At 63.7% G+C, this 113,043-nt stretch carries 105 protein-coding genes (1 of these 105 only partly in view); 63 read left to right on the forward strand and 42 right to left on the reverse strand.

Annotated elements, in window-relative coordinates:
- Positions 1-22 precede the first annotated feature (22 nt).
- Complete coding sequence (locus ASD44_RS00005) at positions 23-679, forward strand: 5'-methylthioadenosine/S-adenosylhomocysteine nucleosidase (RefSeq protein WP_056107058.1); 657 nt, start codon at positions 23-25, stop codon at positions 677-679.
- On the opposite strand, the gene ASD44_RS00010 is transcribed toward ASD44_RS00005, so the two are convergent.
- Positions 670-996: a hypothetical protein gene (locus tag ASD44_RS00010; protein WP_056107061.1), complete on the reverse strand. Its 327-nt coding sequence runs from the start codon at positions 994-996 to the stop codon at positions 670-672. The two genes, ASD44_RS00005 and ASD44_RS00010, sit on opposite strands and share 10 nt — an antisense overlap.
- Positions 997-1,088: 92 nt before the next feature.
- Between ASD44_RS00010 and ASD44_RS00015 the strand changes: the two genes are divergently transcribed.
- The 4 genes from ASD44_RS00015 (at position 1,089) to ASD44_RS00030 (ending at position 6,758) form a co-directional block, all read left to right on the forward strand.
- A complete protein-coding gene (locus ASD44_RS00015) occupies positions 1,089-1,550 on the forward strand; it encodes a MarR family transcriptional regulator (protein WP_056107064.1) in 462 nt (153 codons plus the stop codon).
- 52 nt (positions 1,551-1,602) lie between these two features.
- Positions 1,603-3,171 (forward strand): glutamine-hydrolyzing GMP synthase, encoded by a 1,569-nt coding sequence (gene guaA, locus ASD44_RS00020; protein ID WP_056107067.1) that lies wholly within the window; start codon positions 1,603-1,605, stop codon positions 3,169-3,171.
- Between the two features lie 877 nt (positions 3,172-4,048).
- Positions 4,049-5,614, forward strand: coding sequence for a sulfatase-like hydrolase/transferase (locus ASD44_RS00025; RefSeq protein WP_244478802.1), 1,566 nt, complete (start codon positions 4,049-4,051; stop codon positions 5,612-5,614).
- 253 nt (positions 5,615-5,867) lie between these two features.
- Positions 5,868-6,758 (forward strand): DMT family transporter, encoded by an 891-nt coding sequence (locus ASD44_RS00030; protein ID WP_056107071.1) that lies wholly within the window; start codon positions 5,868-5,870, stop codon positions 6,756-6,758.
- 23 nt (positions 6,759-6,781) lie between these two features.
- Here ASD44_RS00030 and ASD44_RS00035 read toward each other — a convergent pair whose 3' ends face one another.
- The 9 genes from ASD44_RS00035 to ASD44_RS00075 all read right to left on the reverse strand — a co-directional run bounded on the left by ASD44_RS00035 (position 6,782) and on the right by ASD44_RS00075 (position 15,809).
- Positions 6,782-7,450, reverse strand: coding sequence for a glutathione S-transferase (locus ASD44_RS00035; protein WP_162246409.1), 669 nt, complete (start codon positions 7,448-7,450; stop codon positions 6,782-6,784).
- Between the two features lie 84 nt (positions 7,451-7,534).
- A complete protein-coding gene (locus tag ASD44_RS00040; protein ID WP_056107076.1) occupies positions 7,535-9,640 on the reverse strand; it encodes a molybdopterin cofactor-binding domain-containing protein in 2,106 nt (701 codons plus the stop codon).
- A complete protein-coding gene (locus tag ASD44_RS00045; RefSeq protein ID WP_056115121.1) occupies positions 9,627-10,115 on the reverse strand; it encodes a (2Fe-2S)-binding protein in 489 nt (162 codons plus the stop codon). The genes ASD44_RS00040 and ASD44_RS00045 overlap by 14 nt, the downstream gene beginning before the upstream one ends.
- Before the next feature lie 88 nt (positions 10,116-10,203).
- Positions 10,204-11,178, reverse strand: a complete 975-nt coding sequence (locus ASD44_RS00050) for a tripartite tricarboxylate transporter substrate binding protein (RefSeq protein ID WP_056107079.1) — start codon at positions 11,176-11,178, stop codon at positions 10,204-10,206.
- A gap of 130 nt (positions 11,179-11,308) precedes the next feature.
- Positions 11,309-11,932 (reverse strand): nuclear transport factor 2 family protein, encoded by a 624-nt coding sequence (locus tag ASD44_RS00055; RefSeq protein ID WP_056107087.1) that lies wholly within the window; start codon positions 11,930-11,932, stop codon positions 11,309-11,311.
- Between the two features lie 92 nt (positions 11,933-12,024).
- A complete protein-coding gene (locus ASD44_RS00060; protein ID WP_056107090.1) occupies positions 12,025-13,530 on the reverse strand; it encodes a tripartite tricarboxylate transporter permease in 1,506 nt (501 codons plus the stop codon).
- Between the two features lie 21 nt (positions 13,531-13,551).
- Complete coding sequence (locus ASD44_RS00065; RefSeq protein ID WP_056107094.1) at positions 13,552-14,016, reverse strand: tripartite tricarboxylate transporter TctB family protein; 465 nt, start codon at positions 14,014-14,016, stop codon at positions 13,552-13,554.
- Between the two features lie 176 nt (positions 14,017-14,192).
- A complete protein-coding gene (locus ASD44_RS00070) occupies positions 14,193-14,954 on the reverse strand; it encodes an SDR family oxidoreductase (protein WP_056107096.1) in 762 nt (253 codons plus the stop codon).
- An 81-nt stretch (positions 14,955-15,035) separates the two neighbouring features.
- Positions 15,036-15,809, reverse strand: a complete 774-nt coding sequence (locus tag ASD44_RS00075; RefSeq protein WP_056107098.1) for an aldolase/citrate lyase family protein — start codon at positions 15,807-15,809, stop codon at positions 15,036-15,038.
- Between the two features lie 216 nt (positions 15,810-16,025).
- Here ASD44_RS00075 and ASD44_RS00080 point away from each other — a divergent pair, with 216 nt between their 5' ends.
- Both ASD44_RS00080 and ASD44_RS00085 read left to right on the forward strand, forming a co-directional pair.
- Positions 16,026-16,919, forward strand: a complete 894-nt coding sequence (locus tag ASD44_RS00080) for a 3-keto-5-aminohexanoate cleavage protein (RefSeq protein WP_056107101.1) — start codon at positions 16,026-16,028, stop codon at positions 16,917-16,919.
- A gap of 52 nt (positions 16,920-16,971) precedes the next feature.
- Positions 16,972-17,883, forward strand: a complete 912-nt coding sequence (locus ASD44_RS00085; RefSeq protein ID WP_056107102.1) for a hypothetical protein — start codon at positions 16,972-16,974, stop codon at positions 17,881-17,883.
- A 76-nt stretch (positions 17,884-17,959) separates the two neighbouring features.
- On the opposite strand, the gene ASD44_RS00090 is transcribed toward ASD44_RS00085, so the two are convergent.
- Positions 17,960-18,907, reverse strand: coding sequence for a DUF6282 family protein (locus ASD44_RS00090; RefSeq protein WP_056107103.1), 948 nt, complete (start codon positions 18,905-18,907; stop codon positions 17,960-17,962).
- Positions 18,908-19,023: 116 nt separating this feature from the next.
- Between ASD44_RS00090 and ASD44_RS00095 the strand changes: the two genes are divergently transcribed.
- Positions 19,024-19,830 (forward strand): helix-turn-helix domain-containing protein, encoded by an 807-nt coding sequence (locus tag ASD44_RS00095; RefSeq protein WP_056107104.1) that lies wholly within the window; start codon positions 19,024-19,026, stop codon positions 19,828-19,830.
- Between the two features lie 52 nt (positions 19,831-19,882).
- Here the strand turns inward: ASD44_RS00095 and ASD44_RS00100 are convergent, their stop codons facing one another.
- Together ASD44_RS00100 and ASD44_RS00105 are read right to left on the reverse strand one after the other, a co-directional pair.
- On the reverse strand, positions 19,883-20,143 hold the full coding sequence (locus ASD44_RS00100) for a hypothetical protein (protein WP_082542359.1): 261 nt from the start codon (positions 20,141-20,143) through the stop codon (positions 19,883-19,885).
- A 5-nt stretch (positions 20,144-20,148) separates the two neighbouring features.
- Positions 20,149-20,934, reverse strand: a complete 786-nt coding sequence (locus ASD44_RS00105; protein WP_056107107.1) for a thioredoxin family protein — start codon at positions 20,932-20,934, stop codon at positions 20,149-20,151.
- 118 nt (positions 20,935-21,052) lie between these two features.
- On the opposite strand from ASD44_RS00105, the gene ASD44_RS00110 reads away from it, so the two are divergent.
- Both ASD44_RS00110 and ASD44_RS00115 read left to right on the forward strand, forming a co-directional pair.
- Entirely contained in the window at positions 21,053-22,273 is a 1,221-nt protein-coding gene (locus ASD44_RS00110) for a hypothetical protein (RefSeq protein WP_056107110.1), read from the forward strand.
- Positions 22,274-22,300: 27 nt separating this feature from the next.
- Positions 22,301-22,975, forward strand: coding sequence for a PQQ-binding-like beta-propeller repeat protein (locus ASD44_RS00115; RefSeq protein ID WP_056107113.1), 675 nt, complete (start codon positions 22,301-22,303; stop codon positions 22,973-22,975).
- 58 nt (positions 22,976-23,033) lie between these two features.
- Here ASD44_RS00115 and denD read toward each other — a convergent pair whose 3' ends face one another.
- The 4 genes from denD to ggt are packed head-to-tail and all read right to left on the reverse strand — an operon-like array spanning position 23,034 to position 27,405.
- Entirely contained in the window at positions 23,034-24,011 is a 978-nt protein-coding gene (denD, locus tag ASD44_RS00120; protein ID WP_056107116.1) for a D-erythronate dehydrogenase, read from the reverse strand.
- Between the two features lie 9 nt (positions 24,012-24,020).
- On the reverse strand, positions 24,021-24,779 hold the full coding sequence (locus ASD44_RS00125) for an SDR family oxidoreductase (protein WP_056107120.1): 759 nt from the start codon (positions 24,777-24,779) through the stop codon (positions 24,021-24,023).
- Positions 24,780-24,789: 10 nt separating this feature from the next.
- Positions 24,790-25,614: an amidohydrolase family protein gene (locus ASD44_RS00130; RefSeq protein WP_056107124.1), complete on the reverse strand. Its 825-nt coding sequence runs from the start codon at positions 25,612-25,614 to the stop codon at positions 24,790-24,792.
- Positions 25,615-25,656: 42 nt separating this feature from the next.
- A complete protein-coding gene (gene ggt / locus ASD44_RS00135; protein ID WP_056107126.1) occupies positions 25,657-27,405 on the reverse strand; it encodes a gamma-glutamyltransferase in 1,749 nt (582 codons plus the stop codon).
- A gap of 250 nt (positions 27,406-27,655) precedes the next feature.
- Here ggt and deoC point away from each other — a divergent pair, with 250 nt between their 5' ends.
- From deoC to ASD44_RS00155, 4 genes are all read left to right on the forward strand, one after another.
- Positions 27,656-28,648: a deoxyribose-phosphate aldolase gene (gene deoC / locus ASD44_RS00140; RefSeq protein ID WP_056107128.1), complete on the forward strand. Its 993-nt coding sequence runs from the start codon at positions 27,656-27,658 to the stop codon at positions 28,646-28,648.
- 92 nt (positions 28,649-28,740) lie between these two features.
- Complete coding sequence (locus tag ASD44_RS00145) at positions 28,741-31,113, forward strand: aldehyde dehydrogenase family protein (RefSeq protein ID WP_056107131.1); 2,373 nt, start codon at positions 28,741-28,743, stop codon at positions 31,111-31,113.
- A gap of 58 nt (positions 31,114-31,171) precedes the next feature.
- Positions 31,172-31,528, forward strand: a complete 357-nt coding sequence (locus ASD44_RS00150) for an ArsC family reductase (RefSeq protein ID WP_056115124.1) — start codon at positions 31,172-31,174, stop codon at positions 31,526-31,528.
- Between the two features lie 110 nt (positions 31,529-31,638).
- The gene (locus tag ASD44_RS00155) at positions 31,639-32,553 is read left to right on the forward strand and encodes a hypothetical protein (RefSeq protein WP_056107133.1); all 915 of its coding nucleotides are present in this window, start codon (positions 31,639-31,641) and stop codon (positions 32,551-32,553) included.
- Positions 32,554-32,567: 14 nt separating this feature from the next.
- Here ASD44_RS00155 and ASD44_RS00160 read toward each other — a convergent pair whose 3' ends face one another.
- Positions 32,568-32,924, reverse strand: a complete 357-nt coding sequence (locus tag ASD44_RS00160) for a DUF488 domain-containing protein (protein WP_056107136.1) — start codon at positions 32,922-32,924, stop codon at positions 32,568-32,570.
- Positions 32,925-32,949: 25 nt separating this feature from the next.
- A complete protein-coding gene (locus tag ASD44_RS00165) occupies positions 32,950-34,206 on the reverse strand; it encodes an aminopeptidase (protein ID WP_056107140.1) in 1,257 nt (418 codons plus the stop codon).
- Positions 34,207-34,533: 327 nt separating this feature from the next.
- Between ASD44_RS00165 and sbmA the strand changes: the two genes are divergently transcribed.
- On the forward strand, positions 34,534-35,811 hold the full coding sequence (gene sbmA / locus ASD44_RS00170; RefSeq protein ID WP_056107143.1) for a peptide antibiotic transporter SbmA: 1,278 nt from the start codon (positions 34,534-34,536) through the stop codon (positions 35,809-35,811).
- A 25-nt stretch (positions 35,812-35,836) separates the two neighbouring features.
- Here the strand turns inward: sbmA and ASD44_RS00175 are convergent, their stop codons facing one another.
- Positions 35,837-36,841, reverse strand: a complete 1,005-nt coding sequence (locus ASD44_RS00175) for a polysaccharide deacetylase family protein (protein ID WP_056107146.1) — start codon at positions 36,839-36,841, stop codon at positions 35,837-35,839.
- 204 nt (positions 36,842-37,045) lie between these two features.
- On the opposite strand from ASD44_RS00175, the gene ASD44_RS00180 reads away from it, so the two are divergent.
- From ASD44_RS00180 to ASD44_RS00215, 8 genes are all read left to right on the forward strand, one after another.
- Positions 37,046-37,711, forward strand: coding sequence for a tetratricopeptide repeat protein (locus ASD44_RS00180; RefSeq protein WP_056107149.1), 666 nt, complete (start codon positions 37,046-37,048; stop codon positions 37,709-37,711).
- A 6-nt stretch (positions 37,712-37,717) separates the two neighbouring features.
- On the forward strand, positions 37,718-39,151 hold the full coding sequence (gene der, locus ASD44_RS00185; RefSeq protein ID WP_056107152.1) for a ribosome biogenesis GTPase Der: 1,434 nt from the start codon (positions 37,718-37,720) through the stop codon (positions 39,149-39,151).
- 147 nt (positions 39,152-39,298) lie between these two features.
- Positions 39,299-40,489 carry a cell wall hydrolase gene (locus ASD44_RS00190; RefSeq protein ID WP_056107155.1) on the forward strand — a complete coding sequence of 397 codons (1,191 nt, stop codon included), beginning with the start codon at positions 39,299-39,301 and terminating at the stop codon, positions 40,487-40,489.
- 232 nt (positions 40,490-40,721) lie between these two features.
- Positions 40,722-41,123, forward strand: a complete 402-nt coding sequence (locus tag ASD44_RS00195) for an AtpZ/AtpI family protein (RefSeq protein ID WP_056107160.1) — start codon at positions 40,722-40,724, stop codon at positions 41,121-41,123.
- A gap of 62 nt (positions 41,124-41,185) precedes the next feature.
- The gene (locus ASD44_RS00200; RefSeq protein WP_056107163.1) at positions 41,186-41,944 is read left to right on the forward strand and encodes a F0F1 ATP synthase subunit A; all 759 of its coding nucleotides are present in this window, start codon (positions 41,186-41,188) and stop codon (positions 41,942-41,944) included.
- 67 nt (positions 41,945-42,011) lie between these two features.
- Positions 42,012-42,236 carry a F0F1 ATP synthase subunit C gene (locus ASD44_RS00205; protein WP_056107167.1) on the forward strand — a complete coding sequence of 75 codons (225 nt, stop codon included), beginning with the start codon at positions 42,012-42,014 and terminating at the stop codon, positions 42,234-42,236.
- 58 nt (positions 42,237-42,294) lie between these two features.
- Positions 42,295-42,894, forward strand: coding sequence for a F0F1 ATP synthase subunit B (locus ASD44_RS00210; RefSeq protein WP_056107168.1), 600 nt, complete (start codon positions 42,295-42,297; stop codon positions 42,892-42,894).
- Positions 42,895-42,904: 10 nt separating this feature from the next.
- Complete coding sequence (locus ASD44_RS00215; protein WP_056107169.1) at positions 42,905-43,396, forward strand: F0F1 ATP synthase subunit B; 492 nt, start codon at positions 42,905-42,907, stop codon at positions 43,394-43,396.
- 177 nt (positions 43,397-43,573) lie between these two features.
- Here the strand turns inward: ASD44_RS00215 and ASD44_RS00220 are convergent, their stop codons facing one another.
- Entirely contained in the window at positions 43,574-44,272 is a 699-nt protein-coding gene (locus ASD44_RS00220) for a ribonuclease HII (RefSeq protein ID WP_056107170.1), read from the reverse strand.
- Between the two features lie 140 nt (positions 44,273-44,412).
- Positions 44,413-45,567: a PA0069 family radical SAM protein gene (locus tag ASD44_RS00225; RefSeq protein ID WP_056107173.1), complete on the reverse strand. Its 1,155-nt coding sequence runs from the start codon at positions 45,565-45,567 to the stop codon at positions 44,413-44,415.
- Positions 45,568-45,716: 149 nt separating this feature from the next.
- Between ASD44_RS00225 and ASD44_RS00230 the strand changes: the two genes are divergently transcribed.
- From ASD44_RS00230 to ASD44_RS00245, 4 genes are all read left to right on the forward strand, one after another.
- Entirely contained in the window at positions 45,717-46,214 is a 498-nt protein-coding gene (locus ASD44_RS00230) for a glycosyltransferase (RefSeq protein ID WP_056107175.1), read from the forward strand.
- A 164-nt stretch (positions 46,215-46,378) separates the two neighbouring features.
- Positions 46,379-46,945 (forward strand): sigma-70 family RNA polymerase sigma factor, encoded by a 567-nt coding sequence (locus ASD44_RS00235; RefSeq protein WP_056107178.1) that lies wholly within the window; start codon positions 46,379-46,381, stop codon positions 46,943-46,945.
- Positions 46,942-47,628, forward strand: coding sequence for an anti-sigma factor (locus ASD44_RS00240; protein ID WP_244478695.1), 687 nt, complete (start codon positions 46,942-46,944; stop codon positions 47,626-47,628). Before ASD44_RS00235 ends, ASD44_RS00240 begins: the two co-directional genes overlap by 4 nt.
- Positions 47,621-49,144 carry a S8 family serine peptidase gene (locus ASD44_RS00245; protein ID WP_244478696.1) on the forward strand — a complete coding sequence of 508 codons (1,524 nt, stop codon included), beginning with the start codon at positions 47,621-47,623 and terminating at the stop codon, positions 49,142-49,144. Before ASD44_RS00240 ends, ASD44_RS00245 begins: the two co-directional genes overlap by 8 nt.
- Before the next feature lie 169 nt (positions 49,145-49,313).
- Here the strand turns inward: ASD44_RS00245 and ASD44_RS00250 are convergent, their stop codons facing one another.
- Positions 49,314-50,333 carry a substrate-binding domain-containing protein gene (locus tag ASD44_RS00250; RefSeq protein WP_056115131.1) on the reverse strand — a complete coding sequence of 340 codons (1,020 nt, stop codon included), beginning with the start codon at positions 50,331-50,333 and terminating at the stop codon, positions 49,314-49,316.
- A 366-nt stretch (positions 50,334-50,699) separates the two neighbouring features.
- Between ASD44_RS00250 and ASD44_RS00255 the strand changes: the two genes are divergently transcribed.
- The 5 genes from ASD44_RS00255 to ugpC all read left to right on the forward strand — a co-directional run bounded on the left by ASD44_RS00255 (position 50,700) and on the right by ugpC (position 57,190).
- Complete coding sequence (locus tag ASD44_RS00255; protein WP_056107181.1) at positions 50,700-52,055, forward strand: ABC transporter substrate-binding protein; 1,356 nt, start codon at positions 50,700-50,702, stop codon at positions 52,053-52,055.
- Positions 52,056-52,203: 148 nt separating this feature from the next.
- Positions 52,204-53,217, forward strand: coding sequence for a sugar ABC transporter permease (locus tag ASD44_RS00260; RefSeq protein ID WP_056107184.1), 1,014 nt, complete (start codon positions 52,204-52,206; stop codon positions 53,215-53,217).
- A 1-nt stretch (position 53,218) separates the two neighbouring features.
- Positions 53,219-54,376, forward strand: a complete 1,158-nt coding sequence (locus tag ASD44_RS00265; RefSeq protein WP_056107187.1) for a carbohydrate ABC transporter permease — start codon at positions 53,219-53,221, stop codon at positions 54,374-54,376.
- Positions 54,377-54,380: 4 nt separating this feature from the next.
- Positions 54,381-56,048, forward strand: coding sequence for an alpha-glucosidase (locus ASD44_RS00270; protein ID WP_056107188.1), 1,668 nt, complete (start codon positions 54,381-54,383; stop codon positions 56,046-56,048).
- 29 nt (positions 56,049-56,077) lie between these two features.
- On the forward strand, positions 56,078-57,190 hold the full coding sequence (gene ugpC, locus ASD44_RS00275) for a sn-glycerol-3-phosphate ABC transporter ATP-binding protein UgpC (protein WP_056107191.1): 1,113 nt from the start codon (positions 56,078-56,080) through the stop codon (positions 57,188-57,190).
- Between the two features lie 95 nt (positions 57,191-57,285).
- Here the strand turns inward: ugpC and ASD44_RS00280 are convergent, their stop codons facing one another.
- Both ASD44_RS00280 and ASD44_RS00285 read right to left on the reverse strand, forming a co-directional pair.
- Entirely contained in the window at positions 57,286-58,452 is a 1,167-nt protein-coding gene (locus tag ASD44_RS00280) for a diphosphate--fructose-6-phosphate 1-phosphotransferase (protein WP_056107193.1), read from the reverse strand.
- 117 nt (positions 58,453-58,569) lie between these two features.
- A complete protein-coding gene (locus ASD44_RS00285) occupies positions 58,570-59,313 on the reverse strand; it encodes a L,D-transpeptidase (protein WP_244478803.1) in 744 nt (247 codons plus the stop codon).
- 235 nt (positions 59,314-59,548) lie between these two features.
- On the opposite strand from ASD44_RS00285, the gene ASD44_RS18830 reads away from it, so the two are divergent.
- Together ASD44_RS18830 and ASD44_RS00290 are read left to right on the forward strand one after the other, a co-directional pair.
- Positions 59,549-59,671, forward strand: coding sequence for a hypothetical protein (locus tag ASD44_RS18830; RefSeq protein ID WP_274533088.1), 123 nt, complete (start codon positions 59,549-59,551; stop codon positions 59,669-59,671).
- Positions 59,672-59,755: 84 nt separating this feature from the next.
- Positions 59,756-60,379 (forward strand): LysE family translocator, encoded by a 624-nt coding sequence (locus ASD44_RS00290; protein ID WP_056107197.1) that lies wholly within the window; start codon positions 59,756-59,758, stop codon positions 60,377-60,379.
- A gap of 20 nt (positions 60,380-60,399) precedes the next feature.
- Here the strand turns inward: ASD44_RS00290 and ASD44_RS00295 are convergent, their stop codons facing one another.
- Positions 60,400-61,386 (reverse strand): peptidyl-alpha-hydroxyglycine alpha-amidating lyase family protein, encoded by a 987-nt coding sequence (locus ASD44_RS00295; protein WP_056107198.1) that lies wholly within the window; start codon positions 61,384-61,386, stop codon positions 60,400-60,402.
- Positions 61,387-61,592: 206 nt separating this feature from the next.
- On the opposite strand from ASD44_RS00295, the gene xylB reads away from it, so the two are divergent.
- The 3 genes from xylB to ASD44_RS00310 all read left to right on the forward strand — a co-directional run bounded on the left by xylB (position 61,593) and on the right by ASD44_RS00310 (position 64,780).
- Positions 61,593-63,047: a xylulokinase gene (xylB, locus tag ASD44_RS00300; protein ID WP_056107200.1), complete on the forward strand. Its 1,455-nt coding sequence runs from the start codon at positions 61,593-61,595 to the stop codon at positions 63,045-63,047.
- Between the two features lie 62 nt (positions 63,048-63,109).
- Positions 63,110-64,420, forward strand: coding sequence for a xylose isomerase (gene xylA, locus ASD44_RS00305; protein WP_056115134.1), 1,311 nt, complete (start codon positions 63,110-63,112; stop codon positions 64,418-64,420).
- Between the two features lie 156 nt (positions 64,421-64,576).
- A complete protein-coding gene (locus ASD44_RS00310; protein WP_056107203.1) occupies positions 64,577-64,780 on the forward strand; it encodes a hypothetical protein in 204 nt (67 codons plus the stop codon).
- Positions 64,781-64,820: 40 nt separating this feature from the next.
- On the opposite strand, the gene ASD44_RS00315 is transcribed toward ASD44_RS00310, so the two are convergent.
- The 4 genes from ASD44_RS00315 to puuE are packed head-to-tail and all read right to left on the reverse strand — an operon-like array spanning position 64,821 to position 68,235.
- Positions 64,821-65,414 (reverse strand): nucleoside deaminase, encoded by a 594-nt coding sequence (locus ASD44_RS00315; RefSeq protein ID WP_056107206.1) that lies wholly within the window; start codon positions 65,412-65,414, stop codon positions 64,821-64,823.
- On the reverse strand, positions 65,411-65,920 hold the full coding sequence (locus ASD44_RS00320) for an ureidoglycolate lyase (protein WP_056115137.1): 510 nt from the start codon (positions 65,918-65,920) through the stop codon (positions 65,411-65,413). The genes ASD44_RS00315 and ASD44_RS00320 overlap by 4 nt, the downstream gene beginning before the upstream one ends.
- Positions 65,921-65,934: 14 nt before the next feature.
- The gene (locus ASD44_RS00325; RefSeq protein WP_156459726.1) at positions 65,935-66,783 is read right to left on the reverse strand and encodes a bifunctional allantoicase/(S)-ureidoglycine aminohydrolase; all 849 of its coding nucleotides are present in this window, start codon (positions 66,781-66,783) and stop codon (positions 65,935-65,937) included.
- An 18-nt stretch (positions 66,784-66,801) separates the two neighbouring features.
- Complete coding sequence (gene puuE / locus ASD44_RS00330) at positions 66,802-68,235, reverse strand: allantoinase PuuE (RefSeq protein ID WP_056107209.1); 1,434 nt, start codon at positions 68,233-68,235, stop codon at positions 66,802-66,804.
- Positions 68,236-68,433: 198 nt separating this feature from the next.
- On the opposite strand from puuE, the gene uraH reads away from it, so the two are divergent.
- The 4 genes from uraH to xdhC all read left to right on the forward strand — a co-directional run bounded on the left by uraH (position 68,434) and on the right by xdhC (position 73,700).
- Positions 68,434-68,808, forward strand: coding sequence for a hydroxyisourate hydrolase (gene uraH, locus ASD44_RS00335; protein ID WP_056107212.1), 375 nt, complete (start codon positions 68,434-68,436; stop codon positions 68,806-68,808).
- A gap of 2 nt (positions 68,809-68,810) precedes the next feature.
- Positions 68,811-70,307, forward strand: coding sequence for a xanthine dehydrogenase small subunit (gene xdhA, locus ASD44_RS00340; protein ID WP_056107215.1), 1,497 nt, complete (start codon positions 68,811-68,813; stop codon positions 70,305-70,307).
- Entirely contained in the window at positions 70,307-72,649 is a 2,343-nt protein-coding gene (gene xdhB, locus ASD44_RS00345) for a xanthine dehydrogenase molybdopterin binding subunit (RefSeq protein WP_056107218.1), read from the forward strand. Before xdhA ends, xdhB begins: the two co-directional genes overlap by 1 nt.
- A gap of 85 nt (positions 72,650-72,734) precedes the next feature.
- A complete protein-coding gene (gene xdhC / locus ASD44_RS00350; protein ID WP_056107221.1) occupies positions 72,735-73,700 on the forward strand; it encodes a xanthine dehydrogenase accessory protein XdhC in 966 nt (321 codons plus the stop codon).
- A 22-nt stretch (positions 73,701-73,722) separates the two neighbouring features.
- Here the strand turns inward: xdhC and ASD44_RS00355 are convergent, their stop codons facing one another.
- The gene (locus ASD44_RS00355) at positions 73,723-74,643 is read right to left on the reverse strand and encodes a LysR family transcriptional regulator (protein ID WP_056107225.1); all 921 of its coding nucleotides are present in this window, start codon (positions 74,641-74,643) and stop codon (positions 73,723-73,725) included.
- Between the two features lie 137 nt (positions 74,644-74,780).
- Here ASD44_RS00355 and ASD44_RS00360 point away from each other — a divergent pair, with 137 nt between their 5' ends.
- The 4 genes from ASD44_RS00360 (at position 74,781) to ASD44_RS00375 (ending at position 79,351) form a co-directional block, all read left to right on the forward strand.
- Positions 74,781-76,013, forward strand: a complete 1,233-nt coding sequence (locus tag ASD44_RS00360; RefSeq protein ID WP_056107228.1) for a urate hydroxylase PuuD — start codon at positions 74,781-74,783, stop codon at positions 76,011-76,013.
- Positions 76,010-77,323: a guanine deaminase gene (guaD, locus tag ASD44_RS00365; protein WP_056107231.1), complete on the forward strand. Its 1,314-nt coding sequence runs from the start codon at positions 76,010-76,012 to the stop codon at positions 77,321-77,323. Before ASD44_RS00360 ends, guaD begins: the two co-directional genes overlap by 4 nt.
- A 253-nt stretch (positions 77,324-77,576) precedes the next feature.
- A complete protein-coding gene (locus tag ASD44_RS00370; protein ID WP_056107234.1) occupies positions 77,577-78,080 on the forward strand; it encodes a heme-degrading domain-containing protein in 504 nt (167 codons plus the stop codon).
- A gap of 8 nt (positions 78,081-78,088) precedes the next feature.
- Positions 78,089-79,351 carry a glycerate kinase gene (locus ASD44_RS00375; protein ID WP_056115142.1) on the forward strand — a complete coding sequence of 421 codons (1,263 nt, stop codon included), beginning with the start codon at positions 78,089-78,091 and terminating at the stop codon, positions 79,349-79,351.
- 79 nt (positions 79,352-79,430) lie between these two features.
- On the opposite strand, the gene ASD44_RS00380 is transcribed toward ASD44_RS00375, so the two are convergent.
- From ASD44_RS00380 to ASD44_RS00395, 4 genes are all read right to left on the reverse strand, one after another.
- Positions 79,431-80,906 carry a UdgX family uracil-DNA binding protein gene (locus ASD44_RS00380; protein ID WP_056107237.1) on the reverse strand — a complete coding sequence of 492 codons (1,476 nt, stop codon included), beginning with the start codon at positions 80,904-80,906 and terminating at the stop codon, positions 79,431-79,433.
- Between the two features lie 2 nt (positions 80,907-80,908).
- Complete coding sequence (locus tag ASD44_RS00385; protein WP_056107240.1) at positions 80,909-82,144, reverse strand: putative DNA modification/repair radical SAM protein; 1,236 nt, start codon at positions 82,142-82,144, stop codon at positions 80,909-80,911.
- An 83-nt stretch (positions 82,145-82,227) separates the two neighbouring features.
- Complete coding sequence (locus ASD44_RS00390) at positions 82,228-83,202, reverse strand: WD40 repeat domain-containing protein (RefSeq protein ID WP_056107242.1); 975 nt, start codon at positions 83,200-83,202, stop codon at positions 82,228-82,230.
- A 169-nt stretch (positions 83,203-83,371) separates the two neighbouring features.
- Positions 83,372-84,406, reverse strand: coding sequence for a GTP-binding protein (locus ASD44_RS00395; RefSeq protein ID WP_056107246.1), 1,035 nt, complete (start codon positions 84,404-84,406; stop codon positions 83,372-83,374).
- Between the two features lie 368 nt (positions 84,407-84,774).
- On the opposite strand from ASD44_RS00395, the gene ASD44_RS00400 reads away from it, so the two are divergent.
- The 6 genes from ASD44_RS00400 to ASD44_RS00425 all read left to right on the forward strand — a co-directional run bounded on the left by ASD44_RS00400 (position 84,775) and on the right by ASD44_RS00425 (position 89,559).
- Positions 84,775-85,248: a MarR family transcriptional regulator gene (locus tag ASD44_RS00400; RefSeq protein ID WP_056107248.1), complete on the forward strand. Its 474-nt coding sequence runs from the start codon at positions 84,775-84,777 to the stop codon at positions 85,246-85,248.
- Positions 85,249-85,422: 174 nt separating this feature from the next.
- A complete protein-coding gene (locus ASD44_RS00405; protein ID WP_156459727.1) occupies positions 85,423-86,385 on the forward strand; it encodes a DMT family transporter in 963 nt (320 codons plus the stop codon).
- Between the two features lie 44 nt (positions 86,386-86,429).
- On the forward strand, positions 86,430-87,452 hold the full coding sequence (locus ASD44_RS00410; RefSeq protein WP_056115148.1) for a LacI family DNA-binding transcriptional regulator: 1,023 nt from the start codon (positions 86,430-86,432) through the stop codon (positions 87,450-87,452).
- Positions 87,453-88,430 carry a 2-hydroxyacid dehydrogenase gene (locus ASD44_RS00415; RefSeq protein ID WP_056107252.1) on the forward strand — a complete coding sequence of 326 codons (978 nt, stop codon included), beginning with the start codon at positions 87,453-87,455 and terminating at the stop codon, positions 88,428-88,430.
- Positions 88,431-88,534: 104 nt separating this feature from the next.
- Complete coding sequence (locus ASD44_RS00420) at positions 88,535-88,915, forward strand: hypothetical protein (RefSeq protein ID WP_056107254.1); 381 nt, start codon at positions 88,535-88,537, stop codon at positions 88,913-88,915.
- A gap of 113 nt (positions 88,916-89,028) precedes the next feature.
- Positions 89,029-89,559, forward strand: coding sequence for a DUF2726 domain-containing protein (locus ASD44_RS00425; protein ID WP_056107256.1), 531 nt, complete (start codon positions 89,029-89,031; stop codon positions 89,557-89,559).
- Positions 89,560-89,562: 3 nt separating this feature from the next.
- Here ASD44_RS00425 and ASD44_RS00430 read toward each other — a convergent pair whose 3' ends face one another.
- Positions 89,563-90,336 carry a gamma-glutamyl-gamma-aminobutyrate hydrolase family protein gene (locus ASD44_RS00430; protein WP_056107259.1) on the reverse strand — a complete coding sequence of 258 codons (774 nt, stop codon included), beginning with the start codon at positions 90,334-90,336 and terminating at the stop codon, positions 89,563-89,565.
- Between the two features lie 285 nt (positions 90,337-90,621).
- On the opposite strand from ASD44_RS00430, the gene ASD44_RS00435 reads away from it, so the two are divergent.
- On the forward strand, positions 90,622-91,731 hold the full coding sequence (locus tag ASD44_RS00435; protein ID WP_056107262.1) for a TRAP transporter substrate-binding protein: 1,110 nt from the start codon (positions 90,622-90,624) through the stop codon (positions 91,729-91,731).
- An 89-nt stretch (positions 91,732-91,820) separates the two neighbouring features.
- Here the strand turns inward: ASD44_RS00435 and ASD44_RS00440 are convergent, their stop codons facing one another.
- The 3 genes from ASD44_RS00440 to ASD44_RS00450 all read right to left on the reverse strand — a co-directional run bounded on the left by ASD44_RS00440 (position 91,821) and on the right by ASD44_RS00450 (position 95,381).
- Positions 91,821-93,608: a TRAP transporter large permease subunit gene (locus ASD44_RS00440; protein WP_156459728.1), complete on the reverse strand. Its 1,788-nt coding sequence runs from the start codon at positions 93,606-93,608 to the stop codon at positions 91,821-91,823.
- Positions 93,605-94,189 (reverse strand): TRAP transporter small permease subunit, encoded by a 585-nt coding sequence (locus ASD44_RS00445; RefSeq protein ID WP_056115152.1) that lies wholly within the window; start codon positions 94,187-94,189, stop codon positions 93,605-93,607. Before ASD44_RS00445 ends, ASD44_RS00440 begins: the two co-directional genes overlap by 4 nt.
- 286 nt (positions 94,190-94,475) lie before the next feature.
- Complete coding sequence (locus ASD44_RS00450) at positions 94,476-95,381, reverse strand: branched-chain amino acid ABC transporter permease (protein ID WP_056107266.1); 906 nt, start codon at positions 95,379-95,381, stop codon at positions 94,476-94,478.
- A 92-nt stretch (positions 95,382-95,473) separates the two neighbouring features.
- Between ASD44_RS00450 and ASD44_RS00455 the strand changes: the two genes are divergently transcribed.
- From ASD44_RS00455 to ASD44_RS00495, 10 genes are all read left to right on the forward strand, one after another.
- Positions 95,474-96,100: a CGNR zinc finger domain-containing protein gene (locus ASD44_RS00455; RefSeq protein ID WP_056107269.1), complete on the forward strand. Its 627-nt coding sequence runs from the start codon at positions 95,474-95,476 to the stop codon at positions 96,098-96,100.
- Position 96,101: 1 nt separating this feature from the next.
- Positions 96,102-96,629, forward strand: a complete 528-nt coding sequence (locus tag ASD44_RS00460) for a hypothetical protein (protein ID WP_056107272.1) — start codon at positions 96,102-96,104, stop codon at positions 96,627-96,629.
- A 157-nt stretch (positions 96,630-96,786) separates the two neighbouring features.
- Positions 96,787-100,260, forward strand: a complete 3,474-nt coding sequence (locus tag ASD44_RS00465) for an indolepyruvate ferredoxin oxidoreductase family protein (protein WP_056107276.1) — start codon at positions 96,787-96,789, stop codon at positions 100,258-100,260.
- 136 nt (positions 100,261-100,396) lie between these two features.
- A complete protein-coding gene (locus ASD44_RS00470; protein WP_056107279.1) occupies positions 100,397-102,706 on the forward strand; it encodes an EAL domain-containing protein in 2,310 nt (769 codons plus the stop codon).
- Positions 102,707-102,908: 202 nt separating this feature from the next.
- Complete coding sequence (locus ASD44_RS00475) at positions 102,909-103,634, forward strand: hypothetical protein (RefSeq protein ID WP_244478697.1); 726 nt, start codon at positions 102,909-102,911, stop codon at positions 103,632-103,634.
- Positions 103,635-103,811: 177 nt separating this feature from the next.
- Positions 103,812-103,961: a DUF3096 domain-containing protein gene (locus ASD44_RS18060; protein WP_082542360.1), complete on the forward strand. Its 150-nt coding sequence runs from the start codon at positions 103,812-103,814 to the stop codon at positions 103,959-103,961.
- A 175-nt stretch (positions 103,962-104,136) separates the two neighbouring features.
- Positions 104,137-104,364 carry an aa3-type cytochrome c oxidase subunit IV gene (locus ASD44_RS00480; protein ID WP_056107285.1) on the forward strand — a complete coding sequence of 76 codons (228 nt, stop codon included), beginning with the start codon at positions 104,137-104,139 and terminating at the stop codon, positions 104,362-104,364.
- Between the two features lie 83 nt (positions 104,365-104,447).
- Positions 104,448-105,731: a Re/Si-specific NAD(P)(+) transhydrogenase subunit alpha gene (locus tag ASD44_RS00485; protein WP_056107288.1), complete on the forward strand. Its 1,284-nt coding sequence runs from the start codon at positions 104,448-104,450 to the stop codon at positions 105,729-105,731.
- Entirely contained in the window at positions 105,728-106,147 is a 420-nt protein-coding gene (locus tag ASD44_RS00490; protein ID WP_056107291.1) for a proton-translocating transhydrogenase family protein, read from the forward strand. The genes ASD44_RS00485 and ASD44_RS00490 overlap by 4 nt, the downstream gene beginning before the upstream one ends.
- Before the next feature lie 10 nt (positions 106,148-106,157).
- A complete protein-coding gene (locus ASD44_RS00495; protein WP_056107294.1) occupies positions 106,158-107,558 on the forward strand; it encodes an NAD(P)(+) transhydrogenase (Re/Si-specific) subunit beta in 1,401 nt (466 codons plus the stop codon).
- An 82-nt stretch (positions 107,559-107,640) separates the two neighbouring features.
- On the opposite strand, the gene ASD44_RS00500 is transcribed toward ASD44_RS00495, so the two are convergent.
- The 3 genes from ASD44_RS00500 to ASD44_RS00510 form a co-directional block, all read right to left on the reverse strand.
- Positions 107,641-108,564: a hypothetical protein gene (locus tag ASD44_RS00500; protein ID WP_056107296.1), complete on the reverse strand. Its 924-nt coding sequence runs from the start codon at positions 108,562-108,564 to the stop codon at positions 107,641-107,643.
- Between the two features lie 224 nt (positions 108,565-108,788).
- Positions 108,789-111,266, reverse strand: a complete 2,478-nt coding sequence (gene gyrB / locus ASD44_RS00505; protein WP_056107300.1) for a DNA topoisomerase (ATP-hydrolyzing) subunit B — start codon at positions 111,264-111,266, stop codon at positions 108,789-108,791.
- Positions 111,267-111,476: 210 nt separating this feature from the next.
- Positions 111,477-112,046 (reverse strand): NADPH-dependent FMN reductase, encoded by a 570-nt coding sequence (locus tag ASD44_RS00510; protein ID WP_056107303.1) that lies wholly within the window; start codon positions 112,044-112,046, stop codon positions 111,477-111,479.
- 196 nt (positions 112,047-112,242) lie between these two features.
- On the opposite strand from ASD44_RS00510, the gene ASD44_RS00515 reads away from it, so the two are divergent.
- A protein-coding gene (locus ASD44_RS00515) for a cytochrome P450 (RefSeq protein WP_056107307.1) crosses the window boundary here: on the forward strand, positions 112,243-113,043 show its 5' portion. The gene runs 567 nt beyond the window's last position; only the first 801 of its 1,368 coding nucleotides appear in the window; the start codon lies at positions 112,243-112,245; its stop codon lies off the right edge, out of view.

Genomic DNA, 113,043 nt, shown 5'->3' on the forward strand with positions numbered 1-113,043 from the left:
GAGGGCAGGAGCAGGCCGCCGCATGACCCACGCCACGACAGCCAGCCTCAAGACCCTCGCCGGTCAATCCGTGCTCTTCGTCATGGCGGCGCAGGCCGAATACGGGCCGCATCTTCGGCGTCTCTTCACGCCGTTCATGACCGGGGTCGGACCGGTCGAGGCCGGCGTCATGCTCGGAGCAGAACTTGCCGGGCTGAGGGCGAACACCGCTCTGCCCGACCTGGTCGTGTCGCTCGGCTCCGCCGGCTCCCGCGTTCTGGAGCAGACCGAAATCTATCAGGCCGTGTCCGTCTCCTATCGCGACATGGACGCCTCGGCGCTTGGCTTCGCGAAGGGACAGACGCCGTTCCTGGACCTGCCCGTGCGGGTCCCCTTGCCGTATCGCATTCCAGGTATCGAGGCGGCGACGCTGTCGACCGGCGCGGCGGTCGTGTCCGGCGCCGCCTACGACGCCATGGATGATGACATGGTCGACATGGAAACCTACGCCTGCCTGCGCGCATGCCAGCTTTTCGGCGTGCCGCTGGTCGCCTTGCGCGGCATTTCCGACGGCGCCGCCGAGCTTCGCCATGTCGGCGACTGGACCGAATATCTGCACGTCGTCGACGAGAAACTCGCCGCAGCGGTGCGCCTGCTGGAGCGCGCGCTGGGCGACGGCACGCTCAGGCTTCAGGACTGAACCGGCAGGTTCTTCGGATTGCCGAAAAGAATGCCGATCATCCTGATACGGGCGGAGGTGTCGAGGTTCACATATTCGATGCCGCCGCCGGCTCCCTGCTCAAGCATCCAGCGCCCGACCGCGCCCGTATCCCATTCCGCCGTGTAACCCCGATCCGAAAGTTGCCAGCGGCCGCTGCGGGTTTCGCCGTCCTCCAACCGCATGTGCGAGCTGCCGTCGCGCGCCAGATAGACGTAGGCTTCCTTACCGTTTCGATCCAGCACATGCGTTGCGCCGGAAATGAGAACCGCCAGCGTCTCCTTCTGGAAAGTTGTCATGATGAATCTCCTGTCTTGCCGATTGCCTTGAACAAGGGCAGCCCCTAATGTGGCTACATGGTCAAGTATCTTGACTATAGAAGGAACGGTAAGTGGTCAAGGGTCTTGACGAAAATCCCGACTTTTTGCTCGATCATGTCGGCTGGCGCCTGTGGCGCGCCAACCGCGCATGGCAGGCGCGTTTCGCCGCCGGCATGAGGGCGGCCGGGCACCCTTGGTTCACCGAAGCGCGGGCCACCCTGCTTGGGCATCTGTCGCGCGCCGGCAGCCGCCAGTCGGCGCTGATCGAACGCATGGGCATCTCCAAGCAGGCGGTGCAGCAGTTGCTGGACGGGCTTGAGCAGGAAGGCATCGTGGAAAGGGTCGCCGACCCCCGCGATGCCCGCGGCAAGCTGGTGCGCTACACCGGCAAGGGGCTGGACGCGCTGCGCGACGGCGACCGGATCAAATACGAGATCGAAACCGATATTGCCGAGGCGCTCGGACGGGACCGCTTCGGGGCTTTGATGGACGGCCTTGCGGCAATGCATGAGGTTTCCGAATCGGATTCTTAGCGCGACGCCGCAACCCATTGCGCCGACTCAACTTTGTCTCTAAACGCTCGCCATGACGACACATCCCGACACAGTTCTCATCATCGATTTCGGCAGCCAGGTCACTCAGCTGATTGCGCGCAGGGTGCGCGAAGCCGGCGTCTACTGCGAGATTGTGCCGTTCCAATCGGCGGCCGAAGCTTTCAGGCGGATCGATCCCAAGGCGGTGATTCTCTCCGGCAGCCCGCACTCCACCGTCGACATCGGCAGCCCGCGCGCGCCCGAGGAGGTCTTCCAGGCCGGCATTCCCGTGCTCGGCATCTGCTATGGCGAGCAGACCATGTGCGCGCAACTGGGCGGCAAGGTCGAGGCCGGGCATCATCGCGAATTCGGCCGCGCCTTCCTCGAGATCGAGGGCGACTGCGCCCTGTTCGACGGCGTCTGGGCAAAGGGCACGCGTCATCAGGTCTGGATGAGCCATGGCGACCGCGTCACCGCCATACCGGCGGGCTTCAAGGTCGTCGGCACCTCGACCGGCGCCCCCTTCGCGGCCATCGCCGACGAAGCGCGCAAATTCTACGCCGTGCAGTTCCACCCGGAAGTCGTGCATACGCCGGACGGGGCGAAGCTGCTGCGCAACTTCGTCCACACCATCGCCGGCCTGCGCTCCGACTGGACGATGGCCGCCTATCGCGAACAGGCGGTGGAAGCGATCCGCAAGCAGGTCGGCAAGAGCAGGGTGATCTGTGCTTTGTCCGGCGGCGTCGATTCCTCGGTCGCAGCGCTTCTCATCCACGAGGCGGTCGGCGACCAGCTCACCTGCATCCTCGTCGACCATGGCCTGATGCGAAAAGACGAGGCGGCCGATGTCGTCGCCATGTTCCGCCAGCATTACAATCTGCCGCTGATCCTGGTCGACGCCTCGGACAAGTTTATTTCCGCCCTCGAAGGCGAGAGCGACCCGGAGAAGAAGCGCAAGACCATCGGCCGCCTGTTCATCGAGGTGTTCGAGGAAGAGGCGAAGAAGCTCGCCAAGGACGGGGAACGTGCCGATTTCCTCGCCCAGGGCACGCTCTATCCCGACGTCATCGAAAGCGTTTCCTTCACCGGCGCGACCTCGTCGACCATCAAGTCGCACCACAATGTCGGCGGCCTGCCGGACCGCATGAACATGAAGCTGGTCGAGCCGCTGCGCGAACTGTTCAAGGATGAGGTGAGGGCGCTCGGCAAGGAACTCGGCCTGCCCGACAGCTTCATCGGCCGCCATCCGTTCCCCGGCCCGGGTCTGGCGATCCGCTGCCCCGGCGGCATTACCCGCGACAAGCTGGAAATCCTGCGCCAGGCCGACGCCATCTATCTCGATGAGATCCGCAAGGCCGGGCTGTACGACGCCATCTGGCAGGCCTTCGCCGTGTTGTTGCCGGTGCAGACGGTGGGCGTGATGGGCGACGGCCGCACCTATGAATTCGTCTGCGCGCTCCGCGCCGTCACCTCGGTCGACGGCATGACGGCGGATTTCTACCACTACGACATGCAGTTCCTAGGCCGCGCTGCCACCCGCATCATCAACGAGGTCCGCGGCATCAACCGCGTCGTCTACGACGTAACGTCGAAACCGCCCGGGACGATCGAGTGGGAATGACCCGGCGTCCTTCGGGGCGTTTCGCGAATCCACGATAGCCGCTGACCTCAAAAGCCGAAATCCTCGCCTGCCACTGCAGACGAAGGGACGCTCTTGCGGTATCCAATTTTCTTGTCAACGCGCCAAGATCGTAAGTGTAGAGTACCCCAGCCGCTCACGCCCCGGCATGGCGCGCATTGTCCGCATACAAATCCCATAGTCTTCATCTGCTGGGTCAGCCGCCCGACGTCATGATTGCGCTCAGACTTGCGCAGGGATTCCTGTGGCTTCTGCCATCGTTACGGCGCCTCCCGCTGACTTGACGGCTCCAGGCACTCCTTTGCCACGCCACTGAATCTTCATTGAAGTTGCAGGAAGCACCAGTGACGCACGCAATGCCGGAACACCAGGATGGCTGCCGGTATTTCGTAACAGCAGCCTTGCTCGGTTCATGAACCGGAATAGGCCTGTGGTCGCTCCACATGCCCATGGGGACCGCTGCGCATCGTCTATCTCCAATATGCCAGCGACCCGATCGTCTTTTCGACTATCGCGACGCTTACCGAATGCCGGACTGATGGAAGCTCCCCGACACGCGGCATCTGGGGTGGGTGACGATCGCGTTTCGGGGCGGTGACGGCAGGCAGGCGGTCTCGCCATTCCACCAGCGTCACATGAATAAAAGCTATGCCTTCACGTCCTACTATTCATTTCAATTGTTTTCGGCCGCATCGTACCTTCCGGCGCAATGTGAACCTGAGCAGGGTTCGGAGGAGGTCGGTGAAGCTTTTCTACAGCTTGTCGGCAAGGCTGGCGGGTCCGAAGATGCCGTCCGGAACGTCACGGGTGCGCAGACCCGCGCTCTCAGGTCGAAGCCAGGTTCGTGGGGTCGCATGGCGTGGTCCGCACGCGGGAGATTGTTTTGAAAGTTGTTTTCATACTGTTCGATTCGCTTAATCGGCTGCACATTTCTCCTTACGGCGGGAGCAAGGTGCCGACCCCGAATTTCGCCCGGCTGCAGAAACGGTCAGCGACATTCGATAGCCATTATGTCGGGTCGATGCCGTGCATGCCGGCGCGCCGCGATATGCATACAGGGCGTCTGAGTTTTCTTCACCGAAGCTGGGGGCCGCTTGAACCGTTCGACACGTCGTTCGCGGAACTGCTGCGCAACGCCGGCGTCTATACCCACCTGGTCACCGACCACTATCACTACTTCGAGGATGGCGGTTCGACCTACCACAACCGCTACGCCAGCTATGAATTCTTCCGCGGCCATGAAAAGGACCCATGGCACGCGGTGGTCGAGCCCGATTGGGCCGAACTGGAACCCAAATGGCACCCGAAGCAATTCACCCGCGACCGGAGCAGCAAGTATTATCCCTACATCATCAACCGCGAGCGCATTCGCGAGGAGTCCGACTTTCCGGCAATGAAGACCTTTGCGGCTGGCGTGGATTTTCTGGAGCGCAACGCCAGCGCCGACAACTGGCTGCTGCAGCTGGAAACCTTCAGTCCGCATGAGCCGCACCATGTGCCGGACCGTTTCAAGCAGGCGTACAGGACCGGCTGGAATCAGGGCATCCGCGACTGGCCGCCCTACGACAAGGTCCATGAGACGCAGGAGGAAGCCGACGAACTGCGGGCCAACTACTACGCCTCACTCGCTATGTGCGACGAGCTTCTGGGCCGTGTCCTCGATGCGTTCGACACCCAGGACCTGTGGAAGGATACGGTCCTGATTGTCAGCACAGACCACGGCTATTTGCTGGGCGAGCACGATTTCTGGGCGAAGAACCGCATGACCCTCTACGAGGAGATTGCGCACGTTCCTCTCATGGTCGCCCATCCCAAGCAGGATGTGGCCGGAACCCGCCGCAACGCCTTGACGCAGGTCATCGATCTCGCGCCGACCTTCCTCGACCTGTTCGGCCTGCCGCCCTGTGCCGACATGACAGGACAATCCCTGCTGCCGGTGCTCGCGCACGACACGCCGCTGCGAGACGCCTTGCTGTTCGGCTATTTCGGCGGAGCTATCAACGCCACCGATGGGCGTTACACCTATCACTGCTATCCGGTCGATGCCGACAAGGTTGAGATCAACCAGTACACGCTCATGCCGATGCATCTGAACTGCATGTTTTCGGTGGAGGAACTGAAGCAGACGACGCTGACCCGTGAATTCAGCTTTTCCAAAGGGGTGCCGATACTCAAGGTTCCGGTCACTGACCGCTCCCCCATGTATTTCAACTATGGGCCGGGTTCCCTGATCGAGAAAGAAACGCGCCTCTACGATCTCGAGACAGATCCGAAACAGCAGCGGCCCCTGAGCGATGTGGCGGCGGAGACGAAAATCCGCGACAGGATGCTGGATCTCATGCGTCTGAACGAAGCGCCTCCGGAGGCGTTCGAGCGGGTTGGCGCGAGGTCGGCCGGCCAACTGGCTTCGCAGCCGGCGGAATAGGTTATGGTATGACAGCCGACGTCCCGCGCTCGGGCGGCGTTCCGCAGGAGATCATGCCGGGCGTTTCCGGCCTGCTCGCAGCGCGGAATTTCCCCGGTCCGGTCAGGCCGGGGGCTGTGTCTCGGTGATGGCCGTGAAGCTGGGAGAGCTGGATTCCTGACCCTGAGCACTGGCGGCATGCAAAGCCGCCTGTGGCCGAGACGGCCGCAACGCTTTGATGCTAGGCGGTTTCTACCTCCAACCCACGCCTGCCATGAAATCACCGGTCGTTCCAACTTCAGGCCTCTCGCTCGCGGCGCTCGTGCTTGGCGGCGTCATTATCGGTCTGTCGCCGATCCTCGTGCGCCTGTCGGAGATCGGACCGGTCGCGACCGCCTTTTGGCGTGTCGCGCTGGCGGTGCTGCCGCTGCTGGCCTGGCGGGCCACCGAAGACCGCAAGACACGGCACAATCAGCGGCCATCTTCATTTCGTGACGTTGTCGCCTTGACCGTGCCCGGCGTAATGCTTGCCGGCGATCTTCTCGCCTGGCATGTCTCCATCCACCTGACGTCTGTGGCGAATGCCACGCTGCTCGCCAATATTGCGCCGATCTTTGTCGTTCTTGGCGGCTGGCTGCTGTTCAGGACCACAGTAACGCGAACGTTCCTCGCCGGTCTGGCCCTGTCGGTGGTCGGCGTTGTGATCCTCAGCGGCGGCGGCGGCTCGGCCTCGGGCGGCGGCAGCCATCTCGGCGGCGATGCGATGGCGGTGTTCGCGGCGCTATTTTACGCCGGCTATATACTCGCGCTGTCGCGCCTGCGCAGCCGCTACTCGACCCTGACGACGCTGCTGTGGTCTTCCGCTTCGGCGGCGATCTGCATCCTGCCATTCGCGCTCGTCTTCGAGCCGGCGATCTGGCCGACGACGCTCTACGCCTGGGCCATCGTGCTGGCGCTGGCCTGGCTTTGCCACGTCTGCGGCCAGGGCCTGATCATCTACGCTCTGGCGCTGCTGCCGGCGTCCTTCTCATCGCTGACGCTTTTGATCCAGCCCGTCGTCGCGGCGGGCGTGGCATGGCTGCTGTTGAACGAGCCGCTTGGCGCGGTGCAGGCCTTCGGTGGCGCGATCGTCATCCTGGGCATTCTGCTGGCCAGACGCAGGTAAGCTGCCGGGCCGGGGGATCCCTGTCACTTGATGTGAGGGTTCTTCTCGCGCTCCAGCACGGTGCGCACCGCCTTCCGCTGCAGCATCTGGTCCTTGTGGCGCGTGTAGTTCACCAGCGTCTCCATCGGCATTCCGTTGCTCATCCCCCAGCCGTAGAACACCAGCGCGTAGGGGTCGGCCACCGTATAGACGTCTCCCATGATCCACCTCTTGCCGTCGATCAGGCCATCGACCTCCTGCATCGCCTCCCAGTAGCCTTCGGTCGCCTTGGCGCGGATGTTGTCGAACATGTCTTCCCTGTCGGTGAAGCGATAGGGCCGGAATCGCGCCCGCTGGAAGATATGCGGCGTGTTCGAAAACCACGCCATCTGGGCGATGCACTGCATCTGCTCGATCGTGTCGGCGGGGAACATGCCGGTTTCCGGGTAGGTCAGCCCGATATAGGTCAGGATCGCCGTGTTTTCGGTGATGACGCGGCCGCCGACGGCCAGCGCCGGCACCTTGCCGCGCGGATTGACCGCGAGATACTCGGGCGTCATGTGCTGGTTCTGGGCGAGCAGCGTCTCGATCGCCTTATAGGGCTTGCCAGTCTCCTCCAGGGCGATGTGCGAGGCCAGCGAGCACGCTCCAGGGCTATAGAACAGAACGGGCTCGCGTGTGTCCGCATCCCGAACCGTGGATATATCGTTCATGTCGCCGGTCTCCATCCTGGAACTGGCGCGGTCCGGGCAAGTCCGGCACGCGCGCGGTCATTTTCTCTGCGATGCCCTGTCCGATCATGCCATCAGCGCCGCCACGATCCGCTCGCGCGTCATCGGCATGTCGCGGATGCGGACGCCGAGCGCATGGGCGACCGCGTTGCCGATGGCCGCCGCCGCCGGGCCGCCAGCGCATTCGCCGACGCCGAGGGCAGGGTGCTCTCTGGCATCGACGAGTTCGACGCTGATCTCGGGTATGTCGGTGAAGCGGATGACCGGATAGCTCTCCCAGTCGACGCTGGAGACACCAGCATCGCCGAAGCGAACCTCCTCGATCAGCGCCCAGCTGATCGCCTGGACGATATTGCCCTCGACCTGGTTGACGACACCATCGGGATTGATGACGAGGCCGGCGTCGACGGCGCACCAGATGTCGGTGACGCGCACCGTCTCGTCGACCTCGACCGCGGCGATGACTGCCGCATAGGCCGACGAGTTCTTGTAGCGGGCGAAACCGAGCCCCATGCCTCGTCCGCTGCCGGCCTCGCCGCGTCCTGACCAGTTCGCCATGGCCGCCACCCTTTCCAGAACCTTGCGTCCGCGCGGGTCCGAAAGGATTGCAAGCCGGTAGGCGAGTGGGTCTTCGCCGGCGCGCTCCGCCAGTTCGTCGAACAGGCCTTCGATGGCAAATACGTTCAGGGTCGCGCCAAGGCCGCGCAGCGACGAGGTTCGCACCGGCGCGTCATGGACAAGATGGAAATCGATCCGCCTGGCCGGGATGTCGTAAAGCGGCATGCCGTTTCTGGTGGCGCCACCGCCGCGTTCTTCGGGAATGTCGAAGGGTTTGCGCTCGGGCGGCGGCGTTTCCAGTGCATCGGCCGCCAGCAGATAGGCGCCGCCGACACCCGGGCGCTGGCCGTGCGCGGCGCTCCAGATTTCCGTGGTCCAGTCGGCGGGGCGGCCTGCCTCGTCCAGCGCGGCGTGGACGGTGACGGCCATCGCCGAGGAAAGCGGCTCGTAGCCGAATTCTTCCTCCCGCCGCCAGCACAGCCGGACCGGCTGATCCGGCAGCGCGAGCGCCACCAGCGCAGCGTCGAGCGCGGCGTCATCGGCGCCGTTGTGGCCATAGCAGCCGGCGCTTTGCACATGGTGGCAGGCGACTTTTTCAAGGGGCAAGCCGACGGTTTTTGCGATGTTGGCGCGCAGCGGATGCATGCCTTGCGCATGCGACCAGACGGTGAGCGTTCCGTCACGGAAAAGAGCCACTGCGCAGGATGGGGCGATCGACCCGTGCGACAGGAAGGGGCGGGTGAATCGCACGGAAACGCTCCGGGGCAGGGTTTCCGGCAATGGATCGCCGATCGTGCTGTCATGCGAAGGCTGCGCCGCGATCCAGTCCGGCGTCGCCTGTTCGGCGCGAAGGGTGCGGGCGTTGTCCCAGACGGCTCGCCCGGCTGCCGCCACAGCAGCGGCGCGCACCACGGTCTCGTCGGTTCCGACGAAGGCGACGAAATTGTCGACTCGCACGACACGGATGTCGCCCCCCGCGCTGCGTCGGACGGCGTCTTCGTCGAGCGCCGCCAGAACCGCGCCGCGGCCGGGCTGCCGCAACGTGCGGGCGTGGAGCATACCGGGCAGGATCATGTCCTGGATGAAGCCCGAGCCAGTCAGCTTGGCCGGCAGGTCAAGCCGGGGAACGCTGGCGCCGACGATGCGGTGGGCGCTGGCCGGCTTTGGCGAAACCATGCCCGTGGCCTCCGCCGACAGGTCGAGTTCGGAAGCGAGACGCCAGTAGTCGAGGCCGGTCGGCGCGCCGTTTTTCAGGAACTCGCCTGCGGCAATTGCCAACTCACCGGGCGCGGCGTTCAGGCGCAGCGCCGCGCGGATCGTCGCCATGGCTCGCACCTCCGCCGCGACGAGACGGATCGCAGCGCCCGAATGCTCGATCGACCAGCTCGACGCGGTATAGCCTTCGCCCGGACCCTCGATGCTGTTGCCCGACATCATGCGCACCTGGTCGATGTTCAGGTCCAGTTCCTCGGCCGCGATCTGGGCGAGCGCCGTCAGGATTCCCTGGCCGAGCTCCACCTTGCCGGTGGCGATGCGCACCGTGCGGTCGTCCTGGAAGCGCAGCCACCGGTCGAGCCGTGGGTTGTCCTTGAGGCTGGTGCTAAGTCCGGGCATCAGCTACCCGGCGCATAATGGCAGCCGCTCTCAGCACCGCGCGCAGGATGCGGGGATGCGAACCGCAGCGGCAGAGGTTCGGATCGAGCGCGACGGCGACTTCTGCCCGTGTCGGGTCGGGATTGCGATCGAGCAGCGCCTTGGCGGCCATGAGCATACCGGACAGGCAATAGCCGCATTGTCCGGCTTGTTCGTCGATGAAAGCCTGCTGCAGCGGATGCAGGGCCTCGGGCGAGCCCAGACTTTCGACCGTCATGATCGAGCGGCGGCCGAGCGTCCCAGCCTCGCGGCTGCACGAATGGGTCGCAACGCCATCGACCAGCACCATGCAGGCGCCGCATTGCTCCAGCCCGCATCCATAGCGGCTGCCCTTGAGCCCCAGGTGGTTGCGCAGCACATCGAGAAGCGGCGTCGTTGGCGGCGCATCGACTTGGCATTCGCGGCCGTTGACGGTCAGGGTGAGAGGTTCGTTCACGCGCTGCAATTTATCATTTCGGGAGACGGGTCCGATGGGCCGTCGGTATCATTGTGACGACAGCCCATCGTGCTTTGTCTGTTCAAACCTATGTCGGTTGCACGAGCCCTGCTTCGACAAGCGGCCTGATGGAGTCGATTTCACGCGTCATGATGCCGCTCATTTCTTCAGGCGAACTGGCGACGCGTGTGAGGCCGAGCGTCTTCAGCTTCGCCGTCGCTTCCGGCGTGCCGCTCCATTCCTTGATGGCTTCATAGATCTTGTTGACGATGTCAGCCGGCATGTCCTTTGGACCGACCGCGCCGAACCACAGGGTCTGCTCGTAACCTTCGAGGCCCTGCTCGGCGACCGTTTGCACATCGGGCAGCTCCGGCAACCTTTTGGCTGAAGTGACCGCGATCCCGTGGATTTTGTTGTCATGGATGTGCGGCAGGTAGTTGGATGGCGCGTCGAGCGCGAAGTCGATATGTCCGCCCAGCAGATCGGCGAGCAGGGGCGGCGAGCCCTTGTAGGGAATGTGGTTGATCTCCACGCCGGCGATCTGGCCGATCAGCGCGGCTGCGATATGGCCCTTGGTTCCCGCGCCAGGATTGCCGATGTTCAACTTGCCGGGATTCGCCTTGGCATAGGCGATCAGTTCCTGGATCGACTTGGCCGGCGCATTGGGGCTTCCGCTTAGCAGCGCAGGGCTTTCCGCGATCACCGAGATAGGCGTGAAGTCCACCTGCGGATCGTAGGCGAGGTTCTTCTGCACCACCTTGTTGGCGGCGATCGGCGCGCTGCCGCTGATCATGAACGTGTAGCCGTCCGCGGCGGAACGCGTCAGCCTGCCACCAGCAATCGCACCGGCCGCGCCGGCGTGGTTTTCGACGACGAATTGCTGGCCGTATTTTGCCGTCAGCATATCGGCGACCAGCCGGGTGATGATGTCGCTGGTGCCGCCCGGCGGGTAGGCCGAGATCACGGTGACCGGCTTGCTCGGCCATGTTTCGGCCAGTGCGATTTTGCCGGAAGCCAGCACAGCGGCTGTGCTGCCGAGCACGATAAATTCACGTCTGTTCATAGTTATTCCTCCTGCCCACTCGTTGGATCGAGTTCGTTTTCGTTTGCTATGGGGCAAGGACTAGCGCATCCGGTCATTGCCGGGAAACGATCACCGCGCCCGTTCCGCTCCTTGAAATGGCATCCCGGCGTTAGCTGTGACCGGCGAGCCAGCGCGCCTCGCCGGCATGAAAGGCCGCGAGCTCGCCGGGCCGATCGTCGCCCAGCAAGTCGGGGTTCACCTTCACGCCGCGATGCTGCTGGATATAGGCCAGGAATTTGTAGGACGGACGCAAGGCGGCGAGCTGCGGCCAGTCGACAGGAAGCGTCTGCGACGGGTTGACGGGTTTCATCACATCCCGTTCGAACAGGACCTCGAAGCTCAGCAACTTCCAGCTCCCGGAGTCCCGCACGGCGCGTGAGAAGAAGCGACAGAAGACGTGAAAGTCCACCTCCACCTCATCGAGCATGGTCCGGTTGAAGATCATTGCCGGGCTTTCCACCGTTGCCCGGTCGCCGGCCACTTGCGCGAAGGCCGGGAACACCCAGTGCTTGCCGCTGCTCTTCGTCCCCATCCATTTGCGCGAGGCCTCGACATAGGCCTCGCCGCCGTGCCCGTCGTACCAGCTGGTGCGGACATAGGCGTCGGGATGAAAGCACGCGCTCATCACGTCGAAGCGCTGCTGGTCGCGGGCGAAGCGCTCGCGCCGCACCAGATCGAACAGCTCTTCGCGGTCGAGAAGGTTCTGAAGGCGCGTTTCGTCATCCGGTTTCATGGTCGCTCCTGAATTTTTGTCTATGCCGGTACAAAGTCGGGACCCATCGGGGCCCGGGCGCCCCAACGAGCCCGAACCCCGATGGCGGCCTGTCAGTCGACTTCCTGCAGGCCTTCCTCGCGCACCTTGCGGAACCGTGGCGATATGATCGACAGGAGCAGCAGGCCGGCGACGATCAGCGTCCCGAGACTGAGCGGGCTGGTGAAGAAGACGCTCGCATCCCCCTGCGAGATCAGAAGCGCCCGGCGCAGGTATTCCTCAGCCATCGGGCCAAGGATCAGGGCAAGGACCAGCGGCGCTGGTTCGGCTCCCACCTTCTTGAAGAAATAGCCGAGCGCCCCGAACAGAGCCATCATGTAGACGTCGAAGACGCTGTTGCTGATGCTGTAGACGCCGATGGTCGTGAAGACGCAGATCATCGGGAACAGGAAATGATACGGCACCGAGATCAGCTTTGCCCAGATCCCGACGAGAGGCAGGTTGAGGAACAACAGCATCAGATTGCCGATCCACATCGACACGATCAGCCCCCAGAAAAGCGCGGGCTGCTGCGAGAGAATTTCCGGCCCGGGCTGGACACCCTGGACGACGAGCGCTCCGATCATCAGCGCCATGGTCGCGGTTCCGGGAAGCCCCAGCGTCAGCATCGGGATGAAACAGGTTTGCGCCGCGGCGTTGTTGGCCGCTTCCGGCGCCGCGACACCCTCGATGGCGCCTTTGCCGAATTCCTCGGGGTGACGCGAAACCTTCTTTTCGAGCGCATAGGCGGAGAAGGATGCGAGCAGCACGCCGGCTCCCGGCAGGACTCCCAGCAGCACACCGATGCCGGTGCCGCGCAGGATGGGCATGACCATCCGCTTCCAGTCCTCGCGGGTCGGGAACAGGCTGCTGACGCGCGCCACGCCGGCCATGCGGTTGCTCTCGTTCTCAAGGTTCGCCAAAACGTCGCCCAGGCCGAAGATGCCGGTGGCGACGACGACGAAGTCCAGCCCGTCGAGCAGATTGGGCGAACCGAATGTGTAGCGCGCCGCGCCAGAATTGATGTCGGTTCCGATCATGCCGAGAAGAATGCCGAAGAGCGCCATGCCGAAGGCGGTCAGCAGCGATCCGCTGGTCAGCACCATCGAGGTGATGAGGCCGAGCACGATGAGTGAGAAGTATTCGGCAGGTCCGAAGGTAAGCGCCAGGCTCGCCAGCAATGGCGCGGCGATCACGATGAACAGGGTGCCGACGCTGCCGGCGAAAAAGCTGCCGATCGCCGCTGCCGCCAGCGCCCGCCCGGCCTTGCCCTGTTTGGCCATTTCGTGTCCGTCCAGCGTGGTTACGACCGACGAAGCCTCGCCCGGCAGGTTCATCAGGATCGCTGTCGTCGAGCCGCCATACTGCGAGCCGTAGAAAATGCCCGCCAGCATGATCATCGCGGTATCCACGGGCAGCCCGAACGTGAAGGGCAGCAGCATCGAGATCGTCGCGATCGGCCCAACGCCGGGCAACACGCCAACCGCGGTTCCAAGCAGCACGCCAACGAAGCAATAGGCGAAATTCGACAAGGTGGTGGCTGTGGAAAGCCCGAGCATAAGCCCGCTGAAGATGTCCATGGCGTCCTCCCGGTAGTCTTTTTAGAAGTGGCCGATTGCGTGCAGCCAGGTCCCGATGATCGGTATGGGCAGGCCGAGCAATTCGACGAAGACGATGGCGCAGACGGCCGAGAATGTCGCCGCGCCCGCCGTCGCCATCCAGTTCAACTTGAATTTGACGCTGGCTGTGGCGGCGATGACCACCAGCATCATGACCGCCAGCGGCATGCCGAGCTTCTCGACCAGCAGCCCGAACAGGATCACCGCCAGCGGCACGACCACAAGAGGCAGCCAGCGCGCCGCCCGAACGGGTTCGCCTGTCGCCAATCGAGCCCGCATCAAGATGGCGATGCCGGTCACAGCGAGCAGCGTCGAGACGATCACCGGAAAGTAGCCCGGTCCCATGCGGCCGGCGGTGCCGAAGGGATAATTCAGCGCGATCAGGCCGAAAACCACGCCGACCGTTGTGAAGAATGTCCCCAAAATAGCGTCTTGGCTGAGCTTCATTCGAGGATCTCCCGTGCGATGAAGTTTAGGGCGTGATGCGACGACGGAGGTCGGAGACGGCAGCCTGTCGCCGCCCGGGGGACGACCGTCGATCGCGTATGGTGGAGCCGATCAATACAAGGACAGACGGCGCTGGCAACGTCGCAGGCGTTGCATTTCGCCAGACGAAGGGCCGGCTAAAGATGACGACCCTCGTCCACCGGGATGACAATACCGGTGGAACTGGTCAGGTTGACGGCGCACGCTATAACTGCGCGGGCGACATCGTCGGCTGTTGTGACGCGACCAAGCGGCAGTCGTTCGGCCGTCTTTTCCAGCTGTTCCCGTGTGCGATGGGGCACGAAATCCGTATCGACCCCGGCGGGTGAAACCGAAAAGACCCGGATTTTCGGCGCCAGCACTTTTGCGAGCGCGACTGTCAGCGAATCCAGCCCGCCCTTCGCCGCCAGATAGGCGAGGCTACTGCCGATGCCGGTGCGCGCCGCGATGGAGGATATGTTGACGATGACCGAATTGTCGCCGCGTTCCAGCAGCGGACGCAGCGTCCGGATCGTCGCGAACGGCCCGCGCAGGTTGAGCATGACGGCACGGTCGAAGATATCGTCGGTCAGCGCATCCAGATCGTTGGCCGGGACCGGAGTCGTCGCGCCGCCCGAATTGATGAGAGCATCGAGGGAGCCGAATCGTTCTCCGATTGAAGCCGTGGCTTCCGCGATGGAGGCGGGATCGTCGATGGCGACGCGCAAGGAGAAGTGGCCGCTGCCCTGCAGCCCGCGCACCACATCCTCGGCAACATCGCGCCGGCTGTTGTAACCGACCGCAATCCTGGAGCCCATGGCGGCAAGGCGGGCCGCCGTCGCCCGCCCGATTCCGCCGCTGCCGCCGGTGACCAGCGCCGTTCGCGGAACGGCAAGGGCCGGCACCTCGATCAAGGGCATGAATATTCCTCCCATTGCGCGGCAGAGGTTGCGATCAGTCCGCTGCCTTTTGCCAGAGCGCGTCTGCCGGCTTCGGCTTGCTCAGCCGGCATAGTCCTTTATCGCGGCGGCTGCTGCCGTGCGGATGAAGCCGTGATCGCTGGACAGCGCCATCGCCGTCGCGCCGAGTTCGGACGCGAAATCGAAATCCGCCTTGCTGGTGGGCAGCATCATCAAGGGCGTGGACGCATCCCGTGCAGCGGCTGCGATGCGTTTGCTGATTTCGGCGACCTTTGCCGCCGCTTGCGGGTCGTCGCCGAAGGAAGCGGTCAGGTCACCGCGTCCGATGAAAATGGCGTCGATGCCGTCGACCCTGGCGATGTCGCCGGCCAGATCGACCGCGTCCTGATCCTCGATCATCGCGATGACGGCCACCTGGCTGTCCTGCAGCGCCATGTGCCGCGTTCCGCTCACGCCGCCCCAGTTGCTGGCGCGCGTCAGTCCGGCAAAGCCGCGGCTGCCGCCGGCGTAACGGCTGGCCCGCACTATGGCCCTGGCCTTTTCGACCGAGGTCACGTGGGGAACCATGATCCCCATCGCGCCGCAGTCTAGCGCCGACAGGATATGCGCGTCGGTGAACTCCGGAACGCGCACCAGCGGCGCGATGCCGGAGGCGCGGGCGGCGAGGATCATCAGGTCCGTCATGCCGCGGTCGAGCGGCGCATGCTCCTGATCGATGATGACGAAGTCATAGCCGATCGGCCCCAGCATCTCGATCACTTGCGTCGTCGGCAGCTTGAGAAACGTGCCGAGCAGGCGCTGGCGGGCGAGCAACCGGTCGCGGAAGGAGGAAAACGGGGCGCGTGCGTCGGACATGTCTGCTTCCTTTTGTCGGCCTCCTTCTAACGGGGCAACCGTGGCGCACCACCCCCGATCCCGGCCCATTTCTCTCTGCGGAACGCCCGATGCACACCTCGACGTTTCTGTCGGCGAAACAGGCGGCCAATAAGGTTGCCGATGAAGGACCGGGATGCGAGCCACGGCGAGATTCAATTGCGACGTATCTTGCGTGCGCTTGCCGAGGAATGAAAATTGGCCGATCCCACCATCATAAGCTGCGCCGTGACAGGCAACATCACCACGCCGGAGCAGACACCTTACCTGCCGGTCTCGCCGCAACAGATCGCCGAGGCTTGCCTCGACGCCGTCCGGGCTGGCGCTGCCATCGTCCATATCCATGTCCGGCATCCGGATGGACGGCCAAGCATGGAGCTTGCCCACTATCGGGAAGTCGTCGAACGCCTGCGCGCGGCCGACGAGGATGTGATCATCAACCTGACCACTGGTCCCGGCGGCCGCTTCATTCCGGGCGACGACGACCCGAGCGTCGCCGCGCCGGGAACCACGCTGCTGCCGCCGGAACGCCGCGTCGCCCACATTGCGGCGCTGAGGCCGGAACTGTGCAGTCTCGATTTCAACACCATGTATTCTGGCTCCTCCGTCGTCATCAACACGCCGCGCAATCTGGCCGTCATGGCGGAGGTCATCGCCGAGGCTGGCGTGAGGCCTGAACTCGAAGTCTTCGATACCGGCGACATCCAGCTCGCCAACCATTTCATCAGTGACGGAAAGCTCGATGCGCCGGCCCTTTTCCAGATCGTTCTCGGGGTCCGTTATGGTGCGATCGCGACGCCCGAAACCCTGATGTACATGAAGACACTGCTACCGGCGGGCTCGCACTGGGGCGCCTTCGGCATCGGCCGCTGGGAATTTCCCATGCTGGCGCAGACATGGCTTCTGGGCGGCCATGTGCGGGTCGGGCTGGAAGACAACATCTATCTGGAGAAAGGCGTTCTGGCGGAAAGCAACGCCGTTCTGGTCAGCAAGGCGGTTCGCATCCTGAAAGAGCTTGGCGGCAGCGTCGCCACGCCCGCCCAGGCGCGTGAAATCCTCAGGCTGAAGAAGCAGGACCCGAAGCCGGCCTGAGACCGGGGCGCCAGCCGGGACAGTCGACGACATCAACCAAACGGAGAAGACCATGTATGTTCAGAGCGATCCGCGATCCAGCCTGTCGCAGGACAAGAAACCGGCGGCCGCGCGGGTTCATGACAGTTTTTTCGGTTCGCAGCTTGCGCTGTTCCATGAAACCGAGCCGCAGGTGAAGGACGCCAATGGCGACACCTGGATCAGCCGCGGGCAGAACTTCGTCGTCGCCTACAGCGCCGGCAGGAAAGGCGGCGTTTTTTCACGCGCCGCGCAGCCGGATGAATATGCGATCATCCTCCCCGACAGGGAAACCGAAGTCGAGATCACCACCGCCGAAGGCAGCACCGTCGTGCCGGGTTATTCGGTGGCCTTCGTGCCGCCGGGCGAAAGCACGATCAGGATGTTGACGCCAGGAGCCGTCGTGCGGCTCTTCACGCCGAAATCCAGGGACATGGCCGATGCCGCTTCGAATGCGGACGCCTTCGCCGGTCCGCACCCCAACGTACCGCCGTTCGAGCCATGGCCCGAACCGGCGGGCGGCCTCAAGCTCAGGTGGTACACGCTGGACGTCCCGGACGACCCATCGCGGTTCGGCAGGATCTACCGATGCACCACCTTCATGATCAACTACCTGTCGCCGCGCATCGGGCCGCGCGAGCGCGACAAGGTTTCGCCGCATCATCACGACGATTTCGAACAATGCTCGCTGGCGGTAAGCGGCACCTTCACGCATCATCTTCGCTGGCCGTGGACGACGAACATGAACGTATGGCGCGAGGACGAGCATCTGTTCTGCGGCTCACCGTCGATCTGCGTGATACCGCCTCCTTCCATCCACACGACGACGGCGGAATCGGCCGGCGTGAACCAGCTGGTCGATATCTTCGCGCCGCCGCGGATGGATTTTTCTCTCAAGCCGGGCTGGGTGCTTAACGAGGACGACTATCCGATGCCCGGCAAGTGAGCGCGGCCCATTAACGCAAAAAGCGGTCCCGTTTGCCACGGGACCGCTTTGTCTTGGGAAGATCGCTTGAAGCGGGTCAGTCCGTCAGGCCGACCAGCCGCGCCGGGTTGTCCGCCACCATCGTGCGGACATCCGCTTCGCTGAAGCCGAGCGCCAGGCAAAGCTTGATGGCCTGCCGCATGCCTTCGACCGGGGTGGGATTGTCCACCTGGCCGAGGTCCGATCCGATCGAGGAATGCGCCACGCCGGCCGCCTCGATGTGCTCCTTGAGCTCCTGCGGCGTGTAGGTATTGAAACGCGAATCGACATACATGCCCGCGGACTGTTCGACCAGCGCGCCGAGATTGGCGAGGTCGCGAATGTCGGCGTAGGTGAAGTGCAGGCCGTACATGGGATGGTTGATCAGCAGCCGCTTGACGCCGCGGGAACGCGCCTCCTCGAACAGCTTCCAGATCTCCCAGACATGCAGGTGGCCCGACGACAGGATCGCATCGAACTCGGCAATCAGGTCGAGGATCTGCTTCACCTCGTCGATAACATTTCCATAGCCGTCGACGGCGCTCAGCGCCGGGAAGCTGCGAAGCTGGACATTGGTCGCAAGGCGCGTCTTGCGGTGGGCGCTACGGACGTGGTTGGCCGCCTGCGCCGTCGGCATCCAGATCAGCTTGGCGCCCATCTTGAGCTGCGCGTCGACGACGAAAGGATCGAACCCGCCGGTGGAATTGTTGAGGACAAGGCCGCTGTACATGGCGAAGTCCGGCTTGTTCAGCAGACGGTCCATCATCGGGATGACCGGCGCCACAGAATAGTGGTGGTCCTTGAACAGAACGCCTCGCATCCCGGCCGCTGCCGCCTCTTCCGCCGCCTGCATGTGGTCGAGCTGTCGCGGCATGGTGGAGGGGCCGGAATGGACATGAAGGTCGAGCGCGCCCTTGAGCAGACGGCTTGCCGTATCCTCGTCGATGCCGGCGATGAGCCGCCTGACTTCCTCACGATTCCTGTTCACTTCTTCCGCCGCAGCCATGCTCGTTCTCCAATCGGTGTGCGGGCATCGCTTAAAGATTGACTCCGGGGTGCCTCAACCTATAGTCGCCCTCGTTTCGCTGGTCGAAACGAGCTTGACGCTGCGGGAGAAGAGCGATGGGCATTCGAGCAATCGAGCGCGCGATGAACGTATTGCAGGAACTGAACCTGCAGCCGATCAACACTATCGCGCAGTTGCACGCCAGGACGAAGCTGCCGAAGCCGACCCTCGTACGAATTCTCAAGACGCTGGAGGAGGCAGGCTATGTGGAGAACGACGCACGGCAGGGTGGATACCAGGTCAGCGCGCTGGTCACGTCGCTGAGTTCGGGCTTTCACAAGGGGCCGCTCGTCGTCGAGGCCGGACGCGCCTGGGCGGTGGCGATCACGCGCAAGCACAAATGGCCGCTGGCGATCGCATTGCCGGACTACGACGGCATGGTGATACGTTTCAGCACCGTGCCGGACAGTTCGATGTCCCCCTTTCACAGCACCGTCAACAAGCGCCTGTGCATGCTGACGCGCGGGCTTGGCCTCGCCTATCTCTCGTTCCTCGACAAGGAGGAATTCGGACTGGTCGTCGATATATTGAAGCGCTCGGACGACCCGGAAAATGCGCTCAGTCACCATCCGGAAGAGTTGAAACGGCTGGTCGACAGGATCCGCGAAGACGGCTATGCGACCCGTTCTTCGATGGTCGAGCCGCGCAATTCCAATACGATCGCAGTGCCCATCGTCAGCCATGGCGGCCGCGTTCTGGCGAGCCTCGGGCTGAGCTATTTCAAGTCGGCATTCGGTTCGGACAAGGAAGCCTGCGACCGCTATGTGCCGATATTGCAGTCGGCGGCTTCGGCCATCTCCGACGATCTGGAGCGTCTTTCCAGCAGCATCGCTCTCGACGTGAGCGCCGTGACCTCGAACTGACCGGTTCAAGCCGGTCTTGAGAAATTGCCGCCATTGCGGCGGCAGTCTCCTTCTATCGGAACAGCCTCAGCCAGGGCGCCAGGTGGAAGACGCTCATCAGCAGATACATCGGCGCCATTCCGCCCACCGGCAACACGCCCGGCGCGGCCATGCAGATCATGTCCGTGCCTGTCATCGCCGTCAGCAGCGCCATGGCGGCGAAGGTCGGCGTCGCCGCGAGGCACAGCCAGTCGGCCATGCCTCGCTTGTCTGAGAGACCCGTCGAAGCCTGGTGGAGCGATGGGCTGTTCGGCAGGTCGAGATGGACGGACATGGCTCTCAGCCCCGGCCGTAACTGTCGTGGTGGCGCCACCAGATGCCATTCTCGTTGCGGCCCTTCGGCGCCCGGTCGAGCCATTGATAGACGCCCCAGATGCTGTCGACGCCGCGCGCGAAGGACGAATAGGTGTGATAGATGACGCCGTCTTCGAGCACGAAGCCGCTGACGCCCGGCCTGTCGCGCGTGTAGGTGGCGACGTCGGTTCCGGTCATGCCGGCGAGCAGGCCTTCCGGCCCCTCATGGCCTGCCGGCTGCGCCCTGGTCGACATCGCCTCTAGCATGGGCGGCTCGCGCCGGTAATTGTATTCGATACCGCCGTCGCGCTGCTGCTGTTCGGTGAACCAGACGTTGAAGTCGGCATTGAAGTCGCTGCCGAAGGATGACGCCCAGTCGAACGTCCAGCCCATGCGCTGCTTGAAGGCCTGAAGTTTGGCCAGCGGCGCCCGCGACACCGCCGAGAAGGCGACGTCATGGTTCTCCAGATGGACGGTGACGCCATTGAAGCCGTCGGCGATGGACGAGCAGGACGGGCAGCCGGCGGTATAGTCCGGCCCGAACATGAAATGATAGACGAGAAGCTGCGAGCGGCCCTTGAAGAGGTCGGCCAGCGAGCGGCTGCCCGCATCGGTGTCGAACCGGTAGTCCTTGTCGATCCGCACCCATGGCAATTCCTGCCGTTGCCGGGCCACCTCGTCGCTCCGCCGCGTCAGCTCCTTTTCCGCCTCCAGTAAGTCGATGCGTGCCGCGAGCCAGTCATGGCGGGTTCCGGTTGTGTGTGTGGTCATCGTTCCAGTCCTTCTGTTTCAGCGCGGCCGTTCGGAAAACGGCTTGCTGGTTGGTCGTCATGAACTACCTTAGGGACCGGCTCAGGAGGGTGAGAGTGACAAGTGTGACGCGATTCAGATGGACTCGCTGATCACCGCCGCGGCGCGGGCGCTGGCGGCGGGCGATCCCATCGGTGCGCTCAAGCGCGTCGCCCTGCGCGGCGATGCCCCGGCGCTGGCGCTGCGCGGCATCGCCATGGCCCAGCTCGGCGATCTCGAACGCGCAAAATTCCTGCTGAAGAGCGCTGGACGTGCATTCGGCCCCCGGGAAGCGCTGGCGCGGGCGCGCTGCGTGGTCGCGGAGGCAGAAATCGCGCTCGTCTCGCGCGATCTCGGCTGGCCGGCCAGGGCGCTGGATGCGGCGCGGGCGACGCTGGAAGCGCATGGCGAGCATGTGAACGCCGCGCACGCGCGCAATCTGGAAGTGCGGCGGCTGCTGCTGGTCGGCCGCCTCGACGAGGCGGAGGACGTACTTGCCAGGTTCGGCGGCACGGCGCTGCCGCCAGCCGTCACGACGGCGCGCGAACTCGCCGTTGCCGGCATCGCCATGCGGCGGCTGCGCACCGCGGCGGCGCGCGAGGCGCTGGACCGGGCTATGGAAGCCGCTCGCGCCGCGAACATCCAGCCACTCACGGCGGAGGTCGAACACGCGTTCGCTATCTTGCGGGCTCCCGCCGCGCGGTTGATCGAAGGCGGCGCAGGTCGCGTGCTCCTGCTCGACGATGTCGAGGCGCTTTTCGCTTCGGACACGCTGGTCGTCGATGCCTGCCGCAATGTGGTGCGCGGCGCGGACCGTGTCGTCTCGCTGGCGACGCGGCCGGTGCTGTTCGCGCTGGCGCGCGCGCTGGCCGAGGCATGGCCGGCGGATGTCTCGCGCAGCCTGCTGGTCGCACGCGGTTTCGGCGGCAGGGAAGCCGATGAATCGCATCGCGCCCGCCTGCGGGTGGAGATCGGCCGGCTGCGCGCCGAACTGAAGGGACTGGCGGACATCAAGGCGACGAAGCGCGGCTTTGCCTTGGTCCTACGCAGCAAGGCCGCCGTCGCGGTGCTGGCGCCGCCGGTGGAGGACCAGAACGCCTCGGTCCTCGCCTTGCTGGCCGATGGCGAGGCGTGGTCGAGCTCGGCTCTGTCGATCGCGTTGGGGACCAGCCCGCGTACCGTACAACGGGCGCTCGAGCAGCTTTCGGTTGCGGGCAAGGTGCAGTTTTTCGGCCGGGGCCGCGCGCGCCGGTGGATCGCGCCCTCGGTGCCGGGTTTCCCGACAACCTTGTTACTCCCGGGTCCGCTGCCGAGCGACTAGTCTGGGTTCAGCAAAGGAGATGAGACGATGGACAGATCGCAGGCCCAGATCATTGACGAATATGGACCATTCGCCGGAGCCGATGTCGGCGGTGTCACCTATGACGGCCGGCATGTCTGGTTCGCTTCGGGCGACAGGCTGAACGCGCTCGACCCCGCGACCGGCAAGACGGTGCGCACGGTGGATGTCGCCGCTCATGCCGGCACGGCATTCGACGGCAAGCACCTTTTCCAGATTACCGAGGATCGTATCCACAAGATCGACCCGGCCACCGGCCGCATCCTGGCGACGATCCCGGCGCCGGGCGGCGGCGATTCCGGCCTGGCATGGGCCGAGGGCTCGCTCTGGGTCGGTCAGTATCGCGACCGGAAAATCCACCAGATCGATCCCGACACCGGCAAGATCATCCGCACGATCGAGTCCAACCGCTTCGTCACCGGCGTGACCTGGGTGGACGGCGAGTTGTGGCACGGCACCTGGGAAGGCGATGAGAGCGAATTGCGCCGCATCGACCCGCAGACGGGCGAGGTGCTGGATGAACTCGACATGCCGGCCGGCATGGGGATATCCGGTCTCGAATCGGACGGCGGCGACCGCTTCTTCGCCGGAGGCGGAAAAAGCGGCCGCGTGCGGGTCATACGCCGCCCGGTACGGGCCGGCGCCATTGGCAAAGGTGTACGAACTTCCACCGGCGCTGCTTGATACGGAAGATCCAACCGTTCGGCCCGCTTTGGCCGAACGGTTTTGACCTCCGAGCCTTTCAGCTTTGCCGGGAGCCTTCGAGTTCATCCTCCATGTGAGCCCGGATGATCTCGTCGAAGCTGGTTTCGGCCTTGAAGCCGAGTTCCATCGCGCGCGTGGCGGCAAAGCGGGTCGGCCAGTTGCGTACGATCGCCCAGATCGTGTCGTCCGGTTCCTCTCGGATCAGCTTGACGGCATCCTCCCCTGCAATGCGCCGCAGCGCCTCGATCTGTTCGCCGACGCTGACGCCGACGCCCGGCATGGTCAGGTTGCGGCGCGGGCCGACCGTGGCGCCGTCGAGCCCGGCGGCGTGAATCAGGAACCCGATGGCCGAGCGCGGGCTGGCGTGGGTGTGCACCACCGAGCGCGGCACCGGCAGCGCGGCTTCCATCCCGGCCAGCGGTTCGCGGATGAAGCCGGAGAAGAAACCGGACGCCGCCTTGTTCGGCTTGCCGGGCCGCACGCAGATCGTCGGCAGGCGGATGCCGATGCCATCAAAGAAGCCCTTGCGCGTGTAATCGGCCAGCAGCGCCTCGCTCATCATCTTCTGCACCCCGTAGGAGGTGAGTGGCGTCAGGTGGAAATCGTCGGGAATGATGTCGGGGAAAGGCGCGCCGAACACGGCGATGGACGAGGTGAACACGACGCGCGGCTGGATGCCGGCCCTGCGGATCGCTTCGAACAGGGCGCGGGTGCCGTCGAGATTGACCCTGTAGCCGAGGTCGAAATTGGCTTCCGCCTCGCCCGAGACCACGCCGGCAAGATGGAAGACGACGTCGGGCCGAGTTGCGACCAGCGCATCGGTGGTTTCCACCTTCGCCAGATCGCCTGTGGAGGCTGTCACCTCAAAAGCGCCGGAATGCGGCACCGCCGGCGGCACGATGTCCTGCAGGATGAGCGCCGAGATCGGCTTGCCCGCCAATTTGCCGTCCCGCAGCAGCCTTTGCGTCAGCTTGCGGCCGATCATGCCGGCTGCGCCGGTGATGAGAATGCGCATGGTCCCTCCTCAGCCTCGTCCGACCAGCGGCATCTTGGTGGCCATGATCGTGACGAACGGCACATTGGCCGCGAGCGGCAGGCCAGCCATGTAGAGCACCGTCTCGGCGACGTGCTTGACGTCCATGACCGGCTCGGCGGCGATCGTGCCGTTGGCCTGCGGAACCCCCTTGGTCATCGGCATCGCCATTTCGGTCAGCGCATTGCCGATGTCGACCTGTCCGCAGGCGATGTCGAAGGGGCGTCCGTCGAGCGACAGGGTTTTCGTCAGTCCGGTGATGGCGTGCTTGGTCGCGGTATAGGCCGCTGAGCCCGGCCGGGGCGCCTGCGCCGAAACCGAGCCGTTGTTGATGATGCGCCCGCCCATCGGCTTTTGTGCGCGCATCGTTCGGAACGCCGCGCGGGCGCACAGGAACGAGCCGGTGAGATTGACCGCGACGATGTCGTTCCACGCCTCGACCGAAATCTCGTCGATGGTGGTTGATTTCAGGCTGCGGCCGGCATTGTTGAACAACAGATCCACGCGGCCGAATTCACGCACCGTGCGTTCGAACAGGGCATCGACGGCGGCGGGATCGGTGACGTCGCAGGCGATGGCGACGGCGCGCCCGGCGGCCCCCCTGCTTTCGGCGACGGCGGCGTCCAGCACGTCCTGGCGCCGGCCGCAGAACACCGTGTTCCATCCCGCTTTGGCGAGCGCGGCGGCAACCGCCTTGCCGACGCCGGTTCCGGCTCCCGTCACGATTGCGGTCTGTGCTGGTCTGGTCATTTCGGCCTCGTCAAATCCGGTAGAAGCGTTGTGCGTTGGTGGCGAAAATCCGTGGGTCGCCGCGCATATGCTGCGGCAGCGCAAGCATCGCGGCGGCAAGCACGTCGCCATACTCGCCGGCCAGCCGGCACACCGGCCAGTCGCTGCCGAACATCAGCCGGTCCGGGCCGAAGCAATTCGCGACGTGCTGCACGAAAGGTTCGATATCCGAAACGCGCCAGTGGGCGGGGTCGGCCTCGGTGATCATGCCGGAAATCTTGCAATGCACGCCTTCGAACGCGGCGACGCGGGCGATGCCGTCGCGCCATGGGTCCAACTGCTCCGCCGCGATCGGCGGCTTGGAGATGTGGTCGATCACCGCGCGCAGGCCGGGCACCTTTTCGAGCGCGGTGGCGACATGGTCCAGATGGCGTGGGAAGGTGAGGAAGTCGAATGCGATGCCGCTTTCGGCGATCTGTTCCAGGCTGCGCAGCACGGCAGGCCTCAATATCCATGCGTCATCGTCGAGATCCTGCAGCATGGGGCGAAGGCCGACGAATTTCGGCTTGCGGCTGTAGCTTGCCAACTGCGCGGCGAAATCCTCGCTCTCCATGTCGAGCCAACCGACCACGCCGGCGATGAAGTCCGTTTCGGCGGCCAGCTGCAGCAGGAAGTCGGTCTCCGCGCGGGTCGGCGCGGCCTGCACGACAATGGTTTTCGCGATGCCGAACCGCTTGAGCAGCGGCTCCAGATCGGCCGGAAGATAGTCGCGCAGCAAAACGTCCGGCGCGCCGGTCATCCAGCCATAGTCGCCCCGCTCGGGGCGCCAGAGATGGTGGTGGGCATCGATGATCATGGTTCCCTCTGTTTTCCCTGCTGGCGTGTCGTCCCGGCGCCCTCAGTAGCCTGCCGCCAGCCCGGAGGCCGCCCGGCTGTCGATTGCACCATTGTAGCGTGCGCCGCCGCCGGCCTCCGCCTCTGCGAGGCTTTCGCCGCCCACCAATATGCCGGCCGCCTGGCCCCATGTCGGCGATTTGGTGCTGACTTCGATTTTATACCCCATCCCGGTCAGCAGCCGCGCCGTATCGGGCGAGAGCGCATAGGGTTCGGCATAGACGGTATCGGGAAGCCATTGATGGTGGATACGCGGCGCGTCGACCGCCTCCTGAATGTCCATGCCGTGGTCGATGACGTTGAGGATCGCTTCCAGCGTTATGGTGATGATGCGCGGCCCGCCCGGGCTGCCGATGACCATGAACGGCTTGCCGTCCTTGGCGACGATTGTCGGGCTCATCGAGGAGAGCGGCGTCTTCTTCGGCTCGATCGCATTGGCTTCGCCTTGCACCAGCCCGTAGAGATTGGGCTCGCCCGGCTTCGAGGTGAAATCGTCCATTTCGTTGTTGAGCAGGATACCGGTGCCTTCTGCGACGACACCGGCCCCATAGGAACCGTTCAGCGTGTAGGTCACCGCGACGGCGGTGCCTTCATCGTCGATGATGGAGTAGTGCGTGGTCTCGGTGCTTTCGCCGAGGCCCTTCGGCATCAATTCCTTCGATACGCCGGCACGGTAAGGATCGATCTTGGCGCGAATCCCGGCGGCATAATCCTTGTCGAGCAGCTTCGACACTGGATTTTCGACGAAATCGGGATCGCCCAATGCGGAATTGCGATCGATATAGGCATGCCGCATCGCTTCGATCATCAGGTGTGCGGTCTCTGCGGATGCCGGCCCGAGATAGGAGAGCGGATAAGCCTCCAATATGTTGAGAATTTCGCAGATGATGATGCCGCCGGAACTTGGCGGCGGCGAAGACACGATCTGGTAGCCTCGGTAGGAGCATTCCACCGGCTTCATTTCACGCACTGCATAGCCTTCGAAATCGGCCTTCGCCAACACGCCACCCTTGGCTTGGCTTGCCCTGACGATGGCGTCCGCCGCCGCGCCCTTGTAGAAGCCGTCGGCCCCCTTATCTTCGATTGCCATCAGCGAGGCCGCGAGGTCTTCTTGCACCAGCCGGTCGCCGGCCGCGAAAGGCTTGCCATCGGATTTGGTGAAAATGGCCTTGGCGGCCGGGTCCTTGTCGAGACGTTTGGCAGCGGCATTCAGCGACGACGCATCGTAATCGGTCAGTTCGAAGCCGTCGCGGGCGAGCCGCAGCGCCGGCTCGATCAGATCATTGCGCGAAAGTTTGCCATACTTCTCGCGCGCATATTCGAAACCGGCGACCGAACCGGGTATGCCGATGGCCAGATAGCCGTCGAGGCTTGCGCCTTTGACGATCTTCCCGTCCTTGTCGAGATACATGGTCTTGGTGGCGGCCAGCGGCGCGCGTTCGCGGAAATCGATAAAGGTGGATTTGCCGTGCGCGAACCGCACGGTCATGAACCCGCCGCCGCCGATATTGCCGGCCTGCGGATAGGCGACCGCAAGGGCGTAGCCGACCGCGACGGCTGCATCCACGGCGTTTCCGCCTTTCTTCAGGGCTTCGACGCCGATCTCGCTGGCGAGATGATGGGCGGTCACCACCATGCCATGCTCGGCCTTGACCGGCGCTGGCGACGCGGCGAAGGAGGGAGCCTGTACGACGGCTACGCCCAAGGTCAGCGCCAGCACGGCCGCGGCGCGCAGCTTCCAACGATGTTCCATGTTGCTCTCCCGCTGAAATGCCCGGCTGCCGAAGCTCCGGATAGGCAAACTGCCTCCTGCCGATTGAGGATCGTAGAGCCCGCGGGACCAAATGCAACACGGCTTTGCTGGTCCAGCCTCTCTGAAACGCTGCGCGATGCGGCCACAATGCTCACAATGCTATAGGGTCAGCCGGCCAAGAACGTTATACTGCGGTGCATGATGCCCGCATGCAGCCGGGCGCGGGCAGTTTGCGTAAGGAGGCCGAGCGATGGACATGAAGCACAAGGCCGCCGCTGCCTTCGCCAACCAGCCGCAACCCTACAATCCGCCGGTGCCGTTTTCGCTCGATCCGGTGGAGGCCGTTCGTGTCAATCTCTCCGCCGCCGAGCGGCGCACATCGGCGCTTGCCGGCCGGCGCACGGTCAAGAAGCAGTGGCAGGCGGCCTGGCTGGTGCGGGCGCTGCAATGCATCGACCTGACGACCCTGAACGGCGACGATACCGCCGGGCGCGTGCGCCGGCTCTGCGCCAAGGCCCGCCAGCCTTTGAGGTCCGATCTTCAAGAAGCCCTCGGCCTCGGAGATCGAACCATCACCACCGGCGCGATCTGCGTCTACCATCGATTCGTCGCCACCGCGGTCGAGGCGCTGCAGGGTTCCGGCATTCCTGTTGCCGCGGTCTCCACCGGCTTTCCGGCGGGCCTGTCGCCGCTGGAGACCCGGTTGAAGGAGATCGAGGCATCCGTGGCCGATGGAGCCGAGGAGATCGACATCGTCATCACCCGCGAGCATGTGCTGACCGGCAACTGGCAGGCGCTCTATGACGAGGTCAGGGCCTGCAAGGAAGCCTGCGGGCCGGCGCATATGAAAACCATCCTCGCCACCGGCGATCTGCAGACGCTGCGCAATGTCGCCCGCGCCTCATGGGTGGCGATGATGGCTGGCTCGGATTTCATCAAGACCTCGACCGGCAAGGAGGGCACCAACGCGACGCTGCCGGTGACGCTGGTGATGATCCGCGCCATCCGCGACTATCGCGAAATGACCGGCCATGTCGTCGGCTACAAGCCGGCCGGCGGCATCTCCACCGCCAAGGACGCACTCGCCTATCTGGCTCTGATGAAAGAGGAACTCGGCAACGACTGGCTGCAGCCGAACCTGTTCCGCTTCGGCGCCTCGTCGCTGCTGGCCGACATCGAACGCCAGCTCGAACACTACGTCACCGGCCGCTACGCGGCCTTCAGCCACCATGCGATGGCCTAGAGCATGACCCCGCACCGAAGGTCCGCGCCAGTAAAGTGGAATCCGGTTTTCGGACAAGGCCATGCCCGAACAAATTAGCCGGGGAGAAAAAAATGTCGATCGCGGAAATCCTGGACACGATGGAATACGGCCCGGCGCCGGAAAGCGACAAGGAAGCGCTCGCCTGGATCGCGGGCCTGGGTGACGAGACGAAGCTGTTCATCGGCGGCCAGTGGAAGAAGGCGAAGTCCGGGGAAAGCTTCGAAACGACATCGCCCGCCAGCGGCAAGGTTCTGACCCGGCTTGCGCAGGCGGGTACCGCCGATGTCGATGCGGCGGTGAAAGCAGCAAGCAAGGCGCAGCCCGGCTGGGCGGCGCTCTCCGGCCATCAGCGCGCCCGCTATCTCTACGCGCTTGCCCGCCTTATCCAGCGCCACAGCCGCCTGTTTGCCGTGGTGGAGTCGCTCGATAACGGCAAGCCGATCCGCGAGACGCGCGACATCGACATCCCGCTCGTCGCCCGGCATTTCTACCATCACGCCGGCTGGGCACAGTTGATGGACAGCGAACTGGCCGAGCGCGAGCCGCTCGGCGTCTGCGGCCAGATCATCCCGTGGAATTTCCCGCTGCTGATGCTGTCATGGAAGATCGCCCCGGCCATCGCGCTCGGCAATACGGTGGTGCTGAAGCCGGCCGAATACACGTCGCTGACGGCGCTTCTGTTCGCCGAAATGTGCCAGAAGGCCGGCCTGCCGGAGGGCGTCGTCAACATCGTCACCGGCGATGGCGCGACGGGCGAGGCCATCGTCAATCATCCGGGCATCGCCAAGGTCGCCTTCACCGGCTCGACCGAGGTTGGCCGCCATATCCGCGAGGCGACGGCCGGTTCGGGCAAGAGCCTGACGCTGGAACTTGGCGGCAAGTCACCCTTCATCGTCTTTGACGATGCGGATATGGATGCCGCCGTCGAGGGCGTCGTCGACGCCATCTGGTTCAACCAGGGTCAGGTCTGCTGCGCCGGTTCGCGCCTGCTGGTGCAGGAAAGCGTCGAGCAACGCTTCGTCGCCAAGCTCATCGCCCGCATGGAAACGCTTCGCGTCGGCGACCCGCTGGACAAGGCCATCGACATCGGCGCCATCGTCCATCCGGTGCAGTTGAAGCGCATTCGCGAACTGGTCGAAATCGGCGTCAAGGAAGGCGCAGAATTGCACCAGCCGAAGGCCGCCATGCCGTCGAAAGGCTGCTTCTATCCGCCGACCCTGCTCACCGGCGTGCATCCGGCCTCCACAGTTTCGCGTGTGGAAATATTCGGGCCGGTGCTGGTCGCCACCACCTTCCGCACGCCGGCCGAGGCGGTGGAACTGGCCAACAACACGGAGTATGGCCTCGCCGCCTCGATCTGGTCGGAAACGCTGTCGCTGGCGCTCGACATCGCGCCGAAGCTGAAATGCGGCGTCGTCTGGGTCAACGGCACCAACATGTTCGATGCCGGCGTCGGCTTCGGCGGCTACAAGGAATCAGGCTTCGGCCGCGAGGGCGGCCGTGAAGGCCTTGCCGCCTATTCGAAGCCGAAATGGCTGGCCAGGGCAAAGCCGATTGCTGAAAAGCCGGCTCCGCAAACCGGCGGCGACGCCGTTTCCACCGCTTTCATCGACCGCACCGCGAAACTCTACATCGGCGGCAAGCAGGCGCGGCCGGATGGCGGCTATTCGCGCCCGGTGCTGTCGCCGTCCGGCGCACTGGTCGGCGAGGTCGGCGAGGGCAACCGCAAGGACATCCGCAACGCGGTGGAAGCTGCGCGCAAGGCAACGGGCTGGGCGGCCGCGACCGAGCACAACCGTGCGCAGATCCTCTATTACGTCGCCGAGAATCTTGAAGCCCGCGCCGGTGAGTTCGCCGACCGCATCGCCGCCATGACCGGCAGGCGCAAGCCCGAGGCAGCGAAGGAGGTAGCCGCGTCCGTGTCGCGCCTGTTTTCCTACGGGGCCTGGGCCGACAAGTTCGAAGGCGCCGTCCACAAGCCGCCGTTGCGCGGCGTCGCCCTGGCCATGAATGAGCCGCTCGGCACGGTGGGCATCGTCTGTCCGGATGCGTGGGGCCTGCTCGGCTTCGTCTCCACCGTCGCCCCGGCGATTGCCATGGGCAATCGCGTCGTCGTGGTGCCATCGTCGTCGCAGGCGCTTGCCGCCACCGATTTCTATCAGGTGCTGGATACGTCCGACGTGCCGGCCGGCGTCGTCAACATCGTCACCGGCGACCGCGATGCGCTGGCGCTCGACATCGCCCGTCACGACGAGGTGGACGCGGTCTGGTACTTCGGCAATCAGGCTGCCGCGGCGGGTGTCGAAAAAGCCTCCGGCGGCAATCTCAAACAAGTCTGGACCGAAACGGTGCAGCGCGATTGGCTGTCTGCGCAAGGCGAGGGCAGGGAGTTCCTCGCCCGCGCCACGCAGGTCAAGAACATCTGGGTGCCTTACGGGGAGTGAGTTGGACGGATCGGCTGGAATCGGCTACGCGACACCGCGTCGAATCGAGGAACCTGCCTTGCCCGTCACCATCTATGGCATCCCCAACTGCGACACGATGAAGAAGGCGCGCACCTGGCTGGAAGCACATCGCGTCGACTATGCCTTCCATGACTACCGCGCCTCCGGTCTGGAACCGGCGCGGCTGGATGCCTGGGTGGAAAAGCTCGGCTGGGAGGTGCTTCTCAACAAGGCGAGCACCAGTTTCCGCGCCCTGCCCGATGCTGACAAGAAGGACCTGACCGCGAAGAAGGCCAAGGCGCTGATGCTGGCCAACCCGACCATGATCAAGCGACCGGTGCTCGATCTCGGCGACAGCCTGCTGGTCGGCTTCAAGCCGGATCTCTACGAAATGAGGTTGGCACCCGGCATATGACGACTGTTGCACGCCGGCTCAGCGGCTAGATTGCTGGCGGGGGCGGGCGAGGGTTGCGTCCGTCGTCTCCTGGGAAGCGGCGGGGGCTCCGCAGCGGCAGGAGATAAGATATGCTGGCCAAGCGACTTCACATACAGCTTACCAACTGGCACCCCAACGACTACTCCGAAGACCACGACCATGACCACGAACTTGAATGGTATCTGTGGTTCGAGGGCAGGCAGGCCTTCAGCCTGTTCGATACCGGCCCCAGCGACCTTGTGCCGGCTTTCGGGCATTTCAAGGATACGCGATCGAACATCGATACCTATCAGCCGACGATCTATCCGCTGGTCGTCAACAACCGCTTCAAGGTGCGGCTGGTCGCCATCGAGCGCGATGGGCCGCAATGGCTTGATCCGGACGACAGGGCAAAAGGCGAATTCTACATCGATCTCGATGTGAACTATCCGGTCTCGGACTGGCGCATCATCGCCGCCGACCCGCGCAAGACCGATCTCAATGTCGAAGCCTCATTCCGGATCCACTGGCTTGAATATGTCGTCACCGATGAGATCCCTGAGCAAGGGCCGCCGACGATCATGGACACGTCGAATTTCCCCTATCCCTGGGGCGCCCAGGTGATGGTGTTCGAGCACTGGCTTGGGTTGGGGAGCCATGCCGCGCTGCAACTGGTCGACGGCAACCGCGCATCCCGGCGCGAATATTGGAGCATTTCTGGTGGCGTCAACAACCCCGGCCAGTTGAAGCGCATGGTTCAGGATGTCTATCGCTTCGACGTGAACAGGCTCGGCATTGCCAACGACATCATGAGCAGCCTTTACGTTCCACGCCTCAACGCCGGCAATGTCGCCGTCACGCTTTACCAGCACGCGTTCAGCGACAGCCGCTTTGCCCAAGGCGGCAAGAAAAGGTTCGGCTCGGTCGGCCTCTACAATCTCAGCGATCACGGCTTCGACGACAGGGCATCGGCGGTGGAAGTGGTCCACACCTATCCCAAAAGGACCTCGCCGGACGTGCATTGACCGTACAAGCGCGGTCAGCGTTGGCTTTCGAGATAGGAAGCCAGCGCCACCGCATTGTTGTGCTTCTCGTCACGCGCGCCGTACAGCAGCGTCACGCGGCCATGCTCCAGCAGGTCGGTCAGTTCGCCGAAGGCGTTGGTCTTGCCGGCCAGTTCCTTGCCATAGCGCTTGCGGAATTCGTCCCAGCGCTCAGGCTTGTGATCGAACCATTTCCGCAACTCTGTGCTGGGCGCTATGTCCTTCAGCCACAGCGTCAGCGCCGCCTCGTCCTTGCTGACGCCGCGCGGCCAGACCCGGTCCACCAGCACGCGCTGTCCGTCGGTCTTGGCGGCCGGCTCGTAGATGCGCTTTGTCGCGATGTCGAAGGCCATGGCATCCTGCCTCGAACCTGTGTCCTCAGACCCACTCGCCTTTCCGCATGAGCGGCACGGTGCGCCCGTCCTTGTGCAGGCCGTCAATGTCGATCCGGCCGGAGCCGATCATCCAGTCGATATGGATGAAGCTCTTGTTGCCGCCGCGCGCGGCGATCTCGTCCGGGCTCAGCGAAGCGCCGTTGACGAAGCATTTCGAGTAGCACTGGCCGAGCGCGATGTGGCAGGAGGCGTTTTCGTCGAACAGCGTGTTGTAGAAAAGAATGCCGCTTTTCGAGATGGGTGAGGAATGCGGCACCAGCGCCACCTCGCCGAGCCTGCGCGCGCCCTCGTCGGTATCCAGAACCTTCTTGAGAACGTCCTCGCCTTTCGATGCCTTCGCCTCGACGATCCTGCCTTCCTCGAACCGCACCGATATTTCGTCGATCAGCGTGCCTTGGTAGGACAGCGGCTTGGTGCTCGAAACATGGCCAGAAACCCGCCGCGCGTGCGGCGTGGTGAACACTTCCTCGGTGGGAATGTTCGGATTGCAGGTGATGCCGTTCTTGGCGGTGGAGGCGCCGCCCATCCATTCATGGCCATCCGCAAGGCCGACCGTCAGGTCGGTGCCCGGCCCGGTGAAATGCAGGGCGTCGAAATTGAGTTCATTCAGCCATGCGGTGCGCTTTGCGAGCGCGGCATTGTGCTGGCGCCAGTTGCCGACAGGATCGTCGCCGTCGACGCGGCTGGCGCTGAAGATCGCGTCGGCGAGCCTGGCGACCGCCACGTCGTCGCTCTCGCCTGGAAAGACCTGTTTGGCCCATGCCAGGCCCGGATAGGCGACAATCGTCCAATTGATGTCGAAGCCGGTGACCTTTTCCAGCGCCGGCCGGGAAGCCAGCGAGTCGGCCTTGTTGGCGCGCGCGACCTTGTCCGGATCCTGGCCAGAGAGCAGGGAAGGGTCATCCCCGCGCACGGCGATGCGCGCGGCATTGTCCGCATATGCCGAAGCGACGCCGCCGAGCAGCCATTCCGGCGCGCGGTCGAAACCGTCGAAGGTCGCGTCGCGGAAGCGGGACAGGACGATCTGCTCATCGCGGAAAACCGGCGTCACCAGTCCGGCGCCCGCCTTGTAGGCATGTTCGGCGATCTTGCGCGCCAAGGGCAGGGCGTCGGTGTTGGCAGTCAAAACCACGTCCTGCCCGGGCTGCAACTGCACCCCGACCTTGACGGCCACTTCGGCAAGTCTGTCGAGTTTTACGGGATCGATGGATGCGGAAAAATCACGTTCGTGGGTCGTCATGATGCACCTTGCCGAAGAGAACTCAGAAGACTTTCTAAACCTGAGCGAGGATTTCAACATAGTCAAAACACGGCCTTTGAATAGACCCGAACGGGTGTGCTTTCCACCCCTGTTGGTGCGACAGTGCACACTCCGGAAGACAGACGGTTAATGGTCGCTATCCATTTCGCCACAGCCGACGGCAGGCGTGCTCGCCACATGCGTTCAGGCGTCTAAACTCACCGAAGCGTGTAGCGGGCATTTCATTTCCGCCGCATTTGTGACTTCATGCGCCGCAATGGGTTCTCGGAGGCGCCATGGCGCCGCGCAACAAGGATTTCAGCCCGAATGTTCGTTTCGTTCTTCCCCAAGCCGAAGCTGTTTTTCACCAGCGCGGCCCTGTGGAGCCTGTTCCTCATCCTGGCGTGGTTTTTCGGCGGCGCGGAACTGGGTTCGGCGCTCGGTCTGCCACCTGTCCAGCCCGGCACGCCGCCGATCATCGGCATCTCTGTCCTGTGGTCGAAGCCGTTCCTGTGGTTCTACATCTATTTCGCGTTCGGGGTGGCGCTGTTTGATGCCTTCTGGCGCTGGTATTCACCACATCCGTGGCAGAACTGGTCGATCATCGTCACCAGCGTTATTTTTTTCCTGATCTATTTCAACGTGCAGATCAGCGTCGCGGTCAACAACTGGTATGGACCGTTTATGGACTACGTTCAGGGGTTGATGGGAAGCACCGTCAACTCGACACCTGGGGAATTCTACACAGGCTTGTCCAGTTTCGCCTGGCTGGCCTTGATCGGTATGAATGTTTCGGTGGTCAATGCCTTCATTGTCAGCCACTGGATATTCCGCTGGCGGACGGCCATGAACGATTATTTCATGGTGCACTGGCAGCAACTTCGCCACATCGAGGGCGCCTCGCAGCGCATTCAGGAAGACACGATGCGGTTCTCCCAGATCATGGAGGATCTCGGAACGAGCTTCGTGGCGTCGGTCATGACGCTTATCGCTTTTCTTCCGGTTCTGGTTGAACTGGAAAAGCATATTACGGAGCTGCCGGTCATCGGCGCAATCCCGCATCCGCTTGTGGTTGCAGCGCTCGCCTGGTGCCTGTTCGGGACGATCGCGGTCATGGTCGCCGGTATCAAGCTTCCAGGCCTGCAGTTCCGGAACCAGCGCGTGGAGGCTGCCTATCGTAAGGAACTGGTCTATGGCGAGGACCATGCCGAGCGGGCGCAGCCGGCAACAACGTTCGAGTTGTTCAACAATGTGCGCCGGAATTATTTCCGGCTCTATGGGCACTACATCTATTTCAACGTCGTCCGATACACCTACCTGCAAGCCGACAATATCTTCTCGTTTCTGATTCTTGGCCCGTCATTGGTGGCGCACAAGATCACTTTCGGGCCGCTCAACCAGATATCGAACGCTTTCAGCCGAGTGACCACATCGTTTCAGTTCCTGATCAATTCGTGGTCGACCATCGTCGAGTTGCAATCGGTGCATAAGCGCCTGCGCGCCTTTGAGGCGACGCTTGAAGGCAAGCCGCTGCCTGAAATCGACCAGCACTATCTCGAACGCGAGCGCGCCGGCGTTCCGCCGGAAGACCAGCCGGTGAGCTGACAACGCCGGATAGACGTGGGCGGTTCTAGCCGCCCGCGTTCGGCGGCGTGCCTGCGGTCTTCATCCGCGCAACATAGTCGTGGAAGCTGATGCACTCGACGTCGGCTTTCACGCACACCTCGCCGGCGAAGCGCTCAAGCGCGTTCCAGTAGGCGCCGCCATTCATCAGCGTGAAATGGAAGCCGAGTTCGAGCGGGATGCGCCCGCCCGCATATTGCCGGTCGAAAGCGGCCTTGAAGGACTGGTACGTCCGCTCCTCGAAATCGGCCGCCTGGCTCGGCCGCTCGAAACCGCCCGAATGCCGCACATAGAGATTGTAGTCCATCGCGATGACCTGCCGGCCTTTCGGGCCTTCCGGAATCTGCGGCAGAGTGAAGCGCGTCACGCCGCCAAGCGTGCGTGGCGCGACCGGACTGCTGGAAACGCCGCTGGCGTCATAGGCAAAGCCGGCGCGGGGCAAGGCCTGGTAAAGTGCCGCGCTGGTCGAAAGGTATGGCGCGCGAAAACCCGTCACCGCCTTGTCGGCGAAGGCGCGCCAATCCGCCGGCTCACCTTCGATGCCGTTGATCGCATAGGCGTTCTGCAGGACGTGCCTGAAGGACGCGAATTCGGCCAGCCAGTCCGCCTTCGTCCAGTCCTTGCCGTCGAAATGGCCGCAGGCATGGCTGCCGATTTCGTGGCCCTCCCAAGCCGCGAGGCGTATCTGCTCCAGCCGCTCAGTCACTTCATCTTTCGACGCGGCAAAGCCGATGTTGGACTTGCCCGCTGCCTTGTCGGGCCCGGAATAGGCGCCGCGCGTTTCCTTCGTCAGCAGGAACACGCAGGACAGGAAATAGGTGAAATGCGCCCCCGTCCGCGCCGCCAGCGCGCGGCTGCGTTTCCATTGGGAAATGTCGCGGGCGCTGTCGAAGGAGATGATGACGGCCTGTTTCGGCCTGGCCGGCTGCCGGGATCTCGGCGGGTCCGCCGATGCGCTGCCGGTGGCGAGCAAAGCGGCAGCGAAGAGAACGGAGGCCAGAGGACGCGACATGCAAAACCGGAGAGACACACTGCGGGGCGAGCGATGCGCCTAGCCGGCAAATGTGGCGCCGGTGCGGTCGATCTTTCCGCAAGTCACGCAAGCGTGGGCGGTGCATGCCGCCGATTTTCCCGGCCGCCCCCTTCCATGCCGACAAAATTCCGCTAAAACGCGGGCTCATCATTAAGGCCGGCTTGGGCGAGAACGGTTTCAGGAATGTCGGACGACAGTTTCATCCGCGAAGTCAACGAAGAGATTCGCAGCGATCGCGCGAAGGCGTTGTGGGACCGTTTCGGTCCCGCGGCGATCGTGCTCGCCGTGCTGGTCGTTCTCGGCACCGCCGCCTATGTCGGCTACACCTATTGGGACGAAAGCCGCGCCAATGCCTCCGGCGACGCGTTCTCGAACGCGCTGAGCCTTGCCAATGACGGCAAGCAGGACGAGGCGCTTGCCGCCCTCGACCAGCTCGAGAAGGACGGCTACGGCGCCTACCCGCTTCTGGCGCGTATGCGCGCCGCGACAGTCAAGGCTGACAAGGGCGACTTCGCCGGCGCCGTCAAGGATTTCGACGAGGTCGCCACCGACACGGACATACCGTCGGCATTGCGCGACATGGCCAGGCTGCGCGCCGGTCTGCTGCTGGTCGATCACGGCACCTTCGCCGACGTGTCGAGCCGGGTCGAGGCGCTCACCGCCGACGACAACAGGCTGCGGCATACAGCCCGCGAGGCGCTCGGTCTGTCGGCCTGGAAGGAAGGCAAGGCGCAGGACGCGCTGAAACTGTTCGACCAGATCGCCGCCGATGATGGCGCGCCACGCAATTCCCGGGAACGGGCGCAGCTCATGGCCGAGCTGATCCGAGGCTCGGGCAATGCGTCGTGACGTGGGATGACTTTCAAAGTCGCGATAATCGGCCGGCCTAACGTCGGAAAATCGACGCTTTTCAACCGTCTCGTCGGCCGCAAGCTGGCGCTCGTCGACGATACGCCCGGCGTCACCCGCGACCGCCGCGTCCACCCGGCCAAGCTCTATGACCTGCATTTCGACGTGATCGACACCGCCGGCTTCGAGGATGCGCCGACGTCCTCGCTGCCTGGCCGGATGCGCGCGCAGACGGAAATCGCCATCGGCGAGGCCGATCTCATCTTCTTCCTGATCGACGCCAAGGCCGGCCTTCTGCCCGACGACCGCACCTTCGCCGACGTCGTGCGCCGGTCCGGCAAGCCGGTGGTGCTGGTCGCCAACAAGGCGGAAGCACGCGGCGCCGAAGGCGGGATGCTGGAATCCTGGGAGCTTGGGCTGGGCGAGCCGGTTCCGGTTTCGGCCGAGCACGGGCAGGGGATGCCCGATCTTCGTGACGCGGTGATCGAAGCGCTGGGCGCCGCCCGCGCGTTCGGCGAAGACGATGACGACACGGATGACGTTGCCGAAAGCGACGTGCTGATCGGCGAGGACATCCCGCAATCGGATGCAGACGAGGTTCCGGCCTATGACGAGACCAAGCCGATGCGCATTGCTGTCATCGGCCGCCCGAATGCGGGAAAATCAACCCTGATCAACGCGCTGATCGGGGAAGAGCGCCTGCTGACAGGCCCGGAAGCCGGCATCACCCGCGATTCGATTTCGGTCGACTGGGACTGGCGGGGCCGCAGGATAAAACTGTTCGACACCGCCGGCATGCGCCGCAAGGCCAGGGTGCAGGAAAAACTGGAGAAGCTTTCGGTGGCCGACGGGCTTCGCGCCATCCGGTTCGCCGAGGTCGTCGTCATCGTCTTCGACGCGACGATTCCCTTCGAGAAACAGGACCTGCAGCTCGTCGATCTCATCGTGCGCGAGGGCCGCGCGCCGGTCATCGCCTTCAACAAATGGGACCTGATCGACGAGCCCCAGCAAGTGCTGGCCGAACTGCGTGAAAAGGCCGAACGCCTGTTGCCGCAGGTGCGAGGCATCCAGGCGGTCACTGTCTCGGCCGAAACCGGTCGCGGTCTCGACAAGCTCATGGATGCCATCATCCGCACGCACAAAATATGGAACAGCCGGGTCTCGACCGGAAAGCTGAACCGGTGGCTGGAGGGCATATTGGCGCATCATCCGCCGCCCGCCGTCGCCGGCCGCCGCCTCAAGATCAAGTATCTCACCCAGGCCAAGACCCGCCCGCCGGGCTTCGTCGTCTCGTGCTCGCGGCCGGATGCCGTGCCGCAATCCTATGTGCGCTATCTCACCAACAGCCTGCGCGAAGCCTTCGACATGCCGGGCGTGCCGATCCGCATGGCGCTGCGCACCTCCGATAACCCCTTTGCCGGCCGGGCGAAGAAGAGATGAAGCGGCCGCGGCGTCGCGGCATCTGATCGCGCCGGCTCACGCCACATCGCCGCGGCTGCTGTCGCGCCTTCACAATTAACTCTCCATCAAGGTTAATGCACCATTGTAACTCTCCATTGGGGTTCAGTAGCGTTCTGGAGAGTTTCCGTGCATCGACGTCTTGTGAAGCGGCTTTTTGCAGCCGCCGCCGGTGAGAAAAAACGTTCTCTCCTCGCCCCTTGCGTCCTTGGTCTTGGCATCTGGATCGGCTTTCCGACCATGACCGGCTACCAGGACATGACGAGCCTGATATCCGGGCTCGAAAACTCCAACGCACGATGGAATGCCTTCGTGCAGAAGTCGGTCGCCGGCTCCGTCCATGCCGCCGAAATCCAGTTCACCGACGGCGATTCCGTCACCGGCTCGATCTCCGGTTCTGGCGTCAGTCTGCCCGGCGTCGGCACGGTCGCCTTTCGCGGCAAGACGGGCGCGATGGCGAAAACGCCGGACGAGGCGCGTGTGGTGCGGACCGAAAAAACCGATCGCATCCTTCAGGTCACGCCGGTCGCGCCGCCGAAGAACTTCAGCGCCGGATCGATATTCGAACGGACATCTTCCCTGTTGCGCCCAGCCATGGATGACAGCCTCAAAATGGCTTTCGCCAAATCTCCGATCAAGGGCAAGGAAATCCAGATCGCCGCCGCTTTCCATGCGCGCGAGGAGAAGAAGATCGGCGGCGGAATGCCCACCGCGCTGGCCGCCCTCATCACCAACGATCAGGCCGACGTGCTTGCCACCGCCTATGCGCCGGCCGAGCCAGATTACGCCAAGGCCTCTCCCTTCGAGACACTGCTGCAGGACGAGAAGCCCGATTCCGGCCGCTTCATTCCGCCCCTGGCCAAGGGCGATCATGCCTGGATGCAGACGGCGCTCCCGGCTGCCGTGTTTTCCAAGCCGGAGCAGACCTGCCTCGCCAACGCGATCTATTTCGAGGCCCGCGGCGAATCGCTCCGCGGCCAGGCCGCCGTCGCCCAGGTGGTGTTGAACCGTGTCCGCAATCCGGCCTATCCGGGTTCCGTCTGCGGCGTCGTCTACCAGAATTCCCACTGGCGCAACGCCTGCCAGTTCTCCTTTGCCTGCGACGGCATCAAGGACCGCATCACCGAACCGTCGCGCTACAAGACCGCCAAGGACGTTGCTCTCGCGGTCAGCGCCGGCAAGATCTTCATCCCGGAAGTCGGATCATCGACCCATTACTACGCCAATTACGTCAATCCGGGCTGGGCACGCTCCATGCACAAGATGGTCAAGATCGGCCTGCATATCTTCTACCGCACCTATGGCGGCGGCTGGAGCTGAACAGGCTTCGGCAGACATGGCTCGAGTCTCGCCGGCCGCGGGATTCTGCGCCGCATTGCCGCGCCGGTTGCCGGGCACGATGTCGCACTTGTCTAAGCCATTGATTTCCATGGCGTAAATACTTGGCTTTCGCTTGGCCCGCCCGGCTTGACGGGCGCAGGCCCTCTATCTATGTTGCGCCCGACTTGAAGGCGGACAAACGGCGACGTTTTGGCCGGGCAGGGAGGTTGCGATGGCCGCAGGCAAAAAGCCAGGCGGAACCGGAGAGACCGGCCCCTCGAACCAGCACGGAGCCGGCGTCCGCGACGACGACCTTGAACGCCGCCGGCGTGACCTTGAAGCATCGCTTGCGACAAGGCTGCCGAACCGGCTCGAGGGGGAAGACAAAGCCAGGACGAGCGGTGCCACGGGCTATGGCCAGGCATTCAAGCTGTCCAGCGAGTTCATTGCCGGAATAGCGGTTGGGATCGGCGTCGGCTGGTTTGTCGATCGCATGGCGGGAACTTCGCCCTGGGGGCTGATCGTCTTCCTGCTGTTGGGTTTCGGCGCCGGCATCCTGAACGTCATGCGTTCGGTGGGCGCCGTCGCCGAGTTCGGACAGGGCGGCAAGCGGCCTCCCGGTTCGGAAGAATGAATTGGGCGCCCCGGCGCCACGGATTTTAGAAGGCCGCGAGCGGCTTTGATGGGGATTTAAAATTGGCTGCCGACAAAGTCGACCCGATCCACCAGTTCCATATCAATCCTATCGTGCCGATTCATATCGGCGGCTATGACCTGTCCTTCACCAACTCCTCCCTGTTCATGGTGGTGGTGGTCCTGCTGGCTTCGGCTTTCCTTTACCTGACGACCTCCAGCCGCGCGCTGATCCCCGGCCGTCTTCAGTCCGTTTCGGAGATGAGCTACGAATTCGTCGCCAACATGCTGCGCGACGCCGCCGGCTCGCATGGCATGAAGTTCTTCCCGCTGGTGTTCTCGCTGTTCATGTTCGTGTTGGTCGCCAACCTGCTCGGCCTGTTCCCTTATTTCTTCACCGTCACCAGCCACATCATCGTCACCTTCTGCCTGGCGATCCTGGTGATCGGCACCGTCATCGTCTACGGCTTCGCCAAGCACGGCCTTGGCTTCCTCAAGCTGTTCGTGCCGGCCGGCGTGCCGGTGGTGCTTCTGCCGCTGGTGGTGGCGATCGAGATCATCTCGTTCCTGTCGCGGCCGATCAGCCTTTCCGTCCGTCTCTTCGCCAACATGCTGGCCGGCCACATCACGCTGAAGGTCTTCTCGGGCTTCGTCGTCTCGCTGAGCGCGCTCGGCGCCGCCGGCGTTGCCGGCGCGGTCCTGCCGCTGGCCATGGCCGTGGCGCTGACCGGCCTCGAAGTCCTGGTCGCTTTCCTGCAAGCCTATGTGTTTGCGGTGTTGACCTGCATGTATTTGAACGACGCCCTGCATCCGGGGCACTGACCGAACGAACAACGGCGGCGACGCCGGAAAATTCAAGCCTTTCCAGATTCACGAAGGAGTTTATGAAATGGAAGCTGAAGCAGCAAAGTACATCGGCGCCGGCATCGCCTGCCTCGGTATGGGTGGCGCGGGCATTGGCCTGGGCACCATTTTCGGCAACTACCTGGCGGGCGCGCTGCGCAACCCGTCGGCTGCCGACGGCCAGTTCGGCCGCCTGATTTTCGGCTTCGCCGTGACGGAAGCTCTGGGCATCTTCTCGCTGCTCATCGCGCTTCTGGCCCTGTTCGGCTGATTTCTACCCAATAGACGGGGCCGGCTGAAACGGCCGGCCTGAACCACGGGAACGATCCATGTTCGTGACACCTGCCTATGGGCAAGAGACCGCGCCCGCCGTCGAAGGCGGCCATGGCGGCACCGAAGGCGCCACGCAAACCGGCACCGAAGTGCCGCACGGCGGCGAGCACGCGGGCACCTTCCCGCCGTTCGACCCGGCGACGTTCCCGTCGCAGATCATATGGCTGGCAATCACCTTCGGCCTCTTCTACCTGTTCCTGAAACGGGTGATCTTGCCGCGCCTGGCCGGCATCCTCGATGTGCGCTCCGGGCGCATCGCCCAGGATCTGGACCATGCCGCCAAGCTGAAAGGTGAGGCGGATGCGGCGGTCGCCGCCTACGAGCAGGAACTGGCCGAGGCCAAGACCCGCGCCAACGTCATTGGCCAGGAAGCGCGCGACGCCGCCAAGGCCGAGGCCGAAGCCGCTCGCAAGAAGGTGGAGGCCGGCCTCGACAAGAAGCTCGCCGCTGCCGAAGAACGCATCGCCACGATCAAGTCGGGCGCGATGAAGGATGTCGGCGCCATTGCCGAGAGCACCGCCGCGGCCATCATCGAGCAGCTTGTCGGCAAGGCCGACAAGAACGATGTCGCCGCCGCCGTGAAATCGGTGCGCTGAGGAGACGACGATGGACGCAACAGCTCTCGCCACAGTCTGGGCCACCGTCGCCCTGCTGATTTTCGTCGCCATCCTCCTCTACATCAAGGTGCCGGCGATGCTGTCGAAGTCGCTCGACGCCCGCTCGGACAAGATCCGCGCCGAACTGGAAGAGGCCCGTCGTCTGCGCGAGGAAGCGCAGGCGCTGCTGGCCGAGTACCAGAAGAAGCGCAAGGAAGCCGAGCAGGAAGCCGCCGACATAGTCACTGCCGCCCGGAACGAGGCCGCCATGCTGGCCGACGACGCGCACAAGAAGACCGAGGATTATGTCGCCCGCCGCACGGCGCTGGCAGAGCAGAAGATCGGTCAGGCCGAGCGCGAGGCCATCAACGAAGTGCGCGCCAGCGCTGTCGATCTGGCTGTGGAAGCGGCCCGCAAGGTTCTCGGCGACAAGGTGGACGCCAAGGCTGACACAAGCCTCTTCAAGGCATCGCTCGCCGAGGTCCAGGCCAAGCTGAATTGATCGAACGGTCCCGGCGGTATCGCTGACCGGTTCAGGAACAGGAGCCGCTGGAGAAATCCGGCGGCTTTTTTGTTGTGCCGGGCACCGGCCCTCATCCAACATCCCCGAACTTGATCCGGAGGAGGCCGGCAGGGAAGAGCAGCGGTCAGTCGATTTCCGGTAGAATTGGCAGCAGCCTCATTCCGCCCCGAGGAGTTCCGCTTCGCTCTCTTCGACCGCGATGCCGCCAAGCCGGAACGGCGCGAAGGAAATGCGGTGCAGGCGCGCCACCGGTCCGTGGGTCTCGATGGCGGTGCGGTGGCGCACTGTGGCGTAGCCCATATGCAGTTCGAAGCCGTAATGCACATGCGTGTGCCCGCAGCGCGACATCATGCGGTCGCGCATGACCTTGGCGACGATGGAGGCGGCGGCGATGGATTGGGATCGCTGGTCGCCACGGATGAGCGCGCGGCCGGCGCAGGGCAGGCCAGGCGGCACGTCGCGTCCGTCGGCCAGCGCCAGCATGGGCCTGACCGGCAGGCTGCAAAGCGCCCGCCGCATGGCTTCCAGGCTGGCCTTGAGGATGTTCGATCCGTCGATACCTTCGGCCGAGACGGACGCCATCGCTACCCCGAGCGAGGTGGCGAGTATCCTTTCGAACAGCGCTTCACGCTGATCGAACGTCAGCCGCTTGGAATCGTCCAGCCCGTCCGGAATGCGCGCCGGATCGAGCACGACCGCCGCGGCCACGACCGGGCCGGCCAGCGGGCCGCGTCCTGCCTCGTCCATGCCGGCGACAGGCCAAAGGCCTTCAGCCATCGCCTTCGTTTCGAAGGAGAAGTCGGGTTTTTCCGTCATCTCGAAGAGAAGCGGAGAATCGGTGCGCGTGCGAGGCATGACAACCAGATTCGCATCGGCTCCGATTCTCCGCAAGACCCTCCCGTCCGTTGGGGCGGCGGATCGGGAGGCACCGTCAGCGGGCCGGGGGACAGGGCCGGACGGGATTCTTGAATGCCGGGCAGTCCGGCAGCGCTTCGCTAAAGCAGCATGAGCTGCTCGTTCTTCTTCGCCGCGGGCACGAACTGGTCGGTCCGCAGCGTCCGGCGTTCGGTGTTGAGGCCGAGGCGCTTTGCGGCGATCTCGAACCGGCGGCCGATCTGCCAGGCATAGGGTCCGGCGCCCTTCATGCGCTTGCCCCACTCCGAATCGTAGTCCTTGCCGTCGCGCATCGAACGCACCAGCGACATCACATGCCGGTAGCGGTCGGGATAATGGCGCAGCAGCCAGTCCTTGAAGATCGGCGAGACCTCCAGCGGCAGGCGAAGGATGACATAGCCGGCCTCGCGGGCGCCTGCGGCGCGCGCCGAATCCAGGATGCGCTCCATCTCCGGATCGGTGAGACCGGGAACGATCGGCGCCACCATCACCGAGGCCGGGATGCCTGCATCGGAAAGCTGTCGGATCGCCTCCAGCCGCTTCGTCGGCGTCGACGCGCGCGGTTCCATGGTGCGCGCCAGCATCCGGTCCAGCGTCGTCACCGAAAGCGCCACCTTGGCCAGGCCTCTCTCCGCCATCCGCGACAGGATGTCGATGTCGCGCGTCACCAGCGCCGATTTCGTCACGATGCCGACCGGATGCCCGCGCGCTTCCAGCACTTCGAGGATTTCGCGCATGATGCGCCACTGCTTCTCCACCGGCTGGTAGGGGTCGGTGTTGGTGCCGATGGCGATGGTGCGCGGCTGGTAGCCGTCCTTCGACAGTTCCTTGTCGAGCAGGCGCGCCGCATCCGGCTTGGCGAACAGCTTGGCTTCGAAATCCAGTCCCGGCGACAAGCCCATGAACGAATGCGTCGGCCGCGCGAAGCAGTAGACGCAGCCATGCTCGCAGCCGCGATAGGGGTTGATGGAACGGTCGAACGATATATCGGGCGACTCGTTGCGGGTGATGATGGTGCGCGGCTTCTCCACCTGCACCTCGGTCTTGAACGGTGGCAGTTCCTCCAGGCTCTCCCAGCCGTCGTCGAAGACATGGCGGGTGATCGGCTCGAAGCGGCCCGAGGGGTTGATGCCGGCCGAGCGTCCGCGGTTGCGGTCGGGCCGCACGCGCATTCCGCTCTGTTCGATCATCGCATTGGCCATTTCGGCTCGTCCTGCTCCGAAGGCTGCAATGTCGGCGCGCGCGATATGTTCCATTTTCGCCCTTTCCCAGGGACTGTCGGGGGAGTTTCGAATCGCCGTTCTCATGAACATATTCCTATTTTCAGAATGAGAACAAAGCAAGAACTTTTTGCGGAAATTGCTGAAACTGGCATTGCCGGGCGCTTTCGGCTATTCGGCTAATCATGTTGAGTGTCCTGATCGAAACCCATGACAGCGAGGAGGGGCTGGCGCGCACGCTGGCCTCGCTCGTCGGCGGCGCCGTCGAAGGGGTGGTGCGCGATGTCATCGTCTGCGACATGGGGTCGACCGATCAGACGCATAGCGTCGCCGAGCATGCCGGCTGCCGCTTCGTGACGGAGGGAATCGCCGCCGGCATACGCCAGGCGAAGGGCGACTGGCTGCTGATCCTGGAGCCGGGCGCCAGGCTTTCCGAAGGCTGGATCGACGAGGTCGTTTCTCACGTGGCGCGCTTCACCATGCCGGCCCGGTTTTCCCGCGCGCCCGGCAGCCGTGGCCGCTTCTTGTCGCGCGCCTTTGCCCGCCAGCGCGCGCTGGCGCAGGGGCTTGTCATCACCAGGCGGCAGGCGGCGGCGCTTTCGCAGCACGCCGGCAGCGCCGAGGCTCTGGCGCGCGGTCTGGCGATGAGGACGCTGGACGCAACGATCTGGCCTGCGGCTTGAAGGGCCTGATCCATCCCTGCCGGTGAATGGGAGGAAAGCGGCCTTCGCATGCCGCTGGAAACCCCAGGCCTCTTCGGTTAGCTTTGGAAAATCGAGGCGAGGCGGTGAACCTTCTTGACCCCATCGGCGACAGAGCAGACAGGAGCCGGGCGGCTCGGCCGGTCATGACGAACGCATCGTCGACCGACCGCGAACTCGTCGGCCGGGTCGCTTCGGGCGACCGGGCAGCCTTGCGGCTCCTGTTCATGCGCCACCACGCGCGGGTTTACCGCTTCGTGGCGCGCCAGACGGGGTCGGACATGGTCGCGGACGATATTGCAAATGAAGTTTTCCTCGAACTCTGGCGTCAGGCGCCGGCTTTCGAAGGCCGTTCCGAGGTTTCGACCTGGCTGCTCGGCATCGCCCGCTTCAAGGCGCTGTCCTCGCTGCGCAAGCGCAAGGAGGACTGGATCGACGACGAAGCCGCGGCCGCCGTGCCCGATGGCGCCGACACGCCGGAAGTCACCGCCATGAAGGAAGACAAGGGCGCTGCGCTGCGCCGCTTCGTCGATGCCCTGCCGCGGGAACACCGCGTTGTCGTCGATCTGGCCTATTACCACGGCAAGTCGGTGACCGAGATCGGCGAGGTGCTGGAAATCCCTGTCGCCACCGTCAAGACGCGGATGTTCTACGCCCGCAAGAAGCTTGGCGAGGCGTTGAAGGCCGCGGGCTACGACAGGGGATGGCCATGAGCTATGATGGCGACATGAGCGAAGCCGGAAAGATGTCGCGCCGCGACGAGATGGAGGCCCTTCTGCCGTTCTATCTGAACGGCACGCTGGACGGAGCCGAGCTTGCCGACCTCGAAGCGTGGCTGGCGACGGACCCGACCGCGGCGGCTGCGCTGGAAGAGGCCGAGGCCGAATTCTCCGGCACGATCGCTTCGAACGAAGCGGTTCGTCCGCCGGCCGACGCCTTCGCCCGTTTTGCCAAACAGCTGGATGCGGAGACCGGCCGGGAACGCAAGGCATCTTCCTCCGCTCCTTCGGTGGTGACCCGGCTCTGGAACGGGTTCCGTGCGGTCCCCGCAAGTTTTGCCTGGGCGGCTGCCGCGGCATTGCTCGCCTTTGTCGTCGTGCAGCAGGTCGCGGCGCCGAACAGTGGTCCCGGCTTCGAGGTCGCCGGCGCGGAGAACGATCTGGCGAAGCTGCCCTTTGCCCTGGTCAAGTTCAAACCCGATGCCCGCATGGCCGATGTGGTCACGTTCATGGGCAACAATGGCCTGAAGATCGCCTCCGGCCCGACCGTCGACGGCATCTTCCGTATCGCCATCGCGACGACGACCGGCGCGGAATATGACCGCTTGTTTGCCCTTATCGCCGCGCAGCCATTCACCGAGACGGCGCTCGGCGGCAGGAAGCCGGTCGATGGTTGAGCGCGCCGCAAAGGCATCGCCGCAGGGCCGTGTACGGGGCCGGACCATGGTCCGTGTGGCGCAGCGTGTGCTTTCGGGTGCTGCCGCCGTCGTCCTGGCCGCTTTCACGGTCCAACCAGCTCTCGCTCAGACAGCAGGACCCGGCCCGCAACGGCAACCCACGGAGTGCATCGACGGCGCCCGGGATTGCGCGCCGCCGGACGAGGCGGGCGCGCCTTCGGGCGGCGCTGCGGTCACGCTCCCGGACCTGATCGTCGATCTGTTTCCCAATCCACCGAGCGCCGCAGGTGGTGCAACCCCCGGCGGACTGCCAATGCCGACGCCCGATCCGCGCCGTCCGGCTGACGCCGCCTTGCCACCGGCCGCCGGCGTTGCAGCGGGTTCGCTGGCCGGCGGGTCCGGTCAGCCCCCTTCGGGGCCGATCATAGCGCCCACCGACCTGCCGCTCGCCGAACCGCTCCGCGCCATCGCCGGCGATTTCGTGCCCGACGAGGTGCTGGTGACGGTCTCCGGCGATCCCGACGTCGTGCAGCAGCTCGCTATCTCCTTTGGTCTGCAGGTCAGGTCGCAGCGCCAGTCGCGGCTGCTTGGCGCAACGCTGGTGCGCTATGGTATTCCGGATGGCCGCCCGGTAGCCGTCGTGCTGGCGCAACTGGCGGCGGATGGCCGCGCCGAACGGCGGGAGCCCAACCATGTCTATGCGCTGCAACAGGCGGCGATCGTCAACTATTCGTTCGAGCGCATCGCGCTCGATGCCGGAGCGGCGAATGGCGAGGACGTGCGCGTCGCGGTGATCGACACCGCTGCCGACGATACGCATCCCGCCTTGCAGGGCGTCATCGCCGAACAGTTCGATGCGCTGCCCGATACGCCGGTGCAGAGCCGCGATCACGGCACGTCGATCGACGGACTGCTTGCCGGCACCGGGCCATTCCAGGGCGTGGCGCCAGGCGCTGCCCTCTATCACGCCCGCGCCTTCGAGGACGGAAAGTCATCGGCCGAGGCTATCCTCGCCTCGCTGGACTGGGCGGCGGAGAAGGATGTCCGCATCGTCAATATGAGCTTTGTCGGGCCGAAGAATGAATTGCTCGGCACCGCCTGCCGCAATGCCCGCGCGCTCGGCATGGTGCTGGTCGCCGCCGCCGGCAACAACGGGCCGAAGGCGCCCTACGGTTACCCTGCAGCCTTTGAGGGCGTCGTCGCCGTTACCGCGACGGACGCGAAGGACGGACTGATGGCGCAGGCCAACCGTGGGTCCTATGTCTACATTTCCGCGCCCGGCGTCGACATGGCTGCGCCCATCGGCGGCGGCTCGGATCTCGTCACCGGGACCTCCTTCGCCGCAGCCATCGTCAGCGGCGCCATTGCCAATCTTTTCCACGCAAAGCCCGATCTGTCCGCCGACCAGGCAGAAAAAGCCCTGGCCGATACGGCCACCGATCTCGGCGCTGCCGGCCGCGACAATGATTTCGGTTTCGGCCTGCTGAACCTCAAGGCGGCTGCGGCGCGGGAGTAGGGCCGCCTTCCTTAACCCTCCCCCTTTTGTGGGGAGGTCAATCTGCGAAGCGGATCGGGGCGGGGGGCGCGGCCATCGCGTTTTCACCCTCACCGCGTCTCGAAATCTCCGCTACGCTTCGATTCCTCGTCGACCCCCCTCACGAGGGGGAAGGGTAGGTGGCGCTGACCTACGGCGCCCCCGCGATCGAACCGCGCACGACCAGATCCACCGGCCAAAGCTCGCCGCGCGCGCCATCCTCGAGATTGGCGAGGCGCGCAGCAAGCCGCTCCGCCACGCGCGCCCCCGCCGCCCGGATCGACGAGCGGGTCGTCGTCAGCGGCACGGAAAAATTCTCCGGCTTCAGCCAGGGAAAAACGTCGTCATGGGCGATCAGTGAAAGCCGCCCGGGTATGCTGACGCCGAGCTCGCGCGCCGCCCGCACAACGCCCAGCGACATGATGAGACTGGAACACAGGATCGCCGTCGGCGGCGCGCTGCTTTCCAGCAGACGGCGTGCGGCGCGATAGCCGTTCTCTTCGGTCATTGCGGCGCTGCTGACGGTGTCGTCGGCCAGCACCAGCCCCTTTTCCGCGAGCGCGGCGCGCACACCGCGCTCTCGGTGGATGGCGAAGGTCTCGCGGATATCGCCGTTGATCAGGGCGATGCGGCGGTGGCCGAGCTGCATGAGCAGGCGGGCCGCCTCGCGAAATGCCCCCTCATTGTCGATGTCGAGAAAGGAATAGTCGAAATCGAAGCCTTCCGTGCGGCCGTGGACGAGAAAGGGAATACCGAGCGTGTTGAGCAGCGCAACCCGCCTGTCGCGCGGCTGTGGCGACGAGATATAGACCGCATCGACCTGCCGGTTGGCGACGATGCGGCGATAGGTGGTTTCCTGGTCGTCTGCGTCGGCGGGCGACAGGACGAGGTCCAGTTCGTGCGCGCGCGCATAGTCGCCGAGGCCGGAAAGGAACTCGACGAAATGCGGGTCGATATCCACCGAAGCGCCCGTCGGCAGCACGTATCCGATCATGCCCGTCTTGCCGGTGGCGAGCTGTCTGGCGCTGGGATTGGGACGATAGCCGTGTCGCTTGGCGGCGTCGACCACGCGCCGACGCGTTTCCTCGCTGACTTCCGGATAGCCGTTCAGGGCGCGGCTTACCGTCGTCTGCGACAGCTCCAGCATCCGTGAGAACTGCTTGAGGTTCAAAGCGTCCTCCTGCGCCAAAGCGCTTTAAAAATTCCGGCTGACTCTTCCCGGTTGCTTACGCCTCCTCAAAAGACATAGAGCGGCACGCGACCTGTTAAAAGCTGTTTTATCTGCTGCATTGCCATAAAATTATGCTGCACCGCAGAAGGATCACCCCTCGGAAAAAAACTAAATCGATTAGTTAGCGCGCGGCTTGACTCTGTGGAAATTTGGTGGCTTCCTGAAAATCAGCCAAAGCGCTTTGGAAGTCTCCATCGGAGGTTGCAGTTCCTCCTTTGCTGGGGCACAGTCCGGGCAGCATCGGCTGCGGAATGGAGGTTCCGTTCGATCTGTCCATGGGCCGGTCTGTCTTTTGGGAGGATTACGATGAAGAAGATGCTCTTGCTGGGTGTGGCGTTTTCGGCGCTCGCCCTTACCGTTCCCGCACATGCCGAACTGAAGTTCAAGCCGGGCGAAGACAGTAAATTCCACTGGGATAATTACGAGGCGCTCAAGAAGGTCGATCTCAAGGGTGAAACCCTGACGATTTTCGGACCGTGGCGCGGCGAGGACGAGGCGCTTGTGCGCTCGGTGCTGGAATATTTCACCGAGGCCACCGGCGCGGACATCAAATATTCCTCCTCGGAAAACTACGAGCAGCAGATCGTCATCGACACGCAGGCAGGCAGCCCGCCCAACATCGCCGTGCTTCCGCAGCCGGGCCTCATCCAGGATCTCGCATCCAAGGGTCTGCTGACGCCGCTGGGCGACGATGTCGCCAGCTTCGTCAAGGACAATTACGGCGCCGGCCAGTCCTGGGTCGATCTCGGCACCTTCAACGACAAGGACGGCAAGAAGCAGTTCTTCGCATTCCCCTACAAGGCCGACCTGAAGTCGCTGGTCTGGTACGTACCGGACAATTTCGAGGAAGCCGGCTACGAGGTTCCCAAGACCTGGGAAGAGATGATGGCGCTGTCCGACAAGATTGTCGCCGACGGCGGCACCCCCTGGTGCATCGGGCTCGGTTCCGGCGGCGCAACGGGCTGGCCGGCGACCGACTGGATCGAGGACATCATGCTGCGCACGCAGCCGCCGGAAACCTACGACAAGTGGACCAAGAACGAGATTCCGTTCAACGATCCGGCTGTCGTCAACGCGCTGAAAATCTTCTCCGACATCGCCACCAACGACAAATATGTCGATGGCGGCAAGGCGGCGGTCGCGGCGACCGACTTCCGCGACAGTCCCAAGGGCCTCTTCGGCATTCCGCCGAAGTGCTACATGCACCGTCAGGCGTCCTTCATCTCGTCCTTCTTCCCCGAAGGCACGAAACTTGGCGTTGATGCCGACTTCTTCTACCTACCGCCCATGGCCTCAAAGCCGGACCTCGGCAAGCCGGTGCTGGGCGCTGGCACCTTCGCCATGATTACCAAGGACTCCAAGGCTTCGCGCGAATTCATCAAGTTCCTCGAAATGCCCTTGGCCCATGAAATCTGGATGGCCCAGTCCGGCCTGCTGACGCCTTTGAAGACCGTCAACCAGGACGCCTACGCCAACGACGCGCTGAAGAAACAGGGCGAAATCCTGACCACGGCAACGACCTTCCGCTTCGACGGTTCGGACCTGATGCCAGGCAAGATCGGCGCCGGTGCATTCTGGACCGGCATGGTCGATCTCGTCGGCGGCAAGTCGCCGGAAGATGTCGGCGCCCAGATCCAGAAAAGCTGGGACGCGATCAAGTAGAGGCAGTCGGCAATAGCCAGTCGGCAGTCGGAAAAACAGATGGCGATAGGCAATAAAGGTCCGTCCTCGACGGCCAGCTGATTCCGATTGCCTGTTGCCCACTGCCGATTGCCCGGAAGAACATCGACACGGCAGCGGGAGGGAACCAATGGCGTCTCAGATTTTCTCGGCCATACTCGTCATCATCGTCGGCGTCGGCGGCTGCGTCGCCTATTTCTGGGGCGCCAACAAACTGCTCGACCTCATCTTTCCGGCGCGTGGCGTCACCGGCGCCGCGGCGGTCGATAATCTGCGCCGGCAGGGGCTGATCCGGCCCTGGCTTTTCGTCGGTCCAGCCCTGCTCATCCTCATCATCTATCTGATCTACCCGGTCATCGAGACGTTGCGCCTGTCCTTCATGGATCGCGGCGGCGTCAATTTCGTCGGCCTCGCCAACTATCAATGGGCCTTCGGCGACCGTGAGTTCCGCAACTCCATTCTGAACAACATAGTGTGGCTCGCCGTTGTGCCGGCCGCCTGCACCTTCCTCGGCCTGATCATCGCCGTGCTGACCGACCGCATCTGGTGGGGCACCATCGCCAAGAGCCTGATCTTCCTGCCGCTCGCCATCTCCTTCGTCGGCGCTTCGGTCATCTGGAAGTTCATCTATGAATATCGCGGCGAGGGGCAGACCCAGATCGGCATCCTCAACGCCATCGTCACCGCGCTCGGCGGCTCGCCGCAGGTGTGGATATCGATCCCGTTCTGGAACAATTTCTTCCTGATGGTCATCCTGATCTGGATTCAGACCGGCTTCGCCATGGTCATCCTGTCGTCGGCCCTGCGCGGCATTCCAGAGGAAACGCTGGAAGCCGCCGTCATCGACGGCGCCAATCCGTTCCAGATCTTCTGGAAGATCATGGTGCCGCAGATATGGGGCACCATCGCCGTCGTCTGGACCACGATCACCATCCTCGTGCTGAAGGTCTTCGACATCGTGCTGACCATGACCAACGGCCAGTGGAACAGCCAGGTGCTCGCCAACCTCATGTTCGACTGGATGTTCCGTGGCGGTGGCGATTTCGGCCGTGGCGCCACCATCGCCATCATCATCATGATCGCGGTCATCCCGATCATGATCTGGAACATCCGGCAGGCGAACAAGGAAACGGGAGGGCATTGAGATGGCTGTCGCATCCGGAAAATCCTTCATCTCCCGTTTCGGCGTCCATCTCGCGGTGCTCTTCTTCGTGGTGCTCTGGACCATTCCGACACTCGGCATCCTCGTCTCGTCGCTGCGCGACAAGGACCAGATCATAGCGTCCGGCTGGTGGAACTCATTCTCCAGTTCGAGCCAGACCGAGGCCGGGCGGTTGCCAGACGCTTCGGCCCAGGCGGAAAAAGACGGCAAGTTCGTCATCGAGGGCAATCTCTTCGAAGAGGGCGGCCCGGCGCGCCAGATCAGCGCTTTCGGCCTGCGCGCCGCGGCGCCCACGCAATACGAGGCCGGCGCCGTCGCCGATCTCAAGGACGGCGTGACGCTGCAGATCAACAAGGACGGCAGCTTCGTCATGGCCTCGCCCAAGGCGTTCGAGGGCGAGCGCGGCCAGCGCGTCTATTTCGCCGCTTCGGCGCCGCCGAAATTCACCACCGACAACTACCGCACCGTGTTGTTCTCGGAAGGCATTGGCCGTTCGTTCCTGAACTCGCTGACGGTGACCATCCCGGCGACCGTCATCCCGATCCTGATCGCAGCCTTCGCCGCCTATGCGCTGGCCTGGATGCGCTTTCCGGGCCGCGCGCTGCTGATCGCCGTCATCATCGGCCTGCTTGTCGTCCCGCTGCAGATGTCGCTGATCCCGCTGCTCAAGCTCTACAACGGTGTCGGCGTCTTCTTCGGCGTGCCGGTCAAGACCTATCTCGGCATCTGGCTGGCGCATACCGGCTTCGGCCTGCCCTTCGCCATCTACCTGCTGCGCAGCTATATCGCCGGCCTGCCGCGCGAGATCATGGAGTCGGCGCGCATCGATGGCGCCAGCGATTTCGAGATTTTCGTCAAGATCGTTTTGCCGCTTTCCTTCCCGGTGCTGGCCTCCTTCGCCATCTTCCAGTTCCTGTGGGTGTGGAACGATCTGCTGGTGGCGATGGTTTTCCTCGGTACGGAGGCGGATCAGATCGTGCTGACCGCCAAACTCAATGCCCTGCTGGGTTCGCGCGGCGGCGACTGGGAAATCCTGACGACATCGGCATTCGTCACCATCATCGTGCCGCTGATCGTCTTCTTCTCACTGCAGCGCTACTTCGTGCGCGGCCTTCTGGCAGGCTCGGTAAAAGGAGGTTGATTGCATGCAATCGGCCCATCGTGAAATGGTAAATCCCGAACTCGCCGTCGATCGCGACTGGTGGCGGGGCGCCATTATCTACCAGATCTATCCGCGCTCCTATCAGGACTCGGACGGCGACGGCATCGGCGATCTGAAGGGCATAGCCGCGCGGCTGCCCTATATCGCCTCGCTCGGGGTGGATGCGGTCTGGATATCGCCCTTCTTCAAGTCGCCGATGAAGGATTTCGGCTACGACGTGACCGACTATTGCGACGTCGATCCGATGTTCGGAACGCTGGCGGATTTCGATGCGCTGGTGGGCGAGGCGCACAGGCTCGGCATCCGCGTGATGATCGACGAGGTGCTGTCGCACAGTTCCGACCTGCATCCCTGGTTCCAGGAGAGCCGGTCGAGCCGCAACAATCCGAAGGCCGACTGGTATGTCTGGGCGGACGCCAAGGATGACGGCACGCCGCCGAACAACTGGCTGTCCATCTTCGGCGGTTCGGCCTGGCAGTGGGACACCCGCCGCCAGCAATACTATCTGCACAATTTCCTGTCCGAACAGCCGGACCTGAATTTCCACAGCCGCGAGGTCCAGGATGCGCTGCTGGAAGCCACGCGCTTCTGGCTTGAGCGCGGCGTCGATGGCTTCCGTCTCGACACGATCAATTTCTACTTCCATTCGCAGGGGCTGGAGAACAATCCGCCGCTGCCGCCCGAGCAGCGCAACGACCAGACCGCGCCTGCGGTGAACCCTTACAACTATCAGGACCATATCTACGACAAGAGCAGGCCCGAGAATCTCGGCTTTCTCGAACGGTTCCGGGCGCTTCTTGACGAATATCCGGGCGCCGCGGCGGTCGGCGAGGTCGGCGATTCCCAGCATGGGCTGGAAGTCGTTGCCGCCTATACCGCCGCCGGCAAGCGCGTGCAGATGTGCTATGCCTTCGACTTCCTGGCGCCGGAAAAGATCAGCGCGCCCAAGGTGCGAATGGTTCTGGAAAGCTTCGGCCGCGTCGCCACTGACGGCTGGTCGTGCTGGGCCTTTTCCAACCATGACGTCATGCGCCATGCCTCGCGCTGGGCGGTGGGCGAGGCCGATCCGACCGCTTATCTCAAGGTCGTCTCGGCGCTGCTGATGTCGATGCGCGGCTCGGTCTGCCTCTATCAGGGCGAGGAGCTTGGGCTCACCGAAGCCAATCTCGCCTTCGAGGATCTGCAGGACCCCTACGGCATCCGCTTTTGGCCCGAGTTCAAGGGCCGCGACGGCTGCCGCACGCCGATGGTCTGGGAGGCCAACGCTCCGAATGGCGGCTTTTCCAACGTCAAGCCCTGGTTGCCTGTCCCCGCCGAACACCTCGCCAAGGCGGTCAGCGCGCAGCAGGGCGATCCGGCCTCGCTGCTGGAGCATTACCGCCGCTTCATGGCCTTCCGCCGCCAGCATCCGGCGCTGGCAAAGGGCGAAATCGAATTCATGCCGAGCGATGGAAGCACCGTCGCCTTCTCGCGCCGCGAAGGCAACGAGCAGATCGTCTGCGTCTTCAATCTCGGCAGCGCTCCGGCGGACGTGCAACTCGGCGAAAATGGTTCACCGCAGCCGCTGCCGGGGCACGGATTTTCGGCACAGGCCGAGGCGGGCACGATACGTCTTGGCGGTTACGGAGCCTGGTTCGGGCGCATCGCCTGATCAGGACGAACAAAAACGGGAGGGAAACGATGGCCGATCTGACGCTGAGACAGGTGAAGAAATCCTATGGCAATCTGACCATTCTCCACGGCATCGATCTCGATATCGAGTCGGGCGAATTCATCGTCTTCGTCGGGCCGTCCGGCTGCGGCAAGTCCACCCTGCTGCGCACCATCGCCGGGCTTGAGGAGATCACCTCCGGCACCCTGCAGATCGCCGGTGAAGTGGTGAACGACGTGCCGCCGTCGAAGCGCGGCATCGCCATGGTGTTCCAGTCCTACGCGCTTTATCCGCACATGACCGTCTACGACAACATGGCGTTCTCGATGAAGATCGGGAAGGAAAACAAGGCCGAGATCGACAAGCGGGTGAAGCAGGCGGCCGAAATCCTGCAGCTGACCAAATATCTGGACCGTCTGCCGCGCGCCATGTCCGGCGGCCAGCGCCAGCGCGTCGCCATCGGCCGCGCCATCGTCCGCAATCCCAAGGTGTTCCTGTTCGACGAGCCGCTGTCGAACCTTGACGCAGCCCTTCGTGTCGCCACCCGCATCGAGATCGCCAAGCTCAAGGAATCGATGCCCGATACGACGATGATCTACGTCACCCATGACCAGGTCGAGGCGATGACGCTGGCTGATCGCATCGTCGTCTTGAAGGATGGCCATATCGAGCAGGTCGGCACGCCGATGGACCTGTACAAGAAGCCGGGCAATCTGTTCGTGGCGCAGTTCATCGGCTCGCCCGCCATGAACATTCTGCCGGCGACCGTCGAGAAAGCCGGCGCCAGCACCGTCATCACCCATGTCGGCGGTAACAAGGTCACGGTGCCGATCGCGACGCCGGCCTCGGCCAAGGGCGCGACCGTATCCTTCGGCGTTCGCCCCGAGGATTTGTTCATCGCAACCGGCAAGGATTACCTGTTCGAGGGCACGGTGGACTATGTCGAGCAGCTTGGCGAAGTGCAGCTTGTCTATATCGACATTGGCCGCGCCGACCAGCCGCTGACCACCAAGCTGCCCGGCAATGCCGAGGTCAAGCGCGGCAGCGTGCTCAAGCTCGCCGCCAATGCCGAAGACCTGCACATCTTCGGTGCGGATGGACGTTCGTTCCTGCATCAGGAGGCGGCTGCCAAGGCCGCTTGACGATCACATCGCTCCCAAGCAGAAACGGCGGACCTTTTGGCCCGCCGTTTCTTTTTTCCGGGTAGCTTCCAGGCTGCGCGGCGGCTCGCCCGGTTTCAGACGAACGGCTTGCCGATCTGGTATTTCGGCGGGACCAGCCGCCGCAGATAGTCCTTGCCGTCACTGGCAAGCTTGTTTTCGTCCTTCATCATGAAGTTTTTCGGCATATGACGTGTCTTGCCGGCCACCTCTGACAGCGGCACGTTTTTCAGCACCCAGCGCCAGCCGATATCGTTCATCGCTACCGAGCCGCCGCCGTCTGCCGCAACGCCGATTGCGAAAGCGCCGGCGTCGAACGCTTCCGCGCTGTCGACCGGGCTGATCGCACCGATATAGCCGCGCGGCATGTAGCCCAGCGCGTCGACGCGCGCCCGTTTGCCCGGCAAACCTTCGGCGAGCGCATGCTCGAGCGCGGCGTTCAGGTCGCTGCCCGACAGCTTGACATTGCCGTGGGCGTCGCGTTCCAGCCTGTCTGCCGGCACCAGGCTTTCCACCAGCGCCTTGCCGTCCTCGGTCGAGACGCCTTCGGACACAGCGACGATGCAGCGGCCATGCCGGTCCATGGTCGCCTTGATGTCGTCGATGAAGCGGTCGACCGAAAAGGCCCGTTCCGGCACGTAGATCAGGTGTGGGCCGCTGTCCTCATCCTGCTGCCAGGCCGCCGCGGCGGCAGTCAGGAAGCCGGCGTGCCGGCCCATGACGATGCCGACATAGATGCCCGGCAGCGCCCGGAAATCGAGATCGACGGACAGGAAGGCGCCGGCGACGAATTCGGCCGCCGAGATGAAGCCCGGCGTATGGTCGTTCTCGACGAGATCGTTGTCGATGGTCTTCGGCGCATGGACGAAAGCGATCTTGCCGCCTGCCGCATCCGACAGGATCTGCTGCGTGCCTGCCGTGTCGTTGCCGCCGATATAGATGAAGGCATCGGCGCTGGCCTTCTGCAGGCCCTTGAGAACAACCTCGCAATAGGCGGCGTCGGGCTTGTCGCGCGTCGAGCCGAGTGCCGCGCCTGGCGTTTTTCCGATCAGTCTGAGCTGTTCCTCGGGTATCTTGGTAAGGTCGACATAATTGTCATCGCGAATGCCGCGCACGCCGTGACGGGAACCCAGGACCCGCGCATCCGGATAGCGCTTGCGGATTTCCAGGACTGCCCCGACCAGGGTCTGGTTGATGACGGCGGTGGGCCCGCCGCCCTGTGCGATGACGAAAGTTGCAGACATGCGCGATTTCCTCCGAAGGCTGTTTCAGGACACATTCGCCTGTCTTTTTGCAGCGTGCAACGGAAGATTCCGGACGTTTCCGCGGTTTGTCTATAAAACCGAAGCCTGTCCCGGATTTTAGATCACAACCACCGGATTTTTCTTCGACACCCGGCTGTACAGGTCGATGATGTCCTGATTGATCAAGCGCACGCAGCCTGACGACATCGCCTGGCCGATGCTCCACCATTCCGGCGAGCCGTGGATGCGGTAGCCGGTATCCTTCCCGTCCTGGTAGATGTAGAGCGCCCGCGCGCCGAGCGGATTGTCGAGGCCGCCGGGTTGGCCGCCCTGCCATTTCACCAGTTCCGGCTTGCGCTGGATCATTTCCGCCGGCGGCGTCCATGTCGGCCATTCCCTGCCGTACTGGATGTTGGCGCGGCCGGACCAGCGGAAACCATCCTTGCCAACGCCGACGCCGTAGCGAATCGCATCGCCGCCCGGCTGCACCAGATAGAGCAGCCGCTCCTTTGTATGGACGACCAGCGTGCCGGGCGCTTCGCCGGTTGGATCGACGACGATCTGGCGGCGGAACTCGGCCTTCACCTTCTGGTAGGGCACTTCCGGAACCGCGAAGCCACCATCCGTCACGGCCGCATACATGACGTTCGGGCTGGTGATATTGCTGTCGACGCTGATCGAGGGGCGGATCGGCCGGATCGAGCCGGTCGTCAGATTGTCGAGCCCCATCGCGCTCATATCGACGGTTCGCGAGCAGCCGGCGCCAGCCAGCGCTACAGCACCGAGGCCCGCCAGCACGGCGCGCCGCGAGGTCAGGCCTTCGGTTTCCCGGATTTCGTCTTCTCTCGGCGTCTCCGCCATCTGTTGCAGCTTACGCATACACTCGTGCCCCAGCCATCGGCCGCCTCGGCCGGAAGAACTGCATTTTCATCAAACATGGTTGAAAAAGGATGAAAGCCTTGTGGCGCCTACCCTGGAGCGTCGAATAAAGGGTTTGGCGGGATGCTGGGTCAATCCGCGCACGAAAAGACCTCGCTTCCGTCACAATGCCGGCGGGAGCCTTGCCTATCCCTTCCTCTCGAACCGAGGGGACGCGATGTGGAACACCATAAAGACCGATATCATGCTTCTGGCGATGGGCCTTGCCGCCATCGCGACGGTGTTCGGAGCGGAGCTTCGCGCGTCGGACATCTGGTCTCTGCTCGATGGCACGAACTGACACCATATTCGTCGGTGCGCAATCGCCTCTTTACAAGATGAGGAAGGCGGGGATTTATCCTGTTTTTTAGCAGGAGAAAAACGCATGTCTTTCGAAAGCTGGGCGGCCTTCGCCGCCGCCTCCGCCGTTCTTCTGGTCATTCCCGGTCCGACTATTCTTCTCGTCGTGTCCTATGCTCTGGGGCAGGGATGGCGCACCGCGCTGCCCATGGCGGTCGGCGTGGCGCTGGGCGACTTCACCGCCATGACCTTGTCGATGCTCGGCATCGGCGCGCTGCTCGCCGCCTCGGCCACCGTATTCACGGTTTTGAAAATCATCGGCGCGGCCTATCTCATCTATCTCGGCGTCAAGCTGTTTCGCGCCGGCGGAACGCTGCGTGCCGAACCGCGCACCGACGCGGCGTCATCAGCGAGGATGATGGCGCATGCCTGGCTGGTCACGGCGCTGAATCCCAAGAGCATCACCTTCTTCGTCGCTTTTCTCCCGCAATTCATCGATCGGCACGGCGACTTCTTCACCCAGATGATGATCTTCGAAGCGACGTTCCTCGCTCTGGCGTTCACGAACGCCTTCGGCTACGCGCTCGTCGCCTCCCGCGCCCGCAATCTTGTCGGCAACCCGAAGGCGCTGCGGATATTCAACCGCACCGGCGGAACGCTGCTGATCGGGGCCGGGATCGCCACCGTGGCGATGCGTTCCGGTAACTGACGTCTCTCGGCGGAACGGGGCTATTCGGCCGCGATGGACGCCGGCGCCGCCACGCGCACAAGCTTCTGCATGCGGCGGAAGCTCGGAGGCGCAGGCTTGTCGGGAAACAGCGCCGACCAGTCGCGCGACGCCACCTCGCCGACATAGAGGTCGCCGCGCGAGTCCATGGCCACGGTGTGCGGCGAGACGAATTGCCCGGGACCGGTACCGGCGGTCGGCACCGTGCCGAGGCGGGAAAGCACCTTGCCGTCATGGGTCATGATGGTGATGCGCGGCCCGATGTTCGGCGTCATCCGGTTGACGGGAAGGTAGGACCCCAGTTCGCCGACGAGGCACAGCGGGCAACTGCGCCCGAACAGTCCGAAGCCGGACGGACGATGGATGTAGTTGAGCTGCGTCTCGTATTTGCCGTTGCCATCGAAAATCTGGATGCGGTGGTTCTCGCGGTCGGCGACATAGACCCAGCCGTCGCCATCGCAGCAGATGTTGTGCGGCAGATTGAATTCGCCGGGCCCGATGCCCGGCTGTCCCCAAGACGACAGCAGCTTGCCGTTCGGGTCGTATTTATGCACGCAGGCATTGCCATAGCCGTCCGACACGTAGATGTCGCCGCGTGGCGACAGCGCCGTGTGCGTGCAGCGGCAGAACGGCTTGCCGCTCATGAAGCCGCTCGTCTTGCCGGTCTCACCGATCTGCATGAGCAGCCTGCCGTCCAGCGTGTACTTCCGAACCGTGTGGTCTTCATTGTCGGTCAGATAGACCGCGTCGTCATGACCGACATGGATGCCGTGCGGGTTGGTGAAGACGCCTTCGCCCCAGGAGCGCAGATAATTGCCGTGGCGATCGAGCACGATCAGCGGATGCTGGCCGCGGTTGAAGAGATAGACGTTGTCGCTGCCATCGACGGCAATGCCGGCAACGTCTCCGAGTTCCCAGCCTTCGGGCAGCCTGGCCCATTCGCCCTGCGGCCCGAAGGCGTAGTCGCCGCTTCCCAGGACAATGGACATCGGGTTTCTCCGGATCGGTTCATTTGTCCGACCAATTGACCGCCGTCATCCGGGAAACGCAACCCCGGACATGATCCCCATATTTTTTGCGAAGCACGAAATAAATCTTTTCCGAAGGCTGAATTCTGGTATGAAACCAACAGCGCCAGGGAGGATGGCGAAGCGGCCGACATCTGCGATGCTGCGAGCGTTCAGGGAGGAATACCATGTATCTCGGCCTCGATCTCGGCACCTCGGGTGTCAAGGCGCTGCTGATCGACGAGGCACAGAAGGCGGTCGGCTCCGGCCATGCTTCGGTCGACATTTCGCGCCCGCATTCCGGCTGGTCGGAGCAGGCCCCCAACGATTGGGTCCGCGCCTGTGAGGAAGCGATCGCCGAACTGAAGGCAGCGCACCCGAAGGAACTCGCCGCCGTGAAGGGCATCGGACTGTCCGGCCACATGCACGGGGCGACGCTGCTCGGCCGCGACGATCAGGTGCTGCGACCCTGCATCATGTGGAACGACACCCGCAGCCATGAAGAGGCAGCGGAACTGGACGCGAATCCGGCCTTCCGCCGCATCACCGGCAACATCGTCTTTCCGGGCTTCACCGCGCCGAAGCTCGTCTGGGTAAAGAACAACGAACCGGAGATTTTCGCCAAGGTCGCCAAGGTGCTGCTGCCGAAGGATTATCTGCGGCTGTGGCTTGCCGGCGAGCATATGTCGGAAATGTCGGATTCAGCAGGCACCGCCTGGCTCGACACCGGCCGGCGCAAATGGTCCCCCGAGCTTCTGGCCGCGACCTCGCTGGATGAAAGCGGGATGCCGTCGCTGGTCGAAGGAACGGAAAAAGCCGGAGGGCTGCGCGCCGAACTGGCGTCGAAATGGGGAATGCGGGCCGGCGTCCCGATTGCCGGTGGCGCGGGCGACAACGCGGCTTCCGCCTGTGGCATGGGCACGGTGGGCGAGGGGCACGCCTTCGTATCCCTTGGCACCTCTGGCGTGCTGTTCGCCGCCAACGCCGCCTATCTGCCGAACGCCGAAAGCGCGGTTCACACCTTCTGCCACGCGCTGCCGCAAACCTGGCATCAGATGGGCGTCATCCTGTCGGCCACCGACTCGCTGAACTGGCTCTCCGACATTACCGGCAAGAGCGCCGGCGACCTGACCGGCGAACTGGGCGACACTCTGAATGCGCCGACCAGCGTTACCTTCCTGCCCTATCTTTCCGGCGAGCGCACGCCACACAACGATTCCGCCATTCGTGGCTCGCTGACCGGCCTTGGCCATGAATCCGGCCGTGCGGTGCTGACGCAGGCCGTGCTGGAGGGCGTCGCCTTCGCCTTCCGCGACAGCTTGGAAGCGCTGGCCAGTGCGGGCACGACGCTCTCCCGCGTCACCGCCATCGGCGGCGGCTCGCGCTCCCGCTACTGGCTGAAAGCGATTGCGACAGCGCTCGGTATCCCGGTCGATATTCCCGCCGACGGCGATTTCGGTGCGGCGTTCGGCGCTGCCCGGCTGGGGCTGATCGCCGCGACCGGCGCCGACCCCCTGCGGGTCTGCGCGGCACCCGACACGGCGGAGACGGTCGAGCCGGACAAGGCGCTGAAGCAGGCGTTCGAGGACGCCTATGGCCGTTACCGGAAGCTCTATCCGGCTGTTCGAGACGCCACGGCGTAACCAACGATTTTGTTTTATTCGGACAGCGCCTTTCGGACCTGTCCCGTTCAGGAGGAATGACGATGAGCACCGGTTTCTTCGGCGACATCAAGCCAATCAAGTACGAGGGACCGGATTCGACCAATCCGCTCGCCTATCGCTTCTACAATCCTGACGAGGTCGTCGCCGGCAAGCGCATGGAGGATCATCTGCGCTTCGCCGTCGCCTACTGGCATTCCTTCGCCTGGCCGGGCGGCGACCCGTTCGGCGGCCAGACCTTCGAGCGTCCGTGGTTTGCCGAGACCATGGAGGGCGCGAGACTGAAGGCGGACGTGGCCTTCGAAATGTTCACGCTGCTCGGCGCGCCGTACTACTGCTTCCACGATGCCGATGTGCGGCCGGAAGGTGCGAATTTCTCCGAGAGCGCCGAGCGCCTCGACGAGATCGTCGGCATTTTTGAAAAGAAGCAGAAGGAGACCGGCGTCAAGCTTCTTTGGGGCACCGCCAACCTGTTCTCCAACCGCCGCTTCATGGCGGGGGCCGCCACCAATCCCGATCCGGACGTGTTCGCCTATGCGGCGGCGACGGTGAAGAAATGCCTCGATGTCACCCAGCGCCTGAAAGGCGAGAACTACGTGCTGTGGGGCGGTCGCGAGGGCTACGAGACGCTGCTCAACACCGATTTGAAGCGCGAGCGCGAGCAGGCCGGGCGCTTCCTGTCGATGGTCGTCGACTACAAGCATCGCATCGGCTTCAAGGGCGCAATCCTGATCGAGCCGAAGCCGCAGGAACCGACCAAGCACCAGTACGATTACGATGTCGCCACCGTCTACGGCTTCCTCAAGGATTTCGGCCTTGAGAATGAAGTGAAGGTCAACATCGAGCAGGGCCACGCCATCCTGGCCGGCCACTCCTTCGAGCACGAGCTGGCGCTCGCCAATGCGCTCGGCATCTTCGGCTCCATCGACATGAACCGCAACGACTACCAGTCCGGCTGGGATACCGACCAGTTCCCCAACAACGTGCCGGAAATGGCGTTGGCCTATTACCACGTTCTGGAAGGCGGCGGCTTCGAGACCGGCGGCACCAATTTCGACGCCAAGCTGCGCCGCCAGTCGCTCGATCCGCAGGACCTGCTGATCGCCCATATCGGCGGTATGGATTGCTGCGCCCGCGGCCTCAAGGCGGCGGCGCGGATGGTCGAGGACAAGGCGCTGTCCGGCCCGCTGGAGGAACGCTACGCCGGCTGGAACAGCGCCGAGGCCAAGGCCATGCTGTCGGGCCAGCGCAAGCTGGAAGACATCGCCGAACGCGTGGTCAAGGAGAAGATCGAGCCGCGACCGCGGTCCGGCCGTCAGGAGTTTTTGGAAAATATTGTCAACCGCTACGTGTGATTGGCAGGACCACGCAATCCAAAACCGCATTCCTGGATTTTGAGGCAAAACTTTGCCTCAAATGATCGCGCAATTGCCTTTCTTCAGCCTTCAAGAAGCCGTCACAGGCCTCCTATATTCTGTGCGTCGTAACGAAAGCCGAAAGGAGGCGATGAGATGACCGAAGACCGCGAAATCGATGCCCTTCTAAGGCGCGACGAGACCTGTTCCGTCATCGACCGTTTGATGGCGTTGCCGCATCACCCGAGCCAGAAGTCGAATGAGTGGGAGCGCGCCGTCGCCGGCCGCTTCGAGGCTCATGTGGCCAGGCAGATGCGTTCGCTGATCGATGGCGCGGAATCGCCGCGCGCAGCGGCGTAGTAAACCGGATTTCAGACAAAGCAAGACCGGCCGGCGCCGCTCAGTTGAGGGGAATGTCGTTGTCGGCCTTGCTGTCCTGATAGGCGTCGGAAAGCGTCTCGTAGCGCGCTTCGATCGCGCCAATGCGCGCCTCGAGCCGTTGCCGCTCGGCCACCGGCAGCGCCCGCACCATGCGCCGCAGCGAATGGCTCTTCCAGTACGCATTCTCGGCGTTGTAGCCGCCGGGCTCCAGCGTGAAAACCTCTTTCAGGATTTTCAGGTCGTGCGGGATGGCGAACGAATCGCGCGAATCCTCGTGGCTGAACAGGTAGTAGAAATTGTCGAAGCCGGTCCATGTGATGGCCGACAGGCACAGTGAGCAGGGCTCGTGCGTAGCCAGAAAGATGGCGTCCTTGGTATCGACGCGCTCGGCCTTCGGCATTTCGTAGAAGCGCTTCAGGCAATGCACCTCGCCGTGCCAGAGCGGGTTTTCAATCTCGTTGTTGGTTTCGGCCAACACCAGCGAAAAATCGCCCTTCCGCAGGATGGCCGCGCCGAACAGCTTGTTGCCCTTAGCCACGCCTTCGGCTGTCTTCGGCACGATGTCGTCCTCGATCACGTCCAGCAGCCGGTCGATGAGGGAAATGTCGGTCACGTCTTGAAGCCCTCCGGCAGCCTGATCTCATAGGGATGGGAGAAGTGGAATTCCTCCAGGTTGGAACCGTCGCCGGTGCGATCGACCACGACGAAATCCTGCGTCTCGCCGATTGGCGTCAGCACGCCATGCCAGGTGTTGCGACGATAGTTCACCCCTTGGCCCGGCGCGGTCAGGAAGGCTTGCGGCGTGCCCGGCCCGTCCTTGCCGTCTGGACAAACGACGACGAGGAAAGGCCGTGGCGATAGCGGAATGAAAGCCTGGCTGCCGAACGGATGGCGTTCGACCATGGTAAGCTGGAGCGGGAAGGCGTAGGGCGTGCCACGAAACAGGCTGATGATGACTTTGCCGTTTTCGCCTGCCGCTTCCGCCTGCGCCAGTGCGTGGTAGCGCTCGCAGCGTCCACTATTGATCGGATAGTGATTGTCGGTATCGAAGTCGATCACGTCGCCGAAGGGAGTAAAGGTTTCGCGGGTGAGGGGCCGGGGGGCGATGATTTCGGTCATGGTCTGACCTGGCATTACCTTTGACCCCCAAATCCGCCCAGCCGCGGATGCCGGTTGACGTCCTTGTAGAGCAGGTAGCGGAAATCGCCCGCGCCGCCGGCATAACAGGCCTGCGGGCAGAAGGCGCGCAGCCACATGTAATCGCCGGCCTGCACCTCGACCCAGTCCTGGTTGAGCCGGTAGACCGCCTTGCCTTCCAGCACGTAGAGCCCGTGCTCCATCACATGCGTTTCCGGGAAGGGGATCACCGCGCCCGGCTTCAGCGTCACGATGGTGACGTGCATGTCATGGCGCAGGTCGGTGGGATCGACGAAGCGCGTCGTCGCCCAGCCGCCATTGGTGTCGGGCATGGGGTTCGGGGCGATGTCGTTCTCGTTGGCGAAGACCGGCTCGGGCGCATCGATGCCATCGACCGCCTCATAGGCCTTGCGGATCCAGTGGAAGCGCGCCGTTGCCGTCCCCTTGTTGCGCAGGGTCCAGCCGCTCGCCGGCGGCAGGAAGGCATAACCGCCCGGTGTGAGCCGGTGCGTCTCTCCATGCAGCGTCACGACGATCTCGCCCTCGACCACGAACAGAACGCCCTCGGCATTGCTGTCCGGTTCCGGTCTGTCGCTGCCGCCGCCCGGCTGGACTTCCATGATGTACTGCGAAAAGGTCTCCGCGAAACCGGAAAGCGGCCGCGCGATGATCCACGCCCGCGTCTTCTCCCAATGCGGCAGAAAGCTGGCGACGATGTCGCTGAATTCGCGCTTCGGGATCACCGCGTAGGCCTCGGTGAAGACGGCGCGGTCGGTGATCAGGTCGGTCTGCGGCGGCAGGCCGCCTGTCGGGGCATAGTAGCTGCGCGCGGTCTTCTTCATCATGTCCATCGTTGCATGACCTTATTGGGGAAGCATGTCTTTGAGGCGCAGCAGCGCGATGCGCTCGACCTGCGCGCAGGCGGTCTCGAACTCGGCGGCGCGCGAATTGCCGATGCGCGCCTCGAACGCTGCAAGGATGTCCTCCTTGCTCTTTCCCTTCACCGCGATGATGAAGGGAAAACCGAAGGTAGTGACATAGGCGGCGTTGAGCTTGGAAAACAGCTCGCGCTCCTTGTCGGTCAGTGCGTCCAGTCCGGCCGAGGCCTGCTCCTTGGCCGAGTCCGCCGTCAGGCGCTTGGCGGCGGCCAGCTTGCCGGCGAGATCCGGATGCGCCTGGAGCACGCCGAGCCGTTCAGTCTCGCTGGCGGCGCGGAAAGCCCGGCACAGCGCGTTATGCAGGCCGCCCGCCGTATCGTGGGCCGGACCGAGCTCAAGGTCGTGCGCGCGCTCGGCGATCCAGGGCGAATGCTCGAAAATGCCGCCGAACGTCTGCACGAACGCCTCGCGGTCCATGCGGGACGGGCGAAGCGGCCGCGCCGCATAGGGATGCGTAGCGCGCCAATGATCGGCGATGTCGATGCGCCGCGCCAGCCAGACCCGATCATGGCTCTTGACGTATTCGACGAACCGCTTGAGCGCCGCGAAGCGCCCCGGCCTGCCCACCAGCCGGCAGTGCAGGCCGATATTCATCATGCGCGGCCGGCCGTCGCGGCCCTCCTCGTAGAGGGTGTCGAACGTGTCCTTCAGATAGGTGAAGAACGGGTCGCCGTTCGAGAACCCCGCAGGCACGGCAAAGCGCATGTCGTTGGCGTCGAGCGTATAGGGGATGATGAGCTGCGGCTCGATGGGGTGGCCGTGCCCGTCATGGTCGAGCCAGTAGGGCAATTCATCGTCATACGTATCGGAGCAATAGGCGAAGCCGCCTTCCTCCGCCACCAGCCGCACCGTGTTGACGGAGGTTCTGCCCGTATACCAGCCGGTCGGGCGCTGCCCGGTGACTTCCGTATGAAGCTTGATCGCGGCGGCGAGATCCTGCCGCTCGTCCTCGATCGCATGATCCCGGTAGTCGATCCACTTGAGGCCGTGCGAGGCGATCTCCCACCCGGCATCCTGCATCGCGGCCACCTGGTCGGGCGACCGGGCCAGCGCGGTGGCGACGCCGTAGCAGGTGACGGGCACGTTCGCCGAGGTGAACAGCCGGTGCAGCCGCCAGAAGCCGGCGCGCGCGCCATACTCGTAGATCGATTCCATGTTCCAGTGACGCTGGCCGGGCCAGGGTGCTGCGCCGACGATTTCGGACAGGAAGGCTTCGGAGGCCTTGTCGCCGTGCAGCACGCAGTTCTCGCCGCCTTCCTCGTAATTGACGACGAACTGCACGCAGACATGCGCGCCGCCCGGCCATTTCGGGTCCGGCGGGTTTGCCCCATAGCCTCGCATGTCACGCTGGTAGCGCATGATCCCTCCTGCCGGGCCCTGCCTCGAATGGATACGGGCCGGAAGTGCCCTGACGATAGTCGAAAGGGGCGGCGACCATTCCCCTGAAATTTTTGAAAGTGTTTTTGTCGCCCTTCGCTCGAACGGGACTTATGCATCGCCTTTAATTGGCGCACAATTCATCCCTATGTTCGATTGTACCTGAAAGGGAGGCGGCAATTGGCGCAAACGCAGGCAGCAGGTGGGCGGCTTACTACCCACGTGCTGGACACGGCGACGGGCAAGCCGGCGGCTGGGCTGTCGATCCTGCTCTACCGGGTCAGCGGCAATTCGCATCGCAAGCTGAAAACGGTGGTGACGAATGCCGACGGGCGCTGCGACGAGCCTTTGCTGCAGGGCAAGGAATTCCAGCTCGGCCAATATGAGCTCATATTCCTTGCCGGCGATTATTTCCGGACCCTTGGCCTCGATCAGCTTCCGGACCCGATGTTTCTGGATCAGGTTCCAATCCGCTTCGGCATGGCGGAGGAGAAGCACTATCATGTGCCGCTGCTGATCTCTCCTTACGGCTATTCGACCTACAGGGGCAGCTGAGCATGGCGAAACCGAAAATCCGCTCGGAACTCCGCTTCCTCCTCAATGGCGAGGACGTCGCCCTTGCCGATGTCGCGCCGGACGCCACGCTGCTCGATTTCCTGCGCCTCTCCCGCTCGCTGCGGGGCACCAAGGAAGGCTGCGCCGAGGGCGATTGCGGCGCCTGCACCGTGCTCGTCGGCCGGCTGAGCGGCGGCAAGCTCGTCTATGAAAGCGTCAACGCCTGCATCCGCTTCCTCGGCTCGCTCGATGGAACCCATGTCGTCACCGTCGAACATCTGCGCGGCGAGAGTGGCCAACTGCATCCGGTGCAGCAGGCGATGGTCGATTTCCACGGTTCGCAATGCGGCTTCTGCACGCCGGGCTTCGTCATGTCGCTCTACGCGCTTTGGATGAAGTCGCCGGACCCCTCCAATGCCGAGATCGAGAAAGCGCTGCAGGGCAACCTTTGCCGCTGCACCGGCTACGAGGCCATCGTGCGCGCAGCACACGCCATTTCCAGCTACGGCAAGGCGGCGAAGGACCCGCTCGCCGTGGAGCGCAAGGCGGTAACCGCCCGTCTCGAACAATTGCGCGACGGTCTGCGTGTCGAGATAGGCGCGGGCAGGCAGCGGTTGATCGTGCCGGCGGACGTTGCCGATTTCGCCAGGCTGCTGGAAGCCGAGCCCGCCGCTACCGTCGTCGCCGGCTCGACCGATGTCGGGCTGTGGGTGACAAAGCATATGCGCGATATTTCGCCCGTTATCTTCATCGGTGGGCTGGATGGCCTGAAAACGATCTCGGAAGACAAGGACGCCGGGGATGGAAAAATCATTTCCATCGGCGCGGGCGTAACCTACACCGAGGCGTTCGCGGCACTGGCGAAGCGCATCCCGGCGTTCGGACCGCTGTTCGACCGCATCGGCGGCGAGCAGGTGCGCAACATGGGCACCATCGGCGGCAACATCGCCAATGGCTCGCCAATCGGCGACACGCCGCCGCCGCTGATCGCGCTTGGAGCCATGCTGACTCTGCGCAAGGGCAAGGCGCGGCGCACCATTCCGCTGGAGGATTTCTTCATCGCCTATGGCAGGCAGGACCGCCAGCCGGGAGAGTTCGTCGAGGCGGTGCATGTGCCGGTTCCGGATGAGGGCACGCACTTCGCCGTCCATAAGGTGACCAAGCGCCGCGACGAGGACATCACCGCCGTTCTTGGCGCCTTCCACCTGACTTTGGCGCAGGATGGGACCGTCGCCGATGTCTGCATCGCCTATGGCGGCATGGCGGCGACGCCGAAGCGCGCCTACGCGGTGGAAAAGGCGCTGATCGGCCAGCCCTGGACGGAGGCGACGGTCATGGCGGCGATGGACAGATACGCCGAGGATTTTGCGCCGCTGACCGACATGCGCGCCTCGGCGGAATACCGGGCGATGGCGGCCCGCAACCTGCTGCTGCGGTTCCATGCCGAAACCAGCGGCACAAGGGCGCCGCTCACAGTCACGCGGGAGAAGGCGGCGTGATGACTACCCACACGCCCGATCTCAAGGCGGCAAGGATCGCCGGCGGCGTCGCCGCTGACCAGCGCCACGACTCGGCTCACAAGCATGTCGCCGGCACGGCAATCTATATCGACGACATGCCGGAACCCGCCGGCACGCTGCATGGTTGCCTCGGTCTTGCGACTGTCACGCATGGCGACATCGTTGGCATGGATCTGTCCGCCGTGCGTGGCGCCCCCGGTATAGTCGACGTGCTAACGGCGAGTGACATTCCCGGCGAGAACGACATTTCGCCCACCGGGCGTCACGACGAGCCGGTATTGGCCGATGGCAAGGTGCAGTTCCACGGCCAGCCGATTTTCTGCGTCATCGCCGAGACGCGCGAGCAGGCGCGCCGCGCCAGCCGGCTGGCGAAGGTCGAATACAAGGAACTGCCCTTCGTCACCGACATTGGCGGGCTGGACCCGCTGAAGGACAAGCTTGTCACCCCGCCGTTGACCTTGAAGCGCGGCGATGCCGCCGCAGCGATCCGCAACGCGCCGCGCCGCGTGAAAGGAAAGATGCGTGTCGGCGGGCAGGAGCATTTCTATCTCGAAGGCCATATCGCCATGGCCGTCCCCGGCGAGGACCAGGACGTTACCGTCTATTGCTCGACCCAGCACCCGACCGAGGTGCAGCACATGGTCGGCCATGCGCTCGGCGCGCCGAGCCACGCGGTGACGGTCGAGATCCGCCGCATGGGCGGCGGCTTCGGTGGCAAGGAGACGCAAGGAAACCAGTTCGCCGCGCTGGTGGCCATCGCCGCCAAGAAGCTCGGCCGCGCCGTCAAGATCAGGCCCGACCGCGACGACGACATGATCGCCACCGGCAAGCGGCACGATTTCCTGATCGACTACGAGGCCGGCTTTGACGACGATGGCAATATCCTCGGCGTCGATTACATCTATGCGGCGCGCTGCGGCTTCTCGTCCGACCTCTCCGGCCCGGTGACCGACCGGGCGCTGTTCCATTGCGACAATTCCTATTTCTACCCGGCGGTGAAGGCGGTATCGGCGCCGCTCTATACCAACACCGTCTCGAACACCGCCTTCCGTGGCTTTGGCGGACCGCAGGGCATGGTCGGGGCAGAGCGCGTCATCGACGAGATCGCGTTTGCGCTGGGCAAGGATCCGCTCGACATCCGCAAGCGCAATTTCTACGGCACCGAGGATCGCAACGTCACGCCCTATCACCAGACCGTCGAGGACAACGTCATCGGCCGTATCGTCAACGAACTGGAGGCCAGCGCCGACTATGCCGGCCGCCGCCGCACCATCCAGGCCTTCAACGCCAACAGCCGCTTCGTCAAGCGCGGCATGGCGCTGACGCCGGTCAAGTTCGGCATCTCCTTCACCGCCACGCATTACAATCAGGCCGGTGCGCTGGTGCATGTCTACACCGACGGTTCGGTGCACCTGAACCATGGCGGCACCGAGATGGGACAGGGGCTGAATACCAAGGTCGCCCAGGTGGTGGCCGAGGAGTTCCAGATCGATCTCGACCAGGTCAAGATCACCGCCACCACGACCGGCAAGGTGCCGAACACCTCGGCGACCGCCGCGTCCTCCGGCTCGGACCTGAACGGCATGGCGGCGCAGAATGGCGCGCGCCAGATCAAGGACAGGCTGGTCGCTTTCGCCGCGAAGAAGTATTCGATTCCTGCGGATCAGGTCGAATTCCTGCCCAACCGCGTGCGCGTCGGCAATCAGGAGATCGCCTTCGCCGACCTCGTCAAGCAGGCCTATATGGCCCGCATCCAGCTTTCGGCGGCGGGTTTCTACAAGACGCCGAAAATCCACTGGGACCGTGACAAGGGGCAGGGCCATCCCTTCTATTATTTCGCCTACGGCGCTGCCTGCTCCGAGGTGTCGGTCGATACGCTGACCGGCGAATACATGGTCGAAAGAACGGATATCCTGCATGAGACCGGCCGTTCGCTGAACCCGGCCATCGATCTCGGCCAGGTCGAGGGCGGCTTCGTCCAGGGCGTGGGCTGGCTGACGACGGAGGAGTTGTGGTGGGACGACAAGGGCCGGTTGCGCACCCATGCGCCCTCGACCTACAAGATCCCGCTGGCCTCCGACCGGCCGAAGATTTTCAACGTCGCGCTGGCCGACTGGTCCGAGAATGCCGAACCGACCGTCCATCGCTCCAAGGCGGTCGGCGAGCCGCCCTTCATGCTCGGCATGTCGGTGTTTCACGCGCTTTCAGATGCGGTGGCGAGCGTGGCGGATCACAAGATCTGTCCGCGTCTCGATGCGCCGGCAACACCCGAGCGGATGCTGATGGCGATTGAAAGACTGAAGACAGAAGCGGTGAAATAGCGCCGAAGCTGCTGGGGCCTGATATTGTGGTGATGGCTGGATTGCTGTTTATCGTGTCGATCCAAATGCCGGGGCATGCAGTGCCATGACCTCCGCCATGCACAAGCTGCGGCAATTCCTCGCCACGGCGGAGCCGCTTGCCCTGGTCGAGGTTGCGGCGACGAAGGGCTCGACGCCGCGCGAAAAGGGCGCCTTCATGCTGGTGTCGCGCGTCGCGATTTTAGGGACCATCGGGGGCGGCCAGCTCGAATACATGGCGATCGACAAGGCGCGGCAGATGCTGGGGTCTTCAACCTCCCCATTGTGGGGAGGATCGACCGGTGAAACCGGTCGGGGTGGGAGTGGAAAAAACCATACACCCCGCACCCCCGCCCTGGACCTGCTGTCCGACCCTCCCCACAAGGGTGGCGTTTCGCTCACCGTCCCGCTTGGTCCCGAAATCGGCCAGTGCTGCGGCGGCAGCGTCAATCTGTCGATCCGCAAGGTCGATGAAATCCTGGCATCTGACCTTGTCCGGACGGCGGAGACGGAAGACGCCGCCCTGCCGCACCTCTACATCTTCGGCGGCGGCCATGTCGGCCATGCGCTGGCGGCGAGCGCCGCGCTGCTGCCGATCAAGGTTGTGGTGGTCGAGACCCGCGCCGGCGAACTCGAGGGCATGCCGGAAGGTGTCGAAACCCGGCTGACGGCGGTGCCGGAAGAAGTCGTTCGCGACGCCCCGTCAGGCTCGGCTTTCACGGTTCTCACCCACGATCACGCGCTGGATTTTCTGATCGTCGCCGAGGCGCTGAGGCGCGGTGACGCCGCCTATGTCGGCATGATCGGCTCGAAGACCAAGAAGGCGACGTTCCGGAGCTGGTTCCTGAAAACCGCTGCGGGCACGGAGGAACAATTCGCGCGCCTCGTTTCACCGATCGGCGGAAACGCGGTGAAAGACAAGCGCCCGGAGGTCATCGCAGCGCTTGCCGCGGCCGAGGTCATGACGGCGCTGGCGCGGCATGAGGAAATCACCAGAGCCGGACAGGCAAGGCAATCTTTGTCCATCCGCTGAGGAAACCTCACAGAGCCCGGCGCTATTTGCCCGCCAGCAAATCCTTGATCAGCCGCTGGCAGCGCTCCGCCATGAAGTCGAGCAGCAGCCGCACCTTGGGGTCCTGCAGGTTCTTGTGCGGATAGACGGCGGCGAATTGCACCGGCGTCGGCGGCGTCTCGGTCAGGATCACCTGCAGCCGGCGGTCGCGGATGAACGGCTCCACCTCGAAGCGCGGCTTGTTGATGATGCCGCGGCCGGCCAGCGCCCAGCCGGTCAGCACGTCGCCGTCGTCGGAATCGAACGGGCCATGCACCTCGAATTTCTGCGGCCCGCCCGGCATCTGCAGCATCCAGTAGAATTCCTTGCTGCCGGGATAGCGCAGCATCAGGCAGTCATGCCTGCGGCCCAGCAGATCGGAAGCGGTGGCGGGTTCGCCGCGCGCCTCCAGATATTTCGGCGATGCGACCAGCACGCGCTCGCATTCCATGATGCCGCGCATCCTCAAGCTGGAATCCTCGATCAGGCCGAGTCGGAAGGCGACGTCGATGCCTTCCTTGAGGATGTCGACATTGTGGTCCGAAAGCCTCAGCCGCACCTCGATATCGGGGTATTTGTCATGGAAATCCGGAATGCCGGACGCCACCAGCCGGCGGCCGAGCCCCAGCGGCGCGGTGACGCGGATGGTGCCGCGCGGCTGGCCGGACAGCGCCGAGACGGAGGCCTCGGCCTCGGTGATCGCGTCCAGCACGTGCTTTGCACCGGCATAGAAGACCGTGCCATGTTCGGTCGGCATCAATTGCCGGGTGGTGCGGTTGAAAAGCCGGACACCGAGATGCTTCTCCAGTTCCTTGATTCGGTTGGAGGCGACGGCGGGCGAAATGCGCATGTCGCGGCCCGCCGCCGACAGGTTGCCGAGTTCGACGACGCGGACGAAGACGGCGATATTGTCGAGATAGGCCATGCTGGCGGGCTTCCTAAGCTGGCAATGCAAAATCAGCGTAGTATTTTCTATCTTTTTTTGAAAGTCATCGCCGTGCTTGCATCTTTCCGTTTGCGCGCCAGCCCGTAAAGTCCGCCAATCGACAGGGAACACTGGGCATGTTGGATTTCGCGATCTTCTGGGACTGGTTGAGCTTCGCTGTGCGCTGGTTGCATGTCATCACCGGCATCGCCTGGATCGGCTCGTCCTTCTATTTCGTCGCGCTGGACCTCGGCCTGCGCCAGCGTCCCGGCCTGCCTGCCGGCGCGTTCGGCGAGGAGTGGCAGGTGCATGGCGGCGGCTTCTATCACATCCAGAAGTATCTGGTCGCGCCGGCCGAGATGCCGGAGCACCTGACCTGGTTCAAATGGGAAAGCTACGCCACCTGGATGTCCGGCTTCGCCATGCTGGCGGTGGTCTACTATGCCGGAGCGGATCTGTTCCTGATCGACCGCAACGTCCTCGACATGTCGGTGCCGGTGGCGATCCTTTTGTCGATCGCCTGCCTTGTCGCCGGCTGGATCGTCTATGACGTGCTCTGCCGGTTCCTGATCGGCAAGGCCGACACCGCTCTGATGCTGATCCTCTATGTCATCCTGGTGTTCATGGCCTGGGGCCTGACGCATCTGTTCAGCGGCCGCGCCGCCTTCCTGCATCTGGGAGCCATCACCGCCACCATCATGTCGGCCAACGTTTTCATGGTCATCATCCCGAACCAGAAGATCGTCGTCGCCGACCTGATCGCCGGCCGCAAGCCAGATCCGAAATACGGCAAGATCGCCAAGCAGCGCTCGCTGCACAACAACTACCTGACCCTGCCCGTGCTGTTCCTGATGCTGTCGAACCACTATCCGCTGGCGTTCGGCACCCGCTACAGCTGGATCATCGCCTCGCTGGTGTTCGTCATCGGCGTGCTGATCCGGCACTATTTCAACTCGCTGCACGCGCGCAAGGGCAACCCGACCTGGACCTGGCTCGCCGCCGGCATCCTCTTCATCGCCATCATCTGGCTCTCCACCGTGCCGAAGATTTTGACTGGCGAGCCGCAGGCGTCCGCCGCCGCGCAGACGCTCATCGCCTCCAGTCATTTCCCGGCGGTGCGCGATACCGTGCTTGGCCGCTGCTCCATGTGTCATGCGCAGGAGCCGTCCTACGAAGGCATCTACCATGCGCCGAAGGGCGTCATGCTCGACAACGATGCGGCGATCGCCGAACACGCCAGGGAAATCTACCTGCAGGCCGGCCGCAGCCACGCCATGCCGCCGGGCAACGTCACCCAGATCACCGACAGGGAGCGGGAATTGCTGACGGCGTGGTTCGAGGATAGCCGGGGAGCAGCCGCAAACAAATGACCTCCACTCTCCTGCACGGCCGCACGCTGTCCTTCCTGCGCTGGCCCGAAACCGTCGACGACCATGCCGCCTATGCCTATGAGGAGGATGGCGGCATCCTGATCCGCGATGGAAAAATCCTCGCCGCCGGTGCTTATGCCGATGTTGCCAGGCAGGCCGGCGACGGCGTCAAAACGATCGACCACCGCCCGCATCTGCTGTTGCCCGGCTTCATCGATGCGCATGTGCATTTCCCGCAGATGCAGGTCATCGCCAGCTACGGCGCCGAACTGCTCGACTGGCTTAACACCTACACATTCCCGGAAGAATCGAAATTCCAGAACGCCCAGCACGGCCGCCGCATCGCGCGCCTGTTCCTGGACGAGATGGTGCGCCACGGCACCACGACGGTCGCCGCCTATTGTTCCGTCCACCGGGAATCCGCCGAGGCCTTTTTCGCCGAGGCGCATGACCGCGACATGCTGACCATCGCCGGCAAGGTGATGATGGACCGCAACGCGCCGGACGCCGTGCTGGACACGCCCCAATCGGGCTATGACGACACCAGGGCGCTGATCCGGAAGTGGCACGGCAGGGGCCGACAGCATTATGCGATCACGCCGCGCTTCGCCATAACCTCGTCACCCGAGCAATTGGAGATGTCGGGAGCGCTGGCCCGCGAATTCCCGGACCTGCACATGCAGACGCATCTGTCGGAAAACCACGCCGAGATCGCCTTCACCCAGCAGCTCTTCCCGTGGTCGAAGGATTACACCGACGTCTACGAACGCTACGGCCTGCTCGGCAGGAAAAGCCTGTTCGGTCACTGCATCCACCTGTCGGAGCGCGAGGCCGACGCGCTGTCGGACAGCGGCTCGGTGGCGGTGTTCTGCCCCACTTCGAACCTGTTTCTCGGCTCCGGCCTGTTCGACTACCAGCGCTATCGCCGCCGCGAAAAGCCGCTGCGCATCGCCGCCGCCACCGATGTCGGCGGCGGCACCAGTTACTCCATGCTGCGCACCATGGATGAGGGCTACAAGGTGATCGCGCTGAACGGCGAGAAATTGAATCCGTTCCAGTCCTTCTGGCAGCTGACACGCGGCAATGCCGAGGCGCTGTCGCTGGCCGACAAGGTCGGCACTCTGGAGGAGGGCACCGACGCCGACATCGTCGTGCTGGATGCCGGCGCGACGCCCGCCATGGGCCTGCGCATGGAAAACATCGAGACGTTGGCCGAGGAACTGTTTCTGCTGCAGACGCTGGGCGACGACCGCGCCATCCGCGAGGTCTATGTCGCCGGACGGGCGGCGAAGGGCGATATGGCGGCGTAACTGGTGCGTCCTTCGAGGCTCGCCCCTGGATCGACTATTTCCGACGTTTCAGGGGGCTCGCATCTCAGGATGAAGGACGCTGGCGCTGGCATTCTCGTTTGATGGCTGAGCGAAATGTGGACGGATCGGCGACAACCTCCTTCATCCTGGGGTGCGAGCGAAGTGAGCCTCGAATGACGCACCTGGGAATGCGCCGAGCTTGACCTGAAAGTCTTTGTTGTACAAAGCGGACTGACACAGGTTGGAGGGAAGAATGACCGCTGAAACCGACATCGACACCATCAAGCGGCAGGAGGCGACGTTGATCTTCGCGGCCTTCGATGAAGCGGCCGCCTTCGCCATCGGCAGCGCCATTCGCGACCGGGCGCTGAAAGAAGATCTGCCCATCATCGTTGACATCCGCACCTTCGACCGTCCGCTTTTCTACGCGGCAATGCCGGGCTCGAACGGCTCGAACCCCGAATGGGCGCGGCGCAAGTTCAATGTGGTCAAGCGCTTCCTGAAGAGCACCTTCCGGCTGACGCTGGAGGAGCAGCGGCCGGACCGTACCTTCAAGCCGGGCTGGGGCATCGACAGCGCCGACTTCGTGCTGGCCGGCGGCGCATTTCCCATCACGGTCAAGGGTGCCGGCGTCATCGGCGCGGTGACGGTTTCCGGCCTGTCGGAGCAGGACGACCACGCCGTGGCCGTGGATGCGCTGTGCGCGCATCTGGGGATTTCGCGGGAGAACCTGGCGTTGGCCGGCGGAAGGCAATGATCTTTCGCATGACCCTCGACCCCAAACCCTTCCTCACATCCATTTTCGATGCCGCCGTCGCCGCGGCCGATCCGAACCTCACCATCCGCAGCCACCTGCCGGCGAAGCCGAAGGGACGCACCATCGTCGTCGGCGCAGGCAAGGGTGCGGCGCAGATGGCCGCGGCTTTCGAAAAGGCGTGGGACGGCCCGCTCGAAGGACTGATCGTTACCCGCTACGGCTACGGCGCGCGGACTGAACGCCTCGAAGTGATCGAAGCGGCGCATCCGGTGCCCGACGAGGCCGGGCTCGAGGCCTCGCGCCGCCTGCTGGAAATCGTTTCCGGCCTGACCGGGGACGACCTGGTGGTGGCTCTGATTTGCGGTGGCGGTTCGGCGCTGCTGCCGTCGCCGGCCGCCGGCCTGACGCTGGCCGACGAGATCGCCGTCAACGAGGCGCTGCTTGCCTCCGGTGCGCCGATTGCTGCCATGAACACCATCCGCAAGCACGTCTCGACCATCAAGGGCGGCCGCCTTGCCGCCGCCGCATGGCCGGCCAGGGTGGTATCGCTGGTGGTATCGGACATTCCCGGCGACAACCCCGCGCTGGTGGCGTCCGGGCCGACCATTCCGGACGCCGGCAGCCGCGAAGATGCGCTGGCCGCCATCGCCGCCTATGGGATTGGGCTTCCCGAAGCGGTGAGGGCGCATATCCAATCGGCCGAGTCCGCCGCGCCGCGTCCGGACGACGAGAAATTCGCCCGCAACGAAGTGCATCTGATCGCCTCGGCCGGCGTCTCTCTGGAAGCGGCGGCGGCTGAGGCGCGCCGTCAAGGCGTCGAAGCCGTCATCCTCTCCGATGCCATCGAGGGCGAGGCGCGCGAGGTCGGTTCGGTCCATGCCGCCATCGCCCGCGAGGTCGCGGCCCGCAACCGGCCCTTCGCCAAACCGGTGCTGATCCTGTCGGGCGGCGAGACGACGGTTACGTTGAAGGCAAAAGGCAAGGGCGGGCGCAATTCGGAATTTTTGCTGGCCTTTGCCATCGGCATTGCCGGGGTCGAGGGCATTCATGCGCTGGCCGCCGACACCGACGGCATCGATGGCTCCGAGGACAATGCCGGCGCCTTCTGCGACGGCTCCACGGCTCCGCGCATGCGGGCGACAGGCGTCGATGCCAAGGCCATGCTCGCCGCCAACAACGCCTGGACGGCGTTCAATGCGGTGGGCGACCTGTTCGTGCCGGGGCCGACTGGAACGAACGTCAACGATCTCAGGGCGATACTGGTGCGCTAACGCCTTTATCCTCCTCCTTGTGGGGAGGGGGTGACGTTGAGCACCACGCGAAGCGGAGGCCGGGTGAGGGGGGCAAGTATTACTCCATCAACGCTTTCACCGCCTTCATGTCTTTCATGAACCGCGCTCGTTCGGCTTCCTTGTCGGCCGGGTCGGGGATGCGCAGGATGAAGGACGGGTGGATGGTGATGAACACGCGAAGCCCGTCCTCGCGTTCGATCACCTCGCCGCGCATCTTCGTCACCGGGATCGCCTTGCCGAGCAGCGCTTGCGCCGCCGTCGCGCCCATCGCCACGACGAGGTTCGGCTTGATCAGCTCCAACTCCTTGTCCAGCCACCAGCGGCAGGCCTGCACCTCGCCGGCATTCGGCTTGGAATGGATGCGGCGCTTGCCGCGCGGCTCGAACTTGAAATGCTTCACCGCATTCGTGACATAGGTCTTCAGCCGGTCGATTTCGGCGTCGTCCAGGATCGCGTCGAAAACCTTGCCGGCCGGGCCGACGAAGGGCTTGCCGGCGATGTCCTCCTGGTCGCCCGGTTGCTCGCCGACGAAGATGACACTGGCGGTTTCCGGACCTTCGCCGAACACCGTCTGCGTCGCCTCGCGCCACAGCGGGCAGCGCCGGCAGCCCTTCGCCGCTTCGCGCAACGCGGCGATGGAGCGCGCCTTCGCGCCATCGTCGGGGGCTTCCTCGCCACGCGCCGGCCAGTGCCTGGCCTGCACCTTGGCGTGGTGCGGCGCCGGTGACGTCGGCATCCTGGCGATCATCTCCTTCGCGGCCTTGTCCGCGCCTGCGATCAAATCGGGAATGAGCGAGGCCTCGGGAAGGTTCCGCCAGTATTTCTTCGGCATCTCCTTCTGCATTGCCTGCACCTTCAGCCGGGCCGGGTTGAAGATGTTCTCGAAATAGGTCTGCCACAGCGCCTCGGTGGCGTCCTCGGCCGGCGCATCCGCCTTCGCCGCGCCCGGTCCGATCGCCAGAATTTCGCCGTCCCATGTCGCGGAGGCATGCGGCGTCAGGATGGTCCAGCGCATGCCGGTGAAGCGGCGCACGAAGAAGGGCGCGTTGCGGGCGACGATATGGTGCGATGGCTCGAACCAGGCGACGAAGCGCTCGGCTTCGCCCTCGCCGATCTTCCGGAAGCGGACGAAGGCCCGCATCTTGTGCATGTCGCGGCCGACGGCCTTTTCCATCGCCTCGAAGCGCCGGATGTCCGGATCGGAGGCGATTTCCAGAAGTTTCGGCTCGTGACGCAGCCGCCAGAGCAAGCGGTAGAGCAGGGCGAAGCGTGCGGGGTCGGAATGGCAGATCACGGCTTCGGCGCGGGCGATGAAAGCGCGCGGAACGGTGAGGGTGCCTTTGTCTTCGGATGCTTCAGGTATTGTGCGCCCAACGGATTGCCGATTTTCAACTGCATCCACCATCCAAGCCACATCCTCCGGCGCCACACCGCCCGACGCCAACACGCGCGCCGCGTCGCGCCAGCCGGCAAAGTCGGTTTCGCTGACCAGACGGGCCGTGTGTCGGGCAAGATGGAGTTGTTCAGCCTGCATCGTCAAAACAGCGACAACTGTTCGCAGGAGGAAACGATCGTTTCGCGCAGCGCCGCCTGGTCGGTCAGGCCGCCGGGCGACCAGCCTTGCGCGACGATGAAGGGCCGCAGCTTGGCGATGGATTTCGCCAGCCTGCCGACATCTTCAAGCCGCAGACGCCGATGCCGGCGCGTGGCGATGATGCGGTCCACCACCTTGGTGCCGAGGCCCGGCACGCGCAGCAGCGTCTCGCGGTCGGCGCGGTTCACATCCACCGGAAACAGGCCCCGGTGCCGCAGCGCCCAGGCAAGCTTCGGGTCGATGGCGAGATCGAGCATGCCGTCAGCGCTGCCCTGCAGGATCTCCGGCTGCGAAAAGCCATAGAACCGCATCAGCCAGTCGGCCTGGTACAGCCGGTGCTCGCGCATCAGCGGCGGCTTGCGCACCGGCAGGGCGGCCGACGAATCCGGGATCGGGCTGAAGGCGGAGTAATACACCCTGCGCAACTGATAGCTGCCGTAGAGCCGGGCGCTGGTCTTCAAAATGCCGTCGTCGGAGGTCGAGTCCGCCCCGACGATCATCTGGGTTGATTGACCACCGGGCGCGAAACGCTCACGCGTCTTCGTCTTCAGAGTCGGTTCGGCTTTTTCCTCCATCTTCTCGCGAAGCTTCGCCATGGAAAGCCGGATCGTTTCCGGCCGCTTCTCCGGCGCGAAACGCTTGACGCTTTCGTCGGTCGGAAGCTCGACATTGATCGACAGCCGGTCGGCATAGAGCCCGGCCTTCTCGATCAATTCCTGCGAGCATTCGGGAATGGTCTTGAGATGGATGTAGCCACCGAACTTCTCGTCCAGCCGCAGCCGCCGCGCCACCTCGACCATTTCGCCCATCGTCTCGTCCGGCGAACGCACCACGCCGGAGGACAGGAACAGGCCTTCGATATAGTTGCGACGATAGAAGTCCATTGTCAGTCTCACCACCTCATCGACGGTGAAACGGGCGCGGCGGACGTTTGAGGACGAACGGTTGATGCAATAGCTGCAATCGTAGATGCAGAAATTGGTCAGCAGGATCTTCAGGAGCGAGATGCATCGACCGTCCGGCGCGTAGGAATGGCAGATGCCCATGCCCTCGGTCGAGCCGATGCCGCCGCTCTTCAGCGAATTGCGCTTCCCCGCGCCCGACGAGGCGCACGAGGCATCGTATTTGGCGGCATCCGAAAGGATGGCGAGCTTTTCGCGGGTTGAGAGGATAGCCATTCGTTCATGATATGTTCCGACACGCTATCCCGCTATAAAATTTTACACAGGGAGGGATTTTTCCGCGGCAGGGCCGCCTGGCGTCAGGCGGTGATGTCGATCACGCCGCAATCGCCGGCAGCACTTCCGAAAGCCACGCGCTGCTCGGCCTTGTCCCACATCATCGCCGTGATCGCGCCTTTGCCCGGCCGGCGCAGCAGCACTTCCTTGGCGTCGGCGAACCGCGCGGCGATGATCATGCCGTCCTCATAGCCGATGGCGACGACGTCCTGGCTGGGATGGCAGGCCACGCAGGTCACCATGGTGTTGCCGCGCGTGCCGAGTTCCAGCGGCGCCTTGCCCATCGGCCCGTCCTTGGCCTGGAACGGCCACACGATCGCCGCCGGCGCGCCGGCGCTCGCCAGCCATTTGCCCTTGGCGGCCCAGGACAGGCTTTTGACCTTGGCCGGGTAGCCCGACATGCGCATATGCTTGCCGTCGGCCAGCTTCCAGCCATGCAGCGCATTCTCCTGCATGGTGGTGACGAGAAAATTGCCGTCCGGCGAGAAACTGATGCCGGTATGCGCGCCCGCCCACTCCAATTCCACCGGCTTGCCCTCGGCGGCGGGGAAATGCAGCGTCGCGCCATTGTAGCGGGCGACGCCGATGCGCATGCCTTTCGGCGCGAAGGCAACGCCCTCTACCGAGCGTGGATGCTGGAAGTCCTTCACCTTGCCGTCGGCGAAACGGACAAAGGCGGTCTTGCCGCTGCCATAGGCGATCGCGCCCTGCGGCCCGGCGGCGACGCTGGTGATCCACTTCCTGCCGGCGCTCGCCAGTTCCTGTGCGCTGCCGCCGGCTGTGACGGCGAACACCTTGCCATCCTCGCCGCCGGTGATCAGCCGGTCGCCGGCCGGGTCGAGAACCGCCGCCAGCAATCCGTCATGCACCTGTTCGGTCTTGTGGCCGTTGTCGAGCCGGTGGATCGAACCGTCGGCGAGCGCGAAATGCGGCACATTGCCGAGAAAGACGGCGGCCACGCAATGGCCGGAAAGATCGAGCGGGGCGACTGTGGGCATAGTCCAGACTATTCCGTTTCAGGTTTGTGCTGCCCTCACCCTTACCCTCTCCCGGCAAGGACGGGGAGAGGGGTCGCCAACGTTGCGGCAGGTATCCCTTCTCCCTGTTTCACGCAGAGAAGGGCCGGCGGGCGAATGAGGGGCAGGAGATACTTCGCAAGCTGGAGGGTCAGGCGGCCTGGCACGCCTCGAAGCTCTTCCTCAGCTTTTCGGCGTCGAGGTCGCGGCCGATGAAGACCAGCCGGGTCGCATGCGCCTCGCCGTCCTTCCAGGCGCGCTGGTGGTCGCCCTCGATGATCATGTGCACCCCCTGGATGACATAGCGCTCGTCGTCGCCCTTGAAGGCGATGATGCCCTTGAGCCGCAAGATGTTCGGCCCTTCCATCTGGGTGACCTTCTCGATCCAGGGGAAGAACTTCTTCTGGTCCATCTCGCCGCCCCGCAGCGAGACTGACTGCACCGTCACATCGTGGATCGCGGCGGGATGCGCATGATCGTGTCCATGGTGCCCATGGTCGTGCCCGTCATGGTCGTGGTGCGCGTGCTCGTCGGCTTCAAGGAAATGCGGATCGTTTTCCAGCGCCCGCTTGAGGTCGAATGCGCCGCGGTCGAGCACTTCCGAAAGGTCTACGCCCGAGCGTTCGGTGCGGTGGATCCTCGCCGCCGGGTTGATGGCGCGGATGGTCGCCTCGACGGCGCGCAGTTCCTCCGGCGTCACCAGATCGGTCTTGTTCAGCACGACGACATCGGCGAAGGCGATCTGGTCTTCGGCCTCCTTCGAATCCTTCAGCCGCAGCGGCAAATGCTTGGCATCGACCAACGCCACCACGGCGTCGAGCCTAGTCTTGGAGCGCACGTCTTCGTCCATGAAGAACGTCTGGGCCACCGGCACCGGGTCGGCGAGGCCGGTCGTCTCCACCACGATGGCGTCGAAGCGGCCGGGACGGCGCATCAGGCCCTCGACGACGCGGATCAGGTCGCCGCGTACCGTGCAGCACACGCAGCCATTGTTCATCTCGTAGATTTCCTCGTCGGATTCCACGATCAGATCGTTGTCGATGCCGATCTCGCCGAATTCGTTGACGATGACCGCGTAGCGCTTGCCATGGTTCTCCGACAGGATGCGGTTGAGCAGGGTTGTCTTGCCGGCGCCGAGATAGCCGGTCAGGACGGTTACGGGGATCTGCGTCTGTGCTTCGCTCATGTCAAGCCTCGAACTGCGATGGAGGCTCCCATATAGGATGCCGCTCGCCTGTTTGCACCTGTCAAACCCGTCCGCGCCTGCCAAATTTTCGGGCCAACCAGGATGCCGTTATCAGCGATTGAAGACATGGTGTTCTGGGCAATGCGCTGATGGAGAGCGCTGGTCTGGACGCGGCTTCGCCTTACAGGGGACACAGGACCGCCGCGGCCAAAATTCGTTTGTCATCTAACTGAAATAAACATCTGCCATTAGCGCTTGCGAACCACATAACGCTTGCCGGCAAATTGTTTCTTTGCCGGCGGCGCGTTTTGCAAAGCGCCGATCGCGGCTATTGTGCTTGCGGGGAGCGCGGTCAGAGAGGGGTGACCATGGCCAAGGTTGATCCAGGCACGACGATGAGCCGGCTGCATTCGGCGGCGCGGCTGGCGCGAACCGCACTTGCCGCGCGCCTTCTGGCGCACGGTTTCTATGCCGGGCAGGACCAGATCATGCTGGCGCTCGACCGTGAGGATGGGCAGACGCCCGGTACTCTGGCGGACAGGCTGGGCGTGCGTCCGCCGACGATAACGAAAACCATAAACCGGCTTCAGGCGCAGGGCTTCCTCGAGAAGCGCGCCTCCAACTCCGATGCGCGGCAGGCGCATATCTTTCTGACCGAAGGCGGGCGCGAGACCATCCAGGCCATCAAGAAGTCGGTGCGCAAGACCGAAAAACAGGCGTTCAAGGGCCTCGACAAGAAGGACCAGAAGACGCTCTCGAAGCTGCTGTCGCGCATAGAAGGTAATCTCTCTGACGACCGGCTGGCCTTCGTCGAAGAGGACGACGCCGACACCGAGGAATAAGCCGGGCAGGCGGCTGTGACGTGGGGTTTCGGACCGAATACCAGCTATCCGCCGCCGATTGGCACACAGCCGGGATTTGCCTGACGATTCGTGTAAGTTTGCATTGGGGCCTTGTGAGCGGGCGCGGAACCCGCGAAGAAGGCTTGAAATGAAACCCCCGTTCGGCTCGCCAAATTGACTGTTCCCGCCAGACTGGATGAAGGCGCGACGCCGCCTGTTGCGATCGCCCTCATCCTTGCCTCCTACCTGCTCTTTTCCTTCCTCGACACCAGCAGCAAGTATCTGGTGCTGGCCGGCGTGTCGCCGCTGTTCGTTGCCTGGACCCGCTTCGCCGTCCATGTCGTCATCGTTCTGGTGGTGTTTCGCAGCTGGCGCGAGCCGATCCGCTTCCGCGCCGCGAATCTGCCGGCGCATATCTTGCGCGGCCTGTTCCTGTTCGGAGCGACGATCCTCAACATCATCGCTTTGCGCACGATGCAACTGGCCGAAACCATGTCGATCTTCTTCGCCGGACCGATGGTCATCACCGCGCTTGCCGGTCCGCTGCTTGGCGAATGGGCCGGCTGGCGCCGCTGGATCGCCATCCTGATCGGCCTGGTCGGCGTCGTTATCATAACCCGGCCCGGTGTCGGCGTCTTCGGCGTCGGCCATCTGCTGGCGCTGGGCTCGATGCTGTCGAACTCGCTCTATGTCATCATGACCCGGCGCATGGGCGCGAAAGAGACGTCGGAAAGCCTCATCCTCTATGCGGCGCTGTGCCCGACGATCCTGCTGCTGCCGGCCTTCGCGCTGCCGTTGTCGTTGCCGCAGGACGGCTGGCACTGGTTCATCATCTGCATGCTCGGCGTCTTCGGCGGCGTCGGCCACTATCTGCTCATCATCGCCTACCGCATGGCTTCGGCGACGGCTCTCGCTCCCTATCCCTATTCGCAGATGATCTGGATGATCGCTTTCGGCTGGCTGATCTTCAACCAGCTGCCGGACGGATGGACGATTGTCGGCGCTGCCGTCATCGTCGCCGGCGGTCTCTATATCGTCCACCGCGAACATCGGCTGCGGGTACACAACCGGGCCGCGCTCGCGGCCGAAACCGATGAATTGGCAAAAAAGCTTGATTTGCCCCGGAGGGATGTCTAAGCCGGATTTAAACAGTTTAAATGTTGGGGTCCGGGAGGCGGAGACTGGCACAGAAAATCAAGCTTTCGACGATCGCGGACGCGCTCGGCGTTTCGACCGCGACGGTATCGCTGGCCTTGCGCGACAGCCCGCTGGTCGCCGGCGCGACGCGGGAACGCATCAAGGAACACGCGCGCGAAATCGGCTACATCTACAACCGCCGCGCCGCCAGCCTGCGCACCTCGCGCTCGGGCATTGTCGGCGTCGTCGTCCACGACATCATGAACCCCTTCTACGCGGAAATCCTGCGCTCCATCGAAAGCGAACTGGACCGCAGCCGGCAGACCTTCATCCTGTCCAATCACTACGATCAGCTCGACAAGCAGCGCACCTTCATCGACACGCTGCTGCAGCTTGGCGCCGATGGCGTCATCATGTCGCCGGCCATCGACACGCCGGCCTCCGATATCCTGATGGCCGAGGAGAACGGGTTGCCGGCGGTGCTGATCGCCCGCGATGTCGAGGACGCCCATGTGCCGGTGTTTCGCGGCGACGACGCCTACGGCACCGCGCTGGCCACCAACCATCTCATCTCGCTTGGCCACAAGCGCATCGCCATGATCGGCGCGACCGACCAGACATCGACGGGCCGTGACCGCTATCAGGGTTATCTGAACGCCATGCAGACGGCCGGGCTCGAGGTCAATCCGGCCTGGCGCATCCAGGGGCCGCGCACCAAGCAGGCCGGTTTCGAGGCCGCCGGCCAGTTCCTGGCGCTGAAGGACAGGCCCACCGCCGCCTGCTGCTGGAACGACCTCGTCGCCATCGGCCTGATGAACGGCATTTCCCGCGCCGGGCTGGTGCCGGGCGTCGACATTTCCGTCACCGGCTATGACGATCTCGAGGAAGCGGCCATCGCCACGCCGGCGCTCACAACCGTCTGGAACGGCCAGCGCGAGGTCGGCCGCCGCGCCGCCAGCGCCCTTCTGGACAAATTGAACGGACAGACGGTGCGTCTGTCGCAGGAACTCATCAAGCCGGAACTGCATGTGCGACAGTCTACCGGCAGGCCGGTGGAGCGCTCGTAAATGACGTCAGTTTTGTCGGATGTGGCGGTCCTGCTGCCCGCCCGCCTTCACAGCCATGCCGCCGAGAGAATAAGGCGAACGTTTCGGGCGATCCCGCTGGAAAGTTCCGACCTGGCGGCGCTGTCCGCCGACGACAAGGCGGCCATTCGCGGCATGGCCGGCGGAATCGCGATCGGCGCCTCCATCATCGATGCGCTGCCCAATCTCGAGATCATCGCGAATTTCGGCGTCGGCTATGACGGCATCGACGCGCGCCATGCCGCCAGCCGCGGTGTCATGGTGACGAACACGCCCGATGTGCTGACCGAGGAAGTCGCCGACACGGCGGTCGCCCTGTTGCTCAACACCGTGCGCGAACTGCCGCGCGCCGAGCAATGGCTGCGGCAGGGGCGCTGGGTGAGCGAAGGCAACTACCCTTTGAGCCGGTTGACCTTGCGCGGGCGCAAGGCCGGCATATTCGGCATGGGCCGTATCGGCCTTGCCATCGCGAAACGGCTGGAAGCGTTCGGCCTCACCATCGCCTACCACAACCGCCGGCCGGTCGAAGGCGTCGCTTACGCCTATCACGATACGTTGGAAGGTCTCGCGCAGGCCGTTGATACGCTGGTCTCGGTCGCGCCGGGAACGCCGGCAACGGAAAAAGCGGTGAACGCCCAGGTGCTGAAGGCGCTGGGTCCGGACGGCGTTTTTGTCAACATTGGCAGGGGCAGCACGGTCGATGAGCCGGCCTTGGCGCAGGCGCTGACGGACGGCGCCATCGCTGCCGCCGGCCTCGATGTCTTCGCCAGTGAACCGAACGTGCCGCAGGCGCTGCTCGATCTGCCGAATGTGGTGCTGCTGCCCCACGTCGCTTCCGCCTCGCATCACACCCGGGAGGCCATGGCGGATCTTTGCGTCGACAACCTCGTCTCGTGGTTCTCCGAAGGCAAGGCGTTGACGCCGGTGCCGGAAACGGCCGATATGAAGCCAGCCGGCTGAGCCGGCTTCGCCACATTCATTAACGCTGCTCGCGTCCGTTTAACCTCTGTTTAATGCCTTGGAATCCACTATGGATTCAACTGCTTGGGCGTGGGTATGCGACGATGAAGGTGCTTGGAGCCATTGTGGCGGCTGCGGCGGTCTATGGTGGCGCTCACATTTTGAAGCTCGAAGCCGATGCGCCGCCGTCGCGGCCTGCTTCTGTTGCTGGCGCCTATAGGCTCGTCGCGAATGGCGGACAGGCCTGCACGGTGGAACGTCGGCAAACATCTTCGGCCATCTCAGCCTTGAACGTCGATCCGGGCTGCGGGGAACTGCTTCCCGGCCTTGAACGGGCAAAATTCTGGCGTGACAACGACGACGGCACGGTCTCGTTCAGCCAAAACGGCGTCGATCCGATTGTTGTCTTCGCGGCTGCCGATGGCGAAGGCTACGAGTCCTACCAGCCGGCGCTTCCCCTGCTTTCGATGGCGGCGTCGCAATAAGCGTCGACAATTCTAAAGCGAAATCGCGTAAATTTTGAGCGATGCTGAAAAGCAAAATATAAAGCAAATGTCCTAAACTGTAGGTTGTCTTGGTCTTGGGCGGGCAATCCATTATGGACACGATAATTCTGATCGTTCTGGCAGGCTGCGCCGTCTGTTGCTTGATTATTCTATTGAAGACGCCGAATCCGCAGAAATTTTCGTTGTTCAAACACCCTGATGCTGCAAGTCAGCTCCGATACGTCATGGCGGCTTCCTTTTACAAGAAGAAGGTCATGAACAAATCCGAATATCGAGTGTTCAAGGTGGTGGAATCCGAAGTTTCCACTCTCCGCAGGGGATATCGCGTTCTGTCACAAACAAGCCTTGGGGAAATCGTGGGTTCGGACGACACCAAGGCTTATTTTGCCGTCAACAGCAAACGCGTCGACGTGCTCATCCTTGGCCCTTACGGCGAAGCTGTGGCCGCGATCGAATATCAGGGGGGCGGGCATCATCAGGGAAGTGCCGCCGCGAGAGATGCCATAAAACGCGAGGCCTTACGAAAGGCAGGCATTCACTTCGTGGAAGTTCTGGACAGTCATTCCAACGAAGAAATCGCCCAGATGGTTCGCAAGATCGTAAAGTTACCGCAGGCTGCTTGATCGCTACTTGGCCGCCGTCCGCAACCCGCCTTTCGCCGCTGCGTGCGCCCGCACGGCGTCGCCGAACGCCTTGAAGACGCGCTGCGAGGCGTTGTCGGATTGCACCCAGTATTCCGGATGCCACTGCACGCCGACCGCGAAGGCCCGCGCGTCACGAACCGAGACGGCTTCCACCGTCCCGTCTTCGGCGACCGCTTCCACCTGCAGCGCCGGTCCGAGCCGGTCGACCGCCTGGCGGTGGACCGAATTGACCATGATGTCGCCGGCGCCGAACACGCCGGCCAGGCAGCTGCCGGGCTTGATGCTGACGCTCTGGCGGATGGCGAAGCGTTCGTCCTGGTTTTCGCTGGCCGGCGCGCGATGGTCGAGCGAGCCTTCACGGTCCTGGATTTCGGTGGCCAGCGTGCCGCCGAGCGCCACGTTCATTTCCTGGATGCCGCGGCAGATGGCGAGCAGCGGCACGCCGCGTTCCACCGCCTTGCAGATCAGCGGCAGGGTCGTCGCGTCGCGATCCGGATCGTAAGGTCCGTTCGCCTCGCTGGCATCGCCGCCATAGAGCGAGGGATGGACGTTGGATTTAGATCCCGTGATCATGACGCCGTCGACCGCCGAGAGCAGTTCGTCGAGATCCAGCCTGTCGCCGAATGACGGCAACAGCACCGGCAGCACGCCCGCGCCGGCGACCGCCGCCTCCAGATACTGCTGCGGGGCCGCATGCCAGCGGTAGTTCTCGAATTGGCGGACATCGGTGGAGACGGCGACGAGCGGTTGGATCATGGCGGCGGAAGACCTCGTTAGTCCTGTCCAGATTGCTGTAAAAATAGGCGATCGCAAGGCGTTTTGCCATGCCGTGCCTGCCTGCTTGCGACACAGGCTGAGCGGGGCGTTTAGACTATAGTTGTAGACGCCTTTCGCGAGATCGGAAATTCCCGCCAGGCCGTCTGCTGGAATGGCGTCGCCCGCTGGACTCGCGTTCTTGCGCGTGTATTGTCCCTTCAAGCCGGCCTAAATTTCAGGCGCTTCAGCGGGGTCAGCTTCGTCATCACTTAAGGGAGGAAATTCATGGATCGTCGCTCATTTATCAGGAAGGCCGGCACCACCGGCGTCGGCGCCGCCGCAGCGGTCACGACGCTTGCAGCACCGGCCATCGCCCAGTCCAACCCGAAGATCACCTGGCGTCTCGCCTCGTCCTTCCCGAAGTCGCTCGATACGATTTACGGGGGTGCCGAAGTGTTCTCCAAAATGCTTTCGGAAGCCACGGACGGCAATTTCCAGATCCAGGTTTTCGCGGCCGGTGAACTCGTTCCCGCCTTCCAGGCTTCCGATGCGACCGCGGCCGGCACGGTCGAGGCTTGCCACACCGTTGCCTATTATATGTGGGGCAAGGATCCGACCTATGCGCTGGGCGCAGCGGTGCCGTTCTCGCTCAACGCGCGCGGCATGAATGCCTGGCACTACCATGGCGGCGGCATCGACCTGTTCAACGAGTTCCTCGGCACCCAGGGTCTCGTCGGCTTCCCCGGTGGCAACACCGGCGTGCAGATGGGCGGCTGGTTCCGCAAGGAGATCAACACGGTCGCCGATCTCAACGGTTTGAAGATGCGCATCGGCGGCTTCGCCGGCAAGGTCATGGAGCGTCTCGGCCTGGTGCCGCAGAACATTCCCGGCGGCGATATCTATCCGGCGCTGGAAAAGGGTACGATCGACGCTGCCGAATGGGTTGGTCCGTATGACGACGAAAAGCTCGGTTTCTACAAGGTCGCGCCCTATTATTACTATCCCGGCTTCTGGGAAGGCGGCCCGACCGTCCACCTGATGTTCAACAAGGGCAAGTACGAGGCGCTGCCGGCAAACTACAAATCGCTTCTGCGCACCGCCGCGCAGGCCACCGACGCCGACATGCTGCAGAAGTACGACTACAAGAATCCGGCCGCGGTCCGGCAGCTTGTCGCCAACGGCGCCCAGCTTCGTCCGTTCAGCCAGGAAATCCTGTCGGCCAGCTTCGACAAGGCTAATGAAGTGTATGGCGAAATGTCCGCTTCGAACCCGCTGTTCAAGAAAATCTGGGAATCGATCGTCGGCTTCCGCAAGGACTACTATCTCAACATGCAGATCGCCGAATACAACTACGACACCTTCATGATGGTGCAGCAACGCGGCAACAAGCTGTAAGCGCTGATCGATCGACCTATCGAAAAACCCCCGGAGCGCCGCTCCGGGGGTTTTTCTTTGTTTGAATGTCAGCCGGCTGTCGCGCGGCGTCAGTTGAAGCTTGGCGGCTGCGACAGGTTCGGCGCAGCCGGCGCCGCAGGGGCAGCGGGAGCTGATGGATTGGCCGGCACGGCGCCTCCACCTGCCGGGGGCGCCGTCGGCGCCGGCGCGCCCAGAGGCGGCAGGCCGAAGCCTCCCGGCTGGCCGAGGCCCGATCCGCCGCCGCTCAGCGGCGGCAGGGTGATCTGGATGTCCTTCGGATCGACCACGGTTCCCTTGTAGTGCATCACCATCTGCGGGAAGGCGAGGGTGAGGCCGATCATCAGCACCTGGATGCAGACGAAAGGCACCGCGCCCCAATAGATCTGGCCTGTCGTCACCGGCGCGATCTGCTTGCCGGTGATGCGGTCGAGATAGGGCACGCGCGCCGCCACCGAACGCAGGTAGAACAGCGCGAAGCCGAAGGGCGGGTGCATGAAGCTGGTCTGCATGTTCACGCCCAGAAGCACGCCGAACCAGATCAGGTCGATGCCCAGTTTTTCAGCGGCCGGCGCCAGCAGCGGCACGATGATGAAGGCGAGTTCGAAGAAGTCGAGGAAGAACGCCAGGAAGAACACGAGAAGGTTGACGGCGATCAGGAATCCGATCTCGCCGCCCGGCAGGGATATGAGCAGGTGCTCCACCCACAGATGTCCGTTGACGCCGTAGAAGGTCAGCGAGAAGACGCGCGCGCCGATCAGGATGAACAGCACGAAGGACGACAGGCGGGTGGTCGAGGCGAGCGCGTGCCGGATGACGTCAAGGTTGAGCCGGCCTTTCATCGCGGCCATGATCAGCGCGCCGACCGCGCCCATCGCGCCGCCTTCGGTCGGCGTGGCGATGCCGAGGAAGATCGTGCCCAGCACCAGGAACACCAGCGCCAGCGGCGGGATCAGCACGATGATCACCTGCTGCGCCAGCCGCGACATCATGTTGAAGCTGAATGTCTTGTCCAGAAGTGCGACGATATAGATGAAGACGACGCCGGCGACCATCGCCAGGATATCGGCGTCAGGGCCATGCGTGGGCGCAAGGTAGACATAGGCCCCGTAGCCGACCGCGACGGCGACCGCCAGGGCGACCAGCAGCGAGGTAACGCCATGGCCCAGCGTTCGCGCTTCCAGGGGCAAGGCAGGAACCGACTGCGGCCGGACGATCGACATGATCAGGATGTAGCCCATGTAGAGGCCGGTCAGGACCAGGCCGGGGATAAGCGCGCCGGCATACATGTCGCCGACCGAACGGCCGAGCTGGTCGGCAAGCACGATAAGCACCAGGGACGGCGGAATGATTTGCGCCAGCGTACCCGACGCGGCGATGACGCCCGTAGCGACCCTGCGATCGTAACCGTAGCGCAGCATGATCGGCAGCGAGATGAGGCCCATCGCAATGACGGACGCGGCGACCACGCCGGTTGTCGCGGCAAGCAGTGCGCCGACGAAGATCACCGCATAGGCCAGGCCGCCGCGAACGGGGCCAAAAAGCTGGCCGATCGTGTCGAGCAGGTCCTCCGCCATGCCGGAGCGTTCCAGCACGATTCCCATGAAGGTGAAGAACGGTATGGCCAGCAGCGTGTCGTTGGCCATGACGCCGCCATAGAAGCGCTCGGGCAGGGCGTAAAGCAGCGGCCAGGACAGGTTGATCGAGCCGCTTGAGAATGGCGCCAGCTCGACGCCGATCAGGAAGAACAGCAGACCGTTGGCGGCGAGCGAGAATGCCACCGGGTAGCCGATCAGCAGGAAGACGATCAGCGAGAGGAACATGATCGGCGCCATGTTCTGCGCGATGAACTCGATCACGAGCGGACCTCCTCGGCGAGGGCTTTTGCTTCGAGTTCAGCCTGTTCGTGCACGGATATGAATGGATTCGGATCGTCGATCAGCCCGCACATGATGGCGACTTTCTTGATGATCTCCGAAACACCCTGGAAACCGAGTAGCAGGAAGCCGAGTAGGAGCATCATTTTCGCGGGCCAGATGATCAGTCCGCCGGCATTGCCCGAAACCTCGCCGCTCCTGAACGACAGCAGAACGTAGGGGAACAGGTAAGAAACCATCAGGACCACGAAGGGCATGAGGAACAGCAGGTGCCCAAGCAGATCGATCCAGTGCTGAACGCGGCGTGAGAACATGCCGTAGACGATGTCGATGCGGATGTGTTCGTTCTGCTTCAGCGTATAGGCGGCCGCCAGCAGGAAGGCCGCGCCGAACAGATACCATTGCAGTTCCAGCCAGGCGTTGGATGAGCTGTTGAGCGCCTTGCGGATCACGGCATTGCTGGCGCTGACAAGGATCGAGATCAGGATCAGCCAGGACACCCATTTGCCGATCGTCTCGTTCGTCCAGTCAACAGCCCGCGAAATGCCCAGAAGCACCGACATCCGCGTGTCGTAGATCGTCGTCCAGACAATGGCGACGATCACGATCAGGAGAAGGATGGCTAGTGACAAGGCAGTCGGCGATTGAATGACGGCATTGAGAAAGGCCATCTCAAATCCTCCCATGGATAAATTAGACGCTGCCGCGAACCCCGGATTTCTACAGCGCGCCTTTGATAACGGGTATGACGTTCGCCGACGAGCGCGTCAACTCGTCGCCGCGCCGATCAACAGCGCCGTGGCGTCATAGAAGCGGTTGCGCCGCCGCCATTGAACCAAAGTCTGAGACTTACGCGGCTTTGCGGTTGTCGTGTCCGCCGCCGGCCAGAACCAGCATGAGTACGAGCAGGAAGAACATCCAGGCATCGCGCCACTCGATCGGGAAGTAGCCCGCCCAGAGCGATTCGGCGATGCCGTAAGCGGCCGCGCCGGCTGCCGCGCGCGTTGGCGATAGGAAACCGCCGACCGCTGTCACGAACAGGATTTTCAGCCCGTAGATGAGGCCCGCGCCAAACCCGATATTGCCGTAGTAAAGCGCCGCCAGCACGCCGGCCAGCCCGGCGCAAAGGCCGCCGCCCATCACGGCCGTGCGAAAGACGGCGCGCACGTCCACGCCGCAAAGCGCCGCGGCAGCCGGATCGTCGGAAACGGCGCGCCATGAACGGCCGAAGCGTGAGCGTGAAAGATAGAGGCCGCAAAGCCCGATTGCCGCGACGCCGACCGCGCAATTCGCCAACTGGATGACGGTAAGCGTGACCTTGAAGCCCGCTGCCTCGGCGAACACGACGGGGCCTGCAAACATCGGCGGCAGCCATAGATCGCGCGTGTCGGCGGCGATGCGCCCCATTTCCATCAGCGCCAGCAATACGCCCAGCGTCGCCGCGACGATCGTGTTCGGCGAACTCTTGGCCAGCGGTTCGAGGACGACGCCGGACAGGAACCGGCTCGCCAGCGCCGCATAGGCGAACGCGATGGCGATGGCCAGGACGATGCTCGCCGGCAGCGTCAGCCAGAGCGTCTGGTAACCATACACGGCCGCCAGGATCATCGTCTGCCCGCAGAAGGCGAAGAGCCCGCCATAAGCGAGGTTGGTGCGGTGCAGGATGCCGTTGGTCAGCGCATAGCCGAAGGCGAGCAGGGCGTAGAGCATGCCCGAATGCAGCCCGTTCAGAAGCTGTTGGAAAAAGTAGAGCATGGGTTGTCCAACGGCGCCGGTGCGTCGGGGTCAGGCCAGAGTGCACACCAAATTATAACTTGTCAAAGCTATTTTGCAGGTTAGATTATGCCATGCCTGTTTCGTGGACATCCCATCGCTTCAGCGGCGGCGCATTGGCGCTGGATGCCGCCAATACCGTCGTCCTGCGTGGCGATCCGGACAAGACGTTCGACCGTTTCGCCGAGCCGGAGGAGATCGCACGCTTTGCCGAAGCGGCCTCCATATTCCGCTCGGAGGAACTGGGTGGCCGGCGGGTCGAGGCGGCGTCGCCGCGCCGGATCGCGCCGGTCGTGCTTGCCATCCGCGAGGCCACCGACCGACTGTTTCGCGAAGCTGTTGCGGAAGATGTCATCCAGTCTGCTGCGCTGGCGACTCTTTTGCGGACATGTGCCGAAGGTCTTGGCGGCATCCCGTTCGCCGCAACTCCAGAGCGTCCCTTCGGCGATGCGGCAACCCCGCTCGCCTTTGAGGCGGCGCTTGCGGTATCGGCGCTGTCCCTGCTCGAACCGGGCCGGCTGTCGCGGCTGCGCATCTGCCCCAACTGCGGTTGGCTGTTCATCGACCGCAGCCGCAACGCCAGCCGCCAATGGTGCGACATGGCCGTCTGCGGCAACCGACGCAAGGCCAGCCGCCACTATCGCCGGCGTATGGCGGCGAATGGCGATGCGTCGGGCGTTGTAACCAGGAAGGACCGCTGACATGTCGAGGCTGATTTCAGGCTCCGCGCTTGCGGCATTGATTCTCTCGGCGGGCTTGCTGCTCGGCGGCTGCCGGGATTCAGGCGACGGCGATTTCTTCGCCGTTTCGGGGCGGCTGTTCGAATTCAACTACAGGCTGGGCATCGCCACCTATGTCGTCACGCTGAAGCCCTTGCGCCCGATGGCCAGCGATCAAACCGCCATCGTCGATTTCGAGAATCCGGCCGGCGGCCCGCCCCTGGTCGTGACCCAGAAGATATGGCCCAAGCTTCAGCATCAGACATTGACCAGCCCGCCGCTCACCTGCGTCGTCAAGGACAAGCCCTATGCGGTATCAATTCGCATCGAGGACGCCAAAGGAACGGTGTTGCAAACCCTGAAAACCACGCTTGTTTCCGACCAGGACCAGACCATCCTGCCCGACAAGCCGCTGGTCACCGGGCCGATCTACGAGCTGAACCCGGAAATGGCGGGCCATGGCGATGGCAAGCTGCCGGGTGCGCCCAAACCGAATTGTCCTGTCGGCTGAAATTCGCACGCCGGACCGGGCTTGGACGCGCCTGAACCGATCGCCGGGTAACCCCAATCCCCGATTTTATTTGACCTGCCTGTGCCGGGGATAAAGACTGCGGTATCAGAACCTGACGTTGGCCGGAATGTTTTGGCCTCCGCAGAGGAAATACCGCATGACCTTGCACGACGTCGCGCTGGACGACAAATTCGACCTCGCGAAGGACCGCGTTTTCCTGTCCGGCGCGCAGGCCGTCATCCGTATGCTGCTGATGCAGCGCGAGCGCGACCGCAGGGCAGGGCTGAACACCGCCGGTTTCGTTTCCGGATATCGGGGGTCGCCGCTTGGCGGCCTCGATCTGCAGCTTTGGAAAGCCAAGCAGCAGCTTGCCGGCGCCGACATCGTCTTCCAGCCGGGCCTCAACGAGGAACTGGCCGCCACCGCCTGCTGGGGTTCGCAGCAGTCGGAACTGCTCGGCGAAGGCAAGTATGACGGCGTGTTTTCCGTCTGGTACGGCAAGGGTCCGGGCGTCGATCGCTCCGGCGACGTCTTCCGTCACGCCAATCTGGCCGGCTCATCGAAGCATGGCGGCGTGCTGGCGCTGATGGGCGACGACCACATGGCCGAATCCTCCACCAACGCGCACGCCACCGAATATCATTTCGTCGATGTGATGATCCCGGTGCTCAATCCGGCCGGCGTCCAGGAGATCATGGACTACGGCCTGTACGGCTTCGCCATGTCGCGGTTCGCCGGCACCTGGGCCGCCATCAAATGCGTCAAGGACAATATCGAATCGACGGCTTCCGTCGATGCCTCCCTCGACCGGCTGAACATCGTCCTGCCGAAATTCGATATGCCGCCCGGCGGCCTCAACATCCGCAACGAACTCGACATGCTCGGCCAGGAGGAACGGCTTTATGAGGGCAAGCGCGCCGCCGTCTCCGCCTTCATCCGCGCCAACGGCATCAACCGCATCGTCTATTCCGGCGGCCGTAGCCCGAAGCTCGGCATCATCACGGTCGGCAAAAGCTATCTCGACGTGTGTCAGGCGCTGGAGGACATCGGCATCGACGAAGCGGCCGCGAACCGCATCGGGGTCAGGCTGTTCAAGGTCGGCTGCCCGTGGCCGCTCGATTTCGAGCATGTCGCGGATTTCGCCCGCGGCCTCGACACGATCATCGTCGTCGAGGAAAAGCGCTCGCTGATCGAGGTGCAGCTGCGCGAGAATCTTTACGGCACCGCGATCCAGCCTGTCATCCTCGGCAAGAAGGACGAGCGCGGCGACTGGCTGTTCCCGGCCAAGGGATCGCTCGACCCGAACGACATCGCTATCGCGCTCGGCGAGCGCATCCTGAAAACCATCGGCCATTCGGAAGAGGTGGCGGCGCGCGTCGCCAAGCTGCGGCAGTTCCAGGCGATGCTTGCCGATACGGCCGACATCGGTTCGCGCACGCCCTTCTTCTGCTCCGGCTGTCCGCACAACACCTCCACCAAAGTGCCAGAAGGCTCGCTGGCCGCCGCCGGCATCGGCTGCCATTTCATGGCGTTGTGGATGGACCGTCAGACGGTCGGCTTCACCGCCATGGGCGGGGAGGGCGCGCAATGGATCGGCCAGGCGCCGTTCTCGACGCGCCAGCACCTGTTCCAGAACCTGGGTGACGGCACCTACAACCACTCCGGCGTGCTGGCGATGCGCTTCGCGCTCGCCGCCGGCACCAACATCACCTACAAGATACTCTACAACGACGCTGTCGCCATGACCGGCGGCCAGCCGCATGAAGGCGGCCTGACGGTCGACATGATCGCCAACCAGGTCCGGGCGGAAGGTGTCGAGCGCATCGCCGTCGTCACTGATGAGCCGGACAAATATGCCGGCAAGATTACGTTTCCGCCGCGCACCACGATCCACCATCGCGACGACATGGACCGCGTTCAGCGGGAATTGCGGGAGGTCAAGGGCGTATCCGTGCTGCTCTACGACCAGACCTGCGCCGCCGAGAAGCGCCGCCGCCGCAAGCGCGGCACGTTTCCCGATCCGGACAAGCGCGTTTTCATCAATGAGCTCGTCTGCGAAGGCTGCGGCGATTGCGGCGTCAAGTCCAACTGCGTGTCCATTCAGCCGGTGGAAACCGAGTTCGGACGCAAGCGGCGTATCGACCAGTCGTCCTGCAACAAGGACTTTTCCTGCCAGGACGGCTTCTGCCCCTCCTTCGTGACAGTTCACGGCGCGAAAATCCGCAAGGCGAGCGGCGTCGGCGGCACCGGCGATCCTCTGCAGGGTGTGCCGGAGCCCCAGGCGTTCCGGCTGGGCAATGACGGCTGGGCGGCGATCATCGATGGCGTCGGCGGCACCGGCGTCGTCACCGTCGGCGCCATCCTCGGCATGGCCGCTCATCTGGAAGGCAAGGGCTGCGGCATGATCGACATGGCGGGCCTGGCGCAGAAGGGCGGTTCGGTCTTCACCCATGTCCGCATCGCGAAGACGCCGGAAGACATCCACGCCATCCGCGTTTCGGCCGGCAAGGCCGATCTTGTGCTCGGCTGCGACCTCGTCGTGTCGGGCGCCAAGAAAGTGCTGGCCTCGGTGCGCGAGGGCCACACTCTGTTTCTTGCCAACACGGCAGAGATCATGCCCGGCGACTTCACCCGCTCGGCCGATTTCTCGCTGCCGGTCGAACGGCTCAAAAAGGCCATCCGCGCCGCGGCCGGTGATGAGCGGGCGCATTTCTTCGATGCGACCCGCGCCGCCAGCACGCTGTTCGGCAATTCGCTGGGCGCCAACATGTTCATGCTTGGCTTCGCTTGCCAGCACGGCGGCCTGCCGCTGTCGGCTGAGGCGGTCGAAAAGGCGATCGAGTTGAACGGCGAAGCGGTGGCCATGAACATCGCCGCCTTCCGCTGGGGTCGCCGCGCCGCGCATGAGCCAAAATTCGTGCGTGGTCTGGTCGAAAGAACCGCTGTCGCGGAGACGCCTGTCGCCCGCACGCTGGACGATATCGTCGCGCGCCGCGTTGCGTTTCTTACCGCCTACCAGAATGCCGCCTATGCCCGCCGCTATGCGGACCGGATCGCAGCATTGCGTGCTGCCGAGGAGCGGGCGCTTCCGGGCTCGATCGCACTCGCCGAAGCCGCCGCCCGCAACCTCTTCAAGCTGATGGCCATCAAGGACGAATACGAGGTGGCGCGGCTCTATACCGATGGCGGCTTCCAGACCGAGTTGGCAAAGCAGTTCGAAAATTACGACCGGCTGGAATTTCATCTCGCCCCGCCCATCCTCGGACGGCGCGACGCGGATGGCCGGCCGCGCAAGTCGAGCTTCGGCCCCTGGATGATGAAGGGTTTCCGCCTGCTGTCGGCGCTTCGGCGTCTGCGCGGAACGGCGTTCGACCCGTTCGGCTATATGGCGGAGCGTCGGCGCGAGCGCGATCTTTTGCGGCAATACGAAACCGATCTTGAAACGATTGCCGTTTCTCTTTCGGCGCAGCGCATCCCGGCGGCGGTCGCGCTGGCCTCGGTTCCTGCCCTGGTCCGCGGCTATGGCTACGTCCGCGAAGAAAGCTTGGCGAAGGCCGCCGGCGAGCGGACACGGCTTCTGGAAAGATGGTCGAGCGGCCTGCTTGCGACCGAGCTTCAGGCCGCCGAATGACGGACCACGCATCGGTCTGACGGCAATTTGACCCGGATAATGCAGCCAAACTCCGTTTGAAATCTGCCATGTGCCTGTTTCTAAGCCTTTCTTAAGGCCGATGTGACATGAAAACACATCGCTTTGGGCCTCGGGAATGGGCAGAACAAAGACCGAAAGTATCCCTGCGGATGTTTACATCCAGTTTGTGCGGTCGTTGTTCGACAACGCCCACATGCTGCTTATTGGCGCGCTCTGTCACGCAGTGATCAGCCTCATGGTCTATTGGCGCAACGGCGAAGCCATATTCCTGGTGCTTGCCTGCGCTTTGATGTCCGTTGGCGTCTGGCGCTATTTCGGCCTGCTCAAATTCCACCGCTCGCAAGCCGAGATGCAAAGCGAGGAAGATGCGAAGGAATGGGAGCGCGAGTATATTTTCAAGGGCAGCATACAGGCGCTTATGCTGGGCTTCTTCTGCTTCGCCTCCATCTACATCTACCCCGACACCTATGCCGAAGTCGGCGCAGTTTCGGTGACCATGGGTTCGCTGGTCACTGTGGTTGCCCGCAACTACGGCTCGCCGCGCATGGTGTCGATCTTCGCGGTGGCCCTGGTCGGACCGATCGCCGCCGCGCTGATCCTGCGGCTGGACATGCCCCACATCGTGCTCGGCCTGCTGATCGTGCCGTTCATGTTCGTGCTGAAGGGCAGCGCAGACCACGTCCGCAACGTGCTGTTTTCGGCCGTGGTGGGCCACAAGCAGGCGCGGCAGATCGCGCTCCGCTTCGACCGGGCGCTCAATACCATGTCGCATGGCCTCGTCATGCTCGGCCCCGATGGCAAGGTGGTGGTGTCCAATGCCGAGGCGGCGCATCTGATGTCGCTGAAATCACCCGACGCCTTGCTCGGCCGCTCCATGCATTCGCTGCTGATGCGCGGCGTCGCCGGCGGCATGCTTGCTCCCAAGGATTGCCAGTATGTCGAGGCGCAGCTGACGCGGGCGCTGCATGAAGGCCGCAACCGCAAGGTCCTGGTCGGCTTCACCAACGGCCAGCATTATGAATTCTCCGCCCGCGAGGGCAGCCAGGAACTTGGCGTCATAACCTTCGAGGATGTGACCGCTCGCGTCGAAGCTGAAAACCGCATCCGCTTCATGGCCCGTTATGACAGTTTGACCGGCCTGCCCAACCGCGCCTATTTCCACGAACTCGTCGGCGACGCCATGGCCGGCGGAAACCGCGAGCGCATCTGCGCCGTTGCCGTCATCGACCTTGACGATTTCAAGAGCATCAACGACACGCTCGGGCACCCGGTCGGCGACGGGCTGATCTATGCCGTGGCCGAGAAGCTGGCTGCCTTCGCCACCCCGCAGCTCAATGTCAGCCGCTTCGGCGGCGATGAATTCATGCTCTTCTTCGACGATATCGAGGACGAAAGCCATCTCGCCAGCCAGCTGGAAGCCATTTTCACCGCCATGCAGGGCGAAGTCGACGTGGCCGGCCATGCGCTTCGCATCCAGGCCAGCGCCGGCGCGGTGCTGGCGCAGGTCGACAGCACCGACGTCGACGAGATGATCGTCAAGGCCGACCTCGCCCTCTACAAGGCCAAGGAGCTTGGCAAGAACGGCTGGCGCCTGTTCGAGGCGGCCATGGACGCGGCCTTCCGCACCCGTCAGCTGATGAAGGCGGATCTGCGCAGCGCCGTCGAGGCCAAGGGATTGCGCGTGGTCTATCAGCCGATCGTCGCCATGGACACGATGCGTATCGCAAGCTGCGAGGCGCTCTGCCGCTGGGACCATCCCGATCTTGGCGCCATTTCGCCGGCGGTCTTTATCCCGCTTGCCGAGGAGATGGGCATCATTGCCGAAATCAGCACTTTCGTGCTGGAAGCGGCCTGCGCCGAATGCGCCAAATGGCCGGAGGAAACGGGCGTTTCCGTCAACCTTTCGGCCAATGATTTCCGCAACCGCAACGTCGTGCAGAAGGTCCGCGACGCGCTGGCCAAATCCGGTCTTTCTCCGCAGCGGCTGGAGGTTGAAGTCACCGAGACGGCTCTGCTCGACGACAAGTCGCTGACCCGCGAACTGATCGAGGAAATCCGCTCGCTCGGCGTCAGCATCGCACTCGATGATTTCGGCACCGGCTATTCCAGCCTCAGCTATCTGCACAAGCTTCCCCTCGACAAGATCAAGATCGACCGAAGCTTCCTGATGGACGTCACCGGCAGCCCCCGTTCGCTCGAACTCTTGAAGGGCATCGTCAACCTGTCGCGGCCGCTGGGGCTGCGGGTGACCATCGAGGGCGTCGAGACCTTCGAACAGCTTAAGATACTCTCCAGCGAGGTAAAACCCGATCTCGTTCAGGGCTTCCTGTTCGGCGCTCCGCTCAGCGCATCGGGCATAAAGACCATGTCCAGCATGACCTGGCCCTTCACCCGTGACCTGAAATCACAGACGAAACGCGCTTGAAGCTGACAAACATCTGAAAAGGGTGTAAGTAGCCGTCTGTTGTTTACTTTTGGTTAACCTTAACGTTAGGTAAACGCGGCCCAGCCATTTTTTATGTTCTTACCCATCCGGCGGTGGGTTATGTAATTCATGGCGGCGGTTACGGGGTTTTTAGATGGTAAATCAGCGTATGGGTTCGGCGTCCGCAGAAGAAGATTCGCGGATGTCTTCAGAAGTTTCGTCATTTGCGCGCGGCGTGCTTGAAGCATTGGATCGGGTCGAATATCGGCTCTGTGACCGCGGCGATGATCTGGAGGCGATCTATCGTCTTCGCTACAATTCTTATGTCCACGCAGGCATGGTGAAGCCAGATGCTTCCCGCATGGTGCATGACAAGTTCGACGATCTGCCCAATTCCTTCAGGTTCGGCGTCTTTGTCGACGGCAGCCTGGCGAGCACAATTCGCATTCATTTCGCCTCGCGCAAAAATCCGATCTCGCCCAGCACGGACGTCTTTCCCGATATCCTGGGCGACCGCGTCGCCAATGGCGAGACCTTCGTCGATCCGAGCCGCTTCGCCGCCGATGCCGAATGGTCAGGCAGCCTGCGCGCTCTGCCTTACATAACGCTGCGGCTGGCGGTGGTGGCGTGCAACCATTTCGATGCGACGTCCTGCCTGACGGCCATCAAGGAAGAACATGCGTCGTTCTATCACCGCATCTTCCGCTCCTCGATGATCGCGCCGCCGCGCACCTATCCCGGATTGACCGTGCCGGTGCATCTCTACGAGTCCCGGTGCTCGGAAAACATGCAGGTCACGCTCGACCGGTTCCCGTTCTTCAACTCGACCAGGTTCGAGCAGCGTTTGATGTTCGGCAGGGCCTCGATTGGAGAACTCGCGCCCCTCACTATCCTGCCGACCGCCAAGTATTATCGCGACGCGGCCTGAGCGCTCGCCAGCCGCCGAGCCGTCGTCACATGTCCTCGCCTATCCGGAAGCTCCATCGCGATGGAGCTTTTCGGCGCTTTCGCCGTTGTTGCGACGGCAAGGTATTTCTGTTGCCGCGCCTTTGATCTCGAACGGCCCGGCCGCCCGCCGGCCCGGCCAGCATGAAGGAAGACAATCGTGACCATTTCCGCCCTGACCCTCACGCCGCTCATTTCCCTGATCGCCGGCGTACTCATTCTCGTCATGCCGAGGCTCCTCAACTACATCGTCGCCATCTACCTCATCGTTGTCGGCCTGCTTGGGCTATTCCCCAATCTGGGAGGCTAGAACTGGGGGTCCGGCGAGAAAGAGGTTCCCGCCGGACCATCGACGGCTTGCCCCCAGCCGCCTAAATTCTGATGGCAAAGCGCAGCATCGACGGCTGTGTGCTGCGGCAATACCGCCATTGCCCTCGGCGTCGCTTTTCGCTATGTGCGCTAGAGCGATTTCTGGAGGGTATTCCATGGCTGATCATCCGCCGGCCGGTCCTGTCGAATTGGGCGCCGACATGGACTATGCCGAACACGACCGCACCTATTCGGGTTTCCTGAAGCTGGCCAAATATGGCTCGCTGGTCATAATCGCGCTGCTGGCCGCGATGGCGTTCGGCTTCTTCACCTCCGCAGGGTTCTTTTCGGCGACGGTCCTGTTCGTCATCCTTTGCGCGGTGGGTGGTTTTATTCTGCGATAGCATACCTGCACTTGCAAAACGGGTGACGCCGCACGAGCGGACGGTCGCCTGCGCAAACAGGGCTGAGCCGGAGGAGGTTGGCGGTGGGGCAGACGGTTTTCATCCCGCGTGAGATCGATGCGAACGAGAGTCGCGTCGCGGCCTCGCCCGATACGGTCAAACGTCTGATCGCGCTGGGCTTCGACGTGGTCGTCGAAAGCGGCGCGGGCACGGCTTCGCGCATCGTTGACGACGAGTTCGCCAGGGCCGGCGCCTCCATCGGCAAGGCTTCCGATGCCGCCAGGGCCAATGTGGTCCTGAAAGTCCGCCGTCCGACGGATGCCGAACTCAAAGTTTACAAGCCGGGCACGGCGGTCATCGCCGCCATGGACCCTTATGGCAACGAGGCGGCGGTGGCCGCGATGGCAAAGGCGGGCGTCACCGCGTTCGCCATGGAGTTCATGCCGCGCATCACCCGCGCCCAGGTGATGGACATCCTGTCGTCGCAGGCCAATCTCGCCGGTTATCAGGCCGTCATCGACGGCGCCGCCGAATATGACCGGGCGCTGCCGATGATGATGACTGCTGCCGGCACCGTTCCGGCGGCGAAGATCTTCATCATGGGCGTCGGCGTCGCCGGCCTGCAGGCGATCGCCACGGCGCGCCGCCTTGGCGCTGTCGTCACCGCGACGGACGTTCGTCCGGCGGTGAAGGAGCAGGTGCAGTCGCTCGGCGCGAAATTCCTCGCCGTCGAGGACGAGGAATTCAAGGCGGCCGAGACAGCCGGTGGCTACGCCAAGGAAATGTCGAAGGAATACCAGGCCAAGCAGGCCGCGCTGACGGCCGAGCACATCGCCAAGCAGGACATCGTCGTCACCACGGCGCTGATCCCCGGCCGCCCGGCGCCGAAACTCGTGTCGGCTGCCATGGTTGCCTCGATGAAGCCCGGCTCGGTGATCGTCGATCTGGCCGTCGAGCGCGGCGGCAATGTCGAAGGCGCTCAGGCCGGCAAGGTTGTCACCACCGCCAACGGCGTCAAGATCGTCGGACATTTGAACGTGCCGGGCCGGGTCGCGGCGAGCGCCTCGCTGCTCTACGCCCGGAACCTCTATGCGTTCCTCGAGACGATGTTCGACAAGGACTCCAGGCAGCTCGCCATCAACCGCGACGATGAGCTCGTGAAAGCGACCATGCTGACAGATGGCGGCAAGGTCGTGCATCCGAACTTCGCCAGGGCGAAGGAAGAACCACGCATCGAGCCCGCCGCGATTCCGGCCAGGACGATGGTCGCCGATGCATCGCCGAAAGCGTCCGCGCCGAAGAAAGTCGCCTCGAAAAAACCCGCCGCAGCCAAGCCGAAGAAGCCCGGACCTGAGGGAGTTGCATGATGGAAACGCTGCAGAGAGCTCTCGACCAACTCGACCAGGCGACCGCCGCCGTGCGGCTCGCGGTTCAGGACCTTGCCGCTCCCGGCGCCGATGCCGCGGGCGCCGCCGCGCACGCTCTGTCAGGTGGTGCCATCGACCCCTTCGTCTTCCGCTTCGCCATCTTCGTGCTGTCGATCTTCGTCGGCTACTACGTCGTCTGGTCGGTGACACCGGCGCTGCACACGCCGCTGATGGCCGTCACCAACGCGATCTCCTCTGTCATCGTCGTCGGCGCGCTTCTGGCGGTCGGCGTCTCGGCGGCGGGTGCTGCCACCGGCTTCGGCTTCATCGCCTTGATGCTGGTTTCGGTCAACATCTTCGGCGGATTCCTCGTCACCCAGCGCATGCTGGCCATGTACAAGAAGAAAGAGAAGTGAGCGCAAAGCCATGAATGCCAACTTCGCTTCCTTCCTCTATCTGGTCTCCGGCATCCTGTTCATCCTGGCGCTGCGTGGCCTGTCGCACCCGACCACCAGCCGTCAGGGCAATCTCTACGGCATGATCGGCATGGGCATCGCCATCGCCACGACGCTGGCGCTGGCCTTGCCTTCGCCCGGCGGCTTCGGCCTGATCGTGCTCGGCCTCGCCATAGGCGGCTCGGTCGGCGCCTACACTGCGCGCCGCATCGCCATGACCTCGATGCCGCAGCTCGTGGCCGCCTTCCACTCGCTGGTTGGCCTTGCCGCCGTGATGGTGGCCGCCGCCGCGATGTATGCGCCGGAAAGCTTCGGCATCGGCACCGCCGGCGATATCCACTCGCAGGCGCTGGTGGAAATGAGCCTGGGCGTCGCCATCGGCGCCATCACCTTCACCGGTTCCGTCATCGCCTTCCTGAAGCTGGACGGCCGCATGTCGGGCAAGCCGATCATGATCGGCGGCCGCCATTTCATCAACATCGTGCTCGGCGTCGCGTTGGTGGTGCTCATCGCCATGCTCGTCGCCACCGAAGTGAAGCTGGTCTTCTGGCTGATCGTGCTCGTCTCGCTGGTGCTGGGCATCCTGCTCATCATCCCGATCGGCGGCGCCGACATGCCGGTGGTCGTGTCGATGCTGAACAGCTACTCCGGCTGGGCGGCGGCCGCACTCGGCTTCACGCTCGGCAATCTGGCGCTCATCATCACCGGCGCGCTGGTCGGTTCGTCTGGCGCGATCCTGTCCTACATCATGTGCAAGGGCATGAACCGCTCCTTCATCTCCGTCATTCTCGGCGGCTTCGGCGGCGAGACTGCGGCGGCCGGCGCCGACGACGGCATCGAACGCACCGTCAAGCAGGGCTCGGCCGACGACGCCGCCTATCTGATGATGAACGCGCAAAAGGTCATCATCGTGCCCGGTTACGGCATGGCCGTCGCCCAGGCGCAGCACGCGCTGCGCGAACTGGCCGACAAGCTCAAGGCCAACGGCGTCGAGGTCAAATACGCCATCCACCCGGTGGCCGGCCGCATGCCCGGCCACATGAACGTGCTGCTGGCCGAAGCCAACGTTCCCTATGACGAAGTGTTCGAGCTGGAGGATATCAACTCCGAGTTCGCGCAGGCCGATGTCGCCTATGTCATCGGCGCCAACGACGTCACCAACCCGTCGGCGCGCGACGACAAGTCATCGCCCATCTTCGGCATGCCGATCCTCGACGTCGACAAGGCCCGCACCTGCCTGTTCGTCAAGCGCTCGCTCGGCTCAGGCTACGCCGGCATCGACAACACGCTGTTCTACAAGGACGGCACCATGATGCTGCTCGGCGACGCCAAGAAAATGACCGAGGAAATCGTCAAGGCGATGGATCACTGATCCTTCGGCAATCGGATACGAAAAAAAGCCCGGCGCAGGCCGGGCTTTCTTGTTTGGATCGGACAAACTCTCCGACAGTTGGTCAGCGCACCTGAAGGGCGACAGCGTCATCCTCGCCGCGCTGGCTGCCGGCCAATGCGGCGGCGGCAGCGGCTATGAAAGCGCCGATCAGCAGCGAAAGCGCGCCGAACAGGGCGAAGCTCGCACCGGCCTTGCGGGCGGTTTCGGCAGCCTCGATGGCCTTCGTCTTCGCTTCCTCGGCCCGTGCCAGCATGGCGTCGACGCGGGCCGTTGCGTCGGCTTCGGAGATGCCCGTCCGGGCGGCGACCAACTGCGCAAGATAGGTCTTGTCTTCCGGAGCCATCTCGCCCGCGGCGGCGCTTTCAGCAAGAATGCGCGTCGCCTGGGCAGCCGCCGCGGCATCGCCTTCAGCGCCCGGAGCCGAAAGCCGGGCGGCATCGGCCGGCCGGAACAGCGAATCCACGAAATAGGATGTGGCGCTGCTTACGGTCGGATTGTCAGCCGCCGCCGTTGCGCCGGTCGTCGCCGCGGCCGTTGCGCCGGAGGCTACCGTTGCCGCCGCCTGCACACCGCTGCCGACAATGGAGGACACAGCCGAAGTCAGCAGCCCTGCCACCAGAAGCGTCGCAACTGCCCATGCAAGGAAGCCGTGCGCCGTGTCGCGGAAATACACTTCGTCGGTATGAACGTTGACCCATTTGGTGCGCAGCCGCCCGGCCAGATAGCCGCCGACGCCGGCCGAGAGCCATTGCACGATGATCAGCCAGATCGCCGTCGAAACAGCGAAGGTCGTCAGCCCCGCGCCATCGCCCGACCATGGCGATGCCATGCTGAGGCCCAGACCCGAGCCCAGCAGCATGAGGATGAGCGTCAGCGTCGATGCCGCAAAAGCGCCGGCAAGGACCGCTCCCCAGCTGATGGCGGAATGGGAAGATTCCTGTGGCACCGCGGAAACGGTGCCAACTGATGAAACGGTCGATGTCATGCTGTCCTCCTAACGCCAGAACAGCAGGATCAGAATGATGATCGGAATCGGAATGCCGAGAAACCAGAGTAAAATACCGCGACCCATGAAAACCTCCTCTGGGCAATTGTGAGACAGCGTCACAATGCCTCGCGGAGGTTTCCGTTCCCGGCCTGCTCAACAATTCGTGAGCGAGTGCACGAACGGCAGGCTTCCGAAGCGTCAGCCGTTCGAGGCAACGGTCGTCAGATATCCAGATTAGCTACGGAAAGCGCGTTTTCCTGGATGAATTCGCGGCGCGGCTCAACCTCGTCGCCCATCAGCCGCGAGAACAGCGAGTCGGCGTCGGTGGCGTCGTTGACCTTCACCTGCAGCAATGAGCGCACGTTCGGATCGAGCGTGGTTTCCCACAGCTGCTCGGCGTTCATTTCGCCAAGACCCTTGTAGCGCTGCATGGTCAGGCCCTTGCGGCCGGTCGCGAACACGGCATTAAGCAGCGCCAGCGGCCCCGAGATGGTCTCCGAAATTTCCTTGCGGCGCAACACAGGGGGCGTCCCATAGACTTCCCCCAGCCGCTGCGCATAACGGTCGAGCGCGCGGGCGTCGGCCGAGTTGATCAGCCCCATGTCGAGATGAGCGTATTCCTTGACGCCGCGCACGGTCCGTTCGAATACATAGCCGCCAGGGCCTTCGTTCGAGGTCGAGGTGCGGCCGGTCCAACCACGCTCCGTGTCCTCGGCGATGATATCGAGGCGCTGCGCGATCCTCTCGGCCATCGCGTCGGCGCGGCCGAGATCGTTGAAAATGTCGGGGTTGAGCCCGCCTGCGATCGCCGCCTGCTCGACCACGGTGCGGCTGTAGCGCGTGTGCAGACCGTTGATGAGCTGGCGCGCGGCCAGTGCGTCCTCGACCGCGCCGCGCAAATCGTTGCCCATGCGCACTTCGCCCGAACCCAGCGTCAGCGACGCCTCGTCGAGCCCGGAATCGATCAGATATTCCTCGAAGGCGCCTTCGTCCTTGATGTATTGCGAGCTCTTGCCGCGGCTCACCTTGTAGAGCGGCGGCTGGGCAATATAGAGATGGCCGCGCTCGATCAGCTCCGGCATCTGCCGGAAGAAGAAAGTCAGGAGCAGCGTGCGGATGTGGGCGCCGTCGACGTCGGCGTCGGTCATGATGATGATCTTGTGATAGCGCAGCTTGTCGGCGTTGAACTCGTCCTTGCCGATCGAGGTGCCGAGCGCGGTGATCAGCGTTCCGATCATGTCGGAGCCCAGCATACGGTCGAAACGCGCCCGTTCAACGTTCAGGATCTTGCCGCGCAGCGGCAGGATCGCCTGGTTCTGCCGCGAGCGGCCACCCTTGGCCGAGCCGCCGGCCGAATCGCCCTCGACGATGAAGATTTCGGATTTCGCCGGATCGCGTTCCTGGCAGTCGGCCAGCTTGCCGGGTAGGGAGGTGATGTCGAGAACGCCCTTGCGCCGCGTCAGTTCGCGGGCCTTGCGCGCCGCTTCGCGGGCGGCGGCGGCTTCCACCACCTTGCCAATCAGCGTGCGCGCTTCGGCGGGATGTTCTTCCAGCCATGTGCCGAGCGCCTCGTTGACGAGGCTTTCGACAACCGGCCGCACTTCCGAGGAAACCAGCTTGTCCTTGGTCTGCGAGGAGAATTTGGGGTCTGGAACCTTTACCGACAGCACAGCCGTCAGGCCTTCGCGCGTATCGTCGGCGGCGATGGTCACCTTTTCCTTCTTGGAAATGCCGGAGGCTTCCGCATAGCCCGTCACCTGGCGCGTCAGCGCGCCGCGGAAGCCGGCCAGATGGGTGCCGCCGTCGCGCTGGGGGATGTTGTTGGTGAAGGCCAGCACGTTCTCATGGTAGCTGTCGTTCCACCACATCGAGACTTCGACGGTGATCCCATCGCGCTCGCTGCTGATGGAGATCGGAGCCTCGATCAGCGGCTTCTTGGCGCGGTCGAGATATTTGACGAATTCGTCCAGTCCGCCCTCGTAGTGCAGTTCCTGCGTCTTGATGTCGGCATGGCGCTTGTCGGTCAGCACGATGCGCACCCCGGAGTTCAGGAAGGCCAGTTCGCGCAGCCGGTGCTCAAGCGTGCCGTAGTCGAATTCGGTCACGCCCTTGAAGGTTTCCGAGGAGGGCAGGAAGGTGATTTCCGAGCCGTTGCGTCCCTCGTAAACGCCCGGCTGCAAGTCTGGCGTGTAGGAGCCCGTGACCTTCAGCGGCGCATCCGCATCGCCATTGGTGAAGCTCATCTCGTGGATCTTGCCGTCACGCCGGATTTTGATCTTCAGCCAGACCGACAGCGCATTGACCACAGAAACACCGACCCCGTGCAGGCCGCCCGAGACCTTGTAGGAGTTCTGGTCGAATTTGCCGCCGGCATGGAGCTGCGTCATGATGACTTCGGCGGCCGAAATGCCTTCGCCCGTGTGGATGTCGGTCGGAATTCCCCGGCCATTGTCGATGACCGTGCAGGAACCGTCGGCGTTGAGCGTCACCGTCACCAGATCGGCATGGCCGGCCAACGCCTCGTCGATGGAGTTGTCCACCACCTCATAGACCATGTGGTGCAGGCCGGAGCCGTCGTCGGTGTCGCCAATATACATGCCCGGACGCTTGCGGACGGCATCCAACCCCTTCAAAACCTTGATGGAATCAGCGCCGTACTCGGCGCCGTTGCCGTTGCCGTTTTCGGTCTCGTCGCTCATGCAATGCTTTCATTAATGTGACGAAAAGAGGCGTTCGGAATGCACAGCGAATCGAACGCCTGAGAGTCCTCGGAATATAGGCTCTCCACGGCGGTTTTTAAAGGTTTCAGGCAGATTTAGCGGCGTTGTCCCGGCACGTCGAAACCGCGCGGCGCTGCTGCTGGCGCCTCGCGGCATCCATCTGGGTGCCGGGATCGGGAAAGAGGTGGATCAGCCGGCCCGCATCGGCTTCAGCGCCTCGCTCCAGCGATGAAGCTCGTCGAGCATGGCGGCAGCGCTCGATGTGACCAGTTCGTTGGGCCTGAACTCGCCGTTCTCGTCGATGTGGGAGCTAAACATCGGCAGCGCCACACCTTCGGGAATCGGCATGATCTTGACCGTGGTCAGCAACGGCTTCAGCGACTGCGCGGCGCGCAGGCCGCCGGACAGCCCGCCATAGCTGAAGAGGCCGGCGGGTTTGTAGTTCCACTCTTTCGCCAGGTAGTCGACCGCGTTCACGATCGCCGGCGGCGCGAAGTAGTTGTATTCCGGCGTCACGAAGACGAAGGCATCCGCCTCGTTGATGGTCTTTGCCCAGGCCCGGGTATGATCCTTCTCGTATTTCTGCAGGCGAGGATGGTGCGGTTCGTCCAGGACCGGCAGGTCGAAGGTGGCGATGTCGGTCACCACCGGCTCGAATTTGCCGTGCTCGCGCGCGTAGACATCCAGCCATTCGGCAAAAACCGGGCCGACCCGGCCGGGGCGCGTGCTGCCGACAATGATGTTGAGACGATGCTTCAAGAAAGGCTCCTGTGGTATCTAAGTATCCAATAGGAACCGAGTTAGGTTATGGGTCTGGCTGCGGCAAGAAGGCACGTCGAGGAAACCGGAACTTCCGGAGAACGTATTGGTCTCCGTGCACGGTCACTCAATCCGTGCCCATATATTATGGACGGCTAAATAAGCCACCTATAAGCTGCGCCGCTGGGAGGAAAGTATGGACACACTGGTACGACCGTTTGTGCCGCCGGCGCCGAAGCCGCGCACGAAGCCGCCGACGACGCTGGAGATGTTTCGCATCGTCAAGCGCAATCCGCTCGAACTGTGGGCAGAACCCTCCTATAACGAGCCGTGGATTTCCGGAAAGGGCATCCGCGGCCCCATCGTCATCGTCAACGATCCCGGCCTGATCCGCCATGTGCTGCTGGACAACGTCAAGAACTACAGGATGCAGGACATCCGCCAGCGCACCTTGCGCCCGATCCTGCGCGATGGGCTGCTGACGGCCGAGGGCGATGTGTGGAAGCGCTCGCGCAAGGTCATGGCGCCGGTGTTCACGCCACGCAATATTTTCGGCTTCGCCGAGCCGATGCTGAGGCGCACGCGCGCCTTCGTCGATCGCTACGAAACGGTCGGTCACACCGATCTCGCTCACGATATGACGTTGCTGACCTACGACATCCTGGCGGAAACGCTTTTTTCCGGCGAGATCGCGGGCGATCCGGGCGATTTCGCCAGGGAGCTCGACCGCCTGTTCGCCACCATGGGCCGCGCCGATCCACTGGACCTGATGCGCGCGCCGGACTGGCTGCCGCGCCTGACGCATATTCGCGGGCGCAAGACGATGGCGTATTTCCGCAAGATCGTCACCGACACGGTGACGATGCGCGAGGAAAAGATCAGGCGCGATCCCGACAGCGCGCCGCAGGATTTCCTCACTCTTCTGCTGAAGGCCGAAGGCCCCGAGGGCCTGAGCCGCGCCGAGGTCGAGGACAACATCATCACCTTCATCGGCGCG

The organism is Mesorhizobium sp. Root554 (assembly GCF_001427025.1).
GTDB lineage: Bacteria > Pseudomonadota > Alphaproteobacteria > Rhizobiales > Rhizobiaceae > Mesorhizobium.

What these genes read in the sequence shown, in the direction of transcription:
- ASD44_RS00005 (WP_056107058.1), top strand. Translation starts at nt 23, where the DNA reads ATGACCCACGCCACGACAGCCAGCCTCAAGACCCTCGCCGGTCAATCC.
- ASD44_RS00010 (WP_056107061.1), bottom strand. Translation starts at nt 996, where the DNA reads ATGACAACTTTCCAGAAGGAGACGCTGGCGGTTCTCATTTCCGGCGCA.
- guaA (WP_056107067.1), top strand. Translation starts at nt 1,603, where the DNA reads ATGACGACACATCCCGACACAGTTCTCATCATCGATTTCGGCAGCCAG.
- ASD44_RS00030 (WP_056107071.1), top strand. Translation starts at nt 5,868, where the DNA reads ATGAAATCACCGGTCGTTCCAACTTCAGGCCTCTCGCTCGCGGCGCTC.
- ASD44_RS00035 (WP_162246409.1), bottom strand. Translation starts at nt 7,450, where the DNA reads ATGAACGATATATCCACGGTTCGGGATGCGGACACACGCGAGCCCGTT.
- ASD44_RS00040 (WP_056107076.1), bottom strand. Translation starts at nt 9,640, where the DNA reads ATGCCCGGACTTAGCACCAGCCTCAAGGACAACCCACGGCTCGACCGG.
- ASD44_RS00050 (WP_056107079.1), bottom strand. Translation starts at nt 11,178, where the DNA reads ATGAACAGACGTGAATTTATCGTGCTCGGCAGCACAGCCGCTGTGCTG.
- ASD44_RS00055 (WP_056107087.1), bottom strand. Translation starts at nt 11,932, where the DNA reads ATGAAACCGGATGACGAAACGCGCCTTCAGAACCTTCTCGACCGCGAA.
- ASD44_RS00060 (WP_056107090.1), bottom strand. Translation starts at nt 13,530, where the DNA reads ATGGACATCTTCAGCGGGCTTATGCTCGGGCTTTCCACAGCCACCACC.
- ASD44_RS00065 (WP_056107094.1), bottom strand. Translation starts at nt 14,016, where the DNA reads ATGAAGCTCAGCCAAGACGCTATTTTGGGGACATTCTTCACAACGGTC.
- ASD44_RS00070 (WP_056107096.1), bottom strand. Translation starts at nt 14,954, where the DNA reads ATGCCCTTGATCGAGGTGCCGGCCCTTGCCGTTCCGCGAACGGCGCTG.
- ASD44_RS00075 (WP_056107098.1), bottom strand. Translation starts at nt 15,809, where the DNA reads ATGTCCGACGCACGCGCCCCGTTTTCCTCCTTCCGCGACCGGTTGCTC.
- ASD44_RS00085 (WP_056107102.1), top strand. Translation starts at nt 16,972, where the DNA reads ATGTATGTTCAGAGCGATCCGCGATCCAGCCTGTCGCAGGACAAGAAA.
- ASD44_RS00090 (WP_056107103.1), bottom strand. Translation starts at nt 18,907, where the DNA reads ATGGCTGCGGCGGAAGAAGTGAACAGGAATCGTGAGGAAGTCAGGCGG.
- ASD44_RS00095 (WP_056107104.1), top strand. Translation starts at nt 19,024, where the DNA reads ATGGGCATTCGAGCAATCGAGCGCGCGATGAACGTATTGCAGGAACTG.
- ASD44_RS00100 (WP_082542359.1), bottom strand. Translation starts at nt 20,143, where the DNA reads ATGTCCGTCCATCTCGACCTGCCGAACAGCCCATCGCTCCACCAGGCT.
- ASD44_RS00105 (WP_056107107.1), bottom strand. Translation starts at nt 20,934, where the DNA reads ATGACCACACACACAACCGGAACCCGCCATGACTGGCTCGCGGCACGC.
- ASD44_RS00110 (WP_056107110.1), top strand. Translation starts at nt 21,053, where the DNA reads ATGGACTCGCTGATCACCGCCGCGGCGCGGGCGCTGGCGGCGGGCGAT.
- ASD44_RS00115 (WP_056107113.1), top strand. Translation starts at nt 22,301, where the DNA reads ATGGACAGATCGCAGGCCCAGATCATTGACGAATATGGACCATTCGCC.
- denD (WP_056107116.1), bottom strand. Translation starts at nt 24,011, where the DNA reads ATGCGCATTCTCATCACCGGCGCAGCCGGCATGATCGGCCGCAAGCTG.
- ASD44_RS00125 (WP_056107120.1), bottom strand. Translation starts at nt 24,779, where the DNA reads ATGACCAGACCAGCACAGACCGCAATCGTGACGGGAGCCGGAACCGGC.
- ASD44_RS00130 (WP_056107124.1), bottom strand. Translation starts at nt 25,614, where the DNA reads ATGATCATCGATGCCCACCACCATCTCTGGCGCCCCGAGCGGGGCGAC.
- ggt (WP_056107126.1), bottom strand. Translation starts at nt 27,405, where the DNA reads ATGGAACATCGTTGGAAGCTGCGCGCCGCGGCCGTGCTGGCGCTGACC.
- deoC (WP_056107128.1), top strand. Translation starts at nt 27,656, where the DNA reads ATGGACATGAAGCACAAGGCCGCCGCTGCCTTCGCCAACCAGCCGCAA.
- ASD44_RS00145 (WP_056107131.1), top strand. Translation starts at nt 28,741, where the DNA reads ATGTCGATCGCGGAAATCCTGGACACGATGGAATACGGCCCGGCGCCG.
- ASD44_RS00155 (WP_056107133.1), top strand. Translation starts at nt 31,639, where the DNA reads ATGCTGGCCAAGCGACTTCACATACAGCTTACCAACTGGCACCCCAAC.
- ASD44_RS00160 (WP_056107136.1), bottom strand. Translation starts at nt 32,924, where the DNA reads ATGGCCTTCGACATCGCGACAAAGCGCATCTACGAGCCGGCCGCCAAG.
- ASD44_RS00165 (WP_056107140.1), bottom strand. Translation starts at nt 34,206, where the DNA reads ATGACGACCCACGAACGTGATTTTTCCGCATCCATCGATCCCGTAAAA.
- sbmA (WP_056107143.1), top strand. Translation starts at nt 34,534, where the DNA reads ATGTTCGTTTCGTTCTTCCCCAAGCCGAAGCTGTTTTTCACCAGCGCG.
- ASD44_RS00175 (WP_056107146.1), bottom strand. Translation starts at nt 36,841, where the DNA reads ATGTCGCGTCCTCTGGCCTCCGTTCTCTTCGCTGCCGCTTTGCTCGCC.
- ASD44_RS00180 (WP_056107149.1), top strand. Translation starts at nt 37,046, where the DNA reads ATGTCGGACGACAGTTTCATCCGCGAAGTCAACGAAGAGATTCGCAGC.
- der (WP_056107152.1), top strand. Translation starts at nt 37,718, where the DNA reads ATGACTTTCAAAGTCGCGATAATCGGCCGGCCTAACGTCGGAAAATCG.
- ASD44_RS00195 (WP_056107160.1), top strand. Translation starts at nt 40,722, where the DNA reads ATGGCCGCAGGCAAAAAGCCAGGCGGAACCGGAGAGACCGGCCCCTCG.
- ASD44_RS00205 (WP_056107167.1), top strand. Translation starts at nt 42,012, where the DNA reads ATGGAAGCTGAAGCAGCAAAGTACATCGGCGCCGGCATCGCCTGCCTC.
- ASD44_RS00210 (WP_056107168.1), top strand. Translation starts at nt 42,295, where the DNA reads ATGTTCGTGACACCTGCCTATGGGCAAGAGACCGCGCCCGCCGTCGAA.
- ASD44_RS00215 (WP_056107169.1), top strand. Translation starts at nt 42,905, where the DNA reads ATGGACGCAACAGCTCTCGCCACAGTCTGGGCCACCGTCGCCCTGCTG.
- ASD44_RS00220 (WP_056107170.1), bottom strand. Translation starts at nt 44,272, where the DNA reads ATGCCTCGCACGCGCACCGATTCTCCGCTTCTCTTCGAGATGACGGAA.
- ASD44_RS00225 (WP_056107173.1), bottom strand. Translation starts at nt 45,567, where the DNA reads ATGGAACATATCGCGCGCGCCGACATTGCAGCCTTCGGAGCAGGACGA.
- ASD44_RS00230 (WP_056107175.1), top strand. Translation starts at nt 45,717, where the DNA reads ATGTTGAGTGTCCTGATCGAAACCCATGACAGCGAGGAGGGGCTGGCG.
- ASD44_RS00235 (WP_056107178.1), top strand. Translation starts at nt 46,379, where the DNA reads ATGACGAACGCATCGTCGACCGACCGCGAACTCGTCGGCCGGGTCGCT.
- ASD44_RS00240 (WP_244478695.1), top strand. Translation starts at nt 46,942, where the DNA reads ATGAGCTATGATGGCGACATGAGCGAAGCCGGAAAGATGTCGCGCCGC.
- ASD44_RS00245 (WP_244478696.1), top strand. Translation starts at nt 47,621, where the DNA reads ATGGTTGAGCGCGCCGCAAAGGCATCGCCGCAGGGCCGTGTACGGGGC.
- ASD44_RS00255 (WP_056107181.1), top strand. Translation starts at nt 50,700, where the DNA reads ATGAAGAAGATGCTCTTGCTGGGTGTGGCGTTTTCGGCGCTCGCCCTT.
- ASD44_RS00260 (WP_056107184.1), top strand. Translation starts at nt 52,204, where the DNA reads ATGGCGTCTCAGATTTTCTCGGCCATACTCGTCATCATCGTCGGCGTC.
- ASD44_RS00265 (WP_056107187.1), top strand. Translation starts at nt 53,219, where the DNA reads ATGGCTGTCGCATCCGGAAAATCCTTCATCTCCCGTTTCGGCGTCCAT.
- ASD44_RS00270 (WP_056107188.1), top strand. Translation starts at nt 54,381, where the DNA reads ATGCAATCGGCCCATCGTGAAATGGTAAATCCCGAACTCGCCGTCGAT.
- ugpC (WP_056107191.1), top strand. Translation starts at nt 56,078, where the DNA reads ATGGCCGATCTGACGCTGAGACAGGTGAAGAAATCCTATGGCAATCTG.
- ASD44_RS00280 (WP_056107193.1), bottom strand. Translation starts at nt 58,452, where the DNA reads ATGTCTGCAACTTTCGTCATCGCACAGGGCGGCGGGCCCACCGCCGTC.
- ASD44_RS00285 (WP_244478803.1), bottom strand. Translation starts at nt 59,313, where the DNA reads ATGGCGGAGACGCCGAGAGAAGACGAAATCCGGGAAACCGAAGGCCTG.
- ASD44_RS18830 (WP_274533088.1), top strand. Translation starts at nt 59,549, where the DNA reads ATGTGGAACACCATAAAGACCGATATCATGCTTCTGGCGATGGGCCTT.
- ASD44_RS00290 (WP_056107197.1), top strand. Translation starts at nt 59,756, where the DNA reads ATGTCTTTCGAAAGCTGGGCGGCCTTCGCCGCCGCCTCCGCCGTTCTT.
- ASD44_RS00295 (WP_056107198.1), bottom strand. Translation starts at nt 61,386, where the DNA reads ATGTCCATTGTCCTGGGAAGCGGCGACTACGCCTTCGGGCCGCAGGGC.
- xylB (WP_056107200.1), top strand. Translation starts at nt 61,593, where the DNA reads ATGTATCTCGGCCTCGATCTCGGCACCTCGGGTGTCAAGGCGCTGCTG.
- xylA (WP_056115134.1), top strand. Translation starts at nt 63,110, where the DNA reads ATGAGCACCGGTTTCTTCGGCGACATCAAGCCAATCAAGTACGAGGGA.
- ASD44_RS00310 (WP_056107203.1), top strand. Translation starts at nt 64,577, where the DNA reads ATGACCGAAGACCGCGAAATCGATGCCCTTCTAAGGCGCGACGAGACC.
- ASD44_RS00320 (WP_056115137.1), bottom strand. Translation starts at nt 65,920, where the DNA reads ATGACCGAAATCATCGCCCCCCGGCCCCTCACCCGCGAAACCTTTACT.
- ASD44_RS00325 (WP_156459726.1), bottom strand. Translation starts at nt 66,783, where the DNA reads ATGATGAAGAAGACCGCGCGCAGCTACTATGCCCCGACAGGCGGCCTG.
- puuE (WP_056107209.1), bottom strand. Translation starts at nt 68,235, where the DNA reads ATGCGCTACCAGCGTGACATGCGAGGCTATGGGGCAAACCCGCCGGAC.
- xdhA (WP_056107215.1), top strand. Translation starts at nt 68,811, where the DNA reads ATGGCGAAACCGAAAATCCGCTCGGAACTCCGCTTCCTCCTCAATGGC.
- xdhB (WP_056107218.1), top strand. Translation starts at nt 70,307, where the DNA reads ATGACTACCCACACGCCCGATCTCAAGGCGGCAAGGATCGCCGGCGGC.
- xdhC (WP_056107221.1), top strand. Translation starts at nt 72,735, where the DNA reads ATGACCTCCGCCATGCACAAGCTGCGGCAATTCCTCGCCACGGCGGAG.
- ASD44_RS00355 (WP_056107225.1), bottom strand. Translation starts at nt 74,643, where the DNA reads ATGGCCTATCTCGACAATATCGCCGTCTTCGTCCGCGTCGTCGAACTC.
- ASD44_RS00360 (WP_056107228.1), top strand. Translation starts at nt 74,781, where the DNA reads ATGTTGGATTTCGCGATCTTCTGGGACTGGTTGAGCTTCGCTGTGCGC.
- guaD (WP_056107231.1), top strand. Translation starts at nt 76,010, where the DNA reads ATGACCTCCACTCTCCTGCACGGCCGCACGCTGTCCTTCCTGCGCTGG.
- ASD44_RS00370 (WP_056107234.1), top strand. Translation starts at nt 77,577, where the DNA reads ATGACCGCTGAAACCGACATCGACACCATCAAGCGGCAGGAGGCGACG.
- ASD44_RS00375 (WP_056115142.1), top strand. Translation starts at nt 78,089, where the DNA reads ATGACCCTCGACCCCAAACCCTTCCTCACATCCATTTTCGATGCCGCC.
- ASD44_RS00380 (WP_056107237.1), bottom strand. Translation starts at nt 80,906, where the DNA reads ATGCAGGCTGAACAACTCCATCTTGCCCGACACACGGCCCGTCTGGTC.
- ASD44_RS00385 (WP_056107240.1), bottom strand. Translation starts at nt 82,144, where the DNA reads ATGGCTATCCTCTCAACCCGCGAAAAGCTCGCCATCCTTTCGGATGCC.
- ASD44_RS00390 (WP_056107242.1), bottom strand. Translation starts at nt 83,202, where the DNA reads ATGCCCACAGTCGCCCCGCTCGATCTTTCCGGCCATTGCGTGGCCGCC.
- ASD44_RS00395 (WP_056107246.1), bottom strand. Translation starts at nt 84,406, where the DNA reads ATGAGCGAAGCACAGACGCAGATCCCCGTAACCGTCCTGACCGGCTAT.
- ASD44_RS00400 (WP_056107248.1), top strand. Translation starts at nt 84,775, where the DNA reads ATGGCCAAGGTTGATCCAGGCACGACGATGAGCCGGCTGCATTCGGCG.
- ASD44_RS00415 (WP_056107252.1), top strand. Translation starts at nt 87,453, where the DNA reads ATGACGTCAGTTTTGTCGGATGTGGCGGTCCTGCTGCCCGCCCGCCTT.
- ASD44_RS00420 (WP_056107254.1), top strand. Translation starts at nt 88,535, where the DNA reads ATGAAGGTGCTTGGAGCCATTGTGGCGGCTGCGGCGGTCTATGGTGGC.
- ASD44_RS00425 (WP_056107256.1), top strand. Translation starts at nt 89,029, where the DNA reads ATGGACACGATAATTCTGATCGTTCTGGCAGGCTGCGCCGTCTGTTGC.
- ASD44_RS00430 (WP_056107259.1), bottom strand. Translation starts at nt 90,336, where the DNA reads ATGATCCAACCGCTCGTCGCCGTCTCCACCGATGTCCGCCAATTCGAG.
- ASD44_RS00435 (WP_056107262.1), top strand. Translation starts at nt 90,622, where the DNA reads ATGGATCGTCGCTCATTTATCAGGAAGGCCGGCACCACCGGCGTCGGC.
- ASD44_RS00445 (WP_056115152.1), bottom strand. Translation starts at nt 94,189, where the DNA reads ATGTCGGTGCTTCTGGGCATTTCGCGGGCTGTTGACTGGACGAACGAG.
- ASD44_RS00450 (WP_056107266.1), bottom strand. Translation starts at nt 95,381, where the DNA reads ATGCTCTACTTTTTCCAACAGCTTCTGAACGGGCTGCATTCGGGCATG.
- ASD44_RS00455 (WP_056107269.1), top strand. Translation starts at nt 95,474, where the DNA reads ATGCCTGTTTCGTGGACATCCCATCGCTTCAGCGGCGGCGCATTGGCG.
- ASD44_RS00460 (WP_056107272.1), top strand. Translation starts at nt 96,102, where the DNA reads ATGTCGAGGCTGATTTCAGGCTCCGCGCTTGCGGCATTGATTCTCTCG.
- ASD44_RS00465 (WP_056107276.1), top strand. Translation starts at nt 96,787, where the DNA reads ATGACCTTGCACGACGTCGCGCTGGACGACAAATTCGACCTCGCGAAG.
- ASD44_RS00470 (WP_056107279.1), top strand. Translation starts at nt 100,397, where the DNA reads ATGGGCAGAACAAAGACCGAAAGTATCCCTGCGGATGTTTACATCCAG.
- ASD44_RS00475 (WP_244478697.1), top strand. Translation starts at nt 102,909, where the DNA reads ATGTCTTCAGAAGTTTCGTCATTTGCGCGCGGCGTGCTTGAAGCATTG.
- ASD44_RS00480 (WP_056107285.1), top strand. Translation starts at nt 104,137, where the DNA reads ATGGCTGATCATCCGCCGGCCGGTCCTGTCGAATTGGGCGCCGACATG.
- ASD44_RS00490 (WP_056107291.1), top strand. Translation starts at nt 105,728, where the DNA reads ATGATGGAAACGCTGCAGAGAGCTCTCGACCAACTCGACCAGGCGACC.
- ASD44_RS00495 (WP_056107294.1), top strand. Translation starts at nt 106,158, where the DNA reads ATGAATGCCAACTTCGCTTCCTTCCTCTATCTGGTCTCCGGCATCCTG.
- ASD44_RS00500 (WP_056107296.1), bottom strand. Translation starts at nt 108,564, where the DNA reads ATGACATCGACCGTTTCATCAGTTGGCACCGTTTCCGCGGTGCCACAG.
- gyrB (WP_056107300.1), bottom strand. Translation starts at nt 111,266, where the DNA reads ATGAGCGACGAGACCGAAAACGGCAACGGCAACGGCGCCGAGTACGGC.